The sequence below is a fragment of the Sphingobium sp. CECT 9361 genome (assembly GCF_918741285.1).
GTDB lineage: Bacteria > Pseudomonadota > Alphaproteobacteria > Sphingomonadales > Sphingomonadaceae > Sphingobium.
Map to the genome: position 1 here is coordinate 57,672 of NZ_CAKKNC010000002.1, position 114,677 is coordinate 172,348.

Consider the following 114,677-nt stretch of genomic DNA (forward strand, 5'->3'; position numbering starts at 1 on the left):
CCACACCGCCTGCCAGGAACGGCACCGATGCGATGAGATAGCCGGCCAGCAGACCGATATCGCTGTTGACGTCGGCCATTCCGGTAAAGCTCGCCAGGCTGAGGCCGTTGCTGCCCGTGACCGCGCTCATGTCGGCCGCGCCCTTGTACATCAGCATCATGTGGAGGATCACGAACAGCGGCCCCCAGGCCGCGAGATAGAAGAAGCCTGTCACATAGCCCTTGAGTGCGACAGGTCCCGTCTTGGGGAGCAGGAAGAGCGAGAAGAGCACCGGGAACAGCGCGTAGAACAGCACGGTCAGCACGACGTTCAGGAGCGGAACCCACTTCATCGCGTTGCTCGCGATTGAGCCATAGGTCCGTTCGGTCTGAATGTCGGCGCGGGTCTGGGCGTAGACGTCGACATTGCCCGTGCCGCTGCTGCCGGACATCGAGTGCATGGCCTGGCTCATCGCGTTGATGGTCAGCGTCTGCTTGAAAATCTCGGTCGCGTTGGCCGAGACGCCGGTCAGGTACTGATAGGCTACCGGCAGGTCAGCAAAGAGCTTCGCCTTGGCGAGCGCGGCTGTCTGGTTGGGGTAAAGCTGACGGCCGAACACAGATCCCATCGCGTCGACCAGCCCGGTCCATTGCGCATTGAGCGTGTCGTAGGCCTCGCGGCAGGTGACAATGTTCGAGCTCACCTGGCCTGAAGTGGCATCCCGAGTCAGGAAGCGTTGCGCGCGCGCCTGGCTCCCCGGCGCGACCGTCGCCCAGATGTCGCCAGTTTCCGCGAGCTCCTTCATCGAGTAGCGGCCGAGCAGCACGTCGTAGAACACGCATTGCCGAAAATGCTCGTCGAGATTGGCAGCAAACTCCGGATCGGAAATCCGCAAGGACCGGGTCGCATCGTAGAGCCGGGCGCCGTAGATCATGCCGTTCTTAGAATAGTTGAGATCACCGGGCAGGCCGAACACCACTTCAGCCGAGCCCGTCAGGTAGTCGCCGACCTGGCTGGTAAAGCTCGCCATCAAGGCCAGGCCCAGCGGCACGTTGCTGACATTGGCCGGCGCAAGGCTTGGGTTGAGCCGGTCGGTCACATGGACATCGAGCCGCGGCACCATGAGGCAGGAGTAGATGAGCGTTGCGCCGAGGAACCAGTTGATCCAGGCACGCCAGTCCTGATTGAACGCAAGGGTCAGAGCGGACAGGCCCAGCCCCATTACCATCACCACCTGGAGCAGGCTCTTGTAGCCCCCGTTGCCGGTCCAGGCGGCGACCGCCTGGAAGACGTTGACCAGATAGTCCCCGCCGCCGACCGTGAAAATCTCGACCATGTCTGTTGTCCCGCCTGGATGTGGTTGGTTCGGTCAGTGGGTGAGGGCGCGGTTCTGGACGCCGCGCGACCAGTCCAGCGATGCGGCCATTCCGGGCGACATCGAGGCGGCCAGCACGTTCTCGATGAACGCCGTCTTCTCGATGATCTGCAGCACTGCATTGACCTTGAGGTGCGTGTTGGCCTGCCGGTCAGCGAGAGCCTGACGCACGACATTGACCTGATTCTGCCACATCGCGATCTTGGCTTCGTCGGCCCCGATGAAACTCGACATCGAGCGGCCCGCCTCGCTCACGATCCGGTCGAGCACGGCAAACAACAGGTCGACACTGGCGATCTCGGCCAGGGTCTCCCGGTCGTCGGTCGGCATGCCCCGGCCATAGGCCGCCTGGACGGTCAGGATCTTGTAGAGCGGGATAGACGCGACTTGCAGCAGTTCCTTTTGCTCTTCGCTGATCGCGGTGTCGTCGCGGATGGCCTGAACCATACTGCCGATGAGCGCAGCCACGCGCGGCCGCAGCGCTTTCGATGCCGGCAGGCTCAAGGACTTGAAGCCCGGGTTGAGGCACTTTTCCGTTTCGTCGCAGTCGAAAATGAGGACATTGCCATTCGCCGTGCCATCCAGCAGCGAAGTCACAAGAGTGGACGAAGCTTCGCCGACGATCGGCACGAACTTGCCCGGCTCATCGTCCTTGGGCGGCACGTAGATGATCGTGCCCAGCAGCGTCATCGCATATTCGGCGAGCTCTTCGTCGAACCGGCCGCCTGGCGAGAAGAACGCCGACTTCTTGAGGATCGTCCAGGTGTAGTTGCGCGGCACGCCGGGATTGACGTCGTCATATTTGCCCGACCCCTGCGCGGTTGTGCTCGAGCGCTGCCCTCTGGTGCCGCACCCATGCTTAGCTGCGGCATAGTCGGTGAAGATCCCTTCGGAGTTGCCGATCGCTTCGCAGATCGCCTTGTCGGCAAGATCGCCCTTCGGCCAAATTCCGCCCACCAGACCCTGGGCCATCTCGCAGGAGTTGATGTTGAGGTTGTTCATGAGCTGAGCCTTCTGGCTGAACTCCTGCATGATCTTCGAGCATTCAGGGCAGACCGTGTCGATCGCCAGGCTGAAGGCGAAGCCGACCGCATTGTTCGCGACTGCCTTCAGCATCGCGACGATCTCGCTCGCGTTGATGAAGCTGAAGGACCCGGCGAAGATGTCGATGCCGCCGCAACCGGCGCGGGCGCGCGGCAGCTGCAGATTGGCGATGTTGGTGGTCTTCTGCGGGAAGCGTGTCCAGACATTGCCGAGGCTGTAATAGCCGGCAGACTGCCCCTGGAACGCGGTCGGCCCGTTGACGTTGGCAGCGCCCCCGACGTCGTTCAGAAACGAGTCCATCGAACTGCCGACATCGGCCGATGCGCCAGACAGCGGGAGGGTGAGGGGGATGGCGGCTGCAAGGAGCGCAGCGGCGGCTCTTTTCATCCTAGTAGTCACGTCCAGCTTCCTTCGATGTGAGGAGGTAAATCCGGTCCTGCAGTTCGTCGGCGCTCATGACGCCGTAGCCGATCGGGATGGGGCGGCCGGTCTGCGCGTCCCAGAGCACGACCGCTGGCGTGATCTTGGGCTCGAGCCCCATGCGGCTGCGCTGGTTGGTCTCGACCGTGTAGTTCGGGAAATGCCGCGACGGGCCGCCGTCGGTCGAAATCGCGCGCACAGCGATATGCCAGGTCGAGGCAACGCTCTGCACGATTGGCGACATGACTTCGCAGGCGCCGCAGCTCTGAGCGAAGAAGTAGAACAGCCCGTAGCGCTCGGAGAGCTGAGCCATCGCGGCGTTCCGTTCCGCGCTTCGCGAATCCTGCCATTGGCGCTTGCCAAGCGTCGAGACCGGGCGCTGCAGCGTGTAGTCGAGCTCAGGATCCTGCCAGATCGCCCGCTGCCAGACGTCGCTGAAGAGCGACGCGCGGTCGAGCTGGGCGCGCTGGAAGCGGATATAGGCCGTCACATTCGCCGGCGTCGGCTCGAGGATCGCCTTGGCCTTCAGTTCGCGCAAAGTCGCCGTGATCGCATCAAGTTGGCTGGTCGCGCTGGCCGCAGGCGCTGGCGAGGGCGAATTCTGCTCCGGCGTCTTGGGCCGCTCGCAGTAGAACCAGTATCCGAGCCGCCGCTCCTCGCAATAGAAGCTATCCTGGCGCTCGGCCGATTGTGCGCTGGGCGGCGCATCGGTCCGGCTTGCGACCGACTGGGCGGTCGCCGGAGACAATTGGCAAACGGAATTGGTAATCGCGCAGGCGGCAAGCAGCCGCCACGCGGCCTTACTGGCGGGCGCGGGCATAGTAGTCCTCGATCTTCTGTTGGATGTCCTGAGTGGCCTGCAGCTCGTCAGGCAGGCGGGCGGCGTCGGTGAACTCGGAATAGACCTCGCTGAAATCCATTTTCGAGAGGTCGAGTCGGGCAAACTCGTCGATGGTGAAGCCCTGACATTGCTCGGTCTTGGGGCTGCCCCAGGGCTTGTTCAGCTGCTGGCGGCCCTGCTCCTGCAGGATCCGCGAGAGCTTGGATTCAAAGCAGCAGTAGACCTTGCGCTTGGTCAGGCACACGCCAAGGAACGACGACGAGCAATAGGTGCCGACGTAGGCGCACAGACCCTGTGCATCCTTCTGATGCAGCAGCGTCTCCTCGCGGCTGCAGCCCAGCGCCACGAGCAGCTGGATGCCCGGAATAAGTGGGAAACCCTTGCCCTTGCAGCAGTTGAGCACGCCGAAAACCTTGGACGAGCAGCTTTCCCGGGTCCCCTTGAACAGGGTGAGGTTGTCCGGATCGAATTCGCGGCGCGCCTGGTTCATCGCGTTCAAGGCGACGGCCGCGTCCTTGAACTCGTCGTTGGCCTCGCGCTGGATGGTCTCGCACGAGCCATCGATGCAGTAGACATCGCCGTCGCAGATGAACTGGCCGGTCGTTGCAGGCTGGTCTGGAACCGGGCAATCATAGACCCGCTCCCAGGTGCGGCAGGGCTCCCCCGCGAGGCAGTCTTCGCGCACCAGCTTGCAGCCTGAAGTGGCTTCAAGTGTCTGGCAGTCCTGGGCCTCAGTGAACTGCGCGCAGCTGTAATTGCGGCTCCACGCCCAGCACGGCTGCGTCACGGCGATGCCATCGACGATGCGGGTCACCGGATCGCTGTCCGTGCACGTCTCGGTGTCTTGCTGGCACGAGGTATCAGCCGCGAGACCAGCACACTGGCTTTCATCGCGCGTGGTCGTGACGACGTTCTCGCCTGTCACCGTGTGGGGCGTCGCGCCATCGACCGGCACCGTGCAACTAACGAGATCGACCCTTAGATTGCCCGAGTTACAGCCCCAGTAGATCCCGAAATAGGGGTCGCACAGATTGATCGGATAGGACTGCGTGACCGTGCATTGCGGAGCGGGGTAGCGGTTGCAGTTGTAGACCGAAGCCGGGTCGACCCCGCTACCACCAACACAGTAGTAGCCGTAGACCTGCCGCTGCTCGACACGCGCGGTCAACGTCACGGGGCAGGTCCGTGTTTCCTGTGTTGCGGTATAGCCAACATTGCAGGTCGCCATGTAGCGCGCCGCGGTTCCGCTGGCCGGCGGCAAGGGTACGCAGCGTCCCTGCGAGCCGCCGATGGCCATTCCGCTCGTATAGGCGAGCGGGTCATCGCTGATCACATTGCTGCGCGCGATCGTTGCATCGAGATCCTGCGGCGCAAATCGGGCGCGCCGGTCCATCGAATCCCGCATGGCCTTGTAGCCGGTGTTGGTCGTCGCCTGGCTCGCCGCTTCGCGGCTCATCCGGTCAGGATCGTCGAAGTAACCCGACTGGCTCGGCGTGCCGCCGAAATTGGGGATGCGGCTTGCATCCGGGTTCGTCGTTGCCGCGCTTTGCGCCGAGGCTGCCTTGTCCCGCCCGAAAGCCTTGCCGTCGGCCTTGGCAGCATCGGTTGTGGTTTGGGCGTGGAGCGGGCCGGCGAGGGCGAGCAGAAGCGCGCCCACGCCAGCGAGAGAGAGGGCTGGTCGTTTCATGGAACCTGCCTTTCAAGACGGGCGAGGTGCTGGGCGGCGAGCAAAGCGCCGGGGCCGCCGCCGCGCGCGAAGGTCTCCAGCGCGTAAGCTGCGCTGACATTGCCGCTCATCCGGTCGTGCGGCGGAACTTGCGTCCGGCAGTCGAACCCGTCGCACAGATCGAAGTCGCTGCTGGTGACGACGTAGGTGGGAACCGACTCGATCCCGAAGGCGCGGAACAGCCGCGGGTCGATGCCGACGCCGTCCAGCTGCTCGCCGGGCTTGGCAACTTTGGCCAATGCCGTGGTGAGAGCCTTGACGCTGTTGCCGGGCAGCCCGCGCAAGGCAATAACACCGCCAGCCTTGGTCACGTCGTCGATCATCGCACGCAGCGCTGCAGACGGCATCGATAGCGAAGCAAAGGCGATGAACCTCGGCGCCTCGCCCATGCCTTCGCTGGTCATGGCGCCGGCATCGGCCACCATCCGGTCAAAATCGAATGCGCTGGCCTCACCAGGCTTCGTGCTTGCGGCGGCCTCACGCGTGTAGCGGCGAGCGTGCGCCTCGGCCTCGTCGGAGCTGGTCCTCGCCTCCCGCGCGAGTGCTTCGGCTCTGGCGCGGGCATTGGCGGACAGCGCGTCGGCATCGGGGGCACCAGCACTGGCCCGCGCCCGGATAGCGGCCAGATCGAGGTCCGGTTCGGCAGTCTGCGCCGAGGCGCCAGCCAAAGCGGCAAGGCTGGAAAGCGACGTGACTACAAAAAGATGAGGAAGTTTGTTCATAGCGCACAGCAATTCCGCTTGCGCCAGACCAGGTAGCCCATGTCCTCGCCAATGGCGGGATAGACCTGGCCTGCCGACATGAAGGTGGTAGAGGCACCAATGGGCGCGCAGGCGTAGCGGCCCTTGGTCTGCGGATTGGGATTGGTGGCCTGGAAGCGGTACTGCTGCTTGCGCATCACCGGCATCAGGTACTTGCCGCAAAGCCCTTTGCTGCCCATCGTCCCCCAAGCGACGAGCTCGCGGTGGAGCTTGTAGGAGAAGCGAGCGAGCGCGAGCCGCGACGCCTGCACATGGCCAATCGTTGCCGAGACATTGCCGTTGAGCGGATACATCGTGCCCTGGCAGCCCGCGCACCAGAACAGTTCATCGGTCGGCAGCTTGGCCGTTGCCGCCACGCAGTCCGCTGCACAGGCGGCAAGCGCCAAAGGATTGGCGAAGAGGACAGCCTCGGGATTGATGATCGCAGTGAGTTCGCTGTCCTGCCAGAGCGGATCGATCTCGGTGATGTAGAGGATGTCGATCGAGCCGGACTCGAGGCACAGGAAGTCGGCAACGATCTCCATCCAGTAGACCAGCGGATAGGCATACCAGTGGACATGCCACTGCGAGTTGTACTGGGTGGCGCCACCGACCGCCGATGGCCCCGCCATCGACTTGAAGCCGATGTCGAACCCCGGATCGAGCTTCATCCCGCCGAGATTCACGAAACACCATGGCTTCATGCTGACGTCGGCGAGCCGGACCGGCTCCCAGAACCCCATGGCGATGCCCGGTCGCAAACCGCAGAGGCAAACGGGGAGAGCTGGGTTGCTCGTATCGGGTCGGCTCGACGGCCAGATCTTCAGGCCACCGATCGAGATCGGGAACAGGCATGACCAGCAGATGTCCGTGATCGGATTGACGAACTTGCCGGTGCAGCGCCCAGGGCCGGCCGCAGCCTGGGCCGGAGCGGCTGAGATGATATTCATGCTGGCGAGCAGAAGTGCTCCGCAAAGCCATGACAGAAGGCGATGTTTCTTACTCATGACGGCGCACGCTCCTTGAGAGGCACGGGCTGCTCGGTGATGAGGAGCGCGCGGCCCTGCTGCTCGACGGTTGCGGGCACCGCGCGAATGCCGAAGTGCTTCACCAGGCTGCCGCCCTGATCGAAGTAGAAGCGCCGCTGGCGGGCCTTCATGAGTTCGAGCGGCGCACCCCGCACGAGGACCAGCTTGGCTTTTGTGCTGGCATAGCGGCGGGTGGCCCAGGCGAGTTGTGCCGGGTCGTCCCCATCGAGAAAGACGAGAGGTGCGCGCAGCGGCACGGTATCGAGCGGATTGACCCGCGTGCCTGCGGCAATGATGACCCGGCCCTTGTCGTCGGCGATGTCGCGCGGGGCGGTGATCGTCGGATCGAAGCGCCAGCTGCGCAGCGCCGCGGCGAGGGTAACGCCAGCGACCGGCTCTGGCCGGTTGACCCGGGCGATTGTCCGCCGCTTCAGCTCTTCGTTGAGACGGGCCGTTTCGCCGGTCTTCTCAAGCTGGGTGAGCCTGGCATGGATCTGCTGAAGCAGGTCCGGTTCGATGACCGGCCATACCGCACCGTGCTGGCCGTAATCGCGAGCCATTGCCTGTGGTGCGATGGCCAGCGCCAGAGCAGTGGTGCAAACCGGCAGAGTGAGGAGCCTCACAGGATCGGCCCCCCGACCCCGAGTATGCGCGGCCCACAGATCCAACCGATCGCGGCATAGCGGCTGTCAAAGCCATCCTTGTGTTCGCTGGTGACAAAGTAGCAGCCTTTCGGAACGCGCCCCGTAGGCCCAAGCGCCAGCGGTTCGCCGAGGCGGCTCTCAAGCTTGGCCTTGGCCACGGCCTCACCGTTGACGAAGTAGATGCGGTTTTGCTCGGTGATGATGTCGCCCGGAACACCGCTCACCCGCTTGCCGAACGGCTTGGGCTTCGCCCCGAAATGCTTGACCAACAAAGGCGAGACGGGTGGGTCGAACAGGATGATGTCCCCGCGATGCACGGGTGCCCCCCGCGTGACCCAGATGGCCCAGTAGGGCAGGCTGGGGCTCACATTGATCATAAGCGCATGGCCCTGCGCGAAGGCGGCAAGCGAGGAGAGCGCCAGTGCCCCGGCGCCGAGCCCGCCCCAAAGCACGAGCCGGCGCGCCGAAGTTGAGCGGATAAAGAGATCAGCGGGCTGCATTGGGCGTGGCTCCCATGCGGCGCACGACGTCGGCACGCACAGACCCGGTCAGGTCCGGTGTGCTCCCGGCGACCACTGCTTCGGCAACCAGAACTGTCCGGCCTTTGCGTCCGAGCTTCTGCACCGAGGCTTCTACGGCCTTGAGGTAGGCCTGGACGCGCAATCTGGTTTCTTCCGGCGGCCGACCGGCACGCGCTTCAGCCTCGATGAAGTCGCCCATGATCCGGCTCAGCTGAACCGTGACGACCTCGCGCTTTTCCAGCTCAAGCAGCTTGTCCGTCGCCCAGACACCCCACAGAACCTGACCGATCATGCCCGCGCCGACCACGACGGCGGTGAGATTGATCGATGTAAGTCGCCAGCGCAGGCGCGATGTTGCCAGAATGTTCTTCACAGCTTTTCTCCCGAGAGTTCGCGGTCGAGGTCGCGGATGAAGCGCGGCATGCGCCACACGACGACGAGCGTCGCGAGACCGATCAGAACGAACTTGCACTGGCCGAGGAAGGTCACGCGCCGTGCGAGGTCGGCCGCCAGGAAGCGGTCACCGAGATTGGCGACATGGGCGAAGAAGGCATCGGGATTGCCGCCCGACAACAGCAGGAAGAACAGCAGCGGCAGGCCCAGCGCCATCAGGTAGGATGAGCCGAGAAACAGGCAGCCGCGAAGCAGAATGTAGCAGCCATCGGCCATGCGCGAGCGCAAGGTGTGGACTGGCTGGCTGACGGGCTGTTCGTCTTCGGACGGGTCGGTCCGGTCGAAGGGGGTGACGAGGTGGAGAGGCATGGAGACAGGGATCCTTTGGTGATGGGGTGTCAGCGGGTGGGATGAGCGATGCGCTCGATGGCATCGGCGAGCTGGTGCCCGCGCGCGATCTCGGCATCGATGGCGGCAAAGGTCTGGGGCGAACTCGAGAAGAGCGTTGCCGAATAGTCATCGAGCACGAGCCGCCCGATCGCCTCGGTCTCCGGCCCCTTGATGAACACCTCGGAATAGTCGCTCCCGGAGCGCTTGAGACTGCGGATCAGCGTCTCGGTGCGATCGTCCATATCGAGGCGCTTGCTCGCCTTGAAATCGGCGATCGTCTCCGGCTTCTGCTGCAGGATCAGCATCCAGTCGCTGTTCTCGAGCGCCGCCGTCGCCCCGTCCGACTTGTAGTAGTCGTTGAGCGACTGGGTAGCGGTCGCCAGCGCGCCGCCATACTTGCGGCAGGTGCGGGCGTAGGTTTCGACGAATTCACCCATCGAACCGCCCTTGAGCATCGACCAGGCTTCATCGATCAGCAGAAGCTTGCGCAGTGACCTCGGGCTTCGCGTCATGGCCTGGCTGGTCATGAACATGATGGCTGAGAGCACGACGCTGCGCAGATCCTCCCGGCTCGCGAGGTCGGACATCTCGAAGACCGTGAAGTCCGCATCGAGGTCGAGGCTTGCCTGGCCTTCGAAGAAGGCACCGTAAGTTCCGCCCGCCATGTAGGGGGCAAGCGCGGTTGCGATGTCAGCGGCAGTGTCATGGCCGAGACCGGCCAGCATCTCGCCGACGGTCGTGACCGTGGCAGCCGCGCCGTGCTGCGCCCAGACGAGGTTGACCGCCCGGTCAATCAATCCGCGCTCGGTATCCGTCAGCTTCGCGCTGTGGCGAGCCATTTGCCCGACGATGGCCTTGATCATCCCGAAGCAGTCGAGGCGGTAGTCCTCGTCTTCGGCGGCGCGGGTCGCATCGATCATCGAGAACGGGTTGAGGCAGAAGCCCGCTGCAATCGTGAACTCGACAAAGCGGCCGCCCTGCAGCTTGACCGAGTGCTCGAAGCTGCGGCCATCGTCGATCACGACCACCTGTGCGCCGGCACCGCGCAGCGCGGCGCACATCTCCTGGAGCAGTACTGACTTCCCCGATCCCGACTTGCCGCAGATCGCGACATTGTGGTTGCCGGCCTCGTTCTCGAACGGGGACCAGAAGAAGGGCTGGCCGCGCCGCCCGACGAACAGCAGGTGGGGGAGGGCGCTGCCGAGATACTCGCCCTGCATGGGCGCGATATTGGCGGCGGTCGTCGACAACACGGTCTTGAACCGCTTTAGCCGTTCCATGTCGGTGCCGAGCCCGTCAGCCAGGGTGAGCGGCATCGCGGCGAGCAATCCCTGGATCTGGAGGTAGCGCTCGTCGGTAAGGTCCCAGCCCGCCGCCTTGTAGATCGATTTGATCGCGCGTTCGTGGCGATCTCCCTGGCCCAGCGGTGAATAGGTCGTGACACCGTAGAAGACCCGCACGAGACGGCGGCCTTCCTGGAGCTCGGCCTGAACATGCTGCCACTCGGCGGCCTGTTCGCCGATCCGAGGCAGGAACCGCGCGCTGCGGGTTCCGGCGAGGCTGGTCGTCCGCATGAACTTGAATCCGGCCTTCGCCGATGCAGCCTCCTGATCCGGATAGACGAGACACAGCATGGTGGCGGCGGGGCAGGGGAAGCGCAGCTTGTCGGTGAACAGGTCGCCGATCAACCGCGCGCATTCCCACGGGGCCCAGCGCGATGGCATGTTGCGTACGGCAAAATGCCGGACATCGAAGGCATCGGGATAGACGGTCCCGATCTCGGGCACGCCGTCATTGACCTTGCCAGTGGGACGGAAACGCTCGGTCACGAGCCGCATGCGATCTTCAGCCACCACCAGTTCGATGTCGTGGCGGATCGCCTGGGCGGCGATTGGATCATTCGGGTTGTAGGGCACCGCATCGTCCTGCGGGGCGGTGGTGGGCGAAGTCAGATCATCGATGACAGCGATGAGCGCTTCCGGCCCGACTTCGACCACGCCGAGATTGAGCGACTTGAGCATCGCCACCAGGCCGTCGCGGGTCTGCTTGAGATCCTCATTGCTGACCGACTTGGAGGTCGGCACTCCGACCGAGACGATCACCTGGTGATGCCGCGCATGGAAGGGCGCGTCCGGCGAGCCGGACTCCCATACGAGCGAATAGAGCCGCCGCGCACGGTGCCGGGCAATTGCCTCGTACACGCCGCCCTGGATGTAGCGTGGGGCGAACCACGGGGCGATGATCCTGCTGATGCGCGGGCTTGCAAGGTGGAGTACCTGAAGGCAGGCGCCTGCTGGCAGTCCTTCCGAGAAGAACTGTCCCAGGATTTCCCCGGTGCGCTCGTCGGCTCCGATCAGCGGCGTAACCGAGAGGACAAAGCCCTTCGATCGTGCGTTGAAGTAAAGGCGGGTTGCCGGATCATAGACCCGGTAGGGGAGCCAGTCGGAGAGCATATCGACCATGAGCTGCGGACGGGCTTTGTCGGCGTGTTCGGCATCACCCAGCAATCCGCTGAGCAGCCGATCGACGACGGTCTTGAGTTGTTCGGCCATCACTTGGGTTCCTTGGGCTGCGAGGTGCTGACGATCGGCTGTTCGCCGGTTCTGACTGACGGGCGGATTGCGGCCTTTGCGGCTTCAATCGCCGCTGCGCTCGGGAACACCGGAGCGCTCTGCCCCGCCTCAGGCCGAGGGGCTCGATCACGCGGGGGAGGCGACGTGTCGAACCCCTCGACCGCCGGTGCCTTGGCACCGGCAACGGCCTCGCGCGCCGTGGAGGGGAGGACCAGCGGCGAGGCATCTGAAGTTTCGTTGAAGGGACTGGGGGCATCGGCGCCCGAGATGCCGCCAGCCTGACCCGCGTCGTCGCGTGCAGACGAGAAGGGCGACGCCTCGTCAGGTACGTTCGGGTCTCCCTCCGCGCCGTCCGGTGCAGGGGCTCTCCGAGCGGCTTTCAGCTGCCGACGGACCTGGCGCATCAGGGATCCGCCCTGGTCCTCACCCGCCTTGCGGCGCAGCTCGGTGGCCCAGCGTGGATTTTCGACGACGGTCCAGGCGACCGCTTCGTCATGCAGCGTTCCAGCTTCATCGACATGAGCGGGGAAGACGACGCGCAAGGTGCGTTCCGCCGTGCGGCTGGTGTCGGCATCCACGACGCCTGACCTCTGCCGCGCGTCAGCATGGAGCAGCGTGCCGTTCGACAGATTGTCCGTCGCCTTGGCATCGATGACGTGAGCCGGTGCGCAGTCGCCCTTCGGCGCGCGGCAGGTGAAATCGCCCTCGACGTTGGTGCCGAACGTGGCGCAGCCACTGGCAAGGCCGGCCAGACAGGCGCAGGCAAGGAGACGTGTCGGAAAACGCATGGGTCTATCCTTTGGGAGCAGGGGTGGTGGCCAGGGAGGGGTCAGTGCGCAGGAAGTCCCGGAGCACAGCGGCAGGCCGGAAGCCTTCGAGAACGGCGCCATCGGCGGGGCGCACGATCACAGGCGTGCCGCCAAAACCGTGGGCCCGCGCGAAGGCCTCGTTGGTATCGAGCCCGCTCGTGTCGCAGGGTTTGGGATTGGCGAGCGCCAGACCCGAATAGGCCATATGCAGCGCCAGCTCAGGCCGCGGCGAGCACAGCACCCGTTCGGCATCGCGCCGGCTTTCCGCCCCGAAGATCGAGATCGGCCGCTCTTCGACCCGCGCTCCGATCGCCTTCAATTCGGCCTCGAGCTTCTTGCAATAGCCGCAGTGGAAGTCTGAAAAGACGACGACACGCGGACCGTTGGCAGGACCCCAGGTGATCGCGCCTTTGGCGGGAAGATTGCCGAGCGGGACATGGCGCGGCGGGGTGTTCCGGGCTGACGCTGCGGCTGCGCTCGGGCCGCCTCCCGCTTGTGCTTCAGGATTGCTGCGCCGCGCTGCCCCCGCTGCCAACAAGTCCGGATTAAGGGCAAGCAAGCGGGCAGCCGTCAGATCCTGACGGGCTTCCATGTCGTAGACCCGGCCGATCACCAGATATTTTGCGGCCCGGTCGACGTAGAAGAGCGTCGACTTGGACGCGACCTCGCACAGGCCGCCAAGGCCCTTGCAATTGATTGCGTCGATCGGCGTCTTGGGCAGGCGCAGCTTGAGCGCCTCTCGAACCTTTGCCGTGTCCGGAGCGGCAGCGGGGGCAGCAAGGCTTGCCACACCCCATCCCGTCGCAGCCGACACGGCTATGATGGCCGCCAGTCCGGCCGCCGTGCGCAACCAGCGGCGCCGACGATTGTCCTGCTCGAGGAGAGTATTTTCGATCATTGGGAGTTCCTCACGTAGACGCCGTCGAGGAACACGATCTCGACATCGATGCCGGTCGGCATCTCGACGACGGGTTGGTACTGTTCGGCGCGCTCGATCAGGTATTTGCTGACCGTGTCGGCCGCATCGGCGGCACCCTGGCCAAGCCCGCCGCCGAGAATGTCGCCGGCCGAGAGCTTGGAGCGACTGCCGTTGGGGTTGGTCGTGACGCCGGAAAAGACACTGTTGGCATTGGCCGAGAAGCCGCGCCCGAAGCCGCCGACGATCCCGGCCAGCAGGGCCTGGCTGACGAGGCTACCTTCGCGGCTGACGACGCGGCCGCGGACCCCGGACTTGCCAGCGAAGCTGATGAAGCCTTTGACCTCGCTCACTGCGACCCTGCCGCCAGGCTGATCGCAGGTCATGCGGGCGAGCTTCACGTAGACCTTCTCACTGCTGAGATCCCCGCGTGCCGCGCCGTTGACAACGCAGCCCTGGATCCGGGTGGTCAGAACCCTTCCGTTCTGCATGACCGAACGAGCAGGGCCGGTAATCCGAAGCACCACAGGCAGCGGATCGGTCTGGCTGGCGACACCTGCCGAGGCATCGACGCCGACGATTACGCGTGCCGGAGCGTAGGAGTTGGGCGGCAGATAATCGGGCGAATCCTCGACGACGACCGGTGGCGCATCGGGCCGGCCCACACGGAGGCCATTGGTCGCTGCCTTGTCGGAGCTGAAGCTCATCAGCTTCACCTCGCCAGGCGAAGGGATCATGCCGCCCTGCGGATCGCCTGCTGCGGCGCCGGTACTGGTCTGAGGTGACCGGGCCCTTGCGTCATAGCCGCCTGCCTGCGGCCCATAAGCCGGTGGCGGTACAGCCGGTGCCGGTGATGCAGGCTGCGCGGCAAGCCGGGTCTTGAGCTCGGCGTTCTCTGCCGAGATAGCATCGATCGCAGCTTGTCCATCGACACGCATGGCCTGGTTCTCGGCTTTGAGAGCCGCCAGCTGCGCCTCGATCTCCGTCCGCGGGACGCTCCCATCCTTCAGCGCCTTCTGCTCGCGGGTGACCGCATCGAGCCTGTTGCCGTAGGTCGCGACGAACTCGCGCTGGGACAGGTCGCGGTTGACCAGGCCTGCCGTGTCGATCGTCTGCGCCGCATTGGGATCGCCGGTCTTGGCCTTGTCGTCGCCGCCAAGGATGAACCAGCTTCCGCCGATGAGGGCGAGTGCTCCCAGCGACCCCAGCAGCAGCTTCTGACGGCGCGCGGTGCGGGCGTTGAGCCCGGAAAGTTCGGACGATGCCGCGCTCTCGGCCTGCAAAGGGGCAGTGCTTGGCGTATGGGTTGCATCAGTCATTGCCGGTCTCCCCGCTTGCGCCGACAACAAAGGCGGTTGTGCTGGCCCCGGGCTCAAGCTTCGGATCGGCGATCGAGACGGCGAGCGTGTCGCGCGGTGCGAGATCGCGTTCGGCGAGCGTCACGCTCTTCGTTCCGCGATTGTGGATGCGGACGACCTTCCCAGTGAGGCTGGCGCCGCGATAATCAGCGATGAGCTGGACTTCGAGATCGCCGACCCGTGCGGGTATGGCAGTCGATTGGCGGACCTCGAAACCGTCGACCGTCCGGTCATTGGCCATCGCCTGGATGAGCCTGACGGCGCTGGTCTCGATCGGGGTCTGGCTTTCCCAATCCGCCGCCCGGTTCTTCGCGATGACGGGGTTGGTGATGAAGACCTGGGTCGCCGGAATTTGCTCAACCCGGCACGCGACCTTGTAGACGAAGCCCTTCTTGGTGGTGGTGAAGAAGCTGATCGACCGCGCCGCGTAAGTTTCCGGCACCGACACATAGATGTCGCCGCGCACCGGCTCGTTGGTCACTGCAAAGTCGTTGTAGGGCGTGCCGGTCGAGATCTTCGAGACGCTGGCGAACTGGTCGTCGACCAATGCGAAGCGGGTCAGCTCGCGCGCTGAAACGCTGCACTCGATTCCGGCGCCGTCAGCCGTTTGCTTGAACTGGTCGGCGGCATGAGCGGGGGATGCTGCGGTGAGCAGAGCGGCCGCGCTCAGAAATAGACCCCGTGTATGGGTCCCTTTTCGGTAAGCCATCACTGGGCCTCCTTCGATTTGTCCTGCGGGGGGAGCTGGGCAAACCCGGCGAGCGCCAGGCGCAGGCCGCGGTAAGTCCAGCTGAAGCGGAAACGGCGCTCGTCGCTGGCAATCACCTGCGCGCCGACGAAGGTCTTGAGCGTGCCGGTCACATCCGATGTCAGACCCTTGGGATCGACCGTCATCGACCGGATCACGAATGCCTGGGTGACATCCGAGCCCCGCTGCTCTTCGACGATCCGGACGAGCTCGGCCTTGAGGCGGCCATAGCTTGCGGGATCTGCCAGCTTCAGGATTTCGTTCATCCAGTAATCGAGGCCTTCCGGACTGCGATTGAGAAGAACAAGGGCCGCATCGCGGGTGACGAGCTCGAGATAATCGGCCTCGACCCCGGCACTGCTCACGGTGAGCGCTTTGGGAACAGTCGGAACCAGCACCACTTCGCGGTCGCGGGTGGCGGCAAGGCTCCCGGCGACGACCAGTGCAAGGCCAAGGCCGGCGCTGGTGAGCGCAAAGAGGTTCCGCTGGCGCAGCAGCGATTGCTGCCGTTCGTGGGATATGTCGGAATACATGGAAGTGCCCCTCAACCGGCGAGTAGTCGGCAGTGGGAAGGCGGCGTTGCCTTTAGGCCCAGAAATCCTGCAGGCAGATGCCAGTATGCGGCGTGGGCTACCCAGGAGCTGGCGCGTCCTGCTTTTGCCTTTCGCAATGCGAACCAGGCGCCGAAGGCGACTATAATGCCGATAAAGATATGCTGGGTGAGGATCCCCCAGGTGAAGGGGGCCAGCATTCCCGCGAACTCGTCGATGGTCCAGAAGCCGATAAGCTCCGGGTCATCGAGCCGTCGAGGAATGATGTATGGGTCTGCCATGGCGACGCCGCCTTCCCTTGCCGCGCTCAGATGACCGCAGTCACAACCGAGGTGACGATCGGAACACCCGTGCCGACACCGATGCCGACACCCACCGGAACGGCGACCTGGCCGAGCGAAAAACGCCCGGATGCCAGACCGATCAGGCCGCCAGCGAGGCTGAGAACCGTGATGATCTTGCCGCCCGAGCCTTCCAGAAAGTCCGTGAACTTCGTGAGGGCAGGGGTGAAGGTCGTGTCAGCGCCGGCATAGGCGGCGCTCGCCGCAAGCGCCGCGATTGCGACCGCGATGGCAATGTTGAGGGTCTTGCCGAGACCCTTGACGCTGGCGCGCCGGGGGAGGGTGAGAGACTGCATGTGAAGCTCCGGTTGGAGGGGTGGTCACAGCGTTCTTGCGTTCGCTGTGTGTTCCACATGCATCTAGGAAATGTTCGTAGGAAAGTGTTCAGCGGCAATACCGTCTGGAGGTGGAAGGATGCGGACGCATCTTTTCCCGCTCAACGCATAAAATCGACGATAAGGACGTAAAGTCAGTCTTTTTGTGTCGGTGAACGCCGTCTCGGCAGCCGGGATTTGGCGACGACTCGGATAGAGGAACTGATTCGCCTCTAAACGCGATGTTCCATGTATGTTCTTTTCATTTTCCTACATGGGATGCTTCGCGATATGCCTGCGAATCGCATTAGTGCAGACGCAAGGAGACAGCCATGCACCATCCAACCACCGTTGCCAGACCGGCTAATCAAAGTCTGGCTCGCGTGCTCGCCCATGCGATCGATGCCGGCGGCAAACCCCGCCACAGGATTGCCAGTGAATGCGGGATGCACCGCGAGACCCTGCTTCGCGTAGCGCGTGGCGAGCGGCCTATCGGGCTCGACGAAGCGGCACTAGTGCTCGCCGCCTGTGGAGCGCACCCCCGCGCGACCATTATCCTTGCTCTTGCCGGGCAAGAAGAGCTCGCTTGCGAGTGGATGCATGGCGAGATGGGCGAATTTCTCGAAGAGTTCTTCACCAGCCTCCCAGTCCATCTTCAGCGGACCCTGGGGCGGCGGATTGAGGATCTGCGGCCTCGGTGGGCCAACGGCACCTCACAGCTCGTGGCACGAATGCTTGCCAAGCACATCGATGATTTCGTGGGCCGAGACATCACGATGTCACTGTCGCGGTAGCCTGAGAGTTCGGAGGGGACCGAACCCAAGCAAATGAGATCAACAATGCCGCATGCAACACAAGATGAAATGCACATGCCGCAACCGCCCGAAGCAGCGCCGCCGGCGAGGCTTTTGCGCCTGCCGGAAGTGATCGCCCGCGTCGGACTGCGCCGCTCCGCCATCTATCAGCGTATGAGCGAGGGGCGGTTCCCGAGATCGCGATCGCTGGGGCCGAAATGCGCAGTTTGGGTTGAAGCCGAGATCGATGAATGGATCCGCGCCGTCTCCCAAATTCCAAGCTGATGTCGCTGTGATCTATTCGGTTAGGATTTCCAGCGCTAAGCTGTGCCAATGGTTTACCGTTACGCCCTTGGCAATTCTCTCCATCCCGAAGCCTTGAAAGAGAAGCAGCGCTCGCTGCGCGAAGGCTTTCAGACCCCCTTGGCACTGCGCGTTCATCGCGCGCTATCCTGGCTTCGGCGTGCGGAAGCTGAGGATCAGGACCATGACGTCCGCTTCATTCTTCTCTGGATCGGGTTCAACGCGGCCTATGCCGGTGATGTTGAGGCTTCAGCCAGTAGCTCTGCACCGGAAGGCGAACGCGGACTGTTCCAGGCCTTCTTCTCGACCTTGGTAAAGTTCGACGCGCGCCACCGGGTCTACGATGCTGTTTGGCAGCGGTTCAGTCAGGAAATACGGCTGTTGCTGGACAATCGCTATGTCTATCACCCGTTCTGGCAGCACCAGAATGGGGCCGCTGGCCATGCGGATTGGGAGCAGAAGCTTGAACGCAGCCGAACCGCGATCAAGCATGCCTTGCGCGATCATGACACCGCTCGGATCCTCTCGATCTTGTTCGATCGGCTCTATGTCCTGAGGAACCAATTGGTACATGGCGGCGCAACCTGGAACAGCGATGTCAATCGCGATCAAGTGAGGGATGGTGCCTCAATTCTGGGTTGCCTGCTGCCAATCTTCATCGATCTGATGATGGATAACCCGGAACACAGGTGGCCGATGCCGAACTATCCTCTGGTCGACTGACGCAGGTCGATTCTCTCGGTTTCATGCTGCTTCGTCCAACCGCTCTGCTCGTCGGGGTGGTGCAGTGTCCGAGTGGATGTGAAACCCCATCGTGCCCCTTGCGTGGTCGCCGCGTGCGTCAATCTCGTCACGCAGCCAGCGCACCAGGACAGCAGGATCTCGTTCCGCCAACAGATTTGCGCGGTGCGCAACAACGGCAAAGTCGCCCGGGGTTTGGCCATGGTGGATGGGCCACTCCAAAGGCCAGTCGATTCCGAATTTGGCTTTGAAAAGCTGGCTGGCCTGAGCGGGTGTCATGGCATTGAACGTGGCACGGATCGTGAAGCGGCGCTGTGTCGCCGGATCAAGGTTATCGGCCAGATTGGTCGTCGCGACGAAGGGAGTGCGGAGGTGTTCGAGCTGCACCAGCATCTCGTTGACCTGGCTGACCTCCCAACTCCTCTGACCCGCCTCGCGGCGATACAGGAAGCTGTCGACCTCGTCGATCAACAGCAGTGCGCCGCGCTCTGCAGCCCTGGCGAAGGCTTCGGCGATGTTCTGTTCGGTCTCACCTACATAGGGGCTCATGAGGTCCGAGCACCGCCGCTCTTCGATCTCCAATCCCATGACCTGGGCGAGATGCCTTGCAAAAGCGGATTTGCCAGTACCTGAAGGCCCAGACAGCAGCAGGCTCCAACCGCGGTCTGGGGTGGCGGCAAGGCGCTCAGCAAGGCGAGACAAATCTGTGTCCGCACGCGACAGATTGGGGTCGTAGACTGAGCAGACGGACGCTTCCGGTGTGCAGGACTGTCCCAGAACGCGCATGACGCTATGGATCGCAGTCTTCGCGACATCTGCCCCGCCATTGGCAAGATGGGCAGCCTTCATACCTGCAGCCACCACGGCAGGGGGCGCTTTCAGGCAAGCAATATCACGCAGTTCAGCATCGCTGAGGTCAACCGATGCGGTTTCAGCGGACCTTTGGGCTACTCGCTCTCGCACAGCCAGGCGCGGGCGATCGAAGCCGATCGCAAGGGTCATGCGTCGCAGGACGGCGGGGTCCAATCGCGAACGCTGGTTGACGATCCAGAGCGTGGGAACCTGCGGTGCTTCGACGAGACGGTTAATCCATTGCTTGGAACTGCCTTTGCGCTCGCTCATCATCAGGACATCGTCGGCTTCATCGACGACGATGACCCTGTCGCGGTGATGACGGCACATCGCCCGCAAGATCATCAGATGATCGAGGCGCTCAGAACGATCGGGCTCGTTGCCGAAATCGTCGCTCAAACCGGCGAAGATCGCGCCGCTTCCGGCCTCTGTGGCAAGGGTGCGCGCAAACTCGGTTTTGCCGGTGCCCGGCTCCCCGAACAGCAAGATGCTGACAGGCTCTTTGCTCGTGAGGACTTTGAGAGCGATACTCCGCAATGGATCGAGGTGCTCGAAGTCATGCCAGAGCAATCCCCCTCGCTCCGGTTCGGGCATGAGCCAGCGCAGCATCTCGTCTCGGCTTTCCGCGTGGACCCGAATGAGGCGCCTGAGCAGGGGGCTCAGGCTGTATTCTCCGTCGCGGTCGTCATGCAGCAAGCGCGAGGAAAACAGCGGTGCACCGGGCATCAGTTTTCGGTCGACGGTGTTGCCGGCGAGACCGGAGAGTTGGGCGACAGCACTCGGGGTGAGGTTGCTGCATGAGATGGGTGCCCGGCGCACGAGCTCTCGCCAGCAGTCAAATTTTCCCCAGCGGGCAAAGATGCTGAGGATGGTGACCTCAGCGGAATCGAGGCCGAACAGCTCGCCGACCCATGCAAACACGCTGTCCAACTGGGTTGGCACGGCGCGCTTCGCTGCCAATTGCCGAGCGACAGCCCGCATTTCCGCCACTGAAGGCTTTTCCCGATTGGTGAGCTTATGTAACGCAGCAACAGGCACCTCGCGGTCAATCAAGTCGATCAGATCCTCGCCGCACCGCTTGACCTGATTGACACTCAACGCCTGCAAAACCCGCGCAGCAGCGTGAGCGAAATGCGTTGCTTCACCCTGCTCGCTCTGGCTGAATTCCGCCTGTGCTGCCCTTTGACGTGCCATCTTGCGCGCAATCTCCCTGAGTTCTGGTTCCATGTGGAGATTTCAAACACAGAGGTGCGACAAATATGGTCGTATAACTTGGGGGTTGTGCGTGATGCGCCTTGCGCTTGCAGGACAGACAGTTAGCAGTGGCTGTAATGACAAAGCGCCTCAGTAACCTCGATCGTACACTCAAACTCGTGCATGCGTTGACGCAAAGCATCGAAGGCTTGTCGCTTGATGAGATGGCTGCATTGCTTGGGGTGAACCGCCGAACTGTTGAGCGACTTCGCAACGTCATACTCATTCATTTCGACCTCGACGAAACCATCGATGGGCGCATCAAACGATTCAGGATCAAGGATAGCCCGGGCCGGGCCTATGCTAGGCCAAACGCTGCCGAAGTCGCCGCGCTCCAGGCAGTGGTCGAAGCCGGGCGGATTGAGGGCACAGCCAACACCGAAGCGCTTGAGAAGCTGCTCTCAAAGATCAAGATCGCCTTTGACAGCGCTGAGCGGCGCCGGCTGGACAATGACCTCGATCTGCTCACCCGGTTGCAGCGATCCCGCGTTGCAGCAGGGCCAGCCGTCATCGCTTCGCCCGAGGATCTGACAACGATTCAGTCAGCGATCCTTGCCGCCCATTGTGTGGATTTCGATTATCAGCCCGATTGGGCTGCTACGCCAGCATGGCGGCGGGTCGTCCCATACGGCCTGATCCATGGCCCCATCACCTATCTGCTTGGCAAAATGCCTGACCGGGATGATCCCCCATTCACCTTTCGGCTCGATCGCATGAGCAACGTTCGACACAGCGGGATCGTCGGCTGCCCACCGGATGATTGGGATCTCGACGCCTGGATGTCCCGCAGCTTCGGCATCTGGCAAGAGGAAGATCACGATATTGTGCTGCGGGTCCGCCCGCATGCGGTCGAGCGAGCGCGGGCATGGCGGTTCCACCCGCATCAGCAATTCGAAGATGATGGCGAGGAGCTGCTGGTGCGATTTCGGTCCGGAGGGCTCTTTGAGCTCGCCAATCACCTGTTCGGATGGGCGGGTGACTTGGTGATCGAAGGGCCAGCGGCATTGCAGGACACGATGGAGCAGCGGCTCGCGGCGGCTCAGGAAATGTTGCGACCGAAATTGTCGTAGCTGATGGGCAGAGAACGTGTTGGGCGCGGTGTGACAGTCGTCGGGGGATTAATTTGAATGTTTGAGAACTGCCATCTGCGGATCGGCCACGCGCCATTTGCGAGCTGCATGCCGCTCAGTCCGCAGCTCCTGGCGAGCCTCTATGCCTTGCCTCATTGTGCCGAGATGCCGCTGCGCGAGGTTCTTGAAGCGCAGAGTAAGGACGCCCCATGGGCGGAGAGCTTTACTGTCGCCCCCGAACAGACAGCGACGGCTGTTGCCGCAATGCTGCGCCATCTGATGATGGCCACGCGGGACCTCGAGCCTGGATCCATTGCGACCGCCGCCCTGGCAACTGGCGGGAGGGCGCGCACCCATATCGAGGCGCTACGGGATCTTTGGCTTGGCAATCCAGCAATCGTTCCGTCCGAACTGGCGATATTGAAGGCATTCCTCGCCTGTGAGGCAGGCGATGCGTTGCAGTCGCTTCAGGTGATCTGGGATCGGAATAGCACCCAGCTGACATCTCTCGAGCGCGCTGTGCTCGAGCATCTCGAATGTCACCACGGCAAGCTGGACGAGGACGATATTGATTACGTCCGCCTGGTCTCGGCCCCCAAGGTGTGCCGAGCGCCTGAATCGATCCTCGCCGGGCATGTCCAAAGGCATCTGCTTGATCCCTCGGCGCCAACGGTACCCATGGACGACAGCCTCGCGGTTTGTTCCGTCCGCGATGCACTCACGGAATGCGAAGCCGCCGCCGCCATCATCCAGCGCTGGCTTGCCGAGGATCGAACTTTGTCGGCGAGCGAGATCGGCATCATCCTGCCATCGGGGCCGGAGTATACGCATTACCTGTCGGAAGCCTTCGCGAATGCGGGCCTTACGGCATCATCGCTCCCTGCTGCGCCGGATCGCAGAAATGTTGGGGGTGAAGCGCTCCTGCATTTCCTGCAGTGCAGGCGGCGGCCTGCCCCCGCCATGGCGCTCGCCTCGCTATACTGTTCCCCCGTTCTGTGCTGGTCCCCGGATGTTGGATCGGCCTTGGCAAATGCCGTCATGGCCGGCGATTTTCACCCGATGTTGGTGCAAGACTTGAACGGAAAGCAGGCTGCGCTCTTCTCGCTGATCCGGTCAGCGTCACCTGCGACGAACGGTCAACTCAAGGAGCAAATTCGTTCCTACCTGAGATTGCTCAGTGAGGACGAGTTGCTTGCGTCCGATGTAGCTGAGGCGAAGCAGCTGGCTTCGCGCCTATTGGCCACGCTCGGCAATGGCAATGATGCCGCCGAAGCGGAACTGGAAAAGGCCATCCAATTGGCCGCAGCATACCAGGCACCGCCTTGCCCACGTGGACCTTACTACCTGGGCGGTATCTCGGTCATGTTGGCGCATGAAATGCCTAAGCGGCAGTTTCGCAGACTTCTCATCCTCGGCTTCAACGACGGTGCCTATCCGCCCCCACCTTCGGGGAATCCGTTCTTCCTCGACAGCGAGGTTGAGGCGATCTCAAACACCATCGGCTTGCAGCTCCCGTCCCAGGCCAAGCAGCTCGCTGCATCGCTCGACCTTTTCGCGCGGCAGATTGGAGCCGCAAGTGACCAGGTCATATTCCTCCTGTCAGAACGCGATCGCAGCGGCAGCTTTCTCTCCGCCTCGTCAAGTTTGCCACTCATCTCCCGGCTCATCACTGGCATGGATGATCCTGAATCTTTGGTCGTACCGCTCACGCATAGTGAAGGTACGATCTGGGACAGGCTGGTGGCCTGGAAGCCGCGGCCAGTGGTCGACCCCCTCGAGCCCATCGAAGTGCCAACGCACTATGAGTTTGATCTCGATCTCCTGAGCCTGCGCAAGAAGGATGATGGCACCCCGAGAGCGCAGAGCCCGAGCCGGCTTGAAAAGCTCCTCATCAGCCCGCTGGCCTGGGTCCTGGCTGAACTCGGCGCCGAGCACGTCTCTTGGCAGCCGGAAGCGCTTGACGTCATGCTGCGCGGCTCTCTCGCCCACGAGGTGTTCGAACGCCTCTTCCCGCCGGGCAAGGACCACCCGTCCGACGAAGTGATCGAAGAAAAGGTGCCCGAGCTTCTTCTGGAACGCATTCGTGCAATTGCGCCGTTCCTGCAGACGTCGGCCTGGGCTGTCGAACGCAACACGCTGGAGGCGGAAATCACCAAGTCCGCCAAGCACTGGTCGATGGTACTGAAATCCCTCAACGCCGAGATCGTGGGCAACGAATTCTGGCTCTCGGGGACCCTGTTTGTGCATCCCGTACATGGCAAAGCGGATTGCCTGCTGCGCCTTCCCGATGGGCAGCCGATCGTCGTCGATTACAAAAAGAGCAGCTCCGGAACCCGCAGACAGCGCTTGCAGAAGGGCTGGGACCTGCAGGTCGATCTCTATCGGCGCATGACCGTTCGGATCGATGAGCGCAGTCACGAAGCTGTCGTTCGCATTGGCGAGACCTTGAACGGCTGGTCCAAACAGCCGGCGGTTGCCTATCACACGCTAAACGACGGCAACGTCCTTCTCAATGGCATCGAGGTGTTTGACAGCACTGATGTCGAACTCGTCGCAGGTGACATCGCCGTGAATGCACTTGCTCTGATTTCGGCGAGATTCGACGCCCTCAAGGCTGGCCGGCTCGAAACGAACACCACGGCAGACGCCAAATTCTTCCAGAAAGCCGCCGCACTTGGCACTTACGCTCTCGAAGACAGTCCGTTGATCACCGCATTCATGCGTGACGATACCGCTCCTTCTGTAACCCTCCCGGACGAACTCGATGACTGAACTTTCGATTGTGCCCGCAGGCGCCGGAGCTGGCAAAACGCACCATATCCAGGAAACCCTCACCCAATGGGTCAGGGACGGCAGGGTTCGCCCAGAGAAGATCCTCGCGGTCACCTTCACAGAAGCCGCCGCCGGGGAGTTGCGGCAGCGGATCCGGGGCGCTCTGATTGCGGACAGCAATCTGTCGGCAGCGTTGGCTGTCGAGAGAGCTTATGTCTCCACCATTCACGGGCTGGGGCGCCGATTGCTGATCGAGCACGCCTTCGCATCGGGTTCATCTCCGCAGCAGCGTCTGATCGCTGAAGACGAGCAGGACTTGCTGATCCGTCGCTCGATCGAAGAAAATCCTGCATTGAGCGAGCTTTCCCGAAACCTCGCCGCCCTTGGCTATCAAGGAAGCTTCTCCTCGGACGAAACCGCAGAGGACAGCTTCCGCAAGAAGTTGCTCGGCGTCATCGCCTTGCTGCGAACGCTCGGTCCGCGAGGCAGCGATCCGGCGATGGCCGACTTTGTCGAGGCATCCATCCGGACCGGATACGGTGCACCGATCGGCAAATTTGAGACTTTGGCTGCAGCGCTCCAGAAGACTGTCGATGCCTTGCTTCAGGCCTTTCCTCGCTCTCTCGCTGACGATGCTGGTAGTGCCACCGCCAAGACAGCATTCCGCGAGAACTTCCGCGCTCTGAAGCAGGCTCAGCAGCTGCTCGCATCCAGCGGTACAGACTGGCGGCTGTGGCAGAAGCTGCGGGCCCTGCGTATGTCGATGCGCGGCAGTCCGACCCCTGACGGCTACGACGATCTTGCATCTGCGGTCATGCTGGCGGCTGACGCCCTGGTTTTTCACCCCGGACCGCTCGAGGATGCGGTTTCGCATGCGCGCGCTCTCGTCGAAGGCGCACAGTCGGCGATGACGGACTACGAGACCCGAAAACGCGAGCTCGGCGTCATCGACTTTAGCGACATGGTGACCAACGCTGCGCGGATACTCGATGAAAAGCCCGCCGTGCTTGGCGCCATCATGGACGAGGTCGACTGCGTCATTGTCGACGAGTTCCAGGACACCAATCCGATCCAATTCACCTTTCTGTGGGCGCTGGCCCGCAAGGCCAAATGCGCATTGATCGTCGGCGACACCAAGCAGGCGATCATGGGCTTCCAGGGCGCGGATCCGCGTCTGACTGTCGCCCTTACACAGCAATTTGAAACCAGCCCGCTCGACCGGAACTGGCGCTCTGATCCGCGCATCATGGATTTTGTGAACGCACTGGGGCCGTGCCTCTTCGGTGAGGACTATACGGCGCTTGCCGCGCAGAATGCCTCGGGACACGACACCGCTCTGGAGGTCATCGAGCTGGCCAACAAGCGCGGTGCCCGCTCCGGCGGAAAGCCCCAGCATTTCATCGCTGATCGTCTCCTGTCCCTGCTGACGGATGATCGGGTGACCATCGTGGACAGGCATTCCAAGGCCTTGCGCGATTTGGAGCCCCGGGATGTTGCCATCCTGTGCCCGACGCACAGCCACTGCGCGAGCTATGCCGCCGCGCTGCGGGCCCTGGGCTTGCCGGTCCGCGTTGCGGAAGGAGGCTGGTGGCAAAGCAAAATCGTTCAGGCAGCATGCTTCGCGCTTCGTTTCGCCGTCGATCCGGCAGACAACCATGCAGCGATCTGCACCGCAACGCTCGGCCCGGGCGCAACGCCGCTCGGCGATGCTCTTGGCGCTCTGGCCCGCGACGGCCGGATCGAGACACCAGAACTCATGGCATTGCAGGGACTTTGGCCTGACTCGCTTGCGACGCCGGTGGACAGACTGGTGCATCAGGTGATCCAGGTTGCCGGGCTACGCGACTGGTGCGACCGGCTCGACGACCCCGCCCAAATGAGAGCGGACCTTCTTCGCTTCGAGGCTGAAGCGGCGGCATTCATGGATGCACACCGGGATATGCGCGAAGCCTCCGGTTTCTATGGCCAGAGTGCCAACGTTTTCCTTGGGTGGCTCGAGAACAAGGTCGGCTTGAAGGGTGAGGATCTCCGTCCGAATCCCGCTGGCGCGGAGGCCGATGGCATCGAGATTGTAACCTGGCACGCATCGAAGGGGCGGGAGTGGCCGGTCGTGGTCGTTTGCGGCCTCGATCACAAACTCGACCCGCGCGCCGGCACATTCAGCACAAAGTTTCCTGGTTTCGACGATCTCGATCATGTGATCGAACAGGCGACACTTGCCTATGAGTGTTCGAAGCGAACATCTGACGGAAATGGCTGATGCGATCCAGCGTTACGATCGCGAGGTCCAGAACATTCAGGCTGACGAGGCCCTTACTTCGGATTTGGTCAACCGATATGCTGAAGCTTCCCGCATTTTATATGCTGCACTTGCGCCGTGGGTGTTGCGGCGAGACAAGCGAGAGGACCACCTGCTCCAGCGTTTCGGGAAAGTTTGTGGCTCGCATCGCGAGATTGTTCCCATTGAAGTGCCGATCTCGAAAATGCCCCTCGCATGGCGGCGGATCTTCCTCGCCAGCGAAGCGCTCTCCCAACTGCACGAAGAGCGCTTGAGTCCTCAAGATCGGCGGATGCGGCTGTCGTTGCCCAGCGGGCGCTATCTGCGTGACGTGGCTGAGGAAATGGCTCGATTGCAGGCATTTGACGACGAGATAATGCAGGATGATTCGCCAGGCGACCCGATCGGTCCCTGGCAACGCCTTAGCCGCGAACTGCTTGGTGAGGAGGGCATCAGTCTGTTTGATCATCCGGCGGTAATACGTACGGCTGAGGAAATCGAGCATGCCGTACGCGCCGGGCACAAGGTTCTCGTATTTGGCAGGTTCATCAAACCGATGCGCGCGCTCACGTTCTTGCTCGACGCGCGTGAGATGGTTCGACGCCTCTGTGCCGAAGACAAAGTAGAAAACAGATGGCCTCAGGCTGCGCTTGGCGAGCTCGACAGTGAACGAGAAGCTGCGCTGAAGGTTGCGCTGAGCGACCCAGCCGTGAACACGCGCGGGCTCGATCGCAAGGCCGTGGATGAGCGCCTTCGCGAGCGCGCCAGCCGCTTTGAGGCAGCGCGCCGAGCCAATCTCGAAGCCATGCGCCGAGAACTTGTTGGCGACCCGGCAGCGGCCGACCTCAGAGAGTTCTGGCTTGCAGACGCTGGACGACGCGATGGCAACTCTGCGCTCCTAGCTGCGCTTGAAGATCAGCGCAGCTTCTCCGAGCGACATCAACCTTGGAGCAAAGACGCTTTGTTGGCGGCTTTTCGCTCCCTCGTTGGAGAAGTTACGATTGCGGACCAGGTGGACGATTCTGACATTAACGTGAAGGCGCGGCTGGCGGAGCATCTGTTAGACTTCGCGGGCCGCGAAGGACACTTCGCCCGTTTAATGTATGGCGATACAGCACCACAAACGCGGCGGCTCTTGCAGGCAGCGTTCAATCGCGCAGGAAGCTGGCCGCAAGTTCTCGTGGCGCAATCACTCGTAGGACGAGAGGGCCTCAATCTCCACCAGGCGTGCCGAATGGTTGTGCTACTTCACCTTGAGTGGAACCCGGCCCACGTCGAGCAGCAAATTGGCCGTGTCGACCGGATCGACAGTAAATGGGCACGCGAAGCGGATGCCTATTTGGGCACAGAAAATACTTCGAGCCCACCACCAAAAATTATCATTCGTCCGGTCATTATATCTGGTTCCTATGATGACCATCATTGGTCCATACTCAAGCGCAGATGGGATAGCATGCGCGCACAGCTTAACGGCGATATCATATCAGAGGCTCAGGTTGATGCATCGGAACCAGAGCGACAGGCACTGTTTGACAAGATCAGAGCTGCAACGCCTACCTTCGCGCCACCTCCGCTGGCGAACCGCCAAAAGAGAGTGTGAGAATGCTACTATCTCGATCAACCCTCTAAAGGCCGGTTTGCTTGAGCGTCTGGTAGCGGACCTTCATCGACTTTGACGGGGGCGCGGAATGAATGATGCGAGGATCTGGATGAAGGAGCATCCGGCGTGAGGTTTCAAGGCCAGCTAATCACCGCTGTCGATATGGCCATTGCGAGTGGAATGGATCCGAAGCGCTTTCGAGCTGCCCTACGAGCCGCAAGTCTTGCTTGGCATCCGAACAACGGACGTTGGCAGGTCGTGCGAGGGAGCGATGAGCACCAAGACATGGAACGGGTCATGGCGCAGCTAGGCGGAGCAAGTGTCAGGCTGCGATCGACGTCACAGGCTGCAAATGGCACGTCCGAAGTCGCAATTCGCGACGAGCAGTACGTACTCGACCTCTGCGACGCAGTTCTCGGGCTGAAGGCCGTCCGGCAGCACTGCTTTGAGTTTCTTACCGGCGATCTAGATCGGCGTGGTTACCGAAAGCCGCTGCCTGTCGACGGATTCTATCCTGCTCTTGGCCTCGTCGTGGAATATCATGAGCGCCAACACCGCGAACGTGTCGGATTCTTCGACGATAAGCCAATGGTTTCCGGGGTACCTCGGGGCGAACAGCGCCGACGATATGATGAGCGCCGCGCCGACTTGCTGCCGAGGCATGGCTACAGTTTAGTCGTTCTCAATGTGGATGAATTCGCGCACGATAGGGCCAAGCGCCTGCTCAGGACCCATCAAGATCAGGCCATTGTCAGCCGCCGCCTTGCAAGTTTTATCGGCTGATTAATGGATATCAAGGCAATGGTGCAAAATGGCTAATGAACCTCGCACCCCACGGCTTGCTGTCTTGATTGACGCAGATAATGCATCCTCCCGGATCGCACCGCGCCTTTTTGAAGAGATTGCCAAGATCGGTGAGGCAAGTGTTCGCCGCATTTACGGCGATTTCTCCGGGACTAGGCTTAAATCCTGGGCCGACGTTCTCGCCACGCATGCGATCAAGGCGCACCAGAACTTTGCGTACACCAGCGGCAAGAATGCTTCGGATATCGCTTTGGTCATCGACGCGATGGATCTTTTGCATACCGGTCGGTTCGACGGGTTTTGCCTTGTCTCTTCCGACAGTGATTTTACCGGGCTGGCCTCGCGTATCCGTGAGCAGGGGATCGATGTCTACGGCTTCGGAGAGCAGAAAACTCCCGAGAGCTTCCGACAAGCCTGTCGCCGTTTCATCTACACCGAGAACCTGCTGCCGGAGGCGCCAACGTCAGATGAACTTGGCCGACTGGATACCCGTCCGGCTAGCGTAAAGAAGTCGCCCACTGCTGCCGCACCCTTGATCCGAACTGCCATCTCACAGCTCGATGATGAAGGGGGCTGGGTGCCTCTAGGGCGGGTGGGCCAACGCCTCGCAGCGCTCGCCTCAGACTTTGACCCCCGAACTTATGGTGAAAGCAAGCTGAGCGACCTGGTCGAGAAGGCCGGCGGCTTTGACTCACGCAGAACGGAGACCGGACATTTGCAAATCCGGGTCTCTCCGTCTGGGAAGACGGGCCAACCTAAACCCCAAAAGGCAACAGCCGGATGAAAGCCCGGCTGCCTCCTTGCGCTAACCAATACCTTTTCTGACGCCTTTGGGGCATGCGACCGATAATGTCGTACATGGGTCATATCAAAGCGCGATGAGCAGAAATATTCGAACAAGCACCACTGATCCGATCCAGATCCCTACACTTCCGGCCGCATCAGGACGCATCGGCATATCCTTCTGTCCAGGAAAACAAGGGCCTGCGCTCGCTGGCTTTACCTGGAAGCGTGATCTTGCGACCGATCTAGACGCGGTGCGTGGGTGGGGGGCTGCCGCTGTCGTCTCTCTGATTGAGAAGCACGAGATGGAGCTGCTGGGGGTCGCAGACCTGGAGACTGCGGTTGCTGCGCGTGGGATGGAATGGTTTCATCTCCCAATCCCCGACGTCACCGCTCCTGGCGAGGAATTCGAGCAACGATGGCACACGGCCGGAGCCCGGCTGCGCAGTCTACTCACCGACGGGAAAAGCGTCTTTATCCATTGCCGGGGAGGGCTGGGCCGAGCCGGCACAGTGGCGGCGAGACTGCTCATCGAACTTGGCCTTGCTGACGCTAGTGGTGCAATCGCTCACGTTCGTGGCGTCAGGCCTGGCGCCATTGAGACGAAGGCACAAGAAGATCACTTGCGAGAGATCGAGCGTATCTATGATTGCTCATATGGCTGTTTGGTTGGACTGGCGGTCGGAGATGCTGTGGGGGCGACGCTCGAGTTCAAGCCGCGCGACAGCTATGCCCACATCACGGACATGGTCGGGGGAGGGCCATTCGGCTTGGATGCCGGGACCTGGACCGATGACACCTCCATGGCCCTTGCGCTGGGAGAAGCTCTGCTCGCCAGCGCGGCCAAGGGCTCGGCGTTTGAGCCGGGAGAAGCACAACGGCGCTTTGTCGATTGGTGGAGGAACGGCGCCTTCAGTCCCACGGGCAGTTGTTTTGATATCGGGATCGCAACCCGGCAGGCCCTTTCTCGGTTCGAGGAAACGGGCGACCCGATTGCCGGCTCGACCGATCCGTACTCAGCAGGCAACGGCTCACTAATGAGGCTCGCGCCAGTCGCGATCTGGGGGATACAGCAAGATCCCGCAGTAGTGACACGAGTAGCCCGCCTACAGAGCATGACCACGCACGCTGCAGATGCGTGCCTCGAGGCCTGTGAAGCGTATGCACTGGTCTTGCGGGCGGCTATCCTAGGTGCCGACTTTGAGGAAGCACTGGCGGTTCCCTCGGGCGAATATGGACCGGAGGTCGGTCCAATCATGGCCGGTAGCTGGCGCGGGAAAGCACGCGATCAGATTGCGAGCAGCGGATTCGTCGCGCACAGCCTCGAAGCAGCGATCTGGTCCGTGGCAAACACGACGAGCTTCGACGACGCAGTGCTGTTGGCAGCCAACCTCGGTGAGGATGCCGACACTACTGCCGCAATTGCCGGGCAGTTGGCTGGCGCAATTTACGGCGCATCGTCGATCCGCCGATCATGGCTAGAAAAGCTGGCATGGCGCGACAAAATTGAGAATCTCGCGCGTAATCTGGCGTTCCCGGCAGTCGCGCTCTCAAACTAACGTCGCGGCCGATACATGGCAGCGATCGGCGGCGTTGCTGTTCGGCCCGCATTGCTGCCCATGGGCACATAATGTGTCATGCTTGATGCCCTATCGGTGAATTAGCGGATAATGCGTCAGGTTTGACCCTTTACAGAAGGCCCCCGGCAGCGGGATCAGACGGCAGGCTTGGCCCAATTACCTACAACGGGATCTTGGTCCCAGAAATACGTGCGGGGTCCAAGCCTGCCTCCTCCGGCTGGAGGAACCGCGGTTTCGATTTGTCTGGATCAAACGAGGCGCCCGTCTTCCACATTGCCATCATGATCACAGCGAGCTTCCTTGCGACGGCAACGCGAGCCTTGAGAAATCCGATCTTTGTTGCCAGCCGGAGGCCCCAAGTACGCAATGAACTTTCGGTTTTGATTGTGCGAAGCAGCACGGTGGCTGCCGTGATTAGGTGCGACCTGGTCAGCTTGTTTCCGTAACGGCTGATCCGGCCGCGGCGCGCGGTGGCGCCGGATTGATACAGATTGGGCGTTAGGCCGAGATAAGGCCCGACATCTCGATTGCTTCTAAAGCGGTACGGGTCTCCGACGGCGCTGTAAAATGACAGCGCTGTAATTGTCCCAACGCCAGGAATCGTCTGAAATCTGGCGCAAACCGGGATGCTGGCGGCCATTGTGCGCATCTTTCGATCCATATCCCAAATATGAGAGCGCAGTTCTTCTCCCATCCTGACCAGGGGATCCAAATCGACGCGGATCGTCACGCCGTTGGTCCTCAAAAGCCTGAGTTGATTCGCGACTTCAGCTGCGAGCGATCCTCGCCCATTCAGGAGCTTGATACTGGCACCGTGCAATCTGAATATGGACTGGAGCAGCGCATCCGTCCTGGCTCGATGCTTTAGCAGGGTTCGACGGATGTTGATCATTATCCGGATGTCCTGGTGCTCCACCGGTTTGATGAAAACATGGGGACCGAAGGACTGCGCCAGTCGGCCAAGCTCAGCGAGACCTTTGGCATCATTCGCATCAGTCTTTTGACGTCGGATCGCCAGGAATTTGCTTGATTTGCGAACGTCGACGACTTGAACGGGAAACCCGAATGAACGGAGATCCCGAACCATTTGAGTGCCGACACCGGCCTCGATCGTAATAGACTGGACAGGCTCAACGCCGAACCGTCGAAGGATATCTCTTATCGGAGCAGCGCGGGTCTCAGTCATTGCCTCGAAGAAAACGTGTCCTTCGACATCGACGAGGCAGACCGCAGTCTCCAAGTGGCCGGCGTCGAGGCCGACCCAGTAGCGCAGGTGCCGTGGCATTGTGCTCCCGTACGACGTTTGTTTCTTTCGCTTGCCCTACTGACCTTGTCGGGGCTGTCCGACTAGGATTCGTCCTCCGGCATGTGATAGTGAGGTAGGAAATCGAAGGAGATGATAGGATGGGGCCGCGGGAGGCGTTGGATGGCCTAATCAGCGAGCGAGGAGAGACCTACGCATCAATTTCGCGCCTCCTCGGGAGAAACTCGGCATACATCCAGCAGTTCATTAAACGAGGTTCTCCAGTCCGCCTTGACCAAAGCGATATAGCGCTGCTGGCATTGCATTTTGACGTGCCCGTAGAGAAGCTCGGTGGAAAGGAGGGGCCGACGGTCGGGCAGCGTTCGATAGTCAAAGTCCCCTTGCTGAACGGGACAGGTAACGATTCACGCTCACAATGGCGGCTGGTTGATGCGGCTTGGCTCGGTCGGCTGTGTGATCAGCCCGCCAGTGTCGCAATCTTGCCAATCGTTGGTGAGGCGATGGAGCCGACCCTCTGCAATGGCGACGAGGTTATGATTAGCCGAGTTCGCTTCCAGGAGAGCGTGCGTGAAGGCCTTTACGCCATCCGTGGGTCTTCTGAAATCTTCGTAAGGCGAATAGCGATCGACCCAACGAAGAACCGTCTGACCGTTCTTACTGACCACCCTGCATATCCGAGCTGGCAGGGCATCCAGCGCAAGGGCGTCGATATTGTCGGCCGGGTGATCTGGATCGGAGCTCGGGTGACCTAGGGTCAGGACCCATTGAATTGCTTGCACAGGGGGTGATTGGTTGATTCAAGGTCAGCGTCGAGGAGGCGCTGGTCGTGGATGTTCCGTTTCTGCTGAGCGAGGCGCAAATGCGCCGGATCGAACCGTTTTTTCCGCTGTCGCATGGCATTCCACGGGTGGACGACCGTCGGATTATCTCGGGCATCGTCTATGTCATCAAGCACGGTCTGATGTGGCGCGATGCTCCGAAGGGGTACGGTCCGCACAAGACGATCTACAACCGGTTCGTGCGCTGGAGCCGGCTCGGGGTCTTTAACCGCATCTTCGCCGAACTGGCTGGCGCCGCCGGCGAACCCGACCGGATCATGATCGACGCGACGCATCTCAAGGCGCACCGCACGGCATCCAGCCTCCTAAAAGGGGGGCTCTTTCCCGATGTATCGGGCGCACCAAGGGCGGGCTGAACTCGAAGCTGCACACGGTCTGCGATGGGCAGGGTCGGCCGATCGTCATGCTACTCACCGAAGGGCAGATGAGCGATCACAAAGGCGCAGTTCTGCTGTTTTCGCGGCTGCCCCAAGCCAAGGAACTGCTGGCTGACAAGGGCTATGACAGCGACTGGTTCCGCCACGCCCTTGCCAGCCGCGGCATCACCCCATGCATCCCGCCAACGGCCAATCGCAAGGTCCAGCACGCCTATGACAAGCAGCTCTATCGCCAGCGTCACAAGATCGAGAACCTGTTTGCCCGTCTCAAAGACTGGCGACGCATCGCCACCCGCTACGACCGCTGCGCGCACACATTCATGTCCGCCATCACCATCGCTGCAACCTTCTGCTTCTGGCTCTGATCAATGAGTCATCGTGTAATTGCGGCTGCTTCCCTCGGACCTTGGTAGAGGCGCACACTTCTGGTTGTCGAATCCTGAAGGAAGGAAGCAGCCATGAAGCATTATGCCGGATTGGACCTGTCGATGGAAACCACGCAGGTCTGCATCGTTGACGAAAATGGCCGAAAGCTGGTCTCGGAGAAGGTCGAGAGTTCCCCCGAGGCGATCGCCGGGCTGCTTGAGCGATGTGGTCCTATCGAGCGAGCGGTGATCGAAACAGGGCGAATGTCGCCGGCGATCTGCCTTGGCCTGCGCGAACTGGGCGTTCCGGTTGTGTGTATCGATGCCCGCCAGGCGCACCAGAGCCTGAAGGCGATGAAGGCGAACAAGACTGATCCGCACGATGCCGCCGGTCTCGCGCAACTGGCGCGGACGGGCTTCTACAAGGAGGTGCACGTCAAATCTCCGGCAGCGCATGGGGTGCGCAGCGTGATAACCGCGCGTGGCCACCTGGTGGAAGCACGTGTCCGGCTCGACAACATGATCCGCGGCCTTTGCGCCACGTTCGGCTACCGCCCTGGTCCCGGACAAGGGAGAGCATTCCTTGAGCGGATCATGCAGGCTGCCCACATTCCCGGCTTGGGCGATGCCATCACGTCATTGCTGTCCGTGCGCGCCGAGCTGGTCGAGCAGATCAAGGAAATGGACCGCCGCCTGCGCATCATTGCCAGCCAGTCACAGGCCTGCGAAATCCTGATGACCATACCGGGCGTCGGCGTGCAGACGTCGGCCGCCTTCGCCGCTGCAGTCGATGAAGCCGGGCGCTTCCGACAATCGCGCAATGCCGGCGCGTACTTCGGCCTGGTGCCCCGACGCCATCAGTCGGGCGAGATCGACTGGACCGGCAGGATCACCAAACAGGGCGACGGCACAGTACGCAAGCTGCTGTATGAAGCTGCCAACTCGATCCTCACCCGGAGCCGGGAGACCTTTGCCTTGAAGACATGGGCCACGAAGATCGCCAAGCGCCGAGGTCTCAAGAAGGCTCGCGTCGCGCTCGCCCGCCGCCTTGCTGTCATCATGCACGCCATGCTGCGCGATGGCACTTTGTTCCAAGCGTGAGGTAGGATAGAATCTGTTTGCCAGCGGTGAAGCGTCAACGCTGATCCGAGGGCGGTGTCCCGAGAGGGAACGCAGGGACGGACGATCTGCGAAGGTTACCGGATGGGCCCGCAAGCCCGCTTCGAGTCAATGCAACGTTCGCCTCCGTGAGACCCGATACAGCACGGCCAGGCATCTGTCCGGGGTCGCGTCCGTCAAGGTGGTGTAATTTCGGCTGTGGCCGTGGGCCATCGTCAGGCGGCTTTGGCGGTGATGTGTAGGGGCTGATTTTCCTCCTCGATCATGGGTTGGTTGAGTTCGGCCATGCCTTCGATCTGCATGTATCGGTGCTGGAGCTGCCACTCGTCGTTCTGCTCCATCAGCACAGCCCCGACGAGGCGGATGATGCTGTCTTCGTTCGGGAAGATTCCGACGACGTCGGCGCGGCGCTTGACCTCCTTGTTGAGCCGCTCGAGCGGATTGGTTGAGTGTAACTTCGTGCGGTGCTGGGTGGGGAAGCCGGTGTAGGCGAGCACGTCGGTTTCGGCCTCGTCCATGCAGGCGCCGAGCTTGGGCCAACGGGTGCGCAACTGGTCGGCGACCTGTCGCCAGACCTGCGTTGCGCTTTTCTGATCGGGCTGCAGGAAGACCTGGCGGATCGCGGCGGCGACGACAGTGTTCTGGCCCTTGGGCACATAGGACAGGGCATTGCGCATGAAGTGCACCCGGCAGCGCTGCCAGGTGGCGCCCATGACGCGGGTGATCGCGCCCTTGAGGCCCTCGTGAGCATCGGAGATGACCAGCTTCACGCCGGTAAGACCGCGCCGAACAAGGTCCTTCAGGAAGTCGGACCAGAAGACCTCCGCTTCCGAGGGGCCGATATGCAGGCCGACGATCTCGCGCCGGCCCTCGGTGTTGACGGCCATGGCGATTATTGCGGCAACGCTGATGATCCGCCCGCCTTCGCGTACCTTGAGATAGGTGGCATCGAGCCAGAGATACGGCCATTCGCCGGTGAGCGGGCGTTTCAGAAAGGCATGGACGCGCTCGTCAATGTCCTTGCAAAGCTTGGAGACGGTGGACTTGGAGATGCCGGTCATGCCCATGGCCTGGACGAGTTCATCGACCCGCCGGGTGCTGACCCCACCGATCCACGCTTCCTGGATCACCGCAACCAGCGCTTTCTCGACCATCTTGCGGGGCTCAAGGAAGCCCGGAAAATAGGACCCAGCACGCAGCTTGGGGATTTTCAGGTTCAGCGTGCCTACCCGGGTATCCAGCGAACGGTCGCGATAGCCGTTGCGCCAGGTCGCGCGCTCGCTGCTGCGTTCGTGGCGACCCGCGCCGATCAGGCCATCAACGTCGGCCTCCATGATCAGCTGCAGCACGTTCTCGGCGATGGTGCGCAAAAAATCCGGTTGGTCGCCCTTTGCAGCCAGCTCTTCGATCAGTAATCTGTCCTCGGTCATCGGGAACTCCTCTTCGTCACGGTTGAAGTGTGCAAACTCCACCATAACGATGAACCCGGTGGCCACCAGCGACGCCGCATTCCGGGGTGGGGCATGCCCCACCCCGGAATACACCATCGCCTACACCGGAAATTACACCACGAGCGCGGACGCTAACTCTGTCCGGTCAGTGCGGACAGATCCATGAAACCCTCAAGGGATCACACCGCCTAGCTCTACAATTACAGATCCTGACCCTAGCTGTCATTATGACACCGCGCTGCCTGAGGCTCTAAGCGGCCATCCCAGCGTGCGATGCTGGCGCGGAGCAAGATGGGTAGCAGTCGCGCTGGCTGGGAGGTGAAACGACGACTCGCACAAGCGCAGTCGGACAAAGCGCAGGCCATGAATCTTTCACCGTGAACGCTGATGTGCGGAGGCTGAGCAGCCGCAGTGCCGAATTAGCGCGCTGCTACCTAGAGAGCTACCTAGCACAAAAATGCTCTCAATCGCCCGATCCGGCGACATTAGTATCTGATTGAAAAGTAGGGGGAAAGTGGTGGACGCACTAGGGCTCGAACCTAGGACCCGCTGATTAAGAGCAATCTTTCCGTCCGGATGTGTTCGCGTGCGACCGCATCGATGTGCAGGTGTCCAGAGGATCTGGTCAACTGACTGCGATCCCGTCGAGGATCGGACAATCGGGTCTGCTGTCGCCGCTGCACCCTTCGGCCAGTTCCAGCAAGGCGCGACGCATGGCTTCAAGTGCTGCGGCCTTGCGACCAAGATCATCGGCATGTGCCAGGGCAACGGCCTTCACTTCACTGCTCGTCCGCTCGCGGTTGTCCCATAGGCCGAGGAGAGTGGCGATCTCCTCAAGCGAGAAGCCAAGGCCGCGGGCGTTGGCAATGAAGCGCAGGCGCTCGATCGATTGCGGCGAATAATCCCTGTAACCATTGTCGCGTCGGTCAGTGGGCGGCATCAACCCTACGCGCTCATAGTACCGGATCATCCGCTCCGACACGCCAGTGGTCTTCGATGCCTGTCCGATGTTCATGGCCGCTGTTCGCCGAACTTCGGGTAGCGTCCTTGGTGGTGGCCGCCATGGAAGAAGTGCAGCAGCGGGTAGGCGAGCAGGAATGCGTAAGGGATCAGCCCGAAGAAGTGCTGCCGGTGTTCCGGATAGAGCAGGAAAGCGGCGATCAGCGCGCCCGATGCCGCGGCCAGCAGCCACGCGCGCTTGCTGGCAAGGTTCATAGCGTAATCCTCCTGAGACGCAGCGAATTACCGATGACGCTGACCGAGGAAAGCGCCATCGCCGCCGCTGCGATGATCGGTGAAAGCATGATGCCGAACAGCGGGTAGATCGCGCCCGCAGCCACCGGGATACCAGCGACGTTGTAGGCAAAGGCAAAGAACAGGTTCTGCCGGATGTTGGTCATGGTTGCGTGGCTGAGGTGCCGGGCACGCGCTATCCCCGTCAAATCGCCCTTGAGCAGTGTGATGCCTGCGCTTTCAATCGCAACGTCTGTGCCGGTGCCCATGGCGATGCCGACATCGGCAGCGGCAAGCGCAGGGGCGTCGTTCACACCGTCGCCTGCCATCGCCACGATCCTGCCTTCGTCCCTCAAGCGCTTGACGATCGCGCTCTTTTGGTCTGGCAACACATCGGCTTCGATGTCGTCGATGCCGAGCCGCCGCGCGATGGCCTCAGCCGTGACGCGATTGTCCCCGGTCAACATGATGACATGGATACCCGCTTCGGCCAGCGCCTTGAGCGCGGCAGGCGTAGTCTGCTTTACCGGATCGGCAATGCCGATGGCACCCGCAACCTTGCCATCTATGCCAAGAAAAATTGCGGTCGCCCCGTCAGCGCGCAGGGCGTCAGCACGTTGCGCCAGGGGGGCAGTCGAGACCCCTTGTTCCTGAAGAAAGCGGGCATTTCCAGCAACAAGCCGATGTCCATCGACGATGCCGGTTATGCCCTTGCCGACTGGCTGATCGACGTCGCCCGGTTCGCTGATTGCGATCCTCTTGGCTTCTGCATCTCTGACAATTGCCAGGGCTAGCGGATGCTCGCTGCTGCGTTCGAGGCTCGCGGCAAGGCGCAGAACCTCTTGACTGTCGAACCCTTCGGCCGTCTCGATCGCAACCACCGCAGGCTTGCCTTCGGTGAGCGTGCCGGTCTTGTCGACGACAAGCGTATCGACCTTCTCCATGCGTTCGAGAGCCTCGGCGTTCTTGATGAGTATACCGGCCTGGGCACCGCGTCCGACCCCCACCATGATCGACATCGGGGTCGCGAGGCCAAGCGCACAGGGGCAGGCGATGATCAGCACGGCCACCGCTGCGATCAGGCCATAGCCCATTGCAGGCGATGGGCCGACTAGGGACCAGATGACGAACGCGATCGCTGCGACGGCGATCACCGCCGGCACGAACCAGCCCGACACTGTGTCGGCAAGCCGCTGTATGGGCGCACGACTGCGCTGGGCTTCTGCTACCATCTGGACGATGCGCGCCAGCATGGTGTCGCGCCCGATCTTCTCGGCGCGCATCACAATGCCGCCGGTCTGGTTTATCGTGCCACCGATCAGCTTTGACGCAGCCTCCTTGGTCACCGGCATGGACTCGCCAGTCACCATCGATTCATCGACCGTGCCGCGGCCCTCCAGCACCACGCCATCAACCGGAACCTTCTCGCCTGGGCGAACGCGGAGCGTGTCGCCGACCAGAACCTGGTGGAGTGTGATCTCCTCGTCACTACCATCGGGACGAACCCGGCGGGCGAGCTTGGGCGAAAGGTCGAGCAATGCGCGGATCGCACCGCTGGTTGTTTCCCGGGCACGCAGTTCAAGCAGTTGGCCAAGCAAGACCAGCACGGTAATGACCGCCGCCGCCTCGAAATAGACCGCGACTGAGCCGTCCATTGCGCGAAACGCGGGTGGGAAGATACCGGGCGCAAGCGCCGCCGCCATGCTGTAGATCCAGGCAACGCCCGTTCCCATCGCAATCAGGGTGAACATGTTGAGGTGGCGGCTTTTCACCGAGGCCCAGCCGCGTTCAAAAAAGGGCCAGCCCGCCCACAGGACCACCGGCGTCGCCAGAACCATCTGGACCAGGTTGGCGATGTTTCCATCCAGATAATGGCGCAGTCCGGTCAAATGCCCGCCCATTTCGAGCGCAACCACCGGCAAGGAGAGGATGAGGCCGAATGCAAAGCGCCGCTTCATGTCGGCATATTCGGGCGACGGTCCATCGTTGAGCGTCGGCGTCATCGGTTCCAAGGCCATGCCGCAGATCGGGCAGCTTCCCGGCCCCGACTGCTGGACCTCCGGATGCATCGGGCAGGTCCAGGTCGCGCCGTCTGGCACCGGCTCTGCCGGTCGCGGCGCATCGCTCATATAACGTGATGGATCGGCCTTGAACTTGGTTAGACAGGCAGCGCTGCAAAAGTAGTGATGGACGCCGTCATGGGTCGCGACATGCGTGGTCGTCGCAGAATCGACGCTCATTCCGCAGACGGGGTCAATCACCGTCCCTGGAGCCTTCGATCCGGAATGCGCGCATTTCGCATGGTCATGATGCGATTCGGTCATACTTCGTACTCCTCTGGTCGCAACACTCATCAACCTTGACATTATGTCAGGGTCAAGGGGTAATTCACCCGTTCGCCATGATCGGCTCCAGCGTACCCAGCCAGGCCACCACGGCGAGGATCGTAAGCACTGTGGACGTTTCCAGAACCAGGCTTTGCCGAAGACCACGTAACGCGGGGACCGGATTGCCGTTGGCGATGGCTGCACCAAGAGCGGGTGTCAGCCGCCAGCGGTTGACACCCGCCAGCATCAGCATTGCAGCAAACAGGGCGAGCTTGATAAGCAGGAGTTGGCCGTAGCGCGAAGCGAACAAGCCGTATGGATGCGGCAAGCCCATCAGGCTCAGGCTGTTGATGATGCCCGTGAGAACGATCAACGCGACCGCAAGCGTCCCAACCCGCGAGAATTGTTCAAGCGCCCGATGCGCGATCCTGATCTGCGCATCGGATTGGTGCGCCAATGGCTGAAAAAGCAGCCAGGAGAACGCGGCAATTCCGCCGATCCATATAGCCGCCGCCAGCATGCAGACGATGTCGCTCAGCCGGTGGAGCGATCCAGTCCACCCTCCGGTTGCACCGGCATGGCCAGTCCAGACCGGCGTGGCGATGGCAAGCACAGCCGAGGCAAGCAGACAGTATCTTGCAAGGCGTGGGCTTCGGCCAAGCGCCAGTGCGGCAAGCAGGGCAATTGAGACTGCCACCATGCGCACGACCCAGGCGCTGCCGATGGCGCTCTGTGTAACGATTTCCCTGAAGGCCGAGCCATCGACTTCCCAGAGGCTGGTCCCGGTCATGGCTGCGACAAGTGCGATCATGCCGGAGCCGGACAGCAGCAGTCCGAGCAGCGAAAGGAGGAGGGCAGGTTTGGCCAGCGGCAGCAAGGCAGTGCCTCGCTCCTCGGGTTTCAGCGCGTAAAGCGAGAAGGCTGTCACACCTGCCAGCACCATCAGGTCGGCGTAAAGCGCGAACCGGATGGCGATGACAGGCAGGTTGTCCAAGTCTTCAGCGTACGGTGAAGCTGAAGTCGCCGCCCATGCGATGCGTGTCGGCTCCGGCCGCGCTCCAGGTCACGCGGTAAGTCCCGCTGGCAAGCGGCCGACGGAGCAGCAAAGTCATCGATTTCCTGTCATTGCCAAGCCGGGCGGTGAAACCCGTGATCGGCATCGGCGCATGGCTTGCCATACCCGGCATGCCGGTCATTGCGATCTCGGCCCTTGCCGTTGCGCTCGATCGCCGTACCCTCATTCGTTCGGCTGCTTTGGGGGGCGGGGGCCTCGCGCTTTCGGCAGCGCTCCCCGCGTGGGCGCGCAGTGGAACTCCTGGCCTCGCAGGCCCGATGTCCGTGGTGTCCGGGGAGCAAATCGCACTATCCATCGGTCATGCCTCGCTCCGGGTCGGCGGACGTGACGGGCATGCCATCGGCATCAACGGTGCGACACCTGGCCCGGTCATCCGGTTAAAGGAGGGCCAGAACGTTCGCCTCGCGGTAAACAACACGCTGAACGAGGAAACCTCGATCCATTGGCACGGGCTGCTCGTGCCCTTCCAGATGGACGGCGTGCCGGGGGTGAGCTTTCCGGGGATCAAGGCCGGCCAGACCTTCGTGTACGAGTTCCCCGTCAAGCAGTCTGGCACCTATTGGTATCATAGTCACTCCGGCATGCAGGAAGCGATGGGCATGTATGGCGCGATCGTCATCGATCCCGCCGCGCCCGATCCGGTCGCCTATGACCGTGAACATGTAATCATGCTCGCCGACTGGAGCTTCATGCATCCGCATACCCAACTGCGGAAGCTGAAGGCGCAGCCTGGCTACTTCAACATGCAGAAGCAGACTCTCTCCGGCCTGCTCGCGGGCAAGGACCAGTCGGCCTCCGAACGCCGCATGTGGGCCGGGATGCGGATGGACCCGACCGACATTTCCGACGTCACCGGCGCAACCTATCATTTCATGGTCAACGGTCATGACAGTACCGCGAACTGGACCGGACTGTTCGCACCCGGCGAGCGGGTGCGCCTGCGCATCATCAATGCAGCCGCCATGACGAATTTCAATGTCCGGATTCCGGGTCTCGCGATGACGGTGGTCGCCGCCGATGGGCAAAACGTGCAGCCGGTCGAGACCGACGAATTCCAGATCGGCATCGCGGAGACCTATGACGTGATCGTCGAACCCAGGGCCGACGAGGCCTATGGCTTCATTGCCGAGGCCATCGATCGCTCCGGTCAGGTGCGCGCGACGCTTGCTCCGCGCTTCGGCATGGCCGCGCCGATTCCGCCAATCCGCGAACGTCCGCTGCTCACCATGAAGGACATGGGCATGGGCGATATGGCTGCGTCCGACGGCGATACAAGCGGAGCAGACCACGCAGCCATGGGCCACGACATGCCCGGGGCGGATCATGGTTCGATGAAAATGCGCGATCCCTCGGTCGCGCCGCAGGTCAAGCTGGGGCCTGGCGTCGCAACGCTCTCGCCGATGCCCGTGGACCGCACGGGAGAACGTCCGACCGGTCTTGAGAAGGTCGAGCACCGGGTGCTGACCTACCGCGACCTCAAATCGCTCGCGCCCAATCCAGACAAGCGCACGCCGTCGCGCGAGATCGATCTGCACCTGACCGCCAACATGGAGCGCTACATGTGGTCCTTCGACGGCGAGAAGTTCAGCGAAAATACCGAGCCAATCCCGTTCCGCCACATGGAGCGGGTGCGCATCAATCTCATTAACGACACCATGATGCCCCATCCGATTCACTTGCACGGACACTTCTTCGAACTGGATACTGGGAATCCCGGCCATCATCCGCTGAAACACACGGTCGACGTCCTGCCTGGCGGCAGGGTCTCGTTCGATCTGACTGCCGATGAGCTCGGCGACTGGGCATTCCACTGTCACATGCTGCTGCATATGATGTCGGGGATGTTCCGGGTCGTGACCGTGCGCCATGAGGAGGACGCGGCATGAAGACGACCCTTCTCATCAGTGCTGCGGTCCTGCTGGCAGCGCCTGGCATCGCGGCGGCCCAGTCCTCCATGTCAGACATGGCAAGAAGGATGTGCCGGCGTCAGTTCAACAAGGTCCAGCCGCGCCGGCTGCGGCAGATCATTCCGGCCATGGTCCGCCAAAGTCCGCAGTTTCCGCGCCTGCCGCGGCCGATCCCCATGCCGGACACGCTGCGGAGCCGAAGGCGGCCAGTGCGCCACAGGTCGAAGCCGTGGATCATTCCGGCCACGACATGAATGCTATGGCGGGCATGTCTGAGGACGGTCCGGTGATCGGGACTGCGCCCGCCCCGGCGCCGCCAAGTGATCATGCCGCCGATGCTGTGTTCGATCCTGCCGAAATGGCGCGGGCGAGAGAGGCGCTGCGGCGAGAGAACGGGGCGTTCTAAGGATCGATGGTGCTCTTCGACCTTGCCGAATTCCAGGCCCGAAAGGGCAGGGACGGCTATCGCTGGGCAGGCGAAGCATGGTTTGGCGGCGACATCGATCGCCTCCTGATCAAGACGGAAGGCGAGGGCACTTTCGGCGAACCAGTCGAGGACCTGGAGATTCAGGCGCTCTATTCGCGCGCGATCTCGCCATTCTGGAATGCCCATGTCGGCGTGCGGCACGATATAGTCCCCAATCCCTCGCGGACTTATGCCGTTGTCGGCGTCGAAGGGATCGCGCCGTACTGGTTCCATCTGACCGGACAGATGTTTCTTTCGGACAAGGGCGACCTGCGCGCGCGACTTGAGGGAAGTTACGATGAGCGCATTACCCAGCGCCTGATCCTCCAGCCTCGGGCGGAGTTCAACATCTCCGCTCAGGACATGCCGGCGATCGGGGCAGGATCAGGTCTCACGGACTTCGAACTGGGCGCGCGCCTGCGCTACGAGATACGGCGGGAATTCGCGCCCTACGTTGGCGTGGAATGGAGCAAAAAGACTGGCGAGACTGCGCGATTGGCGCGGCTTGCCGGGGAAGATCCCGAAGCAGTCAGTTTCGTGGCCGGGCTCAGGGTCTAGTTCTGATGGCAACGGGCAAAGACTTGGTCTGGACCTATCGGTCGCGCCGGAGCAAGACTTGATCCTGTGAACTCGGCCGTCGCTCTCATTGTTGCGCTTGCATCGGTGTTCGGCTCAGGCCCGCTTTGAGCCGCGACGGCACAGGCTCCGGTTCAGACGGTTAGCATGGAATGCTGCGACATGCCGGGTAGCGGCGACCGCTCACATCGTCATGACACACCAGACGTGGCGCGGGCCTGCCATTCGTGCATCTTTCCGGCACCCGCTATCGGCACCAATCTGAATGCCACTGGATGGCATTGGATCAGTCCTGAGGTCCGGGCTCCGCAAAGCCTGTCCGGGTTGACGCTTGAACCGCCGACACCGCCCCCGCGCCAAGTGCTTCCTCGATCCATTTCAAACTTATCTGGAGAATACACATGAAATCCAAGTATCTGCCGGGCGCCCTCGCGGTCTCGCTTTCTACCGCCGTGTTTGCAGCAGAGCCTGCACCGACGCCAGAAAAGCCGTGCTGTTGCTGTAAGAAGGACGAGCACGGCCAGATGGCCTGCTGCAAGGAACATGGCGAGCAGGCTGGTGAGCATGCTGGTCACGACATGAGCGGCATGGACCACAAGTAAGTCAAGGTGCGCGGAGGGCGGTCCGCCACCCTCCGCGCGTTGCCATGTGACTACCGGCAAATGCGGACTGGACCTTAGTTTACACCGGGGCGGTTAGGCGGCCACCCGCGGATAAGGAGATCACACATGCGAAAGCTCGTTTTGGCACTGGCGTTGTTTTCGACGCCCGCGCTAGCGGCAGGCGACATCCTGATGCATCGCGATCCGGGGTGTGGGTGCTGCGAACAATGGGCTGCGCGGGTTCGGCAGGCCTTCGGCAGAAATCTGCGAATCGTCGATGACGCGAACCGTACCGCGTTCCAACGGCAGGTGGTCTTCCCGCAAACCTGGTGTCATGCCACACCGCGATCGTGGACGGGATCGCCTTCGAGGGACACGTTCCTATTGCGGACATGAACCGCGTACTGGCGAGCCGCCAGAAAGGTGTTTGTGGGCTTGCAGTTGCGGGAATGCCCATCGGATGGCGGGCATGGAGGTGCCGGGTGTTCGCGCGCAGCGGTATAGCGTCATTGCCTTCGGGGCCGCACGCAGCAGCGTATACGCATAGCATTAGTCGTCGCATTAGATGCGAGCGACTTCGTGAAGGGCAGTCGCATAGCGTCGGCACGTTGCAAGGCTGCTGCCAAAATGGCGGTATCAAGATCGACGCCCGTAACCCTTACACCCCTGCCGCAAAAACTGGCCAGGAGGGTGCCATCCTCGCAACCGACATCGAGAACATCAAGCACTTCGAGTTCGCCTGTCAGTTCGTCGATCAGTTCCGCTTCACGGTTATCTGGCCGCAGAGGCTGCAGCGCCGTAGCCATTCGGTGAAGACCTCACCCCAATGGTAGGACGAATCCGACGACATCCATCTGCTTTCGTGATGCGACCAGCGCGCCAGTGAGCGAGAAAACCACAATCCCGACCCAGTCGAGGAAAGTCACGGTGCTCTCGAACATGCTATCCCCTCGTCTCTCTGTGCCACTGGCCTGACCGTGCAGTCGGTTTTGGTGTGCGTTGACGGGCAGGGCACCATCGTGTGACGGCGCCCTGCCGCTCGAGATCAGCCGAACAGCTTGGCAGCAGTTCTTGCGACGCGCGCACCGAGATAGCGGGCCCCGGCGAGTTCATCCTCATCGGGCTGGCGGCTGCCATCGCCGCCGGCAATGGTCGTGGCGCCGTAGGGCGCGCCGCCACGGACCTTGTCATGGCCTGACTGTCCGGCGAAGCCGTAATCGAGCCCGACGATGGTCATGCCGAAATGGAGCATGTTGGTGATGAGCGAAAACAGTGTCGTTTCCTGCCCGCCATGCTGGGTGGCCGTTGATGTGAAGGCCGCGCCGACCTTGCCGTTGAGCGCGCCGCGCGCCCACAGCCCGCCGGCCTGATCGAGAAAGGCGGCCATCTGCGACGAGATCCTTCCGAAGCGCGTGCCTGTCCCGATGACGATGGCGTCATAGTTCTCAAGCTCGGCCACGGTCGCGACCGGAGCAGCCTGGTCGAGTTTGAAATGGCTGGCCCGCGCCACCTCCTCGGGAACGGTTTCCGGCACACGTTTGACATCGACAGTCGCGCCTGCTTCTCGCGCGCCTTCCGCGATGGCCTGCGCCATCGTCTCGATATGGCCATAGGTCGAATAATAGAGGACGAGAACTTTGCTCATGGCTGCTTTCCTTCTTGTTGGGTCGAAATAGTTGAGGCGCCGAAGGCGTAGGCATCCATCCGAAGGACGCCGTAGGTGTTGCTGGTGTGGAGCCGTTGCACGGGGCCGCCGGCTCCCGCCGCACCCAGTGCAACGAACAGGGGCAGGAGATGCTCCTCGGTTGGATGGTTACGCTGCGCGTGCGGGGCGAGGCGGCGATAGGCCAGCAGATCGCAGGTGCGTCCTTCACCCAGCGCTGCGTCGAACCAGTCTGCAAACTCCGTAACCCATTCGGGCTCTGCCATGCCTGCCTGGCCGCGCCAGCTCGACAGGTCGTGCGTGAAGCTGCCGCTGGCGACGATCAGCACGCCTTCCTCAGCAAGCGGCGCGATTGCTCGGCCGACTTCCAGGTGGTGGCCGGGACCGAGCTGGCTTTGCACGGACAGTTGCACCACCGGGATGTCGGCGTCCGGCCAGGCGAGCATCAACGGCACCCAGGCCCCGTGATCGAGACCCCTTGCGGTATCCGTGGCCGAGGGAAGTCCCGCCTCGGCGAGGAGATCCACGATCCGGTCGGCAAGCTGCGGGTCACCCGGCGCGGGATAGGTCAGCTGATAGAGCGCCTCCGGAAAGCCCGCAAAGTCGTGGATCGTCCGGTTGCGCTCGACTGCGTTGACGCTAGGGATGGGCGTTTCCCAGTGCGCGGAAACCACCAGGATCGCGCGGGGCCGCGTCAGGGCGGTCGGAAGTCCCTTGAGGAAGTCGCGGGCGGCGACATCCTCGAAGGGGAGCGTCGGCGCGCCGTGCGAGAGGAACAGCGGGCGGATCATGTAATTCAGTCCTTCTGCTTCAGGGGGTTGCCAATGGCATAGGCGCCGTCGCCGAGCATCGCCTGGACAGCCAGAGCGATGGCCCAGAACACAGGATATTCCCAACCACCGCCGGTATTGGAAAATGTGAAGCCGTTGCCGGCATGCGGCACGATCGCCCCGATCATGATCGGCAGCGCCGCCAGTGCGGCCCAGCGCGTCATGAAGCCGAGGATCAATGCAAGGCCAAGCCCAATTTCGCCAGCCATGACCGGATAGGCCAGGATGCCCGGAAAGCCGATACTTTCGAAGAAGCCAGCCGTTCCGGCGGGCGTGAAAACCAGGACCTTGATCAGCCCATGGGTGAGGAGAAGGCCGCCGCTGGTCACGCGGAGCAGGGCAATTCCTTGCGAAGTCGAAGCTGTCTGGGTCATGGTCAATCGTCCTTTGTCTCGTTGACCCTCAGATACGCGCTTGCGAAGCTGCATGTCATTCGCGAAGATTGACTAGTCGCCATGCGTTTTCGTATGAAATTGCATGGACTGGGACGATCTTCGCACATTCCTCGCCATTGCCCGGCACGGGACACTGTCTGCTGCGGCACGTGCGCTCGGAGTGACGCAGCCGACGATGGGGCGCCGGCTCACTGCGATGGAATCACGGACGGGTGCGCGGTTGCTGCAGCGCCTGCCCGGTGGCTATACGTTGACTCCCCTTGGGGAGACTGTGCTGGGCAACGCCGAACGCGTGGAAGCAGAGGTACTGGCCGCCGAACGCACCATCACCGGCAAGGATGTCGCGCTGGAAGGCCTGGTCAGGCTGACCACGGTCGACACGCTTGCAGCGCGGATCGTCACCCCGGCGCTCGTCGCCCTGCAAGCCAAGCATCCGGGTATCGTTGTCGAACTTGTTCCCGATACACGCTCCCTGAGTCTATCCAAGCGCGAGGCCGATATCGCGCTGCGCATGTCACGCTTTGAGGGGCACGAGGTGGCGGCGCGCCGCGTCGGTGCGCTCGCCATGGGACTGTTTGCATCTCCGGACTGTGCCGAGCGCCTCGGGCAGGATCAACCCCGCCTCGTGACCGTACTCGACGATCAGTCGCACCTGCCGGAGGCCAAATGGCTGCGGGATACCTTTCCCGATGCGACGATCGGCTTTTGCTCCAACAGCCGCGAGGTGCAGGTTCATGCAACTCTTGCCGGAGCCGGGGTTGCGGCGCTGGCCCGCTATCGCGCTGATGGGGAGGCGGGGCTTGTTCGCCTGTTCCCCGACAAGCCCGATCTAATTCGCGACATCTGGATCGGTGTCCATGTCGATATGCGCCACATGCCGAGAGTCCGAGCGGTGACCGATGCGGTGGTCGAAGCGCTGCGGAAAAACGCCGCGATTCTCAATCCGGGGCTCTGAGCACCACGTGCAGGTCTCGCAAGACATGCTCAAACACCCAATGAACCAAGTTTCTTTCTCGTCCTGGCGTAATCAACCACCACCCGACCGCTGCTACCTAGAGAGCTACCTGGCGATCTGCGAGCGGAAATGCGGCCGCCCTCGCGGTCATCTAATATATTCAAATATATGGAGAATTTGGTGGACGCACTAGGGCTCGAACCTAGGACCCGCTGATTAAGAGTCAGCTGCTCTACCAACTGAGCTATGCGTCCACATTGCCTGGAAAGTCCGCCGCAGACCGGCGGTTCCGTTGGTCAGGGCGCGGCAATTACCATCATGGGCGGGGTTTGCAAGCATCAAATCGCTATGGTCCGCACTTTTTGGAGATGCGCGCCTCTCAACCCCAGTTACTGCGGGTCTGGCGGCGCGAACGGTCGATCGCCATTATCATGCCGATGCACAACATCACGGTCAGCATAGACGATCCGCCATAGGACATGAAGGGCAGGGGGATGCCCACGACCGGTGCCAATCCCATCACCATCATCAGGTTGATCGCGAGATAGAAGAATATCGTCGTCGTCAGGCCCGCCGCCGCCAGCCGCGCAAACTTGTCCTCCGTGCGCAGCGCCACGCGGATGCCCCAGCGGAACACGAGCATGAACGCGGCGATCAGGCATATTCCGCCCACCAGGCCCCATTCCTCGGCCATGGTGGCAAAGACGAAGTCAGTATGGCCTTCGGGCAGGTAATCGAGATGGCTCTGTGTGCCGTTCAGGAAGCCTTTGCCGAAAATACCGCCCGATCCGATGGCGATCTTCGACTGGCTGATATGATAGCCCGCCCCGAGCGGATCGCTTTCTGGGTCCATGAAAATAAGGACGCGCTTCTGTTGATATTCATGCAGAAAGCTAAACGCGACTGGAATGATCGCTGCGCCCGCGATGCCCGTTCCAATGAACAGGCGCAGCGGCAGTCCGGCAAGAAACATGACCGTTACACCACCCGCCAGAATCATCGTAGCGGTGCCCAAATCGGGCTGTACGAGCACCAACGCCCATGGCAGGCCGATGAGCACCAGCGCAGGCCATATCGCGCTCCAGCGGCGCAATTCACCCACTGGAAGCCGCGCATAGAATTGCGCCACGGCCAGCACGATCACCGGCTTCATGAATTCGGAAGGTTGCAACTGCATGAAGCCGAGATTGATCCACCGCTGGCTCCCCCCCGCGACACCGCCGATAAGCTCGACCAGCACCAGCGATACCAGGACGGCGATATAGGCCGGAAAGGCCAGCGTGCTCATAAGTTGCACGGGTATGCGAGCAATCGTCAGCGCCATTGCCATGAAGATTGCGAAGCGCACCGCCTGATTGATTGCCCAGGGCGTGATGCTGCCCCCGGCAGAGCTGTACAGAACGACGCAGCCGAAGAATGCGATGGCCGTCAGCAATCCGATGACGCGCCATGGCAAGGCGGAGATGGGGGCGGGGACTATGCTCAATCGGGTTGCTCCGCTGCCGCATTATCGGTCTGCGCCATCACATTGGCCACGGTGGCGACTGTCGCATTGGCCGCGTCCATTTCCTCGGGGGTCAACGTGGTTTCCAGCCCCTTCGACGCTCGGAAAGCCGCCATTTGCGCGGCCATGCGCTGTGTGGGGGTGCCGCCCCATTCCGCTTCGAGCGTTTCAAGCTTTTCCATCGCTTTCTTGGGATCGAACAGGAACGAGAGCGTGTCGCTGGCAATCGGCCCAGCATCCTGCGCGCGGATCAAATGCCCACCATGCTCTAGGATGCAGGCAACGGCGTAGCGGGGATTGTCATAGGGAGCAAAGCCCTGAAACAGCGAGTGGTCGCGCAATTTGAACGGCAGCGAAGCGTCCCTGCGGACACCGCCTGCACGCTCCGCCATGGTGATGCGCCTGACCTGCGCCGTGCCAGTCTTGCCGGCCAGCAGCACGTCGGGCACCTGCATCCGCGCGGCGCCGCCTGTGCCGCCGCCGTTTACCACTGCGCTCATAGCTTCGTGGATGATCGTCAGATGATCGGGACGCACTTGAATGGAAGGAGCGTCGGGACGCTTTTTGTCCATGATGAAGTGCGGCGTCAGCATCTTGCCGGAGGCAAGGCGAGCGGCCATCACGGCCATCTGGATCGGGTTGATGAGCATGTACCCCTGCCCGATGGTCGCGTTGACCGTGTCGTATACCTGCCACTTTTCCTTATATTTCTTCAGCTTCCATGCTGGGTCTGGCACCGTGCCATAGCTTTGACTGGGGAAGGGCATTTCGAATTTCTGCCCCATGCCCAGCCGCCGCGCCATATCCGCGATCACATCCATGCCGACACGCTGCGCCATTTGATAGAAATAGATGTCGCAGCTTTGGGCGATGGCGCGTTCCATGTTGACGCTGCCGTGGCCACGCCGCTTATGGCAGTGGAACAATGTGTTGCCGACCCGGATCGCGCCGGAACAATTCACGCTGTCATTGGGGCTGATGCCCGTTTCCAGCAGGGCGAGCGCCACCATCGGCTTTACTGTCGAACCGGGCGGATACAGTCCTTTCAGCGTCTTGTTGCGGAGCGGCACATGGTCGTCCTGCGACAGCATGTCCCATTCCAACTGGCTGATCCCGTCGGAAAAACTGTTGGGATCGAAGCTGGGCATGGATGCCATCGCCAGCACATCGCCATTTTTGCAGTCGATCACCACTACCGATCCGGACTGGGTGGCAAGACGACGCCCCGCATATTCCTGCAACCCGGCGTCGATCGTCAGTTGCACGGTGTGGCCGGGCTCATCAGGTCGCGTGGTCAGTTCGCGCACCACCTTGCCGCGCGCCGTTACTTCGACACGCTTTGCGCCGGGCTTGCCGGTCAGTTGCCGGTCGAAGGATTTCTCCAGTCCGTCCTTGCCCAACTTATAGCCGGGCGTGATGAGTAGCGGATTCTTGTTTTCCTCATAATCCTTGGCCGAGGCAGTGCCGACATAGCCCAACAGATGCCCCACGGTCGCGCCGCCCGGATAGAAGCGCGAGAAGCCCTGCGTGGGCGCTACACCGGGCATCTCCGGCAAGCGCACGCTGATAGCCGCGAACTGGTCGTAGGTCAGGCTTTCGGCAACCTGCACAGGCTGAAACCCATGCGCTTTGCCAAGGTCGCCTTCGATCCGCTCGACTTCGTCGGCGGGCAGGTCGAGCAGGCGCGCCAGCGTCGCGACGGTGCCCCTGGGGTCACGCAGCCGGTCGGGAATGATATCGACACGGAAATCGGTGCGATTATTGGCCAGCGGGCGGCCATGCCGGTCGATGATCCAGCCCCGGCGCGGCGGAATCAGCGTCAGGTTGACGCGATTGCTCTCTGACAGAAGCTGATATTTCTCGTTCTCGGCAACGCTGATCCACGCCATCCGGGTGGCCAGCAACAGGCCTATACCGCCCTGTATGCCCCCCAGCACCATCGCGCGGCGCGTGAACGAAAAGGACTGGCTGGCTTCGGTAACGGTCTTGCGGGTCGGCTTTTGAAACTTCATGCCATGATGCGCCAGCGGTCGAGCCACGCGCATTGTCGCGCGACGAAGGGATACAGAAGGACGGACCACAGGATTTGCGGCGCAACCAGCGCAATGGTGCCGCCACCGCCAGTCAGCCGCGCGAACCATAAGCCGCCGCTGATGCAGAAAATAACCGCAATTCCTGCAATTAGCCAGTCCTGCCAGTAATCGCGCCAGATAAGCCGGCGTTCGGAAAAATCGATGGCGATCATCGTCAGCGTCCACAGGCACATTGCGCTGCCCAGCGGCTGCCCGCTCATCATGTCATCGAAGAAACCGAGGGGGAGGGCGATCCACGCAGGCCACAGCTCCGGCCGCAACAACCGCCATGACAGCAGCAACAGCAAGCCGACAGGCGGCAGCACCGGCGACTGTGCAATGATCGGCAGCGCCGTCAGCATGGACCCCAGCATGACCGTGATGAGCGGCGTCGCCTTCAACCGGAAGCGTGATGGGTTCCCGCCCAGCCGCGGTCCCTCGGGGATCATGGCGCTACCGGGGCGGCAGGTGCGGCCTCATCCGCCGGGGCTGGAGCAGCCGGCCGCGTCACCGTCGCTTCGAAGGGGCGCTGCACGATGACAGCCTCGACGCGCGCAGGGTTGGCCAGCGGCGCGGCAATGGACTTGTCGCCTTCCACCCGCACGATGATCGCGACCGGAATATTGGGGCGATACAATCCACCCGTGCCGGACGTCACCATGATGTCACCTGGTTTGAACGGGTTGTTCCCGGCATTGAGCGAGCGGATCTCCAGCGATCCATCGTCCAAACCTGTGCAGATCGCCGCAATATTGTCCTTCGCCCGCCGCACCGGCACGATGCTCTGGCTGTCGGTCAGCAACAGCACCTCGGCAGTGTTCGGCCCAGCCGTCTGGATACGCCCGATCAGCCCTTCGGGCGCACGCACCGGCATCCCGGCATAGGCACCTTGCGATTTGCCGGCATTCAGCCGCGCCATCCGTCGCGAACTGCTGGACGAGGAACTGATGAGACGCGCGGCAACGACTTCGCCGTCCTCGTCCTCCACCAGCTTGAGCAACTTTTTGAGGCGCAGGTTCTCTTGCTCGATGGCCGCTGCTTCGATCAGACGCGTGCGATTGGCATCGACTTGCCGCCGCAAACCGACATTCTGCGATCCTGCACGGAAATAGGCGACGATCTGTTCGTCCACGGTGCCCACTCCGCTGACCAACTGACGCATCGTGGCAGAAATGGGTCGGGTGATTTCGCCCGCAGTGGACCGGATCGCGGCAAACCCCGTCGGGTCGAACATGGCAACGACGATCAGCAACAGGCCGACCGCTGCCCCCGACACCGCTACGACATAGCCGGCGAACAAGCCATATTGCGCTTTCCGGTCATAGCCGGGGCGCCGGCTGGGTGGCCGCGCCATCGCTCAATTCTCCAATCAGCCGGTTTGCAGCACGCCCCGGAACATCGGATCTTCCATCGCGCGACCGGTGCCGATCGCAACGCAGGTAAGGGGATCTTCCGCGATGGTGACGGGCAGGCCGGTTTCGTCGCGCAATTCGTCGTCCAGACCTTTGAGCAGCGCGCCGCCGCCAGTCAGGACGATGCCCTGATCCACGATATCGGCGGCCAGTTCAGGCGCAGTGTTTTCCAGCGCGATACGCACACCTTCGACGATGGTGCTGATCGGCTCGGCCAGCGCATCGGCGATCTGGCCCTGATTGATCGAGATTTCCTTGGGCACGCCGTTCACCAGATCGCGACCCTTGATGTGGATCGTCTCGCCCACGCCATCGGCGGGCGACTGCGCCACGCCATATTCCTTCTTGATCCGCTCCGCGGTGGCTTCACCGATCAGCAGGTTGTGGTGACGACGCACATAGGAAACTATGGCTTCGTCCATCTTGTCCCCGCCGACACGCACCGACGTCGTATAGGCCAGACCGCGCAGCGAAAGCACCGCGACTTCGGTCGTGCCGCCGCCGATATCGACAACCATCGAACCGATCGGCTCGGTCACCGGCATGTCGGCACCGATCGCGGCTGCCATCGGCTCTTCGATCAGGAAAACCTGAGAGGCACCGGCATTGCTGGCCGCGTCGCGAATGGCGCGCCGCTCGACCTTGGTGGAGCCGCTGGGCACGCAGATCACGATTTCGGGGAAGCGCCATGGGCGTGCTTTGCCGCCATGCACCTTGGTAATGAAATGCTTGATCATCTGCTCGGCGACATCGATGTCGGCGATCACACCGTCGCGCAGGGGACGAATCGCTTCGATGCTGTCGGGGGTTTTGCCCATCATCAGCTTCGCGTCGTCACCGACCGCCTTCACCCGCTTGATGCCATTCAGCGTTTCGACCGCCACGACCGAAGGTTCATTCAGCACGATGCCGCGCCCACGGACATACACCACCGTATTGGCGGTCCCCAGATCGATGGCCATATCCTGCGAGGAAAATTTGAATAAACGCGAAAAGATCGACATGCTTTTCCCTAGTCCTGACGACCCACCCGCAATCGGACAGGCAGCCGCGAAATATCTGTGTCCCCGCCAGCGCCCGGTCGCCCTTCGATATGGAAAAAATGTCAGGCTGCGGGTCGCGGAAGGCGTTCGCTTGGGCTACTCACTAACCAATGTCAATACGCCGCCTCCCCGAACATCTGGTCAATCGCATCGCTGCGGGCGAAGTCGTCGAAAGACCGGCGAGCGCGCTCAAGGAACTGGTGGAGAACGCCGTCGATGCCGGATCACGCCGCATTCACATACGCTTGGCGGCTGGCGGTCTGGACCGGATCGAGGTGCTGGACGACGGATGCGGCATGTCGCGCGACGATATGGCCCTCGCGCTGGAGCGTCACGCCACGTCGAAGCTGCCGGATGACGCGATAGAGAACGTCGCAACGCTCGGTTTTCGCGGCGAAGCGTTGCCCTCTATTGCCAGCGTAGCGACCGTCACCATCGAAAGCCGCACCCGAAAAGGCGACGGCTGGCAACGGATCATCGACAATGGCGCGCTACAGTCGGAAGGCCCGGCGGCGATTCCCCCCGGCACCCGGATTCGTGTCGAGCAGCTTTTCGGGAAGGTGCCTGCCCGCCGCAAGTTCCTGCGCTCGGCGCGGTCGGAATATGCCGCCTGCCTCGATGTGATCCGCCGCCTCGCCATGGCGCGGCCCGACATTGCCTTCACGCTGGAGCATGACGGACGCCGCGCCATATCCGTGCAGGAAGACGAAAGCCGCGAGGATCGCGTCGCCGCGCTCACCGACCGCGCCCTTGCCGACAATCACGTCGTCATCGCGCTGGAGCGGGAAGGGATCAGGCTCGCGGGCGTAGCCGGGTTGCCGACTTATCATCGCGGCGTGGCCGATCATCAGTTCCTCTTCGTCAACGGCCGCCCCGTGCGCGACCGCTTGCTGGTCGGCGCTGTGCGCGGCGCTTATGCCGATCTGCTTGCGCGAGACAGGCATCCCGTGGTCGCCCTGTTTCTGGATCTGCCGCCGGGCGAAGTCGACGTGAACGTCCACCCCGCCAAGACCGAAGTGCGCTTTCGCGAGCCCGCGATGATCCGCGGCATGATCGTCAGCGGCCTCAAGCGCGCGCTCGATGAAGCGGGCTTCCGCTCGGTCCAGCGCGCCGACCCTTCTGCCTTCGCCGCGTGGCAGCAGGAACCGGTCTCGCCCACGCCCATCGGCGCAATGCCGATCTTCGAGGCGGCAGGCGATCTGCCGCCCACCACCTACGCACCCAGTCTGGGCGACCGCCGCGCGTCCTTCCTCACCCCGCCGCCCATGGCCCGCGCCGAACCGGCGGCGCAGGCACCGCCCCAAGTGCACAGCTTCCCGCTGGGCGTCGCGCGTGGCCAAGTCGCGAAAACCTATATCGTCGCTGAAGCCGAAGACGGCCTCGTCATCGTCGATCAGCACGCCGCCCACGAACGCCTCGTGCTGGAACGGATGCGCCGCGCACTGGACGGGGCCGGGGTCGCGTCGCAGGCTCTTCTCCTGCCCGAAGTCGTCGAACTGGACGAACCTGCCTGCGACCGGCTGGAAGCGCGCATCGCGGAACTCTCCGAATTTGGCCTGGACCTCGAACGCTTCGGCCCCTCCGCCATGCTCGTCCGCTCGACACCTGCGATGCTGGGGGCAGGGGACGTGCACGGCCTCGTCACCGATCTGGCCGACGACCTCGCCGCCTATGACAGCGCCTTGTCGCTCAAGGCCCGCCTCGATCTCGTCGCCGCGACCATGGCCTGCCACGGATCGGTGCGGGCAGGGCGGGTGCTCTCCGTCGCGGAAATGAACGCGCTCCTCCGCGAAATGGAAATCACCCCCCATAGCGGCCAATGCAACCACGGCCGCCCGACCTGGGTGAAACTGGGGCATGGCGATATCGAGAAGCTGTTCGGGCGGAAGTGATTGGGCAGAATCCTACCATCGGCCCTTCAGCACCGACACTTTAGCTAACGCGGGGGGCTCATCCCGTGGGGGAATTAGGCTTTAGCAAAGCGCCAATCTCCGCCGTCGTGCGCCTCTGTCAGAGATGCCAGCATTCGCTGGCATGAGGAGATTGCCGCGTCCTTATAGGCCTGGAGGACATGCTTCCCTTCGCGGGCTGCCCGTTCGCGACAAATCCAGAGCCGATCCTAAAGTGATGCCCATTTTGTTGGCCGCGGATTAACGGGAAATGCGGATGATTTTGGGTTCCCCTCAATCCCGGGATCGGTGAGGTTCGATGCGGGGGAACGTCGTATCCCCGTCTATAGTTGGCAGGTAGCAATCCGGATCATTATCGCTCGCAGCGGCGAAGCTATCGGGGAGCCTACTGGTTACCCTTTTTATGCCCGAATTCTGGCCGAGCACCCAGTAAAACTGAACCGCCGCTGACCGATCGCACAAGGCCTCCTCCGGCCCGCAGAATTCGGAGAATCCTCAATGATGGGGCAAAGGAACATCGCGTGCAAAGTCCAGGGGAGATGCAACAGGTTTCAGTCCGGCTGCATCCTCCTCCAGCAGATAGCCTTCTGCCACCGACTGACGTTTCGCTTCTTCAAACTGGCGCGCATAATTATCGTAGCTGCCGTATAGTTGGCGCAAGCGCACGGCGGAATAAGGCCTTTTGCTGTCGTAGATGACACCGCAGCCTGTTTCATAATCGGTCCAGTATTCAGCGGCAGGAACTTGTATCCACGGCGGACGCACACCACCGTCGATGTTCCCGGTCCTCGTATCACGTTGAACGCCTTTATTCAGGCGCTGAACCCGATTGGCTTTGGGCATGGGGACGTTAAGGCGGACCGCGCGATCCATGGCATCCAGAATGGCCGAAAAGGGCAGTTCAGACGGCTCGTCATAAATGAACTGGCATCGCGGATCGTCCGGTTTGCCGGCTTCATTAGGCCACGCCTCGATCTCACCTGTACCCAGGTCGGCTTCGCGAAGGTGCGGCGTGCCCATAACCTCATAATAACGCAGGAGCGGCCTGTCGGTATCGCTTGGGAGAGTGATGCCTTCAATGGCGTCGTGCAACGTCTCGGACTGGCTGTACACCGTAACGAAAGGGGCATCGTCCGGCATATGCGCAGGAACCCTGATCGGGTCTCCCGCTACCTCGCCATAAGCTAGCTTTCCCGTCATATAGGCGTCGATCAAGGGTCTGCCATCGGGCATTCGCCACTGCTGGTGGCGCCCCTGGTCAAGATAATCGAGCCAGACCTGCGCGGTGACCGCCGAACTGTTCACATAGACGCGCTGGACCCGTAGTCCTCTGGCAGGTCCGTCGGGCAGATTGGATTTAAGCACCAGCGCCAGTTGCGCCCCAATCGCTTGCGACTGCGGCGCGAACGGGTCTGGCGCGCCGCCGCGTTGAAAGCGTTTCGCGTCGTAATAGCTGCCGAGCGGCGCATAGCGCGCATAGTCGAACCGGCGCATAAAATCGAAATTTACGATTCCGCCGTATTGGCGAATACTATCCTCTTGTTGCTTGGGATTGACGGGTGTTGGCGGAAATTTGGGGTCATCGGCTAGGCCGTTGATATTAAGCGTGTAGCCCACGAAGGCGTAGCCCCGGCGCAGCAGATAGTCCCGCGTGAGAATCCATCCTGCGGCGCGCTCGCCGAACCAACTAAACGGCTCGATTATAACCGTGCCATTGAAACGTGTCGCATCCTTAGGTTTGCGAATTAAAAACCGCGTCACGTAAGGGGCATCGACCACAATAGTCCCCTCCGCATTGATCGCTGGCGCAAGCCCGGAAAGATAATATTCCTCTTCAACATAATGGGCGTCTTCAAGATTAGCGTGCTCGGTGCCGGTGCGGAGTGCGGACGACAGCGGCAACAGGCCGCTTTGCGGCACCAAAGAGATATTGGGCATCCGCGGCGTTTCGGCGCATGCCGGGTAAACGATCCCCATTCCCATGACGACCATAACGAAATGGCAGCGCGTCTGCCGGCCAACCTTCCAATGGCACCTGCTCATCGGGAAAGGCCAAGGATGAAGAATGACGGTCCCACCTTATAGCAGGTCGGGAAGCACTGTTGCAATTGTCGAACTATCATTAAGATATGGTAATCTTTGTTGCCAGCAAGGCAATTTAAATGATCTCGCTTCAGCGAGGATTGTGTTGGTGAGAACCCCTATCAAATGCGCGGACTGGCGAAAGTTAATGCGTCCGCGAATGCAACGCGATGAGCGTTCTTTTAGCCCTAATGCGCACCAAGTCGTCGTGTACAGCAAGATTTCGGGTTTTCTTGCAATCTCAGAGCCCGGAACAACGATCGCCGTGTTCCGTGCCCTGAGTACTCCTACGACGGATCATCGCCGAAACGACGATCCGTCAGCTCGGTTATTGGCGGCCAAAAGGCACCCGCAGCGTAGCGCCGTAGGTGGCCGGTGGCGCATAGATCGACGTGGTGCCCAAAATGCCGAGGTTCAGAGCATAAGCACGAAACGCCTTGTTGAAGACATTTTTGCCCCAGGCCGTTAAGGCGATCCCGGTCCGCTTGTCGGTGTAGGTCAGAGATGCGTTGGTAACGTTGTATGCTTTTTGCAGCGATGATGGGCCGTTGGTCACTTCCAGATACTGATCATCATACCAGACGCCGTCGACCTGCGCCGCGACATTCCCGGCACCCATATCGACATTGTAACGCAGCAGGTAATTCAGGCTGAACCGCGGTGCATTCGGGAATTTCGCATTGTCGATCGTCTTTTGCGGAAAATCGCACAGGAAGAAGCCGCCCTGGTTCTTGCAATATTGGGTGTCAGGGGCACCGGGGAAGAACTCCGGTCCGATCTGTGTGCCGGTGGCCGGCACGCTCTTGACCTTCGACACTTGCCAAGTCGCACCCACGACCGCATCGAAACGGGGCGATGGTGACCAGAAGCTCTCCAACTCCGCGCCCGTGGACGTCGCGTCACTATTGTAGATATGGGGTACGCCGCCTGCCAGCGAGAAGGCCTGGTAGTCATCGTACATATAGTGGAACAACGTGCCGTTAAGCCGCAGGGTTCGACCCAACATCGCTGTCTTGAATCCCGCTTCCAGGCTGTTGAGGGTTTCAGGACGATGTTTGAAATCGGCAGGGTTGATGTTGGACGACAAGGACCAGTTTCCGCCCTTGATACCGCGATTCCAGGAGGCGAACAGGAGCGTATCGGATGTTGCCTGGTAATTGAGCGATACGCGCGCGGCCCAATCCCTGTACACTTCCCGATTAACGCCGGGCACGACCTGGGCCAACGCCTCGTCCGTAATCAGGGTCACCGGATTGGGATTAATCGCCGGATCGAGCAATATCGCGGCATAGTTGATCGATTTGTGATCGACGGAATAGCGACCACCCACCGTCAGCGTCAGCTTGTCCGTCATCGTCACATCGCCCTGTGCAAACAGCGACCAGTTGCGCGACGGCGTTCTGTAGGGCTGATCTACGCTGGGTGAATTGAAAGCCCCATTCGCAGCGATGGCCAGATCGATAACCGGCGCGCCGGTCACCTGATGATGCCCGTTATAGAGCATGTTGAGGTAATAGCCGCCAACCTGCCATTTCAGACCGGGCAAGTCGCCGGACAGTCGAACTTCCTGAGAAAACTGATGAAAGCGGATGCCGGTATCCACATTGGCGGTCAGGAAAGGCGTACCATCGCCATCCTCGTCATAATCTTTGTTGAGCGTCAGATAGTTGGTGATGGACGTCAGCGACAGCGAGTCAGACAGTTTCCAGTTCAGTTCGCCCTGATAGCTGTTCACTACGCGATCGAGATTACCCTTGCGCTCACCGAAATGCTCCCAAGGGGAAGCGCGTGTGCCGGTAATGCCATTGACGACGCCGCCAGTGCCATCGCTGAGACCAGCAGCATTAGTGTGACAATAGCCATTGGCTTCGAAATCGCAATTTTCAAAGACATAGCCCCCAGTGGCGACGTGATTGTCTTCCGCATGTTTGTACCAGAGGCTGATCGTGGCATCGGGGGATACGTCATATTGGAGGTTGATGCGGGCAGCCCAGCCGTTGCGACCGCCCAAATCCTGGCCGCTGCCGTTCAATATCGTTCCGTCGGCGAGGGCCGTGTCGCGCGATTTGATATAGCCATCGGCTTTTTCGATCCGGCCTGCGGCGCGCACGCGCAGACCGGGCGCTATTGCGCCACCGATACCGCCTTCCAGCGACCACGCATTGTAGCGGCCATAGTCGCCCTGAGCATAGCCATTGAATTCATTCTCGCTGGCGTCGTTGCTAAGATAATGGATGAGGCCACCCGTGGCATTGCGACCAAACAGCGTGCCTTGCGGCCCACGCAACACTTCCACCCGCTTGATATCAAAAAGCTGCCCCGACAGCGCATTCATCGACGCCACATAGGCGTTGTCCTGATAAACTGCGACAGGCGCTTCCAGATTGTCAGTGAAGTTGTTCTGCGAAATGCCGCGCAGGCTAAAGATGGTCAGGTTGGGCGACCAGGCGTTGAAATGCAGGGCCGGGATCTGTTGAGTGATCTGCGTGGTTTCGCGGATGCCGAGACGCTGGATCTGCTCTCCCGAAAAAGCGCTGATGGAAATCGGCACCTTTTGAAGACTTTCACCACGCTTCGTCGCGGTAACGACAATCTCACCCAGCATGCTGCTGCTCTGCGTCTCGGTGGTGTCCTGCGACGGTGGCGACTCGGTGGACTGCGCCCGGGCTGGTGCCGCGCTCGCCAATGCGACACTACCCAGAGCCAAAGCCAAGAGGCTCACCTTGGCATGATCAAACCCTGTCATATTTATCTCCCCATTTATTGAACGATAGCCAAAGAGGCTGCTTTGCTCCGTTCCTTCCTGCATCGCCCGATTGCCTCTTTTGAGGTCTACTAAATCAAACGATGAAGATGGTATTACTATTATTGTTGCATACGAACAACGAAAATCATTCAACACGTTGCAGCCAAACAATTTCATGCTTAAACTAATTTTGGGCCTCAATATATTGCATTATAGCATTGATTTTAAGAGATAATTTACAAGAATTGCTGATGATCGAAGGTTTATTATTGGGAACAATAAGGTGTATATTGATGTATTGTCACGATATAGTGCACGGCGTATAAGGCTGAACAATCGCTGATGAAATAGGGAGGGTTTATGCCAGAGAAGGTCGCAATGGCTGCCGTGGAGCCCGTCGGGATACCGACGCCGGACACGCTGATTAAACGCGCGCTCGCGCTTGTCCCGGTTCTCCGTGAACGCGAAGCAGCGACTTGTGATGCGGGACAAGTATCCGCTCAGACGATACAGGATTTCACCGACGCTGGCTTTTTCCGCGTCCTCCAGCCCGCTCGGTTTGGCGGCTACGAGATGGCACCGGATCTTTATTGCAGTATCAGTCGCATATTGGCTGAAGGCTGCATGAGCAGCGCATGGGTCTATGGCGTGGTCGCGGTCCATAATTGGCAACTCGCCCTGTTCGACGCGCGAGCGGCAGAGGATGTCTGGGGAACCGATAGCGATGTCCGCATCAGTTCTTCTTACATGCCATGCGGCAAGGTCGTGCGCGTTGAGGGTGGCTATCGACTGAGCGGTCGCTGGGCCTTCTCCAGTGGATCGGCGCATTGTGACTGGGTCATTCTGGGCGTCCACATCCCCTCGCCCGATGGCGGCGCACCCGATCCCTGCAATTTCCTGGTGCCTCGAAGCGATTATACCATTATCGACACCTGGGACGTCATGGGTCTGCGCGGTACCGGCAGCAACGACATCGTCGTTGAAGACGCATTCGTACCCGATCATCGCATTATCCGCGAAATGGACATGTTCGAATTGAACTGCCCGGGGCATGCGGTGCATCAAGCAAGCCTCTATAAAATTCCTTTTGCCCAACTGTTCAACCGCACGGTATCGACCACGTCATTGGGCAGTCTCAAGCGCGCCCTGGATGTATTTATCGAAGGCATGCGCACCAAGCGCGCGACCTATACCGGACTTAAACTGGCCAGCGACAGCACCATCCAGGAAGCGGTCGCCGAAGTCGTGTTGACGCTGGACGATATGGAACTACGACTGGCGCGCGATTTGGCGGAATTATCCGATCGAGCGGCGCGCGACGACTGGAGCGATGAGCGGCGCGCGGCGCTGGGCTTGTCGACTACCACCATGGTGAGCCGATGCGTGAAGGCGATCGACCTGCTGATGCAATTCAGCGGTGGCAAGGCGATCTATCGGGGCAACGTCGTCCAACGTGCGTTCCTCGACATCCACTGCGCCCGCGCCCACGTCGCGAACAATCCCTACCCCTATGCACGTAATTTTGGCGCCATGGCATTCGGCGCACCTAATGATTGCTACGATATCTAGACGGGGGACCTATAGCGGATAGGGACATGTGCATGGCCCTATCCGCATCGGCCGACCTGTAGAAAATCGCCTATAGCACTATCAACGCACCGCTCGCCGGACTGGATATTGGCGCGCGGATAATCGAGCTACGCCCGGCGTTGCATTCGATGCGGCCACCCACCGTTAGGACACCTTCACCCAACGCGACGCTCCAGCCCCTCAGATCGGGCGTGTCCGCCACATCGCGATGGGCATCAACGTCATCACCGGCTCGTCATCCTGATTGAACACCGTGATCTTCGACTTGACGATACCCATTTCCGGGCGGCGCCGCGACGGCGTCTTTTCGACCACTTCCGCTTCGCAGCGCAGGACATCGCCGGGGTAACAGGGGCGCAGCCACCGCAGTTCATCCACGCCCAATGCACCCAGGCTGGCTTCCTGCCGCTCCGGCTGTTGCTGAATATGCGCGACGAACATCGCCATGAACATGCTAGCGGTGTGCCATCCGCTGGCCGCGATACGCTGGAAATGAGTGCGCGCAGCGGCTTCGTCGGACAAGTGGAAGGGTTGCGGGTCATATTTTCCCGCAAAGTCGATCACCTCGTCGCGCCCGACGGTGTAACTGCCGAAGCGTTCGACTTCGCCAATTGCGATGTCTTCGAAATAATGGGCCATATCAGTTTCAACCTGCAACGTTATTGGGCGGGTCTATGTGCGCTTTCCGTGCGCGTCAACCCGCCTCGCGTTACACGTTGAACCGAAACATCATGATGTCGCCATCTTGCGTTACATATTCCTTGCCTTCGGACCGCCACTTGCCCGCTTCCTTGGCGCCCGCTTCACCGCCGAACTTGACGTAGTCGTCAAACGCCATGGTCTCCGCCCGGATGAAGCCCTTCTCGAAGTCGCTATGGATCGCGCCTGCCGCCTGCGGTGCCTTCGATCCCTTGTCGACGGTCCAGGCACGCGCTTCCTTAGGTCCAACCGTGAAGAAGGTGATGAGGCCCAGCAACTCATATCCCGCCCGGATGATCCGCGCGAGACCGGCCTCTGCCAGCCCCAGCGCCTCAAGATACTCGCCACGTTCCTCGACCGGCATGGTGATCAGTTCCGCTTCGATGGCCGCCGAGACGATGACCGCACTCGCGCCTTCGCTGTGCGCCTTTTCGAACACCCGCGCGCTGAAAGCATTGCCTTCCGCCGCGCTGGCTTCATCGACGTTGCAGACATACAGAACCGGCTTGCTGGTCAACAACTGCGCCTGCGCGAACAGGCGCTCTTCTTCTTCGTCCCGAGGCTTGGTGAGGCGCGCAGGCTTGCCTTCGCGCAGCAGGTCGAGTGCCTGTCCCAGAACGGCTGCTGCGGCCTTGGCTTCCTTGTCGCCTTGCTGGCCCTTCTTGAGCAGCGCCGGAACCCGCTTTTCCAGGCTCTCAAGATCGGACAGCATCAACTCGGTCTCGACTGTCTCCGCGTCGGCGATCGGGTCGATCTTGCCTTCGACATGCGTAATGTCGTCATCCTCGAAGCAGCGCAGCACGTGAACGATGGCATCGACTTCGCGGATATTGGCGAGGAACTGGTTGCCCAGACCTTCGCCCTTCGATGCGCCACGCACGAGGCCCGCAATGTCGACGAACGCCAACTGCGTCTCGATGATCTTCCCGCTGCCGCCGATCTTGGCGATCTGGTCGAGCCGCGGGTCGGGGACTGCGACGTTGCCGACATTCGGCTCGATCGTGCAGAACGGATAATTGGCCGCCTGCGCCGCCTGCGTCTCCGTCAGCGCGTTGAACAAAGTGGACTTGCCGACATTGGGCAGTCCGACGATACCGCATTTGAAACCCATATTTCTGGTCCCGCCTTACTTGAAAAATCAATCCGCCAGCCGAACGGCGACGTCATTCATGAACCGCACATCGTCGCCTTCTGCCAGCCAGTGCGATTCTGCGCCGATGGCCCCCAGCATATCCGAAAGCGGGTCCATTTCCGCCTTCGCATAATTGCCCAGCACATAGCCATGGACCCGGTCTTTGTGCCCCGGATGTCCGATGCCGATCCGCACCCGGCGAAACTCCGGCCCGATATGCGCATCCATCGACCGAAGGCCATTATGCCCCGCCGTCCCGCCGCCGCGCTTCACCTTCACCTTGAAAGGCGCCAGGTCCAGCTCGTCGTGGAACACGGTGACGTCCTGTGGCTCCAGCTTGTAGAAGCGCATCGCTTCGCCAACAGCGCGGCCGCTTTCGTTCATGAACGTCGCGGGCTTTAACAGCAGCAGCTTTTCGCTGCCAATCCGGCCTTCGCTGGCCCAACCCTGAAACTTGCGCGATGGGGCGGTGAAGTTGTGCAACTCGGCAATGATGTCCGCCGCCATGAAGCCCACATTATGCCGGTTAAGTGCATATTGCGGACCAGGATTGCCGAGGCCGACCCAGAGCTGCATTGGTTCATTCGCTCCAAAACACAAACCCCGCCCGTTCTCCAAGGAACGAACGGGGCTGGGTTAGCGTCACAAAAGACAAACAGCTTATGCCGCTGCTTCGCCTTCTTCGCCCTCGGCTGCTTCGCCATCGCTGCTCTTCAGCGCGGAGGGAGCAACGATCGTGGCGATCGTGAAGTCACGGTCGTCAATGGCCGACTTCGCGCCCTTGGGCAGCTTCACGGCGCTGATGTGGATCGAATCGCCCACTTCAAAGCCGGTCAGGTCGACAACGATATCGTCAGGGATGTCCGACGCATCAACGATCAGTTCCAGCTCATGACGGACGACGTTAAGAACGCCGCCACGCTTCAGGCCAGGTGCTGCTTCTTCGTTTTCGAAGCGGACAGGCACGTTCACATGCACTTCTGCATGTTCGGAAACGCGCAGGAAATCGACATGCAGCGGGCGATCGCTGACGGGATGGAATGCGACGTCCTTGGGAAGCGTGCGGACTTTCTTGCCGTTTGCTTCGACCATGATGACGCTGTTCATGAAGTGGCCGGTGCCCAGCAGCTTGTTCAGCGCCTTTTCTTCAACATGAACCAAAACAGGTTCTTCGTTCATTCCGTATATGACGGCGGGTACGCGGCCCTCGCGGCGGAGAGCGCGGGAGGCTCCCTTGCCTGCCCGATCGCGTGCCTCGGCCGACAGCGTAAGCTGATCGCTCATTGCGTGTCTCCAAAACTGGTAAGTGGTTACAATATTCCCGTCACGCCTCCAGGGATGACCATAACGGGAGCGGGGCCATTAGCAGAAATCGCGCGAAAGGCAAGGGTGCGTGTCGACGCCGCGCGCCTACTGTATCTTCGTCACCTTGTACCCTTGCTGCTCCAGCAGGGTCAGGAGATTGTCCGGCCCAGCCAGATGCGCGGCACCCACCGCTATGAAGGGACGTCCGGGCAGCAACGGGATACGCGCCGCCCATTTCCGGTTGCGATCCGTCAGCAGCGGTCCCGCCAGTTCCGGCTCCGGCGCAAGGTCGGCCACGAAATCGCGCGCAATCACCTTCATGTCGCCGGCCAGCCATGCGCGCAGCATCTGGGCGTAATCGTCCTTGCCCGCATTCCCCTGTTCCACAGTGTCCCGCAAAAGCCGTCGCTGCACCTCTTCGGGCAGGCGGTCGAACAGCGCGAACTGGTCCTCGACCGTTTCCAATCCCAAGATCGGTTTGTCTTCCGCCTTGAATGCCTTGGTCAGCGTCGGCTCCACGCCATCGTCACCCGAAACACCGCTGTCGCTCTGCCCCACCGTGGCCAGCCGCAATGCTGCAGCCCAGCTTTCGTAACGGGACAGATCGTCGGTTCGCATCCCCCCACGCTCGGCCAACGCTTCCAGCGCAGGCCTGTCGGACGCCGGAACACGGGCCGCAAGCGGGGGCAAGCCAGCGCTCAAACCCATCTCGTCGAAAATCTTCTGTGTTTTCGCTACGTCGTCCAGTCCCGATGCTTCCAGAACCAGTCTGTCGGACGATGCCATTGCCTGCCGCAGCGCCTGCGTTTGCCAGTCTGTATCTCGCGGGAGAACATGGATCGTCCCAAATATAAAGCCCTTCTGTCCGTCCTTCTCGATTTTCCAAAGGGCCGGTCCGGTCTGTCGACTGGCTTCGCGCTCATCGGCTTTACATGCTCCCAGCAGGAGCAGGACTAGCCCGATGACGGTAATGAACTGCTTGCGGATCAAGAGCGGATCACTTCAATCCGAAATCGGCTTTGGTCACCCGCTGCGTCTTTATGCCCAGCGTTTCGAGCTGATCCTGCACATCCTTCGGCCCCGCCAGATGTCCCGCACCGACCGCGATAAACACGGTGCCCGGATTGTCCAGCCGTGCCTTGATCCACTTTGCCCAATTGGCATTGCGATTGAACAGCAGCACCTGCGCCAGCTCTGGCGTGGTCTCCAGCGAGGCATTCATCTCGCGCCCCAGCGCTTCGGTCTCGCCCTTCTTCCAGCTTGCGATCATCTGGTCGAATGTCTTCTGCATGTCGGGCAATTCCGCGACGGTCGCATTCAGGAACGCCACCTGCTGTTCTTCTGGCAGGCCCGCGAAATAGCCAAGCTGCTGATCGACCGTCTCCAGCCCCTCGACCGGCTTGCCTGCCTGCTTCGCAGCCGCAGTCAGTATCTTTTCCACGCCCTGATCGGCGGCGAAGCCCAGTTTGCTCAGCGGCGCAACGGCCAGTGTAACGCCCGCCATCCAGGGATAAAACTGCTCCAGCGCCTGCCAAGGAATGCCGTTGGCGGTCATCGCGGCGACGTAAGCGGCGCGCTTGTCCGCCGCCAGCTTTTCACTGAGCGGCGGCCCATCGGGGTCTATGCCCAGCGTTGTGACCTTCTGCATCATCGTCGCCTGATCCGGCTCGACCATTTCGAGTACGAGCGTGTCGGCTTTGTCGAACGCAGCCTTCACTTCGTCGTCGAACCAAACCGTACCCGGCTTCAACACATGCACGCTGCCGAACAGATAGATGGTGGTGTCCGCGTCCTTCACCACCCAAAGGGCAGGATCGGCGCTTGGTTCGGGCGTCTGCGCCGCGACGGGCGCCGAGAGCGTCAGCAGCACAGAGGAAAGCAGGGTCGAGAGCGACCGTTTGAAACGAAGGTGCACGTAGGGGATCTTTCCGGCTGGGAATGTTGCTGCATAGATGCGGTGGCGCATCCGCTGGGACAAGAGCTTTTACCATCTTCATGGCGCTGCATCGACTTGACCCATAAGCGCCCATGCGCCAAGGCACCGCCACGCGAATTTCAGCGCAGGTGCGCCAAGGAAATACAGAGGAAACATGGCCGCAAAGCCCGATACGCTCAGCTTTCAGGACTTGATCCTGACTCTCCATGCTTATTGGAGCAAGCAAGGCTGCGTGATCCTGCAACCTTATGACATGGAAGTGGGGGCAGGGACGTTCCATCCCGCGACCACGCTCCGCGCGCTCGGCCCCAAGCCATGGAACGCTGCCTATGTGCAGCCGTCGCGTCGTCCGACCGATGGGCGCTACGGCGAAAACCCTAACCGGCTCCAGCATTATTACCAGTATCAGGTCATCATGAAGCCGTCGCCGCCCGACCTTCAGGACTTGTATCTCAACAGCCTGCGCGAAATCGGGATCGACCCGCTGCTCCACGATATCCGCTTTGTCGAGGATGACTGGGAAAGCCCGACGCTCGGCGCATGGGGGCTGGGCTGGGAAGTGTGGTGCGATGGCATGGAAGTCACGCAGTTCACCTATTTCCAGCAGATGGGCGGCTATGATTGCAAGCCGGTTGCGGGAGAACTGACCTACGGCCTCGAACGCCTCGCCATGTATATTCAGGGCGTCGACAGCGTCTATGACCTGCGTTTCAACGACGCGGGTGTCACCTATGGCGACGTGTTCCTTGAGAACGAGAAGCAGATGTCGAAATGGAATTTCGAGATCGCCGACACCGAAAAGCTGTTCCGCTGGTTCAAGGATGCCGAGGCCGAATGCCAGGCCAGCATCGCCGCCGACGTTCCCCTCGCGGCCTACGATCAGGCGATCAAGGCCAGCCACGTGTTCAACCTGCTGCAGGCACGCGGCGTCATCTCTGTACAGGAACGCGCCAGCTACATGGGCCGCGTCCGCGACATGGCCAAGGGAAGCTGCGAAGCGTGGATGAAGACCAACGGATGGGCCGCGTGATGACCGATTTCCTGCTCGAACTCCTGTGCGAAGAAATTCCCGCACGGATGCAGATCAAGGCATCCGAAGACCTTGCGCGCCTGTTCTCGGAGAAACTGGCCGAAGCCGGACTGAAACCCGACAGCATCCAGTCCTTCGTCACGCCCCGCCGCCTCGCGCTGATCGCACGCGGCCTCCCGCTTCAGACCGAAGCGGTGAACGAGGAACTTAAAGGCCCGCGCGCCGATGCGCCGCCACAGGCGCTCGCCGGGTTTCTGGGCAAAACAGGCCTTACCCGCGAACAACTGGTCGAGCGGCCCGACGCCAAGGGCAACGCCATCCTGTTCGCGATCATCGAAAAGCCGGGCCGCGCCACCGCCGACGTGCTCGCCGAAGCGATTCCCGCCATCGTCCGCGCTTTTCCCTGGCCCAAGTCGATGCGCTGGGGCGCGGCCAGCCAGACGACCGAAGGCCTGCGCTGGGTCCGCCCGCTGCAAGGCATCGTCGCGATCCTGGGCGAAGATTTGGTCGATATCGAGGTCGAAGGCGTCCGTTCCGGTTTCGCCACGCGCGGCCATCGCTTTCACCACCCCGATCCAATCACCATCGGCGGCGCGAACGACTATGTCGAAAAGCTGCGCGCTTGCCACGTGATCGTCGATCATGCCGAACGCATGGCGCTGATCGAGGCTAAGGCGCAGGAAGCCGCCACCGCCCGCGGCCTGACGCTGGTCGAGGACAAGGGACTGGTCGCCGAGAATGCCGGATTAACCGAATGGCCCGTGCCGCTGCTAGGCGATTTCGATCCCGATTTCCTTGAGGTGCCGCCTGAAGTCATTCAGCTAACCCTGCGCACCAACCAGAAATATTTCGTGCTGCGCGATGCGTCGGGTAAGTTGGCGCCTGCCTTCATCTGCACCGCCAATATCGACGCCATAGACGGCGGCGCTGCGATCGTCGCCGGCAACCGCAAAGTCCTCGCCGCCCGCCTGAGCGATGCGCGCTTCTTCTGGGAACAGGATAAGAAGACGCGGCTTGAGGATCACGCCAAGAAGCTGGAACGCATCACCTTCCACGAAAAGCTGGGCACCGTGGCCGATAAGGTCGAGCGGGTGGCGAAGCTGGCGCGCTGGCTGGTTGAAGAGGGCATAGTAAAATCCTCTCCCACAACCCAAACCGTCACCCCAGCGGAGGCTGGGGTCTCAAGCGAAGGCGCGTCAACGCCTGAGATGCCAGCCTACGCTGGCATGACGAAGAGTGAGTTGGCGGACATGGCCGAACAGGCCGCCCGCCTGTGCAAAGCCGATCTCGTCACCGAAATGGTCGGCGAATTCCCTGAACTGCAAGGCATCATGGGCGGCTACTACGCCCGCGCCGAAGGCCTCCCTGACGCCGTAGCCGACGCCATCCGCGATCATTACAAGCCGGTTGGGCAAGGCGATGATGTGCCGACTGCGCCGGTTACGGTGGCGGTGAGTTTGGCGGATAAGCTGGATACACTGGTGGGATTCTTTGCCTCTGATGAAAAGCCAACGGGTTCAAAAGACCCATATGCACTTCGTCGGAGCGCAAACGGAGTTATAGCGACTTTAACAACCTTACAGTTGCGTCTGCGGTTGCAGAGCTTGATACTGGTTGCAACTGAACAACTGGCAGAACAGCGTACAGAAGCAATCGATAGTGCAGCGCTCGATGTTGCCATTGAAGCAATGTCTAATCTACTGGGGCCGAAGGCTGCCGATAGGATGCGTCAGCGCTTGAAGGATGTAGAGAGCCCTACTGCCTATGGATTGTGGTTCAGTTATTATTCATCAGAGCATTCTCTCCTCGACTTTTTCGCAGACCGGCTAAAAGTCCAGCAGCGCGAAGCCGGTGTCCGTCACGACCTGATCGACGCGGTGTTTGCGCTCGGCGGTGAGGACGATCTCGTCCGCCTCCTTGCTCGCGTGAAAGCATTGCAGGCGTTCGTCGAAACGCCCGACGGCACCAATCTCCTCGCGGGATACAAGCGCGCGGCGAATATCCTCAAGAAAGAAGCGCCTTCCCCCACAGCCGTCACCCCAGCGCAGGCTGGGGTCTCAGGCGATGGCGCGCTTCCGAATGAGATGCCAGCCCACGCCGGCATGACGGCAACGGCCTACACCCCCGAACCCGCAGAAGCTGCCCTCATCGCCGCACTAGATGCCGCCGAACCGCGTGCCACAGCCGCCATTGCCAGCGAAGACTTCGCCGCCGCAATGGCCGCTCTGGCTACCTTGCGCGAACCCATCGATGCGTTCTTCGAAAGCGTCACTGTGAACGACGCCGATCCCGATAAGCGCGCTGCCCGCCTCGCGCTGCTGACGCGGATGCGCGACGCGGTGCATGGCGTTGCCGATTTCTCGCGCATCGAAGGTTGATTTGTAATAATATTTCGCGAAATGCGAGGGAATGGCAAGCGAATGGGGTGACCCGATACGATACGGGTTGCAAAACGCGCCAACTCCTGCCTTGAACGAATCTGTGTTGCAGCGCACAATGCGCGAACGTGATAAGACATAATTGCCCAGTGCAGAGGGACGACCATGGCTACCGTTATCGACAAGACCACCGACACTTCCGGCACGGGCGATGCCCGCTATGTCTATCGCTTCGGCGGCGGCGTGGACGATGGCGGCAAGGGTAACAAGAACCTGCTGGGCGGCAAGGGCGCCAATCTGGATGGCATGGCCTCTATCGGGCTGCCGGTCCCGCCGGGCTTCACCATCACCACCGAAATGTGCACCCGCTATTATGTCGATGGGCAGAAATTCCCCGACAGCCTGCGCGTCGAAGTTGCCAACGGCATCGCCCATATCGAAGGCGTGACGGGCAAGATCTTCGGCAATGCGGCCGATCCGCTGCTCGTATCGGTCCGTTCGGGCGCGCGCGTGTCGATGCCGGGCATGATGGACACCGTGCTGAACCTTGGCCTCAATGACGAAACGGTCGAGGGGTTGGCCAACACATCGGGCGATGCGCGGTTCGCGTGGGACAGCTATCGCCGCTTCATTCAGATGTATTCCGACGTGGTGCTGGAACTCGATCATGGCGCGTTCGAGGAAGCCCTCGAAATCGCCAAGGAAGATCATGGCTACACGCTCGATACCGAACTGAGCGCTGACGACTGGAAGGCGCTGGTCACCGAATATAAGAAGATCGTGGTCGATCAGTGGAAAAAGCCTTTCCCGCAGGATGTGCACGATCAGCTTTGGGGCGCGATCAGCGCAGTGTTCGGATCGTGGCAGGCGGACCGCGCGAAGGTCTATCGTCGCCTGAACGACATCCCCGGTGACTGGGGCACGGCGGTGAATGTGCAGGCGATGGTGTTCGGCAATATGGGCGACACGTCCGCCACCGGCGTCGCTTTCACCCGCGATCCCTCGACCGGCGAGAACGTGTATTACGGCGAATTTCTGATCAACGCGCAGGGAGAGGATGTCGTCGCGGGCATCCGTACCCCGCAATATCTGACGCTCGCCGCACGGGAGCGGGCAGGGGCCAAGGCTTCTTCGATGGAAGAAGCGATGCCCGAAACCTATGCAGAACTGGCGCGCGTGTTCCAGATATTGGAAAAGCATTATCGCGACATGCAGGACATCGAATTTACGGTGCAGCAGGGCAAGCTCTGGATGCTGCAGACGCGCTCGGGCAAGCGTACCGCAAAGGCTGCGCTGAAAATGGCGGTAGACATGGCGGGCGAAGGCCTCATCACGGAAGAGGAAGCCGTTGCCCGCGTCGATCCTTCGGCGCTGGACCAGTTGCTGCACCCCACGCTTGATCCTAAAGCCGTCCGCGATGTGCTGACCAAGGGGCTTCCGGCCTCTCCGGGTGCCGCGTCCGGCATGGTTGTGTTTGATGCCGACACGGCGGAGCGTCGCAACGAAATGGGCGACGCGGTCATCCTCGTCCGCACCGAAACCAGCCCTGAAGACATTCACGGCATGCACGCGGCCAAGGGCATCCTGACGGCGCGTGGTGGCATGACGTCGCACGCTGCCGTGGTAGCGCGCGGCATGGGGCGTCCCTGCGTTTCCGGCGCTGGCAGCATTTCGATCGATGCGAAGGCCAAGATTCTGCGCGTCGCCGGTCGTGAACTGGTCGAAGGCGACATCGTCACCATCGACGGCTCCACCGGCGAAGTCATGTCCGGCGCGGTGCCAACCGTACAGCCTGAACTGGCGGGCGACTTCGGTACGCTGATGGTCTGGGCCGATAAGGTCCGCCGCTTGAAGGTTCGCGCTAACGCCGAAACTCCGCTCGACTGCAAGACGGCGCGTGAATTCGGTGCGGAAGGTGTCGGCTTATGCCGTACCGAACATATGTTCTTCGATGCGGCCCGCATTACCGCTGTACGTCAGATGATTCTGGCCGACAGCGAAAAGGGCCGCCGCGAAGCGCTCGAAAAGCTGCTTCCCGAACAGCGTAGCGATTTCACCGAGATTTTCCTGGTGATGGCAGGCCTGCCTGTCACGATCCGCTTGCTCGATCCGCCGCTGCACGAATTCCTGCCGCATGAGGAAGCTGAGTTCGAGGAAGTGGCCAAGGCAGCAGGCGTCGGCATCGACGTGTTGAAGCGTCGGGCTTCGGAACTGCATGAGTTCAACCCGATGCTGGGCCATCGCGGTTGTCGTCTGGGCGTCACCTATCCTGAGATCTACGAAATGCAGGCGCGTGCCATATTCGAGGCAGCAATCGACGTTGCCGAGCATAGCGGCGCTGCCCCGATTCCTGAAGTCATGATACCGCTCGTCGCCACGGCGAAGGAGCTGGAACTGATGAAGGCGATCGTCGATGCACAGGCACAGCTTGTGTTCGCCGAGCGTGGCAAGACCATCGAATATCTGGTCGGCACCATGATCGAACTGCCACGCGCAGCGCTCAAGGCAGGGGAAATCGCGGTGGCCGCCGAATTCTTTTCCTTCGGCACCAACGATCTGACGCAGACCACAATTGGCATCAGCCGTGATGACGCCAGCCGGTTCCTGGGTACGTATGTCGATAAGGGCATCTTCCCGCGCGACCCGTTCGTCAGCATTGATGTCGAAGGTGTGGGTGAACTGATCCAGATCGCTGCGGAGCGCGGTCGCAAGACCCGCTCGGACATCAAGCTGGGCATTTGCGGTGAGCATGGCGGCGATCCTGCCTCCATTGCCTTCTGTGAAGCCACGGGTCTCGATTACGTATCGGCATCGCCATACCGCGTGCCAATCGCCCGTTTGGCGGCTGCGCAGGCGGCATTGAAGGCGCGCGGATAAGGGTTGGATAAATAAAGCGCGCAAAACGGTAAAAGGGGGTTGCCAGAAACCCATCCCCCTTCTATCTGCGCACTTCCCTGACGCACCCGTAGCTCAGCTGGATAGAGCATCAGACTACGAATCTGAGGGCCGGGCGTTCGAATCGCTCCGGGTGCACCAGGGAACTTATACCGCGCAAGCGGAGCAGGGGCTGACCGAAAGGTCGGCCCTTTTGCTTAAGCGGGCCAGCGGCCTCGTACGCATCCTTGCGTCGCGCGATGCGTTAGGCGACATACAGATCTGGAGAAGATGTATGACCACTGATAAAGACGTTCCTGCCACACCTGCGCCAGCCTCCACAGAGGCCAACAAGGGCTCGACCAAGAAGAATGTCGCGATTGGTGCAGCGGTCGGCATTGGCTCGGCGGCGATCGTGGCAGCGTTGCTCTATACGCGGCGTAAGTAGCTGCATTTGAAGGCGCAGGTTTCTAAACGCTTTGGCAACCATCGCGGTGCTAAGGCTTTGGAGTAATCGCCGGAGCAAACACGTGGTCGAACCGTCTTATTCTCTGCCAGAAGGCACGCCGGGCCAGCAGCCACGGCGGCAAGCGCGTAAACCGCTGTTCCTGCGTATCGCCGATTCGGGTCCGGATACGGCAGTTATCATGGATATTTCCGTGGGTGGTGCATTGCTTCGCGCGTCGCGACCGCTCGCTGTTGGCGACCCGATCACGATCACGCTGCCGCGCGGCGCCGCTACTGAAGCCCGCGTAACGTGGAGCAGCGGCGCGCTTGCAGGTTGTCAGTTCCTGACTCCCATCACCGAAGCCATGGTCAGCGCCGCCCTCCTGAAAAGCGAGCCGACGCCTGCCGACGATCTTGTCGTTGCACCGGGCAATGCGTTCGATCAGGATGCGCCGGACGCCCGCCGCATGGCCTATGGCATCCCCGTCATCGTCGGGGCCTCGCTCATACTGTGGGCGGGGATCGCCGTTGGGATCGTCGCGATCCTCTGATCGCTATAGCCATCCGACTCGCTTGAACCTGACGTACAAGGCGGTGCAAATCGCCGCGATGACTATCAGCACGGCGGGATAGCCATAGACGCTCTTTAATTCGGGCATATGCTCGAAATTCATGCCGTATATGCCCGCAATCGCCGTAGGCACCGCCAGGATGGCCGCCCACGCTGCCAACTGCCGGGTAATAGCGCCCTGTCGCTGCTGCTCCAGCAAGGTGCTGACTTCGAATACGGATGTCAGCACATCGCGTAAGCCGCCGGTCATGTTCTCTACCCGCCGCACATGGTCCAGCACGTCGCGGAAATAGGGCCGCGTCTCTATGTCGACGCACGGCATCTCCAGATTGACCAGCTTGCTGCATAGCTCGCCCATGGGCCCCAATATGCGCTGGAACCGGATCAATTCCCGCCGCAGGTTGAAGATGCGGGTCACGTCTTCCCGAACCAGAAAAGCATCCATCGCCCGCTGTTCGATCTGCAGGACTTCCTCCTCGATCGACTCGACGATAGGCAGATAGCCGTCGACGATGAAGTCCAGGATCGCGTGCAGCACATAATCCACCCCATGCGCCAGCAATGCGGGGGCCGCCTCCAGATGGCTGCGCAGTTCCGTATGCGCGCGGGCGGAGCCATGACGCACCGATATGATGTGGTTCGTGCCAACGAAGATCGACGTTTCGCCATAATGGATCGTCTCCCCCTCCAGATGCGCAGTGCGGGCGACGACGAACAACTGTTCGCCGTAGATGTCCACCTTGGGAAGCTGATGCGCCTTCAACGCATCCTCGACCGCCAACGGGTGGAGCCTGAACTGCGTCTGGAGTGTGCGCAATTCGCCTTCGGACGGTTCGACAAGCCCGATCCAGACGAATTCGGACGCGCCGCCGTGGCAGGGGTTGATCTCATCGATGGCAATGGGACGTACCTGACGCCCGTCACGGTACAGATAGGCAGCAACGACGGTCACGAGCACCTCTTGGCAGTGGCAGAACTGGCGGCGTAGCAGAACGTATGATCGACGCAAATGTCGCAGCCTCCTTCGATAAAAATCGCTGTGCCCCGTTGAACCGTTACACCTGCGTCCTAGCTATGTCGGGACAGCGTGGCCCACCGCCGCGTATCGAAGGAGCCTCCCCGCGATGATCGATCTGTATTACTGGCCCACCCCCAATGGGCATAAGGTGACTCTTTTCCTGGAGGAAGCGGGCATTCCCTACACCCTCCACGGCATCAACATCGGCAAGGGCGAGCAGTTCACACCCGAGTTTCTGGCGATCTCCCCCAACAACAAGATGCCCGCGATAGTCGACAACGCGCCGAAGGAGGGCAGCGGATCTGTTGCGCTATTCGAATCGGGTGCGATCCTGCTGTATCTGGCGGAAAAGACCGGTCAGTTCCTGCCCACCGACGCGCACGGTCGCAATGAAGTGCTGCAATGGCTGTTCTGGCAAGTCGGCGGACTTGGCCCGATGGCTGGGCAGACCCATCATTTCCGTAACTATGCGCCGGAGAAAATCCCCTACGCCGTTGATCGCTACGTCAACGAAACCAATCGCTTGTACGGCGTTTTGAACAAGCGCCTCGCGGATCGGGCGTTCGTTGCAGGCGAGGCGTATTCGATTGCCGACATGGCGATCTATCCGTGGATCGTTCCGTTTGAAGCGCAGGGACAGGATCTCGCAGAGTTCCCCAATGTGCATCGCTGGTTCGATGCAATCGCGGCGCGGCCTGCGACAACACGCGCCTATGCGCGCGGGCCGGAGATCAATCCCAACCCGCCGGGCATCCGCACGGAGGAAGAACGCAAGATTCTGTTCGGGCAGAGCGCAAAATCGATCGAATCCGCGAAAAACTGACGATTTGGCCTTCGGCTCTGGCCCTTCGCGGGGGCTTGCTCTATGTTTGCGTGCATCCCATCCACCGCAAGGGGCCAGAGCCGGACCATGTTCCAGACGTTTTTCCTCGATCATCCACGCCGGGTCGGCGAGACCTATTGGGGCCATGCGCATACCGCCGGATCGTTCGGCGTGCGGATGGTGATCGGGGGCGTCGCGTGCATGATCCACGGGCTGCTCCCTGCTTTCTTCGTCAAGACCGGCAGCACGACCGTCCGCAACCTGTATGGCGAGATGCAGCCGCGTAGCGAACGCGCCAGCCGCGCCGAAATGCCTCCGCTGCAGTTTCTGCCGGAGTATGAGATTTAGGGGCGTAGGGGGTCGGAAGGTGACACAGGTGACACTACGTTAGCACCCATAGGTGTTCGGGCGTGGTGTTCGGCGGGCGTGCGCGGTGCCGGTTTAGGGCCGCAGATTTTGCGAAAAGCCTCAAAAGCCTCACTACGTCACCACCCATTTGCGTTTTCCTTGGGGAATGTGGGCTGCAGTTCTCCTGCGAAAGCAGGAGTACAGAGTGTTGGGCACAACCTTCGCGATATGCCCTGGGCTCCTGCCTGCGCAGGAGCACCGTGGAGAGTTGGGTTTCGCCGGGAAACGGTGAAATAAGTGCCCATACTTCCACTCTTCCTTCTCCGAAAAAATTCAGACCAGCCGACAGGCTCCCCGCCTGAAACAAACATAGTGGTGCAGCATCAGGCGCTGCGGTCCCGCTGGTGCCGCTTCGTCATCGCCAGTACACATAGTGAAATCGAACTACCGCTCGGCTGTCCTGCCCCAAGGGCGGAAGGGGAGCGCGGCATGGACTTCGGTGCAGTGCGTCAGGTTGGGCACGCTCGGGGGTTTAGCGGAGCAGGTGGGGTGTAGGACAGGGTAATGTGTGAGCTGGATGGGGGCGGCAGCGACCCTCCACCCTCGTCATTCCCGCAAAAGCGGGAATCCATTTCCGATCATCTCGACCACATCTGACGGCCGGGATGACGATGACGGGCGGATGGCAGAATTTCCGCGATGATGCTCCTGACACAGTTTCAGGGCGTTCGGTTCCATCGACAGATCGCCTTCGCTGGCCATCAAGCACCCGCGTCCAGCATGCGCCATCCCCAAGGCAATATCCTCGCCACTATGCTCGAACACGCCAAGGTCGACCTGATCCGAGCGTGACTGTGCTTTCGATTCTGCTATTGCCCGAACGCGGGCGCCGTTCAATCATGACATGGCCCGAGTAGGAGAAGATGCATGCTTTTTCACACGATGGTGGGATCGAACGACATCGAACGGGCAAAGCGCTTTTACGACGCGGTACTTGGCACCCTTGGAGTTGGGGAAGCGATCGTTAACGTAGCCGACAGTGGCCACACGCGCCTGATCTACAACAGTGGGAATGGCGCGAATTTCATTGTTACCCAGCCGATCAACGACGAACCGGCAACCGTCGCGAACGGCAGCACCGTTGCTTTCTCCTGCAACTCGCCAGAGCAGGTGAAGCAGTTCCACGATGCCGCAGTCGCCAATGGCGGCGCGTCGATTGAGGCAGCGCCCGGTCCGCGCGAAACAGCGTCTATGGGTACGATCAACCTCGCCTATTTCCGCGATCCGGATGGCAACAAGCTTTGCGGAATCTATCTCCCTAAGTAATCCTGCGTTTCATGGTTAGCTGCCCGCCAGTGCTCTGGTCGGGCAGCTAATATCGCCTGACAAAGATCAAGACAGCGATGAGCCTGTTGTATCTCTCAAGGTGACGTTGGGGTGCATTAGCTCCCTTACTCGGGCCTGGCGAAGACGAGATAGCGGGTTGACGAAAGCGGGTTTCGTGAGGGGGCATCGTCGACCTTGACGCCCGACTTTTGCCGACGCCCGAAGGTCAACCCATGCTTTAGAACTGCCACCGCCGCTGCATGTCCACTGCGTCCAGAACCTTGCCGCCTGCCATGAACACTGCGCCCGTGCAGCAGAGCGCCAGCAACTGCCCACCGACGCCGGGATACTGGTCCATATACACCATCCCGCGTTCCGTCGCGCCCAGCGCGAGTGCGTAGATCACGAGGAACGCTTCGAACTTGGTCTTGATCGTGAAAAGGCGTTTGATCTTGTGCATGGCGACCCCGTGTCCGGCAAGACAAGCGGACGATGGAGAGCGATTGCCGCCGCCCGATCAGTCCGTCTCAGCCTCAACACATAGGTCGCGGGAAAGCTGCAAATGGTCAACAAGGGTTAACCACGATTGTTCGACTTTTGCGATCAGATGAGGGTCGGAAAGGTCTGCGGGGGCAATCTGTTCGGGCCAATGGTCTGCGATAACGGCGGCTATGCCGTCCAGTTTTGCGTCAGTGACGAGGAGCCGCTCGTCGATGTCCAGCGGATCGGCAACGACGCGAAGGCGCAGGCAGGCGGGGCCGCCGCCATTGGCCATGGATTGCCGCACATCGACGGGGATCACCTGCCGGATCGGGCCGTTGCCGGTCAGCAGCGTTTCGAGCCATTGCCATACGGCGGGGGTCGCCTGCGCTTCGGTGGGTACGATCAGGGCCATGCCCGCGCCATCGGGCAGGGTCACGAGCTGCGCGTTGAAGAGGTAGCTTTTGATCGCATCGGACAGGCTGACCGCGCTGTCGGGCACTTCGACGATCTCAACTGAGGGGAGCAGGCGGCGCAGGTCGGTGAAAAAGCTGTGCTTGTCGGCAAAGGCGCGTTCGTGGGCGAACAGCACCCGCTCGTTGGCTACGGCCACAACATCGTTGTGGAAGGCGCCTGCAGCGATGGCTTCTTCGGACTGTTCGACGAAGAGGGTGCGGGCGAGGTCCAGGCCGTGCATGCGGGCGACGGCCTTGCTGGCCTCGACATGCTGACGCGCGGGGAAGGCACCGCCTGCGCGACCGTAGACGAAGACTTCGACGCCGGGGGCAGCGTGGGTATCGCACAGGCGCATGTGATTCGCTGCGCCTTCGTCGCCGAAGGGTGCGGGGACGGGGGCGTGGACAGCGAACCGATCCGAGCGGAAGGCGACGCGCAATTGCGCCAGCGTCTGCGGCCATTCGTGGCTGCGGTGGGGCATGGTGACGAGGTTGGCGACGGTCAGGTGGCATCGGCCGTCGCCGGTGTCGGTGGCGGGGGAAACAGTCGCGGCGTTGGCGGCCCACATCGACGAAGCGGAGAAGGCGGCGGCGCGCATATGCGGCTCAGCACTCGCCATGTCGGTGCCGAGGCTGGCAAGCCATAGGTGGTCGGGGCGGCGCTGCGGCAGGAAGATGCCCTGGCGCAGGCCAAGCGCGATGTTGGCGCGCATCTTGGCGATGCCTTCGAGTGCGGCACGGCGCGGGAAGGAGGGCGCGCCGGCATTGTTGGCGGAAGCGAGATTGCCGAGGCTGAGGCCGGCATAATTGTGGCTGGGGCCGATGATGCCGTCGAAATTGATTTCAGTGACTGCCATAAGATCAGCGCCCCACCATCGAGAAGCTGTCGCCCGGCGAAAGGCCGAGCAGCGCTATGCTGGCGGCGTCGAGCGCGGCGGTGCCGTCTTCCCCCTCGACCACCTGACCGTAGGCGCAGCGATAGTCAGCGCGTTTGCCGCGGGCGATCAGCACCTTGTCGCCGCGCTCCGTATGCGTGCCGGACAGAGTGACGTTGCGCGCTTCGGCTACGGTGCGCAGGCTGTCGATCTGCCCCACCATCGTCGGGCCGCCATCGAAAATGTCGACATAGCCAGCGTTCTTGAATCCTTCCGCCTCCAGCATCCGCATCGCGGCGCGGCCATTGGGGTGGGGCAGGCCGATGACCGAACGCGCGTGATCGGTCAGCATCGCGGTGTAGATCGGCGTCTTGGGCATCAGGTCGGCAATGAACTGATAGCCGTTGATGGCATTGAACTCATCGGCTTCCTGAAAGCTCATGCCGAAAAAGCGACCGGCGAGACCGTCCCAGAAGGGCGAGCCGCCCGCTTCGTCGATGACGCCGCGCAATTCGGCGATTACGCGGTCGCCAAAGCGGGCGCGATGCTGGCGGATGTAGAGATAGCGGCTGCGAGCCAGCAACAGGCCCAGCCCTTCGGCGCGTTCGCGCGGGTGGAGGAACAGGCCGCCGACTTCGGTCGATCCTTCCAGATCGGTCGTGAGGGTGAGCATTTCGGCGCGGAATGTGCGACCCAGTTCCCGGCTGTGCTGGGTCAGGGTGCCGAGGCGGTAGGAATAGAAGGGGTGCTTCTGCCCGACTTCGCTGAAGAGCTGGCAGGTGCCGCGTACTTGGCCCGTCTCGCTGTTTTCCAGCACGAGGACGATCATCTCATCGGTCATGCTGTCGTCGGGGCGGGCAAGCGCCTCTGCCGTCCGCTCCAGCTTGGCCGAGAGGGACTTGCGATCGGGCGGCAGATTCGTGAAACCGCCACCGGTTAGCTTCGCCATTTCGTACAATGTCTGAAGATCGTCCGGTCGCGCCGGTCGCATGAAGAATGTCACTTTATCCCCCCGTTATTATCGAATTGCCCCGCCGCGATCCGCATCAGCGTCAGCGCAGAAAGTCGTGCGCGTTCGGGCAGGCTGTCGGTTATCAGAAATTCGTCATGGCTGTGGATGCTGCCGCCGCGCGCGCCCATCGTATCGACGACTGGCACGCCGCAGGCCGCGATGTTGTTGCCGTCGCACACGCCGCCGGTATCGCGCCACGCAATCGGCAAGCCAAGATCCGCGCCGCATCGCTTCACCAGGCCGAAGAGCCGTTCCGCTTTGTCGTCCATCGGCTTGGGCGGACGACCGAAGCCGCCATGGCGCTGAATGAGGACGTCATGCTCCAGAGCGACGTCGGCGATCACGCGGTCAATGAGTGCGTTCGCTGCCACTTCGTCAGCCGGGGTGCGGGGGCGGAAATTGACGCGCAGCACCGCCTGATCGGGCACGACGTTATTCGGCCCACCGCCGTCGATCTTCGCGGGGTTGCAGGAAAAGCCGCGCCCATCGGGCGTCACGCCACTTGCGGCCTTCAGGCGCAGGGCAATGTCGGCTGCGGCGATCAGGGCATTACGGCCATCCTCCGGATTGCGGCCCGCATGGGCGCTGCGCCCGAAAACGATGATCGAGAAATTGCCGCTACCGGCCCGCGCACCGGCCAGCGTACCGTCGGGCAAAGCGGATGGCTCATAGGTCAGCGCCGCAACCTTTCCCCGCGCCGCGCGGGCGATCAACGCGGCGGAGGCAGGGCTTCCCACTTCCTCGTCGCTGTTGATGATGACTTCATAGCCGATGCTAGCCGCAGTCGGGCTGCGTTCCAGCGCGGTCAGCGCCGCCAGCATAATCGCGATCCCGCTTTTCATGTCCGCGACACCGGGGCCGTTCAGCACCCCCGACTCCAGCCATCGCAATCCCTGAAAACTGTCAGAGGCGGCAAAGACCGTATCCATATGCCCGGTCAGCAGTACTTGCACGGGCGCATCGGGGCGGACCTTCAGATGCAGATGCTGGCCATGAAGCAGGGGCACGACCTGCCCATCGGCAGCCACGGCATCCACCGGGGCTGGATCGACCAGCGCGAGATCGCCGGGCAGAATGGCAAACACATCGGCCAGCAGCCCGGCCATCGTCGCCAGTCCAGCCAGATTGCGCGACCCGGTGTTCACTGCCGACCACTGTTCGACCTGCGCCAGCATCGGCGCGGCGGCGGCAGCGTCAATCACGATCTGCTCGGATAAGGATATTGCGCTCATCGGCAACACTCTAACAGAGGGGAGCGTGCGCCTCCACCCCCGTCAATTGTCAGAAATCGTAGACGAGCGTCACTTTGCTGAGTGTATCGGTTCGACCGTCGGTCAGCAGCGTTTCCGCTTCGCGTTGCACGTTATATGACAGCCGCGCGGTAACACGCGAAATGAGGCGCGCATCTAATGATGTGAGCAAAGTCGCGCTTTTCAATTCATCCTCAAGATAGGCGGACCCATTCTGGCGGAAGGTCACCGCCGGGGTCAGCTTCCATGCCAGATCGTAGGAAGATCGGGCACCGACCTTACTTTCCGTCTCATCGAGCGTGTAGTCCACGAAGCGCACGGATGGGCCAAGGTTCATCGACAGATCGAGGGATTTGTTCTGCACCACGCGGTAACCGACGCCGAAGGATGCCGTGTAGCGGCTTTCATAGCCGAGGAAGGGATCGCGTTCGAACTGACCCAGCCCATAAGTATAGCCCTTGGGATCGAACTGATAGCGGGTTTCATAGGAACCCACGAAGCGTTCGCGCGATGTCGCGCCATTGGCGCGGCGATAGTCGGCGCTGCCCTGAATTTTATGGAGCCATTTGAGCCCTTGCCGCTGGATGCTGATCCCGGCGCTGATGCCCACTTCCTCCGCGCTGCCGGTGGACAGGAACCCGCCCAGTTCTCCGCGTCCGTCCCATAAAGCCAGCATATTGGGATCGCTCAGCTTTTCCTGGCGGGCGGTCGCAACGGTCGCACGATGCGCGTTCACCATTGCGGCAATTTCAGCGCTGGCTTCGGGGTTGGTCTGCTGCGCGATTTTCGAAACGGCGGAGATGTCGCCTTCATTGCCGCTCGCAATCGCCGTTTCCAGCATTTTGCGCACCGCTTCGGGGAGGGGCGGCGGGGCAGGGGTCTTTGCGGCTGGGGGCGGGCCGTCAACCGTTTCCGCGTTAACGGCAGGCGCCGTCAGTAAGGCAGCACAAAGCAGTACGGGAACGCGAAAACCATGATGCATTGCGGCTTAGTACAGTTTTCTGCCGATATTTGAACCCACTTGGTCGGCTGGAACGACCATTCCAGCGCAAAGACGGCGATCAGATAAGGTGGCCGAACTCTTTCAGCAGGTCGCGATACAGCTTCTTCTTGAACGGCACGATCAGTTCGGGAAGCGTTTCAGGCGGCGTCCACTGCCAAGCCCGAAATTCGGGATGGGCCGTCTGAATATTGACGTCGTCATCGCTCCCGCCGAAGCGTGCGAGATACCACACTTGCCGCTGACCACGATATTTCCCGCCCCATATCTTTCCGACCAACTCGTCGGGCAGATCGTAGAAATAGTCTTCTTTCGATTGGGCGATGATGTTGACGTGCGCCGCGTCAATACCGGTTTCCTCGTTCAACTCACGCAGTGCGGTCTCGCGAGGTTCCTCGCCGGGGTCGATCCCGCCCTGCGGCATCTGCCAGGCTTCCACCCTGTTGTCGATCCGCTGGCCCACGAACACATGCCCGTGCATGTTGACCAGCATGATCCCCACGCAGGGCCGATAGGGAAGGTCGGTTTTCTTAGGCATAAGTCCTGATGTCTCTGTCGGATCGGCCAAATCGGTGTGCCACCGGGCCGATGGATAAATGTTGGACGAACGGAGGGAATCGGCGCAAACACCAATGCCCTCCTGTTGCTGGGTAGATAGGCTGCATGTTCCCGCTCGTCCATCATCAGGATTACAGTTTGCGGCAGGATGCCGATCCGTCGCGTGCAATCCGCTTTCCGTGGGACAAATATACGCTGGTGCGCGACATCCTTCGGGCCGATCCCGACCCGCCGACGGAGCATGAGGCGCCGCTGATATCGCAGGGATGGGTCGAGGCGGTGCATGATTCCAGCTATGTCGGAGAAGTGCTGAGTGCCGCTGTTCCGCCGGAAAAGGCGCGGCGTATCGGCTTTCCGATCACGCTGTCCCTTGCCCGCCGTGCATTACGTACCAGCGGGGGGACATGGATGGCGGCACGGCTGGCGCTTGAGCGCGGCTATGCGGCGAACGGGGCGGGGGGTAGCCATCATGCGCTGTACGATACCGGCGCGGGCTATTGCATTTTCAACGATCTGGCGATTGCCGCGCACCGATTGCTGACGGAAAAGCAGGTGCGGCATGTCCTGATCGTCGATCTCGACGTGCATCAGGGCGATGGAACGGCATCGTTGTTAGCCGGACGGCATGACGTCACGACCTTCTCCATGCATGCGGAGAAGAACTTCCCGGCGCGCAAGGCGCAATCGACGCTCGATCTGGAATTGCCCGATGGCACGGAGGATGACGCCTATCTCGATGCGCTGGAAGACGCGCTGCCGCGCCTGATCGACCGATGCCGTCCCGATATCATTCTGTATCAGGCGGGTGTGGATGCCCATGAAGACGACCGGCTGGGGCGGCTTGCTCTGACGGATGTCGGTTTGACCGCGCGTGACAGTTTCGTCGGTGGGGAAGCAAGGCGGCGCGGCATCCCGCTCGCGTCGGCATTGGGGGGTGGCTATGGCCTCGACCAGCACGCCGTGGCGCGCCGGCATGCCGACGCCATGCGTGTGCTGGCGATGAGCTATTATCGATGACGGCACGTGCTGGAAACTTCCCCATGGGCCGTGCCCACGAAAACTATTTTGTAGAGGCCGTCCGTCGGGCGTAGGAAAGCCATACCGGATGGCCGGACATCGAGCACAGGACCGCGTTTATGGCGACCGTCGCACAGATCACGCCCGACATTATGCCGATGGCCCCCATCGCGCCCGACGCGGTCGTTGTCCGCTTTGCCGGCGACTCCGGTGACGGGATGCAACTGACCGGGGGACAATTCACGCTTTCGACGGCGCTGGCCGGGAACGACTTGTCGACCTTTCCCGATTTTCCGGCGGAAATCCGCGCGCCGCAAGGGACGCTGTTCGGCGTCTCGGCGTTTCAGATCAATTTCGGATCGACCGACATTACCACTGCGGGCGATGCACCCGATGTGCTGGTGGCGATGAACCCTGCGGCGCTCAAGACCAATGTGATCGACCTGAAGCCGGGCGGCTTGATCATTGCCGATACGGGAGAGTTCAACGACCGCAATCTGGCCAAGGCAAAGTATACGGCCAACCCGCTGGAAGATGGAAGCCTTGCCAAATGGCAGTTGCTCTCGTTCGACATTTCTCAGCGTACGCTGGAAAGCGTGAAACCCTTCGGTCTGGGCAACAAGGAAGCGTTGCGCTGCAAGAACATGTGGACGCTGGGGCTCGCCCTCTGGATGTTCGATCGCGACCGCCAGCCAATCGTCGACTGGCTCACGAGCAAGTTCGCCAAAAGCCCCGTACTGGCAGACGCCAACATCGCCGCGCTGAATGCGGGTCACGCCTATGGCGAAACGGCGGAAATCGGCGGCGGGGGGCTCGATCTCAAGCAGCTTCATGTGGCCGCGGCGCCTGCGCCTGCTGGCCTGTATCGCACCGTCACGGGCGCGGAAGCGATTTCGCTGGGCTTGGTTGCGGGGACGCAACTTGCCAGCCTGCCGATGTTCTTTGGCGGCTATCCGATCACGCCAGCGTCGGCAATCCTGCACCACCTTTCGCGGCTCAAGGAATATGGGGTCACCACCTTCCAGGCCGAAGATGAGATTGCGGCCATCTCGTCGGCCATTGGCGCAAGCTATGCCGGGCAACTGGGCGTCACCTCGTCATCGGGGCCGGGCATCGCGCTGAAAGGCGAAGCGATGGGTTTGGCGATCATGACCGAGCTGCCGCTGGTGATCGTCAATTCGCAGCGCGGTGGGCCGTCGACCGGGCTTCCCACCAAGACCGAGCAGTCCGATCTGTATCAGGCAGTGTACGGCCGCAATGGCGATGCGCCGATGCCTGTCATTGCCGCGCGCTCGCCGGCCGATGCGTTCGATTGCGCCATCGAAGCGGTGCGGATCGCCACGCGCTACATGACGCCGGTCATGCTGCTGACCGACGGTTATATCGCCAATGCGGCCGAGCCGTGGAAAGTGCCGGACATGGCCAGCTATACGCCGTTTCCCGTGACGTTCATGGAAGAGCCGCAGGAAAGCGGATTCCTGCCCTATGGCCGCGACGAAAAGCTGGCGCGTCCCTGGGTGAAGCCAGGAACGCCGGGTCTGATGCACCGCATTGGCGGCATCGAAAAGCAGGTCGATACCGGCCATATCGAATATTCCCCCGCAAACCATCAGGCGATGACCGAACTCCGCCGGGACAAGGTCTTGGGCATTGCGAACGACATTCCCGATCAGGCGGTGGAAATCGGGCAGGCAGGCGGGAAGCTCGCCATCGTTGGCTGGGGATCGACTTTCGGGCCGATCTATCAGGCGGTGCGCCGCGCGCGGGCCAAAGGGTTGGACGTCAGCCATATCCACCTGCGCTACATATGGCCCATGCCGAAAAATTTGGGCGATCTTCTAAAGTCTTACGATACGATCCTCGTGCCGGAAATGAACACTGGACAATTGAAGACGGTGCTGCGCGACCAGTATCTGGTCGACGCCAGGCCGCTCAACAAAGTGTCCGGCCAACCCTTCCGCATCGCCGAAATAGAGGCCGCTATCGACGCCGCGCTCGCCTGACCGAACCCCGTGCATATGCGCGACCTTAGGGAAGTTTGCCATGAACGACATGACGCCCATCACGCTGACGCCCAAGGATTGGGAAACCGATCAGGAAGTGCGCTGGTGTCCCGGTTGCGGCGATTACGCAATCCTCAAGGCCGTGCAGCGCACCTTGCCGGAGATCGGTGCGACGCCCGCGAACACTGTGTTCGTCAGCGGTATTGGTTGCTCCTCGCGCTTTCCCTACTACATCGAAAGCTACGGCTTCCACACCATTCACGGGCGTGCCCCTGCTTTTGCTACGGGCGTAAAGCTGGCGAACCCTAGCCTCGACGTATGGATTGTCACCGGCGACGGCGACGGGCTATCCATCGGCGGCAATCACATGATGCACATCCTGCGTCGCAACCTCGATTGCCAAATCCTGCTTTTCAACAATGAGATCTACGGCCTGACCAAGGGGCAATACTCGCCCACCAGCCGCGAAGGCACCAGGAGCCCTTCAACGCCCTTCGGATCGGTCGACCACCCCGCTAAGCCGGCAGCGTTCGCACTGGGTAGCGGCGCGCGGTTCGTGGCGCGGGGCTTCGACGTGTCGAAGAAGCTGCCCGATGTCCTCAAAGCCGCCCACGCCCATAAAGGCGCGGCGTTCGTGGAAATCTTCCAGAACTGCATCGTTTATAACAAGGACGTCTTCGCTGACTTCACCGAGAAGAAGAATGCGGACGAAGGGCAGCTTTGGCTGGAGAATGGCAAGCCGATGCTGTTCGGCAATATGAAGGTCGGCAGTACGAAGGGGATTGCGCTGGACCGGCAGAAGCTGACGCTCAAGGTCGTCGATGTGGTGGATGGCGACTGGCAGGCGGCGGACGTGATCGTCCATGATGTCACGAACCGTTCGCTCGCGCACATGCTGGTAGAAATGCCGTTCGGCCTGTTCCCGATGGCGCTGGGCGTCCTGTATGACGATCCCGCGCCGACCTTCGAAAGCGCTGTGATCGCGCAGAACGCGATGGCAGCGAAGGGGAAGGTGCCGGACATTCAGAAACTGGTGTCGCAGGGTCAGACCTGGACCGTGGCGAAGGCTTAGGGCCGAAATCTCCGATAGAGGTGGAACGTAGCGCCGCATCCGGGCATTGGGCGGTGGATGACGACTCCTGTGTTGCTATGGTTCCGCCGCGATCTGCGCCTTTCCGATCAGGCCGCTTTGCTGGCGGCGGTGGAGGAGGGGCCGGTTATCCCGGTTTACATACTGGACGACGATACGCCCAAGCATCGCAAGATGGGCGGTGCCTCGCGCTGGCGGCTGCACCATAGCCTCGAAAGTCTGGATGCATCGTTGCGGGAGAAGGGGTCGCGGCTGATCCTGCGGCAGGGCAATAGCGTCGAGGTTCTGGCGGCGCTCGCCGAAGAGACTGGCGCAACCCGCGTACATGCCTTGCGTCATTACGAGCCGTGGTGGATCAACGCGGAAAAGCAGGTGGGCGAAGCGCTCTACCTGTGCCTGCATGACGGCAATTACCTACTGCCGCCCGGAACGGTGCGGACGGGGAGCGGGGGGCTGTTCAAGATCTATACGCCGTTCTGGCGGGCACTTAGTCAGCACATGCCGCCGCCCGAGCCGCGCGCTGCGCCCAAGGCAATCCCTGCGCCGGCGAAGTGGCCGGAGAGCGATGTGCTTAAGGACTGGGCGTTGCTGTCGAGCAAGCCGGATTGGGCGAAGGGCTTTGCCGATGAATGGTCCCCCGGGGAAGCGGACGCAGCGCGCCGTTTGGAGGACTTTGCGCCTGAGGCGGTGGCCTATGACGAGGCGCGCAATTTGCCGTCGCAGGAAGGGACTTCGCGTCTGTCGCCGCATCTGCATTTCGGGGAAATATCACCTGCGGCGGTGTGGCACACGATATCCAAGGTGCGCGGTAACCCCGAGACATATCTGAAAGAAATCGTCTGGCGCGATTATGCGCAGAACGTGATCTTGCAGCTACCGACCTATGGCAAGGACAATGGCCGTCCGCAATTTGACGCTATGCCGTGGCGCGATCTGAGGGAGGCTGGGGCCGACTTCAAGGCGTGGACGGAAGGGCGCACAGGCTATCCCATCGTCGATGCCGGGATGCGGCAGCTTTGGGCGACCGGCTGGATGCACAACCGCGTGCGGATGATTACCGCGAGCTTCCTCATCAAGCATCTGCTGATCGATTGGCGACATGGCGAGCAATGGTTCTGGGATACGCTGGTCGATGCCGATTACGGCAGCAACGCCACGAACTGGCAATGGGTGGCGGGTAGCGGTGTCGACGCGAATATGTTCGTGCGGATCATGGCGCCGCTGACCCAGTCGCCAAAATTCGACGCTGGCGACTATATTCGCCAATGGGTTCCAGAGCTTGCGGGCGTAAGCGGAGACGCGGTGCACGATCCTGAGGAGCGTGGTAGCCGACCTTCCGCCTATCCCCAGAAGATCATCGGCCATCGCGAAGCGCGCGAAAGAGCGCTTGCCGCGCATGCCCATGTCAAAGCCTGATTGATCCCGACCCTCACCCGGCGCTAGAGAGCCATCATGAACGCACAGCCCCCCAAGCGCGGCCGCCATATGGTCACGGCCGGCGGCGCCATTTTGCCCGGCGGTGGCCCGTTTGCGCGGACGATCGCCGGACGGTTTCAGGGCGTGCTCGACCGGATCGATGCGGGATTGGTTACGGGATCGCTGGAGGCGTATCTGCCTGATGGCACTACGCGGATATTGGGCGGTCGCGCCGATGGGCCATATTGTATCGTCCATCTGCGCGATTGGCGTGCGCTGGTTAGGCTGGGTCTGGGTGGATCGGTCGGATGGTATCGCGCCTGGACGCTGGGGGAATGGAGCAGCCCCGATCCGGTGCCGTTGTTTGCATTGTTCATGGCGAATGGCCGGACGTTGGGAACAACGGCGCGGGCGCGTGGGATCAACCGGTGGATCGGTAAAGCGGTCCAGTTCCTGCGGCGGAACAACCTTACCGGGTCGCGGCGTAATATCGCCTTTCACTATGACTTGGGTAATGACTTCTATCGGTTGTGGCTCGACAAAGAGTTGCATTATTCCAGTGGGTTGTTCGATGATCCTGCCGATACATTGGAGATGGCGCAGCAGCGCAAAGCGCGCGCCATTCTGGACCGACTGACGCTCAAGGATGGTGACGCGCTGCTGGAAATCGGTTGCGGATGGGGCGCGTTGGCGCAGGCGGCGCTGGAGACGGCGGACATCCGGTATGACGGGCTGACCTTATCGTCGGAGCAGCAGGTATTCGCCAAGGATCGGCTGGCCGATGCAGGCTTTGGCGACAAGGCGCAGGTGCATCTGACCGACTATCGGGACGCCAAGGGTGCCTATGACGCGGTTGCGAGTGTCGAAATGGTGGAAGCGGTCGGGCAACGCTATTGGCCCGATTATCTTGCTGCGATCCATCGGTTGCTGAAACCGGGCGGGCGGGCGGCGATCCAGTATATCTGCATCGATGATGCCTTGTTCGATCGATATGCGAGCAGCATCGATTTCATTCAGGCCTATGTCTTCCCCGGCGGGCTGCTGTTGTCGGAAAGCCGGTTTCGGGCGCTGGCGGAGGCGCAGGGGTTTGCGTGGCAGGAGCAGCGTAACTTTGGGCAGGACTATGCCGAAACGCTGCGCATCTGGCGCGAACGGTTCGATGTGGCGGTGGACGCGGGGCAGCTTCCCTGCAGCTTCGACGCGGAGTTCGTGAACCTGTGGCGATACTATCTGATGTATTGCGAAGGCGGGTTCCGCGGCGGCGGGATCGATGTGGCGCAGGTCACCTTGGTGCGGGGCAGTTAACCTCTAACCCGTTCGGGCTGAGCCTGTCGAAGCCTTCTGCTTAGCGCAAGCGAAGCACATGCTTCACTGTCTTTCAGTAGAACCCTTCGACAAGCTCAGGGCGAACGGATTGAGACTTCAGCGTCACTCTGACGCTTCGGTCGTCGCACCCTCCGCCTCATCCTCGTCATTATCTTCGATCCGCGCAGCGCTGACGACATGCTCGTTGTCCGCCACGTTGAACAGGCGCACGCCCGCCGAATTGCGGCCGATCACGCGCATCGTGGAAAGGCCCATGCGGATCAGCTTTGCCTGATCGGTGACCAGCATCAGATGATCGTCATGGACGACCGCAAAGCTGGCGACGACCGGTCCGTTGCGGCCGATATTGTCGATGTTGGTAATGCCCTGACCGCCGCGATTGGTGCGGCGATAGTCATAGGCCGAGGATAGCTTGCCATAGCCGTTGGCGCAGACCGTCAGGATGAATTGTTCATGTTCACGCATCATATTGAAGCGTTCCTGATCGCGCATTTCGCCTTCTTTTTCGGGCTTCCAAGGTGCGAAGCGCAGATATTCCTCACGATCTTCCTGTGTCGCGCCGGAACGGTGCAGGATCGAAAGCGAAATCACTTCGTCGCCATCCTTCAGCACCATGCCGCGCACGCCGGTCGATGTGCGGCTCTGGAACTCACGCACGTCGGTGGAAGCGAAACGAATCGCCTTGCCTTGACGCGTAGCGAGCAGCGCGTCATCGTTTTCTGCCAGCAGCGCGACGCCTATAAGCCGATCCGTGGCATCTTCGTCGAAACGCATCGCGAATTTACCGTTGCTCGGGATATTCGCGAACGCATCCATGCTGTTGCGGCGAACATTGCCGTGCGCAGTCGCGAATACGACCGACAGGTCTTTCCAGCTTTCCTCGTCTTCAGGCAGCGGCAGGACGGTGCGGATCGTTTCGCCAGTCGCCAACGGCAACAGGTTGATCATCGGTCGCCCGCGTGTTGCGGGGCCACCTTCGGGCAGACGCCACACTTTCATGCGGTACACCTTGCCATGGGTGGAGAAGAACAGCACCGGCGTGTGGGTCGAGGTGACGAACAGGTTGGTGACGGCGTCCTCATCCTTGGTCGCCATGCCAGAGCGGCCCTTGCCGCCCTTGTTCTGCGCGCGGAAGCTGTCGAGCGGGGTGCGCTTGATATAGCCCTGATGCGTGACGGTCACGACCATCTCTTCGCGTTCGATCAGGTCTTCGTCGTCGATGCCATCGGCGGCGGCAGTGATCGTCGAACGGCGCGGCGTGGCGAATTCGTCGCGCACGGCGACAAGCTCATCGCGCATGACGGCGTAGAGTTTCGCGCGGTCTTCCAGGATCGAGAGATATTCGGCGATGTTGGTCGCCAAGCCAGCCAGTTCATTGCCGATTTCATCGCGACCCAGTGCGGTCAGGCGATGGAGACGCAAGTCGAGAATAGCGCGAACCTGCAATTCCGACAGGCGATAGATGTCGCCCGAAATCTCCGTCTCGATGGCTTCGACCAGACGAATATAGGGCGCAACCTGTTCGGCGGGCCATTCGCGTGTCAGCAGCTTTTCGCGGGCTTCGGCAGGGCTGGACGATGCGCGGATCATCCGCACGACTTCGTCGAGATTGGTCACCGCAACGACGAGGCCGAGCAAAAGATGCGCGCGCTCGCGTGCCTTGTTCAGTTCGAACTTGGTGCGGCGGGTGATGACCTCCTCGCGGAACTTCACGAAGGCTTCGATGATGTCGCGCAGGTTCAGCGTTTCAGGGCGACCACCGCGAATCGCGAGCATGTTGGCGGGGAAGCTCGCCTGCGCAGGCGTGTGACGCCACAACTGATTGAGCACGACTTCCGCTGTGGCATCGCGCTTAAGCTCGATGACGATGCGTACGCCCAGACGGCTCGATTCGTCGCGAATGTCGCTGACGCCTTCGATCCGCTTGTCCTTGGCAGCTTCGGCGATCTTCTCGACCAGACCGTTCTTGCCGGTCTGATAGGGGATTTCCGTCAGAATGATCGACTGACGGTCGTTGCGGCCTTCCTCGATCACATGGCGCGAGCGCATGATGATCGATCCGCGCCCTTCATGATAGGCGCGGCGCGCACCCGACTGGCCCAGAATCAGCGCACCGGTCGGGAAGTCGGGGCCGGGAACGATCTCGATCAGCTCATCGATAGTGATGCCACCGTTATCGATATAGGCAAGGCAGGCGTTGATGACCTCGCCGAGGTTATGCGGCGGGATATTGGTGGCCATGCCGACGGCAATGCCGCCCGCGCCGTTGACCAGCAGGTTGGGGAAGCGCGCCGGCAACACCTGCGGCTCGCTTTCCGATGCGTCGTAGTTCGGCGTGAAGTCGACGGTATCCTTATCGAGATCTTCGAGCAGGCTGTTCGATACCTTGGCCAGTCGCGCTTCGGTGTAACGCATGGCTGCGGGCATGTCCGGGTCCATCGACCCGAAATTGCCCTGGCCGTCGATGAGCATGACGCGCATCGACCAGTCCTGCGCCAGACGGGCCAACGCCATGTAGATCGCGCTGTCGCCATGCGGGTGATATTTACCCATTACGTCGCCGACAATACGGCTGCACTTGCGATAGGGGCGTCCAGCGACATAGCCTGCTTCATGCGCAGCGTAGAGGATGCGGCGGTGAACAGGCTTCAGGCCGTCGCGCACGTCGGGCAGCGCACGGCTCACGATTACCGACATGGCGTAGTCGAGGTAGCTGGTCTTCATCTCGTCGACGATGCTGATCGGGCTGATGTCCGATGGGTCGGCGAGGAGGGTCTCGTCGGTCAATGCGATTCTCTTTTTTGGGTGGTGGATTACATTTCTATGTCGTTCCGACCCTAGCGTAGCGCAAACGCCCTGTCACCCCTCGCGCACGCGCGTACGCGCGCGGAATCATGCGGTGGGACCGCCATAGGCGCGATGAGTGGGTAATTTGTGCCGCCAGATCGCAGCATCACCCATGACAGAGCGCTTTCTGCGCTCTATATCGCCGTTCAACGGGTATTCACGCGCGCCTGCCTAATTCCCAAGGGAACATGGCAAGGCGCGCGGGGTTTTCCCTTTGAGGTTTAAAACCGATTCTATGCGTCGTTGTTCTTGAGGAGAGTAGTCTTATGGGTTCTGTTTCCAAATTGACCGCAGGTCTGATGCTTGGCGTGGCCGGTCTCGCGATGACCGCCGCTCCTGCGTTCGCTCAAAAGGCAAAGAAGGAAAAGGCAGCGCCCGCCCCGAAGATGAGCAAGGAGTTCGCTGCTCCCGCAGTCGCCGCGCAGGATCTGGTCAAGGCGGGCAATTTTGAAGGTGCAAAGGCGAAGATCGCTGAGGCCGAGCCATTCGCCAAAACGCCGGATGAGTTGTTCAACTTGAATGTCATTCGTCTGAACATTGGACTGGGCGCAAAGGACGCTGCCGTTCAGCGACAGGCTATCGAGGGCATGCTCGCCAGCGGCGGTGCGCCGGCAGAGGAGTTGCCGAAGTACGAGTTCTTCGCAGGCGATTTTGCGATGAAGGCCAAGGATTACGACGCTTCAATCGCCCATTTCCAGAAAGCGGTTGAACTGAACTATCCTGGCAGCAATCCGCATCTCATGCTGGCTGAGGCATATTTTCAAAAGGCTGCTTCACAAGCAACGCCCAATGGCCAGTTGCCCCCGGCAGCAAAGCCGATCGCGGCTCAGGGCTTGCCGCATCTGAAGAAGGCGATTGAAATCGAAAAGGCTGCAGGCGCTGCTGTTCCGGCAGGCTGGTACAACCGTGGGTTCACCATGGCGTACACCAGCGGTTCGCCAGACGCACCCCAATGGGCGCTGTATCAGGTGGACGGCGATCCATCGGGCAAGAACTGGCGTCAGTTGTTGCGCACCTTCCAGGATCGCAACCGCTCTATGACATCGGGTGAAAATCTCGATGTATTGCGCTTGATGTCGCAGACTAGCGCGCTGGAAAGCGAATATGACTACGCCGAATATGCCGATACGGCGTCCAAACTGGCGCTGTTCGGTGAAGTCAAATCGGTCATCGATCAGGGGCGCTCAAGCGGAAAGCTGCCTGCTGGCAAGCTGAGTGATTTCTATACGCAGGCTACCGCGAAAATCGCATCCGATAAGGCTTCGCTACCGTCTGCGGCTGCCGAAGCGGCGAAGGCTGCGAATGGCCGCACGGCGGCTTTCACCGCGGGTGCTTATCAGGGCTATGGCGATTACGCCAAGGCTGCTGAACTGTACAAGCTGGCCCTTCAGAAGGGATCGGTCGATGCCGGTGAAGTGAACACGCGTCTGGGCATAGCACTGGCGATGTCTGGTGATCTGGCTGGCGCCAAGTCCGCCTTCGAACAGGTGACGACCGGTACGCGGAAGGAAATCGCGCAATTCTGGTTGTTGTGGCTGAGCAAGAAATCGGCTGCCTGATTGCGAACGTAAAAAAAGGCGCGGCATCGGATATGATGTCGCGCCCTTTTTTTGTCTTGCGGAGGGTAAGCGACTGATCGACAACCACTTGTGCCCGCTGGGGTGAAGGACTAGCACTGCACCATTCGCGTATCGGCTTATGCTGCGCGGGGTTAAGGAGAGTATATGCGGATCGGTCGCATGGGTTACGGACGTAATATTGCAGCAATTTGTGTCGCCCTCGCTGCGGTGGCCATCTCGGCAACGCCGGCGCAAGCCGCGAAGAAGATCAAGGACAAGGAATCCGAGGTCGCCATGGCCGACGCTTTCCGGTCTACGGCAAATGCTGCCAAGTCGGCCCTTGCGTCTGGCGATATGTCCACCGCCAATTCCCAGATCGTGGGGCTGCAGCCCACCAACGCGCTCGAAAAATACGTCACGGCGTCTCTGAAGTTTCAGTATGCCGAACGTCGCAACGATCCACAGGCGATCCGCCGCGCGTTGACCGATATGCTGGAGAGCGGCGCTGCCCCCGAAGCGCAGGTTCCCTATCTGCGTTACCTGGCAGGATATTATTCCTATTATCTGGGCGAACATAACGACGCGATCGCGCAGGTCAATTATGCACGCCAGTTGGGTTATACCCCGGTCGAGACGACAATCATTCTGGCCGATGCAAATATCAAAAAGAAGAAGCAGGCCGAGGGGCTGGAATTTCTTGAACAGGCCGTCGCCCAGCAGCAGGCGAGCGGGCAGGCGGTTCCTGAAGCATGGTTCGACCGGGCGATATCTCTTTCCTATCAGAACAAGAAATGGGCGGATGTCGCGAAGTGGACCCAGCAGAAGCTGGCATTGTATCCGACGGCAGGTAACTGGCGCTCTGGCCTGATCAATTTTCAGGCGGCTCCGGGGCTTGATCCTCAGGCACAACTGGACCTTTATCGGCTGCAGTCCGCGACAGGCGCAATTGCCAGCGAACGCGACGTGCAGGCTTATGCCGCCCTCGCCGCAAAGAGCGGCTATGAAGCGGAAGCAATGTCCGTGATCGAAGCGGCGCGCTCCAATGGAAAGCTGACGGCAACCGAGGGTGTGACCTCAGCGCTACTGAAGTCGATCAGCGTCAAAGCGAAGAAGGACATTGCCGCGCTTCCCGCCCAGGTGAAGAAAGCGACTACGGCGAAGGATGGCAGTGCAGCGGCCTCGGCTGGTGATGCCTATTTCTCGCTCAGCCAGTTCCCGCTTGCCGTGGCGCAATATCAATTGGCGCTGAGCAAGGGCGGGGTCGACGCAGCACGGGTCAATAGCCGTCTGGGGGTAGCGCTTGCGCGTTCCGGCGATTTGCCGGGCGCCAAAGCTGTGCTGGCGCAAACCAGCGGCAACTGGGCGACGGTGGCAAATTTCTGGACCGTGTGGGTCAATCAGCAGGCGCAACGGACAGCTTCGCTCGGTACTCCCGTCACGACAAACCCGACACTTTAAGGCGCAATCCATGGTTCCCCGACCCGGTGTCGGGGAACCTGAGCCTCTGATCCGTCAGCCGAAATCGGCCGCGTAGAGCAAGTCGGCTCCGGCGACTGCCGCGGCTCGCAGCCCAAGCGCTTCGGGTACGACATGGCCAAGATAATAGGCGGCGGTCGTTTGTTTGGCTTTTAGAAAAGCCGGATCGCCTTCGCCCGACGCCAGCACCTCGGCAGCAATTCGTCCTTGCCGTTCCATCAGCCAGCCGCAGGTTGCCGTCGAGAGCATGGTCAGGAAAGGATAGCTGCCCGCCAGTCGGTCGTTGACCGACGCATCGGCCAGCATCCATGACGCTACGCTTTCCACCGCATCGACGAGCGATAGCAGTACGCCATCCTTTGATTCCGCCCGTATATCGGCAAGCAAGCTGCGCAGCCCGGTGCCGCCATCGCCGCTCAGCTTGCGGCCAACCAGATCGGCGGCCTGGATGCCGTTCGTGCCTTCGTATATCGGTGCGATGCGTGCATCGCGATAATATCGCGCCGCCCCGGTTTCTTCGATGAAGCCCATGCCGCCGTGCACCTGTATGCCCAGTGACGAGACTTCGCAGCCGATGTCCGTGCCATGGGCCTTGGCCAACGGCGTGACGAGATCGAGCCGGGTTTTCGCCGCGGGGTCGCCCGTGCGGGCGAGGTCGACCTGTCCGGCCGCGTAGTAGATCAAGGCTCGCGCCGCCTGAGTCTGCGCCATCATACGCAGAAGCATCCGACGCACATCGGGATGTTCGATGATCGGGACGGGCGATCCACCCGAACTACCGTCGGCACGGGGCGTCTGGATGCGGTCGCGGGCATAAGCCAGCGCCATCTGCGTCGCGGCTTCGCCGATCTGCACACCCTGGCTGCCGACATTCAGCCGCGCGTTGTTCATCATCGTAAACATGCCGCGCATTCCGCCCATTTCCGGGCCGACCAGTTCGCCTATGCAATCGTCATTGTCGCCGAAGGACAGAACGCATGTTGGCGAAGCGTGGATGCCCAGCTTATGCTCGATGGAAACGCAGCGTACGTCATTTGTGGTGCCCGGCTTCCCGTCGGCATCCAGCCTGAATTTCGGTACGAGAAAGAGCGATATGCCCTTTGTCCCTGCGGGCGCGCCGGGTGTTCGTGCGAGCACAAGGTGGACGATATTGTCGGAAAGGTCATGCTCACCGAAGGTTATATATATCTTCTGACCCTTGATCCGATAAGTGCCATCGCCGACCGGGGTTGCGCTCGTGCGCAGCGCCCCGACATCGGACCCGGCTTGCGGCTCGGTCAGGTTCATCGTGGCAGGCCATTCGCCCGTAATGATCCGTGGCAGCCATAAAGCTTGCTGTTCCGGCGTGCCATGATGGTCGAGCGCTTCGATGGCGCCCATCGACAGCATGTTTATGAGCGAGAAGCCCATGTTGGCGCTGCCCAGATCTTCCATGACCACGGTGGTCAACGCGAAGGGTAGACCCTGTCCGCCAAACGCTGTCGGACCGTCGATGGTGCCCCACCCATTGGCCACGAACGCCCGATAGGCTTCGCGAAAGCCCGCTGGCATGGTCACTACGCCATCCTGCCACTGCGCCCCTACGGTGTCGCCGATCTTCGCCAGCGGCGCATATTCGGATTCAGCGAATTGGGCGATCCCCTCTACGATGGCATCGACCATATCGGCATCGGCTGCGGCATAGCGCGGGTGTTCCGCCAGCGCTTCGAGACCGGCGATGTGCTTCAGGACGAATTTTTGCTCGGTCGTGGGGGCGATGTAGGTCAAAACGGCCACTCCTTGGTATGTATCCGGTCCCTCAAAACACAGGATCGAAGCCAAGACAACAACGGTATCGGCAATGATTTTGGCGGTGCGGTGTGCACATCAGGATGCCCTAACGTCAGGCGTGTTAAACTTTGCGTTTTTCCGCACTTGCTCCAATCGCGACTACTGTTAGGAATGCGCCATGCCTACTGCGCTGACGCTCGATAATTTCCTTCCGTACCGGTTGTCTTATACATCCAATCTGGTCAGCGATGTCGTGGCGCACAGCTATGACGCGCTGTTCGGACTCAAGATACCCGAATGGCGGATGATCGCGGTCGTCGCCGAACATGATGGTGTAACCCAGCAGCAGATCAGTGCGCGAACGCGGATGGACAAAGTGACGGTCAGTCGTGCCGCCATCGCGCTTGCCGAAAGGGGCTTGCTCGACCGCAAACCCAACCCTGCAGACAAGCGCTCGCATATGTTGGTGCTCACAGACGCTGGGCAATCGCTTTATGCGGAGGTGGCGCCACGCGCGCAGGCGCTGGAAAAGGCGTTGTTCGCAGAGTTCGACCCGGAAGACATGGCGCTGTTCGTCGCGACGCTGCGCCGGATAGATGCCGCTGCGCTGGCGATGGAAGAAACGCATGGCCGACCGACAAAGGTCGACCGTTGAAAGCACTTAAATCCCTGCTCGATCCGTTTGTCCTGCTATTGCTGGCGATGGTGGCGCTCGCCTCCGTTTTTCCGGTACAGGGAGAGGCTGCACGGATCGCCGATGGCATAGCGGACGCCGGGATTATCCTGCTGTTCTTTCTTCACGGAGCCAAGCTGTCGCGCGAAGCGATCATCGCAGGGGCCGCAAACTGGCGGCTGCAGACTGCAACGCTGGCGATTACTTTTGCGCTGTTCCCGCTGTTCGGGTTCGGCTTGTCGCAAGCGATGAACCTTACGCAACTTGGCGACCCTATGCTGGCAAGCGGCATATTGTTTATGACCTTATTGCCCTCGACCGTGCAATCGTCGATTGCATTCACGTCGATCGCTGGCGGCAATGTGGCGGGTGCAGTCTGCGCGGCATCCATTTCCAACATTGTAGGCATCATATTGACGCCCCTTCTTGTCGGCGTTCTGATGCATCTTTCTGCGGCGGGGCAGGGGGATATCTGGGCTTCGGCGCAGACCATTGCCCTCCATCTGTTGCTTCCCTTTGTCGTCGGTCATTTATCCAGACCGCTGGTGGGCGCGTTTGTGGCGCGACATAAAACGATGGTCGGGCGTGTGGATCGCGGTGCGATCCTGCTCATCGTCTACACGGCTTTCAGCGCTGCTGTGGTAGAGGGATTGTGGCAGCGTCTTTCGCTGCTCACCATATTCGCGATCATGGGCATCTGCATCCTTTTGCTCGGCGTGGTGCTGGTGCTTAGCTGGCGGGCGGGGCGGACACTGGGTCTGTCGCGCGAGGACCGGATCGTACTGTTATTCTGCGGATCGAAGAAAAGTCTGGCGTCGGGTGTGCCAATGGCGGGCGCGCTGTTTCCCGCGTCACAAGTCGGCCTGTTGATCCTGCCGCTGATGCTGTTTCATCAGATACAGTTGATAGTCTGCGCTATGATTGCCCGGCATCTCGCGAGCGAATAACGCGGTCCAGATCGTCCGGCGTATTGATGTTGGGTATGACGCTATCCAGAGCAATCCGCCGTGCACCGACGACATCGGCCCAGCGCATGACCGAACGATTGCCGCCAGCGGCCAAGTGCGCGTCTAGGCGATTTGCCAAGGCGACTGGCCAATAGCCGATGATGGGGATGTTCGCGACAATGGCCGCGCCTGGCAGGGCGCCAAGCTGTGCGACAAGGTTGGTTGGCAGCAATGGTGTGTCGCAGCCTGCCGTCACGACGGCATCGAAACCGTTATGCTGCGCGTAGTGCAAGGCAGCGTTCAATCCCCCCAGCGGACCCATATCCCGATCCGGCCGGTCGGGTAGGGCGATTCCTTGCGCCCATTCCCGTCCGCATATGACGACACATGCCGTTTGTGCTTCGAGCGCGGCAATGACATGCGACAGCAGGGTTTGCCCGTTCAGAGACGCTTCCGCCTTGTCCGATCCGAAACGCTTAGCGCGGCCACCGGCCAATATGGCGCCAAGAACGGAGGGAGGCACCCCGGGATCGGTCATAGGCAAACTCCAAGTAGGGAACACCTGTCGCACATAAACGTCAGGTGAACGACGGTGCAATGTAGACATTTCGCCCTCGCGCCGGAACGTCCTGCCGCGATTGCTGCGGTGCAGTACGACTAAATCTGACTATGCAGCGTTGGTTGGTTGCAATGATGAAACAACCTACCGTTCGCCCGGCGAGGGCCGCGATTGCCGCTGTTCTCGCATTTGCTCCAACCAGCTTGCTGGCGCAGGAATTGGCTCCCGCTGGTCCGCCGCCCGTTACAGTGACGCAGACAGCGCCGCCGCCTGTGGTCGCAGCGCCGCCAGCGGTGGCGCCGACCGCCGCTCCTGCGCCGGTTATGGCCGCACCCGCTCCGGTCGTCCAGTCAGCGCCTGCACCTGTGATTGCGGAAGCGGCGCCTGAAGCGCCACAGCCCCGCGCTGAGCGTCAAGCGCCAACACGTGCAGCGCCAGCAGCGTCGCGTGCCGTGGTAGCGCCGCAATCGGTTGCAGCGCCCTCTGCTGAAGTTACGCCGACTCAGGCAACCCCGCCTACATCTATCGTATCGGTCGAGCCTGTTCGGGACACCGCTCCCGTTGATACCGCACCAGTACTGCCAGCGTCGGCAGAGACAGGCGACGGCCTGGAATGGGGCCTTGCCGGAGGCGCGCTAGTGCTCGTGGCAGGGGTAGGCCTGATGGCGATGCGTCGCCGCCGTCGTAAGGATGGCACGGCCATGCTGAGCGATCCGGTAAGATCGACACAGCCCCTTGTTCGAGCAGATGATCAAGTGGCTTACGTGCCTGAACGACAGCCCACTTTGGCACTTACGCCAACAATGGCTTCATCCACGGTCCGTAAAAGCAATGCGACACATGGTTCGCTGGAATCGATGGCCGAGGAATCGCCCAGTCGGGAAAATCCTTTCCTGACCCGGAAGAACCGCCTGCGCCGCGCCCATTTCCTGCTTCGCCAGGAACACGCGCCCAGCACCAGCGCCGCATCGGTTGAAGCCGTCGCCGCTCAAACGCAGAATGATCGTCGTCAATCGGTGACTTATGATTTCGGCAAGGCCAGCATGTCACAGCGTCGCGGATTTCGTCCCGCAACTACCTGATTGCCGAATACCCTATATCGAGGTCTAAGTTACAAGCCGGAAGCCCTGCAGGGTTTCCGGCTTTTGGCTGGTCGTACTTATCCTGCGACCTTCGCCAGTCCCTTGGAGAGTTGCACCGCTGCGTTAAGCCGCGCCGCCGGATCAGCCCATGTGCGCGTGATGACCAGTTTGCTGTCGGGCCGCAGCTTTGCGGTCCCGTCCAGTCGCTGCACATAAGCCAGCAGCCCGGTGAGATTGGGGAAGCTGTCACCGTGGAAGCTGACCAGCGCGCCTTTGCTGCCGACATCCATTTTCGCGATGTTGGCTTTCACGCAATTCTGCTTGATCTCTATGAGCTTGAGCAGGTTTTGTGTTGGTGCGGGTAGCTTGCCGAAACGGTCGATGAGTTCGGCGGCAAACGCCTCGATGCCGTTGCGGTCTTCCAGTTCGTTGATGCGGCGATACAGCCCCATGCGCAGGTCGAGATCCGGCACATAGTCTTCCGGGATCATGATCGGCGCATCGATGGTGATCTGGGGCGAGAAGCTGTCGCGCGCCTTTTCCGCGGCGATGCCGCCTGCCTTGGCGTCAAGGATCGCTTCCTCCAGCATCGACTGATAAAGTTCGAAGCCGACTTCACGGATATGCCCGGACTGTTCGTCGCCCACAAGATTGCCTGCGCCGCGAATGTCGAGATCGTGGCTGGCCAACTGAAACCCTGCGCCGAGCGTGTCGAGATCGGACAAGACCTTGAGCCGCTTTTCGGCGGTTTCGGTAATGATCCGGTCGGCCGGCGTCGTCATATAGGCATAGGCGCGGGTCTTCGAACGCCCGACGCGGCCACGCAACTGGTAAAGCTGCGCCAGCCCGAAACGGTCGGCGCGATGGATGATGAGCGTGTTGGCGCTCGGGATATCGAGGCCGCTTTCGACGATGGTGGTCGAGAGGAGGACGTCGTAACGTTTGTCGTAGAAGGCGGACATGCGCTCTTCGACTTCGGTTGGCGCCATTTGGCCATGCGCGACTACTGCGCGGACTTCGGGCACTTCCTCGCGCAGAAATTCTTCGATTTCGGTCAGGTCGGAGATGCGCGGGACCACGAAGAAGCTCTGGCCGCCGCGATAATGCTCCCGCAGCAGCGCCTCGCGGATCACCACGCCGTCCCACGGCATGATGTAAGTGCGAACCGCAAGGCGGTCGACTGGGGGGGTCTGGATAACTGACAATTCACGCAGGCCGGACATCGCCATCTGCAGCGTGCGCGGAATGGGTGTGGCGGTCAGCGTCAGCACATGCACGTCGGCTTTGAGTTGTTTGAGGCGTTCCTTGTGGACGACGCCGAACCGTTGTTCCTCATCGACGATGACGAGGCCTAGCCGCTTGAACTCCAGCCCCTTGGTCAGCAGCGCATGGGTGCCGACGACGATATCCATTGTTCCGTCGGCCAGCGCAGCCTTGGTCGCTTTGGCCTCGGCGGCGGGGACTAGGCGGGAGAGCCGTCCGACTTTCAGGGGGAAGCCACGGAAGCGTTCCTCGAAATTGTTGTAATGTTGCCGGGCAAGCAAGGTCGTCGGACCGATGAGCGCGACCTGCATTCCTGCCATGGCGGCGACGAATGCGGCGCGCAAGGCGACTTCGGTCTTCCCGAAGCCCACGTCGCCGCAGACGAGGCGATCCATAGGCGTTCCCGCCGCCAGATCGGCGAGCACATCGGCGATGGCTTTGTCCTGATCGTCGGTTTCCTGATAGGGGAAGCGGTCAACGAATGCGGGGTAGCCCGCAGCATCGGGTTCGGCGATATCGGCGGGGCGCAGCGCCCGGGCCGCTGCGGTCTTGAGCAATTCGCCTGCGATTTCCCGGATGCGTTCGCGCATCTTGGCCTTGCGCCGCTGCCATGCTTCGCCACCGAGGCGGTCGAGCGGTACGCCGTCTGTCTCCGACCCATAGCGCGAGAGGACGTCGAGATTCTCGACGGGCACATATAGCTTGTCGCCGCCTGCATAGCCCAAAGCTACGCAATCATGCGGGGCATTGCCGACCGGGATCGAGGTGAGGCCGTCATAGCGCCCAATGCCGTGATCGGCATGAACCACCAGATCGCCGGGTGTCAGCGTTGCCAGTTCGGAGAGGAAGGCGTCGGCGCTCTTCTTGCGCTTGGCCCGCCGTACGAGACGGTCGCCGAGCATGTCCTGTTCGGTCAGTACCGCGACATCGGGTGCCGCAAAGCCGTGGTCGAGCGGCAGGACTGTCAGGGCCACCGCGCCGGTTGCGGCCAGTCCCAGCGCTTCCTGCCAGCCATCGGCCATCGCGATGCGCTTGACGCCATGATCGGCCAGCAGGCCCGACAGCCGCTCGCGCGCGCCGACCGAATAGCTGGCGATCACGACCTTGCGGTTCTTGCCCAGTTTGGCGACGTGCTTGCCGACCGCTTCGTAGACATTCGCGTTCTGCGCGCGTTCGGGTGCGAAATCGCGGGGGCCATCGACGCCGAAGTCTACGACGTTAGCGCTTTCCGGCTCGTGGAAGGGGCTGGTGATATGGATCGCACGATCGGCAATGGCCTGCGTCCACTCGTCGGCTTTGAGGTAAAGCTGTGCCGGGTCGAGGGGGCGATAAGAACCGGGATCACTCGATCGCGCTTCGATGCGATTGGCGTGGTAATCGCGGATCGCCTCCAGCCGCGATTCGGCGGCGGCGGTGACGCCGTGATCCTGTATGAAGACCGCGTCCTCGCCCAAATGCTCGAACATCGGCACCAGCCGTTCCTCGAACAGCGGCAGCCAATGTTCCATGCCCGCCAGACGCCGCCCGTCGCTCACCGCCTGATAGAGCGGATCGCCGGTTGCAGTCGCGCCGAAGGTTTCGCGATAGCGACCGCGAAAGCGCTTTATCGTGTCTTCGTCCAGCAAGGTTTCGGAGGCGGGGAGGAGGGTGAAGCCCTCCACCGGCCCGGTCGTCCGCTGATCGCCCGGATCGAACCGGCGGAGCGTTTCTATCTCATCGCCGAAGAAGTCGAGCCGCAGGGGCTGGGCTTCGCCGCCGGGATACAGATCGACGATGCCGCCCCGGATCGCAAATTCGCCTGCGTCATGCACGGTGTCGGTGCGGACATAGCCGTTGGATTGGAGCAGTTCGGCGAGCTTCGATATCGCGATCCGCTCGCCCGGTGCGAGCCGCGCGACCAACTGACGCACGCGGAACGGCGTCAACGTGCGTTGGGTGACGGCATTGATTGTCGTGAGGACAAGCTGCGCGGCCTTTGGCTTGGCTTGCAGGGCGTGTAGCCCCGCGAGCCGTTCCGATGCCGTCCGCAGCGACGGCGATGCGCGGTCATAGGGCAGGCAATCCCACGCCGGGATGCGGATGATCTCCAGCTCCGGCGCGAAATAATGCGCGGTGTCGGCCACCGCCTGCATCAGTTGTTCGTCCGGCGCGATGAAGACGGCGCGGGTCGATGCGGCGCGGGCCATGTCGGCCAGCAGCCATGGCTGGAACCCTGCCGGAACGCCCGAAAGCGTCAACGGCGATTTGGCACGGAGGATTTTCTGTAGGTCGGTCACAATGTGGGGAAAGGTCTCACTTGGCGATGGGTACGAAATCAAGCTTGCGCATCGCATCCATCATCGGGCTTTGATACTGCGGCGGGATTGGCTGGGTGCCGAGCGCCCATGCCATGATATCGACATCCTGCTCCTCCAGCAGCGCTTCGAACCAGACGAGCTGATCCTCGCTCCAGGTAGCGCCATAGGTGTCGAAGAAACCGCCGATCATCAAATCGGCTTCCTTGGTGCCGCGATGCGATGCACGGAAACTCAGACGGCGCAGGCGAGGGTCTTCATGCATGGCGATACTATTTCCGATAAAACGGCGGTGGCACAAATGCGAATAGCGGACGGGGTGTTTGCATCAACCCCCTCCGCTGCGATAGTGGACCGCAGATAGTCATGCGACCCGATATTCTCAATCCGCTGTTTGCCGAAATATCGGCATTGAAAGGCATTGGCGCTGCGCTCGCCCGTCCGCTCGAACGGCTGGGGCTGGCGCGTGCGGTCGATGTCGCGTTTCATCTGCCGGTGGCTTGGGTCGATCGGCTTATCGTCGATGAGCTGGATATGAGCCAATCCGGGCGGATCGTGGGGACGGTGCTGACCCCGGTGGACTACAAGGCCGGGGGCGGGATGCGCGCGCCGTTCCGGGTGCATGCGACGGATAGTCGCGGGAACTACGTGTCGCTGATTTACTTCGGCAGGAATAGCGGCTGGCCGCGCAAGATGCTGCCGCTGGGTGAGCCGAAATTCGTGTCTGGCAGACTGGAGTTGTACGGGCAGGAATTGCAGATGGTCCATCCAGACCATGTGCTGCCGCTGGAGGAAGCCGGGACGCTGCCGGAACGCGAGCCGGTCTATCGCTTGTCCGAAGGGCTGTCGAACAACCGGATGCGCGATTTCGTTGGGCAAGCGCTGGATCGCGCGCCGGACCTTTCGGAATGGATCGAGCCGAGCCTGCTGGCGCAGCGGGCGTGGCCGGGCTGGCGCGTAGCGTTGAGCGATGTGCATCGCGCGCCTGATGCGGCAAAGGCGCGGGAGCGGCTGGCCTATGATGAGATATTCGCGGGGCAACTGGCGCTGATGCTGGTGCGCGCGTCGTCTCGCAGGCGGCGGGGCGTGCCGATCCATGGTGACGGACATTTGCGCGATGCGTTGAAGCTGCCCTTTGCGCCGACAGGTGCGCAACGGCGGAGCATCGGCGAGATCGAAGGGGATATGGCGCAGGCGACGCCGATGCTCCGGCTGCTGCAGGGGGATGTGGGGTCGGGCAAGACGCTGGTGGCGCTGATGGCGTTGCTCAATGCGGTCGAGGCGGGGAAGCAGGGGGCGATGCTCGCGCCCACCGAGATATTAGCGCGGCAGCATTTCGCGACATTGCAGAAGATGCTCGTCGGCTTGCCGGTGACGATTGCGATCCTGACCGGGCGCGAAAAGGGCCGCGCGCGAGAATCGACGCTGATGGGATTGGCGGATGGGAGCATCGACATATTGGTCGGCACCCATGCCATTTTTCAGGAGGCGGTGCAGTATAAGGCGCTGGCACTGGCGGTGATCGACGAGCAGCATCGTTTCGGTGTTGCGCAGCGCATGATGCTGGCGGCGAAAGCCGAGCGTACACCGCATTTGCTGGTGATGACGGCGACGCCGATCCCGCGCACGCTGACGCTCACCTATTACGGCGAGATGGACGTTTCGCGGCTGGATGAGATGCCGCCGGGTCGCCAGCCTATCGAAACGCGCGTGCTGTCGGCCGAGCGGGTGGACGAAGTGATCGAGGCGTTGGGGCGTCATATTGCGGCTGGGGGACAGGCCTATTGGGTCTGTCCACTGGTCGAGGAAAGCGAACTCAGCGATCAGACGGCAGCGGAAGTGCGGGCCGAGACGCTTCGGATGCGTTTTGGCGATGCGGTCGCATTGGTCCACGGTCGTATGAAGGGGCCGGAAAAAGACGCGGTGATGGACGGCTTTTCTCGCAACCTTACCAAAGTGCTGGTTGCGACGACGGTGATCGAAGTTGGCGTCGACGTGCCAAATGCGACGCTGATGATCATCGAAGGCGCGGACCGCTTCGGTCTGGCCCAGTTGCATCAGTTGCGCGGGCGCGTGGGGCGGGGGGACAAGGCATCGATATGTCTTCTGCTGCGCGGCAATGCCTTGTCCGAGACATCGCGGGCTCGGCTGGCACTGATGCGGGAAACGAATGACGGCTTTCGGATTGCCGAAGAAGACTTGCGGTTACGCGGGGCAGGGGAGTTGCTGGGCACTCGGCAGTCTGGCGAAGCGCAATTGCGATTGGCGACGCCCGAGCATCTGGCCGACCTGATAGACTCGGCGCGGGATGATGCCCGCCTGCTGATCGAGAGGGATGGCGGTCTGGATTCTGCCCGCGGGCAAGCGGCGCGCGCGTGCCTTTATCTGTTCGAGCGGGATGCTGCGGTGGGATTGCTGCGCAGCGGATGACAGCGGACTGCGGACCTCTCGCGAAGACGGCCGCATATTCCACCTTCGCATTTTTTTAAGATAATTCTCGTATCTCGAAATAATTGTGCTGAATCCGCCGGTATTTGGCGAGGAGTTGAATGATAGCCGACTAACGAGAGAGGACGAACCGTGGATCGAGAGACAAATACAGAGCGGCGCGTGGAAGATCGCCGAATAGCGGATCGCAGGCAGGGCGCGGATCCCCGCTATGCTGGACCGGAGCGTCGTCAAGACGAACGCCGCAGCGGCGACCGCCGTCAGACCGACTAGATCAAGCCAGCTTCAGCTTATCCCACCCGAATACGATGCCCGGTCGGGGCGTCTTCCTGTACGAGCGCCAATATGGCGTCGGCCACGGTTTCCGGGCCTTTAAGCGTCGCGGGGTCTTCCCCGGGATAGGCGCGCGCGCGCATGGCAGTGCGGGTCGCGCCAGGATCGACGATATGCGTCCGAATATTGGAAATGTTCTTCACTTCCTCACCATAAGCCGTCACGAGAACCTCGACCGCCGCCTTCGAAGCCCCATAAGCGCCCCAATAAGGGCGGGCGACCGTTCCCACGGAACTGGTGATTGCCAAAACGCGCGCGTCGCCACTGGCCCGAAGCATTGCGTCGAATGCCGCGATCAGCGCCTGTTGTGCGCCGACGTTCAGAGTCAGCAGTTTGGCAAATTCCTTGGGATCGATTGACTGAACGGCAGCCAGACTGCCCAAAGTCGCGGCGTTGAGAACGAGATAGTCCAGCGCCTTCCATCGGCCGGCAATCGCTGATGCAAGGCGTCCGATGCTATCGCCATCGGTCAGGTCGAGCGGGGCGATAGTCGCGCTTCCGCCCGCCTGATGAATACGATCCTCGACCTCTTCCAATCCGCCAGTGGTGCGCGCCGTAAGCACGACATGCGCCCCCGCTTTACCCAAAGCTTCGGCAGTGGCGGCGCCAATGCCGCGGCTTGCTCCGGTGACGAGCGCGAGCTTGCCGGCGAGGGGGAGAGAAGTCATTTCCATGTCCGTTTGCAAAGCTCTTGCCTAAGTGCCCATCTGAAAGGCGGGCAGTATTAAAAAAGGGTCAAACCACCCGTTCTGCCAAAAGCTCGAACTGATCGCGGACAACCGCTTCATCTTGATCGGTGAGTTTCGTAGGATAATCCCCGGTGAAACATGCGTCGCAATATTGCGGGCGAATATCAGCGCGCTTGGCTTCGCCCAGCGCCTTGTACAGACCGTCTATCGACAGGAACGAAAGGCTGTCGGCGTGGATGAAATCCTGCATCCCCGGCACGTCCAGCTTGTGGGCGAGCAGCTTGGTACGTTCCGGCGTGTCGACACCATAATAGCAGCTATGCTTGGTTGGAGGGCTGGCGATCCGCATATGCACTTCGGCGGCACCGGCTTCGCGCATCATCTGGACAATCTTGAGCGACGTCGTGCCGCGTACGATGGAATCGTCGATCAGTACGATCCGCTTGCCTGCGATCAACGCGCGATTGGCGTTATGCTTCAGCTTCACACCCAGATGGCGAACCTTGTCGCTAGGCTGGATGAACGTCCGCCCGACATAGTGCGACCGGATGATTCCCAGTTCGAACGGTATGCCCGATTGCTGCGCGTATCCGATGGCCGCAGGCACACCGCTGTCGGGAACAGGAATGACATAGTCGGCATCGACCGGGTTCTCGACAGCAAGCTGCGCGCCGATGGCCTTGCGTACCGAATAGACGCTGTTGCCGTCCACAATGGAGTCGGGACGGGAGAAATAGACATGCTCGAAGATGCAGGGGCGGGGAGATACTTCACCGAAGGGGCGATGGCTGCGTACTTCACCCGTGCCGGTTACGATCACCAGCTCACCCGGATCGATGGAGCGGACATAGTCTGCGCCCACGACATCTAGCGCGACGGTTTCCGATGCGAAGATAGGCGACTCGCCCATCATGCCCATGACAAGAGGGCGAATGCCCAGTGGATCGCGACACGCAATCATGCCTTCCGGCGTCATGCAAATCAGGGAGTAGGCGCCTTCGACTTGCTTCAACGCATCGATGAACTTGTCGAGCAGCGTCCGGTAGGTCGATGTCGCGACCAGATGAATGATCACTTCGGTGTCGGATGTCGACTGGAAGATCGACCCGCGCCGCACCAGTTCGCGGCGCAGCTTGCCCGCGTTCGAGATATTGCCGTTATGCGCAATGGCGAACCCACCCGACGCCAGTTCGGCATAGAGCGGCTGAACATTGCGGAGCGAGGTTTCTCCGGTAGTCGAATATCGCACATGACCGCAGGCTGCATCGCCGGGCAATGCACGAATCACCTCATCGCGGTCAAAATTCCCGGCCACATGCCCCATGGCCCGATGGGTATGGAAATCATGTCCGTCCCAGCTAGTGATTCCGGCTGCTTCCTGCCCCCGATGCTGGAGCGCATGGAGGCCAAGGGCAACGATGGCCGAAGCTGTGTCTGCGCCCGAAATGCCGAAAATACCGCATTCCTCCCGCAACTTGTCGTCATCGAAAGGGTTCGTTGTAAGCATGTGCTATTGGGTCCGCTGCCAATGCTGTGGACACCCCCGCGGGGCATCTGCTGGGGCGGCATATAGGGTGTCGAGTCCGGTTTGTCGCCTCCCTGTAACAAAAATCGTCATCCAACCCGCCAGAAAGTGGCTGTGCGGTGTCTTGTTAACCTGACAGGGAAACTGTCTATCAAATTTGCTTTCTCGTTCTCTAAGCCCACTGGCCTTGATCTGCAGGCGCGGCTAAAGACATCGCAACATGCACGCATTCGCGAATCCTACCCGCTTCCTTTCCATCGCTCGGCCGTTGACGCCTTGGCTCTTTTGGATCGGGTTGGCTCTGTTGATCGCAGGCTGCGTATTCGGATTGATTCTGACACCCGCCGATTATCTTCAGGGTGAGACCGTTCGCATTCTTTACATCCATGTCCCGGCGGCGTGGCTCGGCATGGCGGGGTGGAGCGGGATTGCGATTGCAGCGATCATGCAACTTGTTTGGCGGCATCCACTGGCTGCGATCGCCGGTCGCGCCGTCGCTGCGCCCGGCGCGTTATTTACAGCAATTTGCCTGATTACGGGATCCATATGGGGTCGACCGACATGGGGCACCTGGTGGGAATGGGATGGCCGCATGACATCGATGCTTGTGCTGTTCTTCCTGTACCTGGGCTATATCGCGCTCGCCAACGCAAGCGCGGGCAATAATGGCGCCGGTGGCGTCAGCCGGGTTGCGGCAATTTTCGGATTGGTCGGCGCGGTCAATATCCCGATCATCAACCGATCCGTAGTGTGGTGGAACAGCCTGCACCAAGGGCCGAGCATCACCCTGCGTGGATCCACCATCGATGGCTCCATTCTCTGGCCACTGGCGTTTACGCTCATCGGCTTTTCGCTCTGGTTCGCCGCGATCGTGCTTATGCGCATGCGCGCCATTCTGGCCGAAACAAAGGTCGAAGCCCGTATGCAAAGGCTGGCGCGCGGATGAATCCCTGGCCCTTCGTGATCGGTGCTTATGTATTGACGGCTGTCGGAACGCTTGGGTTGTCCATAGCAAGCTGGCGTGCGATGACCGCCGCCGAACGGCGTGCCGACACGTTGAAACGGGATCGCTGAAACAATGGCCGTAGTCATGAAAGCCAAGCATCAACGGCTTGTCCTTGCGCTGGTTGCCCTCGCGGCGTTGATCGGCGCGGGCTTGCTGGCTGCATCGGCTTTGCGCGACGAGGCAGCCTATTTCTACACGCCGCAGGATGCCAAGACGAAGCATATCGAGCCGGGGAAGGCCATCCGGCTAGGCGGGATGGTCGTGAAGGGCAGCCTCAAGCGTGCCCCCGATGGCGTGACGATCAATTTCGATGTTACGGACAACAAGGCTGTTGTCCCTGCGACATTCAACGGTATCGCGCCGGATCTGTTCAAGGAAGGTACCGGCGTGGTGGCTGAAGGGTCTTTCAACCCACAAGGTACGTTTGTGGCAACCAACCTGCTTGCCAAGCATGACGAGCGGTACATGCCTCCGGAACTCAAAGGCATGAAATATGATGAAAAGTCACGTAAGTTGACCGCCAATTCTTCGCCCGTTGCACAGCCATGATCGCAGAGGCAGGACTTGCGGCTCTGTGGCTGGCTGCTGCGCTGGCCTTTTTGCAACTGGGGCTGGTATGGTTCGGTCTGACCACGGACAAGCCTGAGCTGCTTGCCAGCGTGCGCCCGGTTGCCGTGGCGCAGGGGGTGCTTACGGCCCTGTCGTTTGCTCTTCTGGTTACCTTGTTTCTGCGATCCGATATGTCGGTCGCGCTGGTGGCGACGAATAGCCACTCGGCCAAGCCCTGGCTGTACAAGTTCGCCGGAACATGGGGCAATCATGAAGGCTCCATGCTGTTGTGGGTCATGGTAATGGGCATAGCCGGCATGGCCGTGGCGCTGTTCGAGCGCGCCTTGCGTCGGGATACGCATATGGCCACGCTGGGGGCGCAGGCGATGATCAGCCTCGGCTTTTATGCGTTTCTGCTGTTCTCTTCCAATCCGTTTGCCCGCGTCAATCCTGCGCCGCCGGATGGGCAGGGGCTTAATCCGCTGCTGCAAGACCCCGGCTTGGCGTTCCATCCGCCGACGCTGTATCTCGGTTATGTGGGTCTCTCGGTGGCATTCTCCTTTGCTGTCGGGGCGTTGTTGACGCGCAATGTCGATGCAGTGTTTGCGCGCGCCATGCGACCGTGGATATTGGCGGCGTGGATATTACTGACGCTGGGCATTACGGCGGGGAGTTACTGGGCCTATTATGAACTCGGCTGGGGCGGCTGGTGGTTCTGGGATCCGGTCGAAAATGCCTCGCTGATGCCTTGGCTGGCCGCAACGGCTTTGCTGCATAGCGTTACAGTGCTGGCGACGCGCGATGCGCTGCGGGCATGGACCATCATGCTGGCGGTGGTGGCCTTCTCGATGTCTATGGTCGGCACCTTCCTGGTTCGGTCCGGCATCCTGACGAGCGTGCATGCCTTCGCGGTCGATCCTGAGCGTGGGACATTCATCCTCGGGCTGTTGGCTTTGTATATCGGTGGTGCGCTTGCGCTATTCGGGTGGCGGATTGGCACCGTGCGCGAAGGGGCGCAGTTCGAACTGGTGAGTCGTGAGACGATGCTGGTGGTCAACAACCTGCTACTTTCCGTTATTCTGGGCCTAGTGCTGATCGGTACGCTATATCCGCTGATGACCGAGGCTTTCGGGCATAAGGTATCGGTCGGACCGCCCTATTTCGATCGGATTGCCGGACCCGTTGCGCTGGCACTGGTGATTGCAATGGCGGCAGGGCCGCTGACTCGCTGGCGGAAAGATCAGGCGCGGGCTGTTGCGGGAAGACTGCTGGTGCCAGCCATCGTTTTACTGCTGGCTTTTGCAGTGGTTTCGGTGCTGGCATGGGGCCGTATCGGTGTTTTGCCGTTCTTGGGGCTGGTAATAGCGGCCGGCGTTGCTGTTGGTAGTGTTGCCCCGCTGTGGAAACGCAATCTGCGCCGTACGCCATTGTTCACCTACGGCATGGTGATCGCGCATCTTGGTTGTGCCGTCAGTCTGGCGGGCATGGCGGCGGACTCTGCTTTCACGGTGGAGAAACTGGTCGCTGCGCGTCCAGGGGGTGTCATCGAAACGGCCGGATGGAAGGTGCGCTTCGATGCCATCACGCCCATTGCCGGGGACAATTGGACGGCGTTGCAGGGTGACATGACCGCGTCTCGTGGCAGTGGGAGCCCAATCGATATCCATCCGCAAGCACGGTTCTTTACCGCCCCGCCGACCAATACGACTGAAGCGGCCCTGCTGACACGCTGGGATGGCCAGCTCTATGTTGTTCTGGGTCAAGAGGCCGATGATGGCCGGTGGCAAGTAAGGATCTGGTGGAAGCCGTTCGTAACGCTCATCTGGTTGGGTGGGATGATGATCGCTCTGGGCGGCACGTTATCGTTGCTTGGTCGCGAGCGGCGGGGTTGGCTGCAAAAGCTGCGGCGTCGTTCTGCGGTGGCGGCCGCATGAGCCGTTGGG

The 114,677-nt window shown here is 61.4% G+C and carries 102 protein-coding genes, 2 tRNA genes and 2 pseudogenes (2 of these 106 cut by a window edge); 47 read left to right on the plus strand and 59 right to left on the minus strand.

Annotated features, from left to right (window positions below; all coding sequences use genetic code 11):
* The 18 genes in view from LQ220_RS05475 to LQ220_RS05560 are tightly spaced (at most 53 nt apart) and all read right to left on the minus strand, a layout consistent with a single transcriptional unit that may run on beyond the window.
* Nucleotides 1–1,315 carry the beginning of a conjugal transfer protein TraG N-terminal domain-containing protein gene (locus LQ220_RS05475; protein ID WP_230187310.1) on the minus strand. The gene continues 1,388 nt to the left of window position 1, outside the view, so 1,315 of the gene's 2,703 nt are visible here — the first part of the coding sequence; the start codon lies at nucleotides 1,313–1,315; the stop codon falls past the left edge of the window.
* A gap of 33 nt (nucleotides 1,316–1,348) precedes the next feature.
* Nucleotides 1,349–2,785, minus strand: coding sequence for a conjugal transfer protein TraH (locus LQ220_RS05480; protein WP_230187513.1), 1,437 nt, complete (start codon nucleotides 2,783–2,785; stop codon nucleotides 1,349–1,351).
* A 1-nt stretch (nucleotide 2,786) separates the two neighbouring features.
* Entirely contained in the window at nucleotides 2,787–3,638 is an 852-nt protein-coding gene (locus tag LQ220_RS05485; RefSeq protein WP_230187311.1) for a conjugal transfer protein TraF, read from the minus strand.
* A complete protein-coding gene (locus LQ220_RS05490) occupies nucleotides 3,619–5,346 on the minus strand; it encodes a conjugal transfer protein TraN (protein ID WP_230187312.1) in 1,728 nt (575 codons plus the stop codon). The genes LQ220_RS05485 and LQ220_RS05490 overlap by 20 nt, the downstream gene beginning before the upstream one ends.
* Nucleotides 5,343–6,107 (minus strand): type-F conjugative transfer system pilin assembly protein TrbC, encoded by a 765-nt coding sequence (gene trbC, locus LQ220_RS05495; protein ID WP_230187313.1) that lies wholly within the window; start codon nucleotides 6,105–6,107, stop codon nucleotides 5,343–5,345. The genes LQ220_RS05490 and trbC overlap by 4 nt, the downstream gene beginning before the upstream one ends.
* Nucleotides 6,104–7,075 (minus strand): conjugal transfer pilus assembly protein TraU, encoded by a 972-nt coding sequence (gene traU, locus LQ220_RS05500; RefSeq protein ID WP_230187314.1) that lies wholly within the window; start codon nucleotides 7,073–7,075, stop codon nucleotides 6,104–6,106. Before traU ends, trbC begins: the two co-directional genes overlap by 4 nt.
* Before the next feature lie 53 nt (nucleotides 7,076–7,128).
* Nucleotides 7,129–7,776, minus strand: coding sequence for a type-F conjugative transfer system protein TraW (traW, locus tag LQ220_RS05505; protein WP_230187315.1), 648 nt, complete (start codon nucleotides 7,774–7,776; stop codon nucleotides 7,129–7,131).
* The gene (locus tag LQ220_RS05510) at nucleotides 7,773–8,297 is read right to left on the minus strand and encodes a S26 family signal peptidase (protein WP_230187316.1); all 525 of its coding nucleotides are present in this window, start codon (nucleotides 8,295–8,297) and stop codon (nucleotides 7,773–7,775) included. The genes traW and LQ220_RS05510 overlap by 4 nt, the downstream gene beginning before the upstream one ends.
* On the minus strand, nucleotides 8,284–8,691 hold the full coding sequence (locus LQ220_RS05515) for a type-F conjugative transfer system protein TrbI (protein ID WP_230187317.1): 408 nt from the start codon (nucleotides 8,689–8,691) through the stop codon (nucleotides 8,284–8,286). Before LQ220_RS05515 ends, LQ220_RS05510 begins: the two co-directional genes overlap by 14 nt.
* A complete protein-coding gene (locus LQ220_RS05520) occupies nucleotides 8,688–9,080 on the minus strand; it encodes a hypothetical protein (RefSeq protein WP_230187318.1) in 393 nt (130 codons plus the stop codon). Before LQ220_RS05520 ends, LQ220_RS05515 begins: the two co-directional genes overlap by 4 nt.
* A 29-nt stretch (nucleotides 9,081–9,109) precedes the next feature.
* Nucleotides 9,110–11,653 (minus strand): type IV secretion system protein TraC, encoded by a 2,544-nt coding sequence (gene traC / locus LQ220_RS05525; RefSeq protein ID WP_230187319.1) that lies wholly within the window; start codon nucleotides 11,651–11,653, stop codon nucleotides 9,110–9,112.
* A complete protein-coding gene (locus LQ220_RS05530; RefSeq protein WP_230187320.1) occupies nucleotides 11,653–12,462 on the minus strand; it encodes a conjugal transfer protein TraV in 810 nt (269 codons plus the stop codon). The genes traC and LQ220_RS05530 overlap by 1 nt, the downstream gene beginning before the upstream one ends.
* A gap of 4 nt (nucleotides 12,463–12,466) precedes the next feature.
* Nucleotides 12,467–13,381, minus strand: coding sequence for a DsbC family protein (locus tag LQ220_RS05535; protein ID WP_230187321.1), 915 nt, complete (start codon nucleotides 13,379–13,381; stop codon nucleotides 12,467–12,469).
* The gene (locus LQ220_RS05540; protein ID WP_230187322.1) at nucleotides 13,378–14,718 is read right to left on the minus strand and encodes a TraB/VirB10 family protein; all 1,341 of its coding nucleotides are present in this window, start codon (nucleotides 14,716–14,718) and stop codon (nucleotides 13,378–13,380) included. Before LQ220_RS05540 ends, LQ220_RS05535 begins: the two co-directional genes overlap by 4 nt.
* On the minus strand, nucleotides 14,711–15,466 hold the full coding sequence (locus tag LQ220_RS05545) for a type-F conjugative transfer system secretin TraK (protein WP_230187323.1): 756 nt from the start codon (nucleotides 15,464–15,466) through the stop codon (nucleotides 14,711–14,713). The genes LQ220_RS05540 and LQ220_RS05545 overlap by 8 nt, the downstream gene beginning before the upstream one ends.
* Nucleotides 15,466–16,038: a type IV conjugative transfer system protein TraE gene (locus LQ220_RS05550; protein WP_144901110.1), complete on the minus strand. Its 573-nt coding sequence runs from the start codon at nucleotides 16,036–16,038 to the stop codon at nucleotides 15,466–15,468. The genes LQ220_RS05545 and LQ220_RS05550 overlap by 1 nt, the downstream gene beginning before the upstream one ends.
* Before the next feature lie 11 nt (nucleotides 16,039–16,049).
* Nucleotides 16,050–16,337: a type IV conjugative transfer system protein TraL gene (traL, locus tag LQ220_RS05555; RefSeq protein ID WP_230187324.1), complete on the minus strand. Its 288-nt coding sequence runs from the start codon at nucleotides 16,335–16,337 to the stop codon at nucleotides 16,050–16,052.
* 26 nt (nucleotides 16,338–16,363) lie between these two features.
* Complete coding sequence (locus tag LQ220_RS05560) at nucleotides 16,364–16,693, minus strand: hypothetical protein (RefSeq protein ID WP_230187325.1); 330 nt, start codon at nucleotides 16,691–16,693, stop codon at nucleotides 16,364–16,366.
* A 350-nt stretch (nucleotides 16,694–17,043) separates the two neighbouring features.
* On the opposite strand from LQ220_RS05560, the gene LQ220_RS05565 reads away from it, so the two are divergent.
* The 3 genes from LQ220_RS05565 (at nucleotide 17,044) to LQ220_RS05575 (ending at nucleotide 18,531) form a co-directional block, all read left to right on the plus strand.
* A complete protein-coding gene (locus LQ220_RS05565; protein ID WP_030089677.1) occupies nucleotides 17,044–17,505 on the plus strand; it encodes a hypothetical protein in 462 nt (153 codons plus the stop codon).
* Nucleotides 17,506–17,574: 69 nt separating this feature from the next.
* Entirely contained in the window at nucleotides 17,575–17,790 is a 216-nt protein-coding gene (locus LQ220_RS05570) for an AlpA family phage regulatory protein (RefSeq protein ID WP_066554254.1), read from the plus strand.
* A gap of 48 nt (nucleotides 17,791–17,838) precedes the next feature.
* Entirely contained in the window at nucleotides 17,839–18,531 is a 693-nt protein-coding gene (locus LQ220_RS05575) for a HEPN domain-containing protein (protein WP_230187326.1), read from the plus strand.
* Nucleotides 18,532–18,552: 21 nt separating this feature from the next.
* On the opposite strand, the gene LQ220_RS05580 is transcribed toward LQ220_RS05575, so the two are convergent.
* Nucleotides 18,553–20,595, minus strand: a complete 2,043-nt coding sequence (locus tag LQ220_RS05580; RefSeq protein WP_230187327.1) for an ATP-binding protein — start codon at nucleotides 20,593–20,595, stop codon at nucleotides 18,553–18,555.
* Between the two features lie 137 nt (nucleotides 20,596–20,732).
* Here LQ220_RS05580 and LQ220_RS05585 point away from each other — a divergent pair, with 137 nt between their 5' ends.
* From LQ220_RS05585 to LQ220_RS05615, 7 genes are all read left to right on the plus strand, one after another.
* Nucleotides 20,733–21,725: a WYL domain-containing protein gene (locus LQ220_RS05585; protein WP_230187328.1), complete on the plus strand. Its 993-nt coding sequence runs from the start codon at nucleotides 20,733–20,735 to the stop codon at nucleotides 21,723–21,725.
* A gap of 57 nt (nucleotides 21,726–21,782) precedes the next feature.
* Nucleotides 21,783–24,497, plus strand: a complete 2,715-nt coding sequence (locus LQ220_RS05590) for a PD-(D/E)XK nuclease family protein (protein ID WP_230187329.1) — start codon at nucleotides 21,783–21,785, stop codon at nucleotides 24,495–24,497.
* Nucleotides 24,490–26,757: a UvrD-helicase domain-containing protein gene (locus tag LQ220_RS05595; protein ID WP_230187330.1), complete on the plus strand. Its 2,268-nt coding sequence runs from the start codon at nucleotides 24,490–24,492 to the stop codon at nucleotides 26,755–26,757. Before LQ220_RS05590 ends, LQ220_RS05595 begins: the two co-directional genes overlap by 8 nt.
* Nucleotides 26,720–28,375 carry a helicase-related protein gene (locus LQ220_RS05600; RefSeq protein ID WP_230187331.1) on the plus strand — a complete coding sequence of 552 codons (1,656 nt, stop codon included), beginning with the start codon at nucleotides 26,720–26,722 and terminating at the stop codon, nucleotides 28,373–28,375. The genes LQ220_RS05595 and LQ220_RS05600 overlap by 38 nt, the downstream gene beginning before the upstream one ends.
* Nucleotides 28,376–28,660: 285 nt before the next feature.
* On the plus strand, nucleotides 28,661–29,158 hold the full coding sequence (locus LQ220_RS05605) for a hypothetical protein (protein WP_230187332.1): 498 nt from the start codon (nucleotides 28,661–28,663) through the stop codon (nucleotides 29,156–29,158).
* 28 nt (nucleotides 29,159–29,186) lie between these two features.
* On the plus strand, nucleotides 29,187–29,963 hold the full coding sequence (locus tag LQ220_RS05610; protein WP_230187333.1) for an NYN domain-containing protein: 777 nt from the start codon (nucleotides 29,187–29,189) through the stop codon (nucleotides 29,961–29,963).
* Nucleotides 29,964–30,057: 94 nt separating this feature from the next.
* The gene (locus LQ220_RS05615; RefSeq protein WP_230187334.1) at nucleotides 30,058–31,521 is read left to right on the plus strand and encodes an ADP-ribosylglycohydrolase family protein; all 1,464 of its coding nucleotides are present in this window, start codon (nucleotides 30,058–30,060) and stop codon (nucleotides 31,519–31,521) included.
* A gap of 181 nt (nucleotides 31,522–31,702) precedes the next feature.
* On the opposite strand, the gene LQ220_RS05620 is transcribed toward LQ220_RS05615, so the two are convergent.
* Nucleotides 31,703–32,827: an IS110 family transposase gene (locus LQ220_RS05620; protein WP_230187335.1), complete on the minus strand. Its 1,125-nt coding sequence runs from the start codon at nucleotides 32,825–32,827 to the stop codon at nucleotides 31,703–31,705.
* A gap of 119 nt (nucleotides 32,828–32,946) precedes the next feature.
* Between LQ220_RS05620 and LQ220_RS05625 the strand changes: the two genes are divergently transcribed.
* The 3 genes from LQ220_RS05625 (at nucleotide 32,947) to LQ220_RS05635 (ending at nucleotide 35,488) form a co-directional block, all read left to right on the plus strand.
* Nucleotides 32,947–33,558, plus strand: coding sequence for a S24 family peptidase (locus LQ220_RS05625; RefSeq protein WP_230187336.1), 612 nt, complete (start codon nucleotides 32,947–32,949; stop codon nucleotides 33,556–33,558).
* A 74-nt stretch (nucleotides 33,559–33,632) separates the two neighbouring features.
* A protein-coding gene (locus LQ220_RS05630; protein ID WP_230187337.1) for an IS5 family transposase occupies nucleotides 33,633–34,387 on the plus strand; the annotation gives its coding sequence in 2 pieces (ribosomal slippage) (nucleotides 33,633–33,951 and nucleotides 33,951–34,387; 756 coding nt in all).
* Nucleotides 34,388–34,480: 93 nt separating this feature from the next.
* Nucleotides 34,481–35,488, plus strand: a complete 1,008-nt coding sequence (locus LQ220_RS05635; protein WP_230187338.1) for an IS110 family transposase — start codon at nucleotides 34,481–34,483, stop codon at nucleotides 35,486–35,488.
* A gap of 233 nt (nucleotides 35,489–35,721) precedes the next feature.
* On the opposite strand, the gene LQ220_RS05640 is transcribed toward LQ220_RS05635, so the two are convergent.
* The 6 genes from LQ220_RS05640 to LQ220_RS05665 all read right to left on the minus strand — a co-directional run bounded on the left by LQ220_RS05640 (nucleotide 35,722) and on the right by LQ220_RS05665 (nucleotide 41,758).
* Nucleotides 35,722–36,936 (minus strand): IS256-like element ISSpma2 family transposase, encoded by a 1,215-nt coding sequence (locus LQ220_RS05640; protein WP_230187514.1) that lies wholly within the window; start codon nucleotides 36,934–36,936, stop codon nucleotides 35,722–35,724.
* A 646-nt stretch (nucleotides 36,937–37,582) separates the two neighbouring features.
* Nucleotides 37,583–37,972, minus strand: a complete 390-nt coding sequence (gene cueR / locus LQ220_RS05645; protein WP_230187339.1) for a Cu(I)-responsive transcriptional regulator — start codon at nucleotides 37,970–37,972, stop codon at nucleotides 37,583–37,585.
* On the minus strand, nucleotides 37,969–38,172 hold the full coding sequence (locus LQ220_RS05650) for a DUF2933 domain-containing protein (protein ID WP_230187340.1): 204 nt from the start codon (nucleotides 38,170–38,172) through the stop codon (nucleotides 37,969–37,971). The genes cueR and LQ220_RS05650 overlap by 4 nt, the downstream gene beginning before the upstream one ends.
* On the minus strand, nucleotides 38,169–40,514 hold the full coding sequence (locus LQ220_RS05655; RefSeq protein ID WP_290369016.1) for a heavy metal translocating P-type ATPase: 2,346 nt from the start codon (nucleotides 40,512–40,514) through the stop codon (nucleotides 38,169–38,171). Before LQ220_RS05655 ends, LQ220_RS05650 begins: the two co-directional genes overlap by 4 nt.
* Before the next feature lie 64 nt (nucleotides 40,515–40,578).
* Entirely contained in the window at nucleotides 40,579–41,511 is a 933-nt protein-coding gene (gene copD / locus LQ220_RS05660) for a copper homeostasis membrane protein CopD (RefSeq protein WP_230187341.1), read from the minus strand.
* A 4-nt stretch (nucleotides 41,512–41,515) separates the two neighbouring features.
* Nucleotides 41,516–41,758: a copper resistance protein CopC gene (locus LQ220_RS05665; RefSeq protein ID WP_354957136.1), complete on the minus strand. Its 243-nt coding sequence runs from the start codon at nucleotides 41,756–41,758 to the stop codon at nucleotides 41,516–41,518.
* Between LQ220_RS05665 and LQ220_RS05670 the strand changes: the two genes are divergently transcribed.
* The 5 genes and pseudogenes from LQ220_RS05670 to LQ220_RS05690 all read left to right on the plus strand — a co-directional run bounded on the left by LQ220_RS05670 (nucleotide 41,703) and on the right by LQ220_RS05690 (nucleotide 45,690).
* Nucleotides 41,703–43,478: a copper resistance system multicopper oxidase gene (locus LQ220_RS05670; RefSeq protein ID WP_230187516.1), complete on the plus strand. Its 1,776-nt coding sequence runs from the start codon at nucleotides 41,703–41,705 to the stop codon at nucleotides 43,476–43,478. The genes LQ220_RS05665 and LQ220_RS05670 overlap by 56 nt on opposite strands.
* A complete protein-coding gene (locus LQ220_RS05675; RefSeq protein ID WP_230187343.1) occupies nucleotides 43,475–43,753 on the plus strand; it encodes a hypothetical protein in 279 nt (92 codons plus the stop codon). Before LQ220_RS05670 ends, LQ220_RS05675 begins: the two co-directional genes overlap by 4 nt.
* 38 nt (nucleotides 43,754–43,791) lie before the next feature.
* A pseudogene (locus LQ220_RS05680) lies at nucleotides 43,792–44,523 on the plus strand (copper resistance protein B); the annotation flags it as partial.
* A gap of 419 nt (nucleotides 44,524–44,942) precedes the next feature.
* Nucleotides 44,943–45,143, plus strand: a complete 201-nt coding sequence (locus LQ220_RS05685) for a hypothetical protein (protein WP_230187344.1) — start codon at nucleotides 44,943–44,945, stop codon at nucleotides 45,141–45,143.
* A 126-nt stretch (nucleotides 45,144–45,269) separates the two neighbouring features.
* Nucleotides 45,270–45,690, plus strand: a pseudogene (locus LQ220_RS05690) (DUF411 domain-containing protein).
* Here LQ220_RS05690 and LQ220_RS25005 read toward each other — a convergent pair.
* From LQ220_RS25005 to LQ220_RS05715, 5 genes are all read right to left on the minus strand, one after another.
* The gene (locus LQ220_RS25005; RefSeq protein ID WP_354957139.1) at nucleotides 45,650–45,949 is read right to left on the minus strand and encodes a class I SAM-dependent methyltransferase; all 300 of its coding nucleotides are present in this window, start codon (nucleotides 45,947–45,949) and stop codon (nucleotides 45,650–45,652) included. The pseudogene LQ220_RS05690 and the gene LQ220_RS25005 sit on opposite strands and share 41 nt — an antisense overlap.
* A 12-nt stretch (nucleotides 45,950–45,961) precedes the next feature.
* A complete protein-coding gene (locus LQ220_RS05700) occupies nucleotides 45,962–46,084 on the minus strand; it encodes a TRIC cation channel family protein (protein ID WP_230187345.1) in 123 nt (40 codons plus the stop codon).
* A 104-nt stretch (nucleotides 46,085–46,188) separates the two neighbouring features.
* Nucleotides 46,189–46,788, minus strand: a complete 600-nt coding sequence (gene wrbA / locus LQ220_RS05705; RefSeq protein ID WP_230187346.1) for an NAD(P)H:quinone oxidoreductase — start codon at nucleotides 46,786–46,788, stop codon at nucleotides 46,189–46,191.
* A complete protein-coding gene (locus LQ220_RS05710; protein WP_230187347.1) occupies nucleotides 46,785–47,597 on the minus strand; it encodes a class III extradiol ring-cleavage dioxygenase in 813 nt (270 codons plus the stop codon). The genes wrbA and LQ220_RS05710 overlap by 4 nt, the downstream gene beginning before the upstream one ends.
* Before the next feature lie 5 nt (nucleotides 47,598–47,602).
* Nucleotides 47,603–48,010 (minus strand): DoxX family protein, encoded by a 408-nt coding sequence (locus LQ220_RS05715; protein ID WP_230187348.1) that lies wholly within the window; start codon nucleotides 48,008–48,010, stop codon nucleotides 47,603–47,605.
* Between the two features lie 103 nt (nucleotides 48,011–48,113).
* Here LQ220_RS05715 and LQ220_RS05720 point away from each other — a divergent pair, with 103 nt between their 5' ends.
* A complete protein-coding gene (locus LQ220_RS05720) occupies nucleotides 48,114–48,986 on the plus strand; it encodes a LysR family transcriptional regulator (protein WP_230187349.1) in 873 nt (290 codons plus the stop codon).
* 178 nt (nucleotides 48,987–49,164) lie between these two features.
* On the opposite strand, the gene LQ220_RS05725 is transcribed toward LQ220_RS05720, so the two are convergent.
* The 6 genes from LQ220_RS05725 to LQ220_RS05750 all read right to left on the minus strand — a co-directional run bounded on the left by LQ220_RS05725 (nucleotide 49,165) and on the right by LQ220_RS05750 (nucleotide 54,978).
* A tRNA-Lys gene (locus LQ220_RS05725) sits at nucleotides 49,165–49,240 on the minus strand.
* Between the two features lie 125 nt (nucleotides 49,241–49,365).
* On the minus strand, nucleotides 49,366–50,472 hold the full coding sequence (gene rodA, locus LQ220_RS05730) for a rod shape-determining protein RodA (RefSeq protein ID WP_230187350.1): 1,107 nt from the start codon (nucleotides 50,470–50,472) through the stop codon (nucleotides 49,366–49,368).
* Nucleotides 50,469–52,502, minus strand: a complete 2,034-nt coding sequence (mrdA, locus tag LQ220_RS05735; protein ID WP_230187351.1) for a penicillin-binding protein 2 — start codon at nucleotides 52,500–52,502, stop codon at nucleotides 50,469–50,471. The genes rodA and mrdA overlap by 4 nt, the downstream gene beginning before the upstream one ends.
* Nucleotides 52,499–53,011 (minus strand): rod shape-determining protein MreD, encoded by a 513-nt coding sequence (gene mreD, locus LQ220_RS05740; RefSeq protein WP_230187352.1) that lies wholly within the window; start codon nucleotides 53,009–53,011, stop codon nucleotides 52,499–52,501. Before mreD ends, mrdA begins: the two co-directional genes overlap by 4 nt.
* Entirely contained in the window at nucleotides 53,008–53,916 is a 909-nt protein-coding gene (gene mreC / locus LQ220_RS05745; protein WP_230187353.1) for a rod shape-determining protein MreC, read from the minus strand. Before mreC ends, mreD begins: the two co-directional genes overlap by 4 nt.
* Before the next feature lie 15 nt (nucleotides 53,917–53,931).
* Nucleotides 53,932–54,978, minus strand: a complete 1,047-nt coding sequence (locus LQ220_RS05750; RefSeq protein WP_104953246.1) for a rod shape-determining protein — start codon at nucleotides 54,976–54,978, stop codon at nucleotides 53,932–53,934.
* Nucleotides 54,979–55,127: 149 nt separating this feature from the next.
* On the opposite strand from LQ220_RS05750, the gene mutL reads away from it, so the two are divergent.
* Nucleotides 55,128–56,909, plus strand: a complete 1,782-nt coding sequence (gene mutL, locus LQ220_RS05755) for a DNA mismatch repair endonuclease MutL (RefSeq protein WP_230187354.1) — start codon at nucleotides 55,128–55,130, stop codon at nucleotides 56,907–56,909.
* 513 nt (nucleotides 56,910–57,422) lie between these two features.
* Here the strand turns inward: mutL and LQ220_RS05760 are convergent.
* Nucleotides 57,423–58,970, minus strand: a complete 1,548-nt coding sequence (locus tag LQ220_RS05760; RefSeq protein WP_230187355.1) for an alpha/beta hydrolase domain-containing protein — start codon at nucleotides 58,968–58,970, stop codon at nucleotides 57,423–57,425.
* A 367-nt stretch (nucleotides 58,971–59,337) separates the two neighbouring features.
* Complete coding sequence (locus LQ220_RS05765; RefSeq protein ID WP_230187356.1) at nucleotides 59,338–61,755, minus strand: TonB-dependent receptor; 2,418 nt, start codon at nucleotides 61,753–61,755, stop codon at nucleotides 59,338–59,340.
* Nucleotides 61,756–62,115: 360 nt separating this feature from the next.
* Between LQ220_RS05765 and LQ220_RS05770 the strand changes: the two genes are divergently transcribed.
* A complete protein-coding gene (locus tag LQ220_RS05770; protein ID WP_230187357.1) occupies nucleotides 62,116–63,324 on the plus strand; it encodes an acyl-CoA dehydrogenase family protein in 1,209 nt (402 codons plus the stop codon).
* A 201-nt stretch (nucleotides 63,325–63,525) separates the two neighbouring features.
* Here LQ220_RS05770 and LQ220_RS05775 read toward each other — a convergent pair whose 3' ends face one another.
* The 6 genes from LQ220_RS05775 to LQ220_RS05800 form a co-directional block, all read right to left on the minus strand.
* Nucleotides 63,526–63,984 (minus strand): MaoC family dehydratase, encoded by a 459-nt coding sequence (locus tag LQ220_RS05775; RefSeq protein WP_230187358.1) that lies wholly within the window; start codon nucleotides 63,982–63,984, stop codon nucleotides 63,526–63,528.
* Nucleotides 63,985–64,054: 70 nt separating this feature from the next.
* Nucleotides 64,055–65,155 carry a redox-regulated ATPase YchF gene (gene ychF / locus LQ220_RS05780; RefSeq protein ID WP_230187359.1) on the minus strand — a complete coding sequence of 367 codons (1,101 nt, stop codon included), beginning with the start codon at nucleotides 65,153–65,155 and terminating at the stop codon, nucleotides 64,055–64,057.
* A 27-nt stretch (nucleotides 65,156–65,182) separates the two neighbouring features.
* On the minus strand, nucleotides 65,183–65,752 hold the full coding sequence (gene pth, locus LQ220_RS05785) for an aminoacyl-tRNA hydrolase (protein WP_230187360.1): 570 nt from the start codon (nucleotides 65,750–65,752) through the stop codon (nucleotides 65,183–65,185).
* Nucleotides 65,753–65,836: 84 nt separating this feature from the next.
* The gene (locus LQ220_RS05790) at nucleotides 65,837–66,460 is read right to left on the minus strand and encodes a 50S ribosomal protein L25/general stress protein Ctc (protein ID WP_230187361.1); all 624 of its coding nucleotides are present in this window, start codon (nucleotides 66,458–66,460) and stop codon (nucleotides 65,837–65,839) included.
* 126 nt (nucleotides 66,461–66,586) lie between these two features.
* Nucleotides 66,587–67,471 carry a TraB/GumN family protein gene (locus tag LQ220_RS05795; protein ID WP_230187362.1) on the minus strand — a complete coding sequence of 295 codons (885 nt, stop codon included), beginning with the start codon at nucleotides 67,469–67,471 and terminating at the stop codon, nucleotides 66,587–66,589.
* A gap of 7 nt (nucleotides 67,472–67,478) precedes the next feature.
* On the minus strand, nucleotides 67,479–68,351 hold the full coding sequence (locus LQ220_RS05800; RefSeq protein ID WP_230187517.1) for a TraB/GumN family protein: 873 nt from the start codon (nucleotides 68,349–68,351) through the stop codon (nucleotides 67,479–67,481).
* Between the two features lie 220 nt (nucleotides 68,352–68,571).
* Here LQ220_RS05800 and LQ220_RS05805 point away from each other — a divergent pair, with 220 nt between their 5' ends.
* The 6 genes from LQ220_RS05805 (at nucleotide 68,572) to LQ220_RS05830 (ending at nucleotide 75,697) form a co-directional block, all read left to right on the plus strand.
* Nucleotides 68,572–69,447, plus strand: a complete 876-nt coding sequence (locus tag LQ220_RS05805; RefSeq protein ID WP_230187363.1) for a glycine--tRNA ligase subunit alpha — start codon at nucleotides 68,572–68,574, stop codon at nucleotides 69,445–69,447.
* A complete protein-coding gene (gene glyS, locus LQ220_RS05810) occupies nucleotides 69,447–71,825 on the plus strand; it encodes a glycine--tRNA ligase subunit beta (RefSeq protein WP_230187518.1) in 2,379 nt (792 codons plus the stop codon). Before LQ220_RS05805 ends, glyS begins: the two co-directional genes overlap by 1 nt.
* Nucleotides 71,826–71,990: 165 nt before the next feature.
* Entirely contained in the window at nucleotides 71,991–74,702 is a 2,712-nt protein-coding gene (gene ppdK, locus LQ220_RS05815; RefSeq protein ID WP_230187364.1) for a pyruvate, phosphate dikinase, read from the plus strand.
* A gap of 82 nt (nucleotides 74,703–74,784) precedes the next feature.
* Nucleotides 74,785–74,861: transfer RNA gene (locus tag LQ220_RS05820), tRNA-Arg, on the plus strand.
* 133 nt (nucleotides 74,862–74,994) lie between these two features.
* Nucleotides 74,995–75,147: a hypothetical protein gene (locus LQ220_RS05825; RefSeq protein WP_230187365.1), complete on the plus strand. Its 153-nt coding sequence runs from the start codon at nucleotides 74,995–74,997 to the stop codon at nucleotides 75,145–75,147.
* Nucleotides 75,148–75,229: 82 nt separating this feature from the next.
* Nucleotides 75,230–75,697, plus strand: coding sequence for a PilZ domain-containing protein (locus tag LQ220_RS05830; protein WP_230187366.1), 468 nt, complete (start codon nucleotides 75,230–75,232; stop codon nucleotides 75,695–75,697).
* Between the two features lie 3 nt (nucleotides 75,698–75,700).
* Here the strand turns inward: LQ220_RS05830 and corA are convergent, their stop codons facing one another.
* Nucleotides 75,701–76,669, minus strand: coding sequence for a magnesium/cobalt transporter CorA (gene corA / locus LQ220_RS05835; protein ID WP_230187367.1), 969 nt, complete (start codon nucleotides 76,667–76,669; stop codon nucleotides 75,701–75,703).
* Nucleotides 76,670–76,841: 172 nt separating this feature from the next.
* Here corA and LQ220_RS05840 point away from each other — a divergent pair, with 172 nt between their 5' ends.
* From LQ220_RS05840 to LQ220_RS05855, 4 genes are all read left to right on the plus strand, one after another.
* Complete coding sequence (locus LQ220_RS05840; RefSeq protein ID WP_230187368.1) at nucleotides 76,842–77,558, plus strand: glutathione binding-like protein; 717 nt, start codon at nucleotides 76,842–76,844, stop codon at nucleotides 77,556–77,558.
* A gap of 87 nt (nucleotides 77,559–77,645) precedes the next feature.
* Entirely contained in the window at nucleotides 77,646–77,906 is a 261-nt protein-coding gene (locus tag LQ220_RS05845; protein WP_230187369.1) for a DUF6356 family protein, read from the plus strand.
* Nucleotides 77,907–78,605: 699 nt separating this feature from the next.
* Nucleotides 78,606–78,758: a hypothetical protein gene (locus tag LQ220_RS05850; RefSeq protein WP_230187370.1), complete on the plus strand. Its 153-nt coding sequence runs from the start codon at nucleotides 78,606–78,608 to the stop codon at nucleotides 78,756–78,758.
* A 75-nt stretch (nucleotides 78,759–78,833) separates the two neighbouring features.
* Nucleotides 78,834–79,232, plus strand: coding sequence for a VOC family protein (locus LQ220_RS05855; protein ID WP_230187371.1), 399 nt, complete (start codon nucleotides 78,834–78,836; stop codon nucleotides 79,230–79,232).
* Nucleotides 79,233–79,470: 238 nt separating this feature from the next.
* On the opposite strand, the gene LQ220_RS05860 is transcribed toward LQ220_RS05855, so the two are convergent.
* The 6 genes from LQ220_RS05860 to LQ220_RS05885 all read right to left on the minus strand — a co-directional run bounded on the left by LQ220_RS05860 (nucleotide 79,471) and on the right by LQ220_RS05885 (nucleotide 84,842).
* Nucleotides 79,471–79,692, minus strand: a complete 222-nt coding sequence (locus tag LQ220_RS05860) for a hypothetical protein (RefSeq protein ID WP_230187372.1) — start codon at nucleotides 79,690–79,692, stop codon at nucleotides 79,471–79,473.
* Between the two features lie 57 nt (nucleotides 79,693–79,749).
* Nucleotides 79,750–81,024: an N-succinylarginine dihydrolase gene (locus LQ220_RS05865; protein WP_230187373.1), complete on the minus strand. Its 1,275-nt coding sequence runs from the start codon at nucleotides 81,022–81,024 to the stop codon at nucleotides 79,750–79,752.
* Between the two features lie 4 nt (nucleotides 81,025–81,028).
* Complete coding sequence (locus tag LQ220_RS05870) at nucleotides 81,029–82,045, minus strand: arginine N-succinyltransferase (protein WP_230187374.1); 1,017 nt, start codon at nucleotides 82,043–82,045, stop codon at nucleotides 81,029–81,031.
* Nucleotides 82,042–83,286 (minus strand): hydrolase, encoded by a 1,245-nt coding sequence (locus tag LQ220_RS05875; protein WP_230187375.1) that lies wholly within the window; start codon nucleotides 83,284–83,286, stop codon nucleotides 82,042–82,044. Before LQ220_RS05875 ends, LQ220_RS05870 begins: the two co-directional genes overlap by 4 nt.
* 49 nt (nucleotides 83,287–83,335) lie before the next feature.
* Entirely contained in the window at nucleotides 83,336–84,286 is a 951-nt protein-coding gene (locus LQ220_RS05880) for a DUF481 domain-containing protein (protein WP_230187376.1), read from the minus strand.
* A gap of 79 nt (nucleotides 84,287–84,365) precedes the next feature.
* On the minus strand, nucleotides 84,366–84,842 hold the full coding sequence (locus tag LQ220_RS05885) for an RNA pyrophosphohydrolase (protein ID WP_230187377.1): 477 nt from the start codon (nucleotides 84,840–84,842) through the stop codon (nucleotides 84,366–84,368).
* A gap of 125 nt (nucleotides 84,843–84,967) precedes the next feature.
* On the opposite strand from LQ220_RS05885, the gene LQ220_RS05890 reads away from it, so the two are divergent.
* The 5 genes from LQ220_RS05890 (at nucleotide 84,968) to LQ220_RS05910 (ending at nucleotide 91,693) form a co-directional block, all read left to right on the plus strand.
* Nucleotides 84,968–85,879 (plus strand): histone deacetylase, encoded by a 912-nt coding sequence (locus LQ220_RS05890; RefSeq protein WP_230187378.1) that lies wholly within the window; start codon nucleotides 84,968–84,970, stop codon nucleotides 85,877–85,879.
* 119 nt (nucleotides 85,880–85,998) lie between these two features.
* Complete coding sequence (locus LQ220_RS05895) at nucleotides 85,999–87,882, plus strand: 2-oxoacid:acceptor oxidoreductase subunit alpha (protein WP_230187379.1); 1,884 nt, start codon at nucleotides 85,999–86,001, stop codon at nucleotides 87,880–87,882.
* Between the two features lie 40 nt (nucleotides 87,883–87,922).
* Nucleotides 87,923–88,954, plus strand: coding sequence for a 2-oxoacid:ferredoxin oxidoreductase subunit beta (locus tag LQ220_RS05900; RefSeq protein WP_230187380.1), 1,032 nt, complete (start codon nucleotides 87,923–87,925; stop codon nucleotides 88,952–88,954).
* A 57-nt stretch (nucleotides 88,955–89,011) separates the two neighbouring features.
* A complete protein-coding gene (locus tag LQ220_RS05905) occupies nucleotides 89,012–90,388 on the plus strand; it encodes a deoxyribodipyrimidine photo-lyase (protein ID WP_230187381.1) in 1,377 nt (458 codons plus the stop codon).
* 36 nt (nucleotides 90,389–90,424) lie between these two features.
* Nucleotides 90,425–91,693 carry a cyclopropane-fatty-acyl-phospholipid synthase family protein gene (locus tag LQ220_RS05910; RefSeq protein ID WP_230187382.1) on the plus strand — a complete coding sequence of 423 codons (1,269 nt, stop codon included), beginning with the start codon at nucleotides 90,425–90,427 and terminating at the stop codon, nucleotides 91,691–91,693.
* Between the two features lie 123 nt (nucleotides 91,694–91,816).
* On the opposite strand, the gene gyrA is transcribed toward LQ220_RS05910, so the two are convergent.
* Nucleotides 91,817–94,501 carry a DNA gyrase subunit A gene (gene gyrA, locus LQ220_RS05915; protein ID WP_230187383.1) on the minus strand — a complete coding sequence of 895 codons (2,685 nt, stop codon included), beginning with the start codon at nucleotides 94,499–94,501 and terminating at the stop codon, nucleotides 91,817–91,819.
* Nucleotides 94,502–94,827: 326 nt separating this feature from the next.
* Between gyrA and LQ220_RS05920 the strand changes: the two genes are divergently transcribed.
* Both LQ220_RS05920 and LQ220_RS05925 read left to right on the plus strand, forming a co-directional pair.
* Nucleotides 94,828–96,120 (plus strand): hypothetical protein, encoded by a 1,293-nt coding sequence (locus LQ220_RS05920; protein WP_230187384.1) that lies wholly within the window; start codon nucleotides 94,828–94,830, stop codon nucleotides 96,118–96,120.
* Between the two features lie 165 nt (nucleotides 96,121–96,285).
* Nucleotides 96,286–97,578, plus strand: a complete 1,293-nt coding sequence (locus tag LQ220_RS05925; RefSeq protein ID WP_230187385.1) for a hypothetical protein — start codon at nucleotides 96,286–96,288, stop codon at nucleotides 97,576–97,578.
* Between the two features lie 54 nt (nucleotides 97,579–97,632).
* Here the strand turns inward: LQ220_RS05925 and LQ220_RS05930 are convergent, their stop codons facing one another.
* Nucleotides 97,633–99,363: an acyl-CoA dehydrogenase gene (locus LQ220_RS05930; RefSeq protein ID WP_230187386.1), complete on the minus strand. Its 1,731-nt coding sequence runs from the start codon at nucleotides 99,361–99,363 to the stop codon at nucleotides 97,633–97,635.
* Between the two features lie 181 nt (nucleotides 99,364–99,544).
* Here LQ220_RS05930 and LQ220_RS05935 point away from each other — a divergent pair, with 181 nt between their 5' ends.
* The gene (locus LQ220_RS05935) at nucleotides 99,545–100,021 is read left to right on the plus strand and encodes a MarR family winged helix-turn-helix transcriptional regulator (protein ID WP_230187387.1); all 477 of its coding nucleotides are present in this window, start codon (nucleotides 99,545–99,547) and stop codon (nucleotides 100,019–100,021) included.
* Nucleotides 100,018–100,986, plus strand: a complete 969-nt coding sequence (locus LQ220_RS05940; protein ID WP_230187388.1) for a bile acid:sodium symporter family protein — start codon at nucleotides 100,018–100,020, stop codon at nucleotides 100,984–100,986. The genes LQ220_RS05935 and LQ220_RS05940 overlap by 4 nt, the downstream gene beginning before the upstream one ends.
* Here the strand turns inward: LQ220_RS05940 and LQ220_RS05945 are convergent.
* Nucleotides 100,955–101,524, minus strand: coding sequence for a molybdenum cofactor guanylyltransferase (locus LQ220_RS05945; RefSeq protein WP_230187389.1), 570 nt, complete (start codon nucleotides 101,522–101,524; stop codon nucleotides 100,955–100,957). The two genes, LQ220_RS05940 and LQ220_RS05945, sit on opposite strands and share 32 nt — an antisense overlap.
* Before the next feature lie 152 nt (nucleotides 101,525–101,676).
* On the opposite strand from LQ220_RS05945, the gene LQ220_RS05950 reads away from it, so the two are divergent.
* Nucleotides 101,677–102,627, plus strand: a complete 951-nt coding sequence (locus tag LQ220_RS05950) for an LPXTG cell wall anchor domain-containing protein (protein ID WP_230187390.1) — start codon at nucleotides 101,677–101,679, stop codon at nucleotides 102,625–102,627.
* A gap of 77 nt (nucleotides 102,628–102,704) precedes the next feature.
* Here LQ220_RS05950 and mfd read toward each other — a convergent pair whose 3' ends face one another.
* Nucleotides 102,705–106,166, minus strand: a complete 3,462-nt coding sequence (gene mfd, locus LQ220_RS05955) for a transcription-repair coupling factor (RefSeq protein WP_230187391.1) — start codon at nucleotides 106,164–106,166, stop codon at nucleotides 102,705–102,707.
* 16 nt (nucleotides 106,167–106,182) lie between these two features.
* Complete coding sequence (locus LQ220_RS05960; RefSeq protein ID WP_230187392.1) at nucleotides 106,183–106,449, minus strand: succinate dehydrogenase assembly factor 2; 267 nt, start codon at nucleotides 106,447–106,449, stop codon at nucleotides 106,183–106,185.
* 101 nt (nucleotides 106,450–106,550) lie between these two features.
* On the opposite strand from LQ220_RS05960, the gene recG reads away from it, so the two are divergent.
* Complete coding sequence (gene recG, locus LQ220_RS05965; protein WP_230187393.1) at nucleotides 106,551–108,614, plus strand: ATP-dependent DNA helicase RecG; 2,064 nt, start codon at nucleotides 106,551–106,553, stop codon at nucleotides 108,612–108,614.
* 308 nt (nucleotides 108,615–108,922) lie between these two features.
* Here the strand turns inward: recG and LQ220_RS05970 are convergent, their stop codons facing one another.
* Nucleotides 108,923–109,633: an SDR family NAD(P)-dependent oxidoreductase gene (locus tag LQ220_RS05970; RefSeq protein ID WP_230187394.1), complete on the minus strand. Its 711-nt coding sequence runs from the start codon at nucleotides 109,631–109,633 to the stop codon at nucleotides 108,923–108,925.
* 67 nt (nucleotides 109,634–109,700) lie between these two features.
* On the minus strand, nucleotides 109,701–111,161 hold the full coding sequence (gene purF / locus LQ220_RS05975; RefSeq protein WP_230187395.1) for an amidophosphoribosyltransferase: 1,461 nt from the start codon (nucleotides 111,159–111,161) through the stop codon (nucleotides 109,701–109,703).
* Between the two features lie 238 nt (nucleotides 111,162–111,399).
* Between purF and ccmC the strand changes: the two genes are divergently transcribed.
* The 5 genes in view from ccmC to LQ220_RS05995 are tightly spaced (at most 16 nt apart) and all read left to right on the plus strand, a layout consistent with a single transcriptional unit that may run on beyond the window.
* Entirely contained in the window at nucleotides 111,400–112,125 is a 726-nt protein-coding gene (ccmC, locus tag LQ220_RS05980) for a heme ABC transporter permease CcmC (RefSeq protein ID WP_230187396.1), read from the plus strand.
* A complete protein-coding gene (locus LQ220_RS24870; RefSeq protein ID WP_281822555.1) occupies nucleotides 112,122–112,253 on the plus strand; it encodes a hypothetical protein in 132 nt (43 codons plus the stop codon). Before ccmC ends, LQ220_RS24870 begins: the two co-directional genes overlap by 4 nt.
* A gap of 16 nt (nucleotides 112,254–112,269) precedes the next feature.
* Nucleotides 112,270–112,734 carry a cytochrome c maturation protein CcmE gene (gene ccmE, locus LQ220_RS05985; protein ID WP_230187519.1) on the plus strand — a complete coding sequence of 155 codons (465 nt, stop codon included), beginning with the start codon at nucleotides 112,270–112,272 and terminating at the stop codon, nucleotides 112,732–112,734.
* Nucleotides 112,731–114,668: a heme lyase CcmF/NrfE family subunit gene (locus LQ220_RS05990; protein WP_230187397.1), complete on the plus strand. Its 1,938-nt coding sequence runs from the start codon at nucleotides 112,731–112,733 to the stop codon at nucleotides 114,666–114,668. Before ccmE ends, LQ220_RS05990 begins: the two co-directional genes overlap by 4 nt.
* On the plus strand, nucleotides 114,665–114,677 hold the start of the coding sequence (locus LQ220_RS05995; protein WP_230187398.1) for a DsbE family thiol:disulfide interchange protein. It continues 518 nt past the right edge of the window; the window shows 13 of its 531 coding nt (coding positions 1–13); the start codon lies at nucleotides 114,665–114,667; its stop codon lies beyond the right edge, outside the window. The genes LQ220_RS05990 and LQ220_RS05995 overlap by 4 nt, the downstream gene beginning before the upstream one ends.

Bases quoted from the DNA above. Each gene is read 5' to 3' on its own strand.
- LQ220_RS05480 (WP_230187513.1), bottom strand. From the start codon at position 2,785: ATGAAAAGAGCCGCCGCTGCGCTCCTTGCAGCCGCCATCCCCCTCACC.
- LQ220_RS05485 (WP_230187311.1), bottom strand. From the start codon at position 3,638: ATGCCCGCGCCCGCCAGTAAGGCCGCGTGGCGGCTGCTTGCCGCCTGC.
- LQ220_RS05490 (WP_230187312.1), bottom strand. From the start codon at position 5,346: ATGAAACGACCAGCCCTCTCTCTCGCTGGCGTGGGCGCGCTTCTGCTC.
- trbC (WP_230187313.1), bottom strand. From the start codon at position 6,107: ATGAACAAACTTCCTCATCTTTTTGTAGTCACGTCGCTTTCCAGCCTT.
- traU (WP_230187314.1), bottom strand. From the start codon at position 7,075: ATGAATATCATCTCAGCCGCTCCGGCCCAGGCTGCGGCCGGCCCTGGG.
- LQ220_RS05510 (WP_230187316.1), bottom strand. From the start codon at position 8,297: ATGCAGCCCGCTGATCTCTTTATCCGCTCAACTTCGGCGCGCCGGCTC.
- LQ220_RS05520 (WP_230187318.1), bottom strand. From the start codon at position 9,080: ATGCCTCTCCACCTCGTCACCCCCTTCGACCGGACCGACCCGTCCGAA.
- traC (WP_230187319.1), bottom strand. From the start codon at position 11,653: ATGGCCGAACAACTCAAGACCGTCGTCGATCGGCTGCTCAGCGGATTG.
- LQ220_RS05530 (WP_230187320.1), bottom strand. From the start codon at position 12,462: ATGCGTTTTCCGACACGTCTCCTTGCCTGCGCCTGTCTGGCCGGCCTT.
- LQ220_RS05535 (WP_230187321.1), bottom strand. From the start codon at position 13,381: ATGATCGAAAATACTCTCCTCGAGCAGGACAATCGTCGGCGCCGCTGG.
- LQ220_RS05540 (WP_230187322.1), bottom strand. From the start codon at position 14,718: ATGACTGATGCAACCCATACGCCAAGCACTGCCCCTTTGCAGGCCGAG.
- LQ220_RS05545 (WP_230187323.1), bottom strand. From the start codon at position 15,466: ATGGCTTACCGAAAAGGGACCCATACACGGGGTCTATTTCTGAGCGCG.
- LQ220_RS05550 (WP_144901110.1), bottom strand. From the start codon at position 16,038: ATGTATTCCGACATATCCCACGAACGGCAGCAATCGCTGCTGCGCCAG.
- traL (WP_230187324.1), bottom strand. From the start codon at position 16,337: ATGGCAGACCCATACATCATTCCTCGACGGCTCGATGACCCGGAGCTT.
- LQ220_RS05560 (WP_230187325.1), bottom strand. From the start codon at position 16,693: ATGCAGTCTCTCACCCTCCCCCGGCGCGCCAGCGTCAAGGGTCTCGGC.
- LQ220_RS05565 (WP_030089677.1), top strand. From the start codon at position 17,044: ATGCACCATCCAACCACCGTTGCCAGACCGGCTAATCAAAGTCTGGCT.
- LQ220_RS05570 (WP_066554254.1), top strand. From the start codon at position 17,575: ATGCACATGCCGCAACCGCCCGAAGCAGCGCCGCCGGCGAGGCTTTTG.
- LQ220_RS05575 (WP_230187326.1), top strand. From the start codon at position 17,839: ATGGTTTACCGTTACGCCCTTGGCAATTCTCTCCATCCCGAAGCCTTG.
- LQ220_RS05580 (WP_230187327.1), bottom strand. From the start codon at position 20,595: ATGGCACGTCAAAGGGCAGCACAGGCGGAATTCAGCCAGAGCGAGCAG.
- LQ220_RS05585 (WP_230187328.1), top strand. From the start codon at position 20,733: ATGACAAAGCGCCTCAGTAACCTCGATCGTACACTCAAACTCGTGCAT.
- LQ220_RS05590 (WP_230187329.1), top strand. From the start codon at position 21,783: ATGTTTGAGAACTGCCATCTGCGGATCGGCCACGCGCCATTTGCGAGC.
- LQ220_RS05595 (WP_230187330.1), top strand. From the start codon at position 24,490: ATGACTGAACTTTCGATTGTGCCCGCAGGCGCCGGAGCTGGCAAAACG.
- LQ220_RS05600 (WP_230187331.1), top strand. From the start codon at position 26,720: ATGAGTGTTCGAAGCGAACATCTGACGGAAATGGCTGATGCGATCCAG.
- LQ220_RS05605 (WP_230187332.1), top strand. From the start codon at position 28,661: ATGGAACGGGTCATGGCGCAGCTAGGCGGAGCAAGTGTCAGGCTGCGA.
- LQ220_RS05610 (WP_230187333.1), top strand. From the start codon at position 29,187: ATGGCTAATGAACCTCGCACCCCACGGCTTGCTGTCTTGATTGACGCA.
- LQ220_RS05615 (WP_230187334.1), top strand. From the start codon at position 30,058: ATGAGCAGAAATATTCGAACAAGCACCACTGATCCGATCCAGATCCCT.
- LQ220_RS05620 (WP_230187335.1), bottom strand. From the start codon at position 32,827: ATGCCACGGCACCTGCGCTACTGGGTCGGCCTCGACGCCGGCCACTTG.
- LQ220_RS05625 (WP_230187336.1), top strand. From the start codon at position 32,947: ATGGGGCCGCGGGAGGCGTTGGATGGCCTAATCAGCGAGCGAGGAGAG.
- LQ220_RS05635 (WP_230187338.1), top strand. From the start codon at position 34,481: ATGAAGCATTATGCCGGATTGGACCTGTCGATGGAAACCACGCAGGTC.
- LQ220_RS05640 (WP_230187514.1), bottom strand. From the start codon at position 36,936: ATGACCGAGGACAGATTACTGATCGAAGAGCTGGCTGCAAAGGGCGAC.
- cueR (WP_230187339.1), bottom strand. From the start codon at position 37,972: ATGAACATCGGACAGGCATCGAAGACCACTGGCGTGTCGGAGCGGATG.
- LQ220_RS05650 (WP_230187340.1), bottom strand. From the start codon at position 38,172: ATGAACCTTGCCAGCAAGCGCGCGTGGCTGCTGGCCGCGGCATCGGGC.
- LQ220_RS05655 (WP_290369016.1), bottom strand. From the start codon at position 40,514: ATGACCGAATCGCATCATGACCATGCGAAATGCGCGCATTCCGGATCG.
- LQ220_RS05670 (WP_230187516.1), top strand. From the start codon at position 41,703: ATGCCGGTCATTGCGATCTCGGCCCTTGCCGTTGCGCTCGATCGCCGT.
- LQ220_RS05665 (WP_354957136.1), bottom strand. From the start codon at position 41,758: ATGAGGGTACGGCGATCGAGCGCAACGGCAAGGGCCGAGATCGCAATG.
- LQ220_RS05675 (WP_230187343.1), top strand. From the start codon at position 43,475: ATGAAGACGACCCTTCTCATCAGTGCTGCGGTCCTGCTGGCAGCGCCT.
- LQ220_RS05685 (WP_230187344.1), top strand. From the start codon at position 44,943: ATGAAATCCAAGTATCTGCCGGGCGCCCTCGCGGTCTCGCTTTCTACC.
- LQ220_RS25005 (WP_354957139.1), bottom strand. From the start codon at position 45,949: ATGGCTACGGCGCTGCAGCCTCTGCGGCCAGATAACCGTGAAGCGGAA.
- LQ220_RS05700 (WP_230187345.1), bottom strand. From the start codon at position 46,084: ATGTTCGAGAGCACCGTGACTTTCCTCGACTGGGTCGGGATTGTGGTT.
- wrbA (WP_230187346.1), bottom strand. From the start codon at position 46,788: ATGAGCAAAGTTCTCGTCCTCTATTATTCGACCTATGGCCATATCGAG.
- LQ220_RS05710 (WP_230187347.1), bottom strand. From the start codon at position 47,597: ATGATCCGCCCGCTGTTCCTCTCGCACGGCGCGCCGACGCTCCCCTTC.
- LQ220_RS05715 (WP_230187348.1), bottom strand. From the start codon at position 48,010: ATGACCCAGACAGCTTCGACTTCGCAAGGAATTGCCCTGCTCCGCGTG.
- LQ220_RS05720 (WP_230187349.1), top strand. From the start codon at position 48,114: ATGGACTGGGACGATCTTCGCACATTCCTCGCCATTGCCCGGCACGGG.
- mrdA (WP_230187351.1), bottom strand. From the start codon at position 52,502: ATGAAGTTTCAAAAGCCGACCCGCAAGACCGTTACCGAAGCCAGCCAG.
- mreD (WP_230187352.1), bottom strand. From the start codon at position 53,011: ATGATCCCCGAGGGACCGCGGCTGGGCGGGAACCCATCACGCTTCCGG.
- mreC (WP_230187353.1), bottom strand. From the start codon at position 53,916: ATGGCGCGGCCACCCAGCCGGCGCCCCGGCTATGACCGGAAAGCGCAA.
- LQ220_RS05750 (WP_104953246.1), bottom strand. From the start codon at position 54,978: ATGTCGATCTTTTCGCGTTTATTCAAATTTTCCTCGCAGGATATGGCC.
- mutL (WP_230187354.1), top strand. From the start codon at position 55,128: ATGTCAATACGCCGCCTCCCCGAACATCTGGTCAATCGCATCGCTGCG.
- LQ220_RS05760 (WP_230187355.1), bottom strand. From the start codon at position 58,970: ATGAGCAGGTGCCATTGGAAGGTTGGCCGGCAGACGCGCTGCCATTTC.
- LQ220_RS05765 (WP_230187356.1), bottom strand. From the start codon at position 61,755: ATGACAGGGTTTGATCATGCCAAGGTGAGCCTCTTGGCTTTGGCTCTG.
- LQ220_RS05770 (WP_230187357.1), top strand. From the start codon at position 62,116: ATGCCAGAGAAGGTCGCAATGGCTGCCGTGGAGCCCGTCGGGATACCG.
- LQ220_RS05775 (WP_230187358.1), bottom strand. From the start codon at position 63,984: ATGGCCCATTATTTCGAAGACATCGCAATTGGCGAAGTCGAACGCTTC.
- ychF (WP_230187359.1), bottom strand. From the start codon at position 65,155: ATGGGTTTCAAATGCGGTATCGTCGGACTGCCCAATGTCGGCAAGTCC.
- pth (WP_230187360.1), bottom strand. From the start codon at position 65,752: ATGCAGCTCTGGGTCGGCCTCGGCAATCCTGGTCCGCAATATGCACTT.
- LQ220_RS05790 (WP_230187361.1), bottom strand. From the start codon at position 66,460: ATGAGCGATCAGCTTACGCTGTCGGCCGAGGCACGCGATCGGGCAGGC.
- LQ220_RS05805 (WP_230187363.1), top strand. From the start codon at position 68,572: ATGGCCGCAAAGCCCGATACGCTCAGCTTTCAGGACTTGATCCTGACT.
- glyS (WP_230187518.1), top strand. From the start codon at position 69,447: ATGACCGATTTCCTGCTCGAACTCCTGTGCGAAGAAATTCCCGCACGG.
- ppdK (WP_230187364.1), top strand. From the start codon at position 71,991: ATGGCTACCGTTATCGACAAGACCACCGACACTTCCGGCACGGGCGAT.
- LQ220_RS05825 (WP_230187365.1), top strand. From the start codon at position 74,995: ATGACCACTGATAAAGACGTTCCTGCCACACCTGCGCCAGCCTCCACA.
- LQ220_RS05840 (WP_230187368.1), top strand. From the start codon at position 76,842: ATGATCGATCTGTATTACTGGCCCACCCCCAATGGGCATAAGGTGACT.
- LQ220_RS05845 (WP_230187369.1), top strand. From the start codon at position 77,646: ATGTTCCAGACGTTTTTCCTCGATCATCCACGCCGGGTCGGCGAGACC.
- LQ220_RS05850 (WP_230187370.1), top strand. From the start codon at position 78,606: ATGATGCTCCTGACACAGTTTCAGGGCGTTCGGTTCCATCGACAGATC.
- LQ220_RS05855 (WP_230187371.1), top strand. From the start codon at position 78,834: ATGCTTTTTCACACGATGGTGGGATCGAACGACATCGAACGGGCAAAG.
- LQ220_RS05860 (WP_230187372.1), bottom strand. From the start codon at position 79,692: ATGCACAAGATCAAACGCCTTTTCACGATCAAGACCAAGTTCGAAGCG.
- LQ220_RS05865 (WP_230187373.1), bottom strand. From the start codon at position 81,024: ATGGCAGTCACTGAAATCAATTTCGACGGCATCATCGGCCCCAGCCAC.
- LQ220_RS05875 (WP_230187375.1), bottom strand. From the start codon at position 83,286: ATGAGCGCAATATCCTTATCCGAGCAGATCGTGATTGACGCTGCCGCC.
- LQ220_RS05880 (WP_230187376.1), bottom strand. From the start codon at position 84,286: ATGCATCATGGTTTTCGCGTTCCCGTACTGCTTTGTGCTGCCTTACTG.
- LQ220_RS05885 (WP_230187377.1), bottom strand. From the start codon at position 84,842: ATGCCTAAGAAAACCGACCTTCCCTATCGGCCCTGCGTGGGGATCATG.
- LQ220_RS05890 (WP_230187378.1), top strand. From the start codon at position 84,968: ATGTTCCCGCTCGTCCATCATCAGGATTACAGTTTGCGGCAGGATGCC.
- LQ220_RS05895 (WP_230187379.1), top strand. From the start codon at position 85,999: ATGGCGACCGTCGCACAGATCACGCCCGACATTATGCCGATGGCCCCC.
- LQ220_RS05900 (WP_230187380.1), top strand. From the start codon at position 87,923: ATGAACGACATGACGCCCATCACGCTGACGCCCAAGGATTGGGAAACC.
- LQ220_RS05905 (WP_230187381.1), top strand. From the start codon at position 89,012: ATGACGACTCCTGTGTTGCTATGGTTCCGCCGCGATCTGCGCCTTTCC.
- LQ220_RS05910 (WP_230187382.1), top strand. From the start codon at position 90,425: ATGAACGCACAGCCCCCCAAGCGCGGCCGCCATATGGTCACGGCCGGC.
- LQ220_RS05920 (WP_230187384.1), top strand. From the start codon at position 94,828: ATGGGTTCTGTTTCCAAATTGACCGCAGGTCTGATGCTTGGCGTGGCC.
- LQ220_RS05925 (WP_230187385.1), top strand. From the start codon at position 96,286: ATGCGGATCGGTCGCATGGGTTACGGACGTAATATTGCAGCAATTTGT.
- LQ220_RS05935 (WP_230187387.1), top strand. From the start codon at position 99,545: ATGCCTACTGCGCTGACGCTCGATAATTTCCTTCCGTACCGGTTGTCT.
- LQ220_RS05945 (WP_230187389.1), bottom strand. From the start codon at position 101,524: ATGACCGATCCCGGGGTGCCTCCCTCCGTTCTTGGCGCCATATTGGCC.
- LQ220_RS05950 (WP_230187390.1), top strand. From the start codon at position 101,677: ATGATGAAACAACCTACCGTTCGCCCGGCGAGGGCCGCGATTGCCGCT.
- LQ220_RS05960 (WP_230187392.1), bottom strand. From the start codon at position 106,449: ATGCATGAAGACCCTCGCCTGCGCCGTCTGAGTTTCCGTGCATCGCAT.
- recG (WP_230187393.1), top strand. From the start codon at position 106,551: ATGCGACCCGATATTCTCAATCCGCTGTTTGCCGAAATATCGGCATTG.
- LQ220_RS05970 (WP_230187394.1), bottom strand. From the start codon at position 109,633: ATGACTTCTCTCCCCCTCGCCGGCAAGCTCGCGCTCGTCACCGGAGCA.
- purF (WP_230187395.1), bottom strand. From the start codon at position 111,161: ATGCTTACAACGAACCCTTTCGATGACGACAAGTTGCGGGAGGAATGC.
- ccmC (WP_230187396.1), top strand. From the start codon at position 111,400: ATGCACGCATTCGCGAATCCTACCCGCTTCCTTTCCATCGCTCGGCCG.
- LQ220_RS24870 (WP_281822555.1), top strand. From the start codon at position 112,122: ATGAATCCCTGGCCCTTCGTGATCGGTGCTTATGTATTGACGGCTGTC.
- ccmE (WP_230187519.1), top strand. From the start codon at position 112,270: ATGAAAGCCAAGCATCAACGGCTTGTCCTTGCGCTGGTTGCCCTCGCG.
- LQ220_RS05990 (WP_230187397.1), top strand. From the start codon at position 112,731: ATGATCGCAGAGGCAGGACTTGCGGCTCTGTGGCTGGCTGCTGCGCTG.